The 101,684-nt window shown below is 73.5% G+C and carries 93 protein-coding genes, 3 pseudogenes and 1 riboswitch (1 of these 97 only partly in view); of the genes and pseudogenes, 45 read left to right on the forward strand and 51 right to left on the reverse strand.

Annotated elements, in window-relative coordinates; genetic code table 11:
- Both BN2279_RS13910 and BN2279_RS13915 read right to left on the reverse strand, forming a co-directional pair.
- Positions 1 to 830, reverse strand: the 5' portion of a protein-coding gene (locus BN2279_RS13910; RefSeq protein WP_059009375.1) for an SGNH/GDSL hydrolase family protein. It extends 13 nt beyond the left edge of the window; 830 of the gene's 843 nt are visible here — the first part of the coding sequence; the start codon lies at positions 828 to 830; its stop codon lies off the left edge, out of view.
- 109 nt (positions 831 to 939) lie between these two features.
- Entirely contained in the window at positions 940 to 2,805 is a 1,866-nt protein-coding gene (locus tag BN2279_RS13915; protein ID WP_059009377.1) for an endonuclease/exonuclease/phosphatase family protein, read from the reverse strand.
- A gap of 312 nt (positions 2,806 to 3,117) precedes the next feature.
- Here BN2279_RS13915 and BN2279_RS13920 point away from each other — a divergent pair, with 312 nt between their 5' ends.
- Positions 3,118 to 4,659 (forward strand): hypothetical protein, encoded by a 1,542-nt coding sequence (locus BN2279_RS13920; RefSeq protein ID WP_059009681.1) that lies wholly within the window; start codon positions 3,118 to 3,120, stop codon positions 4,657 to 4,659.
- 37 nt (positions 4,660 to 4,696) lie between these two features.
- Here BN2279_RS13920 and BN2279_RS13925 read toward each other — a convergent pair whose 3' ends face one another.
- Positions 4,697 to 5,500 (reverse strand): NAD-dependent epimerase/dehydratase family protein, encoded by an 804-nt coding sequence (locus BN2279_RS13925; protein WP_059009379.1) that lies wholly within the window; start codon positions 5,498 to 5,500, stop codon positions 4,697 to 4,699.
- Between the two features lie 131 nt (positions 5,501 to 5,631).
- Here BN2279_RS13925 and BN2279_RS13930 point away from each other — a divergent pair, with 131 nt between their 5' ends.
- The gene (locus BN2279_RS13930; RefSeq protein WP_059009381.1) at positions 5,632 to 7,035 is read left to right on the forward strand and encodes an NCS2 family permease; all 1,404 of its coding nucleotides are present in this window, start codon (positions 5,632 to 5,634) and stop codon (positions 7,033 to 7,035) included.
- Positions 7,035 to 7,517 (forward strand): NUDIX hydrolase, encoded by a 483-nt coding sequence (locus tag BN2279_RS13935; protein WP_059009383.1) that lies wholly within the window; start codon positions 7,035 to 7,037, stop codon positions 7,515 to 7,517. The genes BN2279_RS13930 and BN2279_RS13935 overlap by 1 nt, the downstream gene beginning before the upstream one ends.
- 17 nt (positions 7,518 to 7,534) lie before the next feature.
- Here the strand turns inward: BN2279_RS13935 and BN2279_RS13940 are convergent, their stop codons facing one another.
- The 4 genes and pseudogenes from BN2279_RS13940 to BN2279_RS13955 all read right to left on the reverse strand — a co-directional run bounded on the left by BN2279_RS13940 (position 7,535) and on the right by BN2279_RS13955 (position 11,856).
- The gene (locus BN2279_RS13940; protein ID WP_079032143.1) at positions 7,535 to 8,200 is read right to left on the reverse strand and encodes a response regulator; all 666 of its coding nucleotides are present in this window, start codon (positions 8,198 to 8,200) and stop codon (positions 7,535 to 7,537) included.
- Positions 8,201 to 8,510: 310 nt separating this feature from the next.
- Positions 8,511 to 9,713 (reverse strand): annotated as a pseudogene (locus tag BN2279_RS27730) (amidase); the annotation flags it as partial.
- On the reverse strand, positions 9,710 to 10,498 hold the full coding sequence (locus tag BN2279_RS13950) for an SDR family NAD(P)-dependent oxidoreductase (RefSeq protein WP_059009388.1): 789 nt from the start codon (positions 10,496 to 10,498) through the stop codon (positions 9,710 to 9,712). The gene BN2279_RS13950 and the pseudogene BN2279_RS27730, both read right to left, overlap by 4 nt.
- Positions 10,495 to 11,856, reverse strand: a complete 1,362-nt coding sequence (locus BN2279_RS13955) for a flavin-containing monooxygenase (RefSeq protein ID WP_059009390.1) — start codon at positions 11,854 to 11,856, stop codon at positions 10,495 to 10,497. The genes BN2279_RS13950 and BN2279_RS13955 overlap by 4 nt, the downstream gene beginning before the upstream one ends.
- Positions 11,857 to 11,970: 114 nt before the next feature.
- Between BN2279_RS13955 and BN2279_RS13960 the strand changes: the two genes are divergently transcribed.
- Positions 11,971 to 13,008: an AraC family transcriptional regulator gene (locus BN2279_RS13960; RefSeq protein WP_199827719.1), complete on the forward strand. Its 1,038-nt coding sequence runs from the start codon at positions 11,971 to 11,973 to the stop codon at positions 13,006 to 13,008.
- Between the two features lie 70 nt (positions 13,009 to 13,078).
- Here the strand turns inward: BN2279_RS13960 and BN2279_RS13965 are convergent, their stop codons facing one another.
- Together BN2279_RS13965 and BN2279_RS13970 are read right to left on the reverse strand one after the other, a co-directional pair.
- Positions 13,079 to 14,179: a sensor histidine kinase gene (locus BN2279_RS13965; protein ID WP_059009392.1), complete on the reverse strand. Its 1,101-nt coding sequence runs from the start codon at positions 14,177 to 14,179 to the stop codon at positions 13,079 to 13,081.
- Positions 14,176 to 15,210, reverse strand: a complete 1,035-nt coding sequence (locus BN2279_RS13970) for a hypothetical protein (RefSeq protein WP_079032144.1) — start codon at positions 15,208 to 15,210, stop codon at positions 14,176 to 14,178. The genes BN2279_RS13965 and BN2279_RS13970 overlap by 4 nt, the downstream gene beginning before the upstream one ends.
- A gap of 245 nt (positions 15,211 to 15,455) precedes the next feature.
- Here BN2279_RS13970 and BN2279_RS13975 point away from each other — a divergent pair, with 245 nt between their 5' ends.
- Positions 15,456 to 17,426: a PhoX family protein gene (locus BN2279_RS13975; protein WP_059009394.1), complete on the forward strand. Its 1,971-nt coding sequence runs from the start codon at positions 15,456 to 15,458 to the stop codon at positions 17,424 to 17,426.
- Between the two features lie 133 nt (positions 17,427 to 17,559).
- Here BN2279_RS13975 and BN2279_RS13980 read toward each other — a convergent pair whose 3' ends face one another.
- Positions 17,560 to 18,729, reverse strand: a complete 1,170-nt coding sequence (locus BN2279_RS13980) for a PP2C family protein-serine/threonine phosphatase (protein ID WP_079032145.1) — start codon at positions 18,727 to 18,729, stop codon at positions 17,560 to 17,562.
- A gap of 79 nt (positions 18,730 to 18,808) precedes the next feature.
- Between BN2279_RS13980 and BN2279_RS13985 the strand changes: the two genes are divergently transcribed.
- From BN2279_RS13985 to BN2279_RS14015, 6 genes are all read left to right on the forward strand, one after another.
- Positions 18,809 to 19,339 (forward strand): MarR family winged helix-turn-helix transcriptional regulator, encoded by a 531-nt coding sequence (locus tag BN2279_RS13985; RefSeq protein ID WP_059009396.1) that lies wholly within the window; start codon positions 18,809 to 18,811, stop codon positions 19,337 to 19,339.
- 329 nt (positions 19,340 to 19,668) lie between these two features.
- The gene (locus tag BN2279_RS13990) at positions 19,669 to 20,547 is read left to right on the forward strand and encodes an STAS domain-containing protein (RefSeq protein ID WP_059009398.1); all 879 of its coding nucleotides are present in this window, start codon (positions 19,669 to 19,671) and stop codon (positions 20,545 to 20,547) included.
- A complete protein-coding gene (locus BN2279_RS13995; RefSeq protein ID WP_059009400.1) occupies positions 20,544 to 20,954 on the forward strand; it encodes an STAS domain-containing protein in 411 nt (136 codons plus the stop codon). The genes BN2279_RS13990 and BN2279_RS13995 overlap by 4 nt, the downstream gene beginning before the upstream one ends.
- On the forward strand, positions 20,941 to 21,411 hold the full coding sequence (locus tag BN2279_RS14000) for an anti-sigma regulatory factor (protein WP_079032146.1): 471 nt from the start codon (positions 20,941 to 20,943) through the stop codon (positions 21,409 to 21,411). The genes BN2279_RS13995 and BN2279_RS14000 overlap by 14 nt, the downstream gene beginning before the upstream one ends.
- A 1,206-nt stretch (positions 21,412 to 22,617) precedes the next feature.
- Positions 22,618 to 23,922, forward strand: coding sequence for a PP2C family protein-serine/threonine phosphatase (locus tag BN2279_RS14010; protein WP_059009402.1), 1,305 nt, complete (start codon positions 22,618 to 22,620; stop codon positions 23,920 to 23,922).
- Positions 23,919 to 24,875, forward strand: a complete 957-nt coding sequence (locus BN2279_RS14015) for a sulfotransferase (protein ID WP_059009404.1) — start codon at positions 23,919 to 23,921, stop codon at positions 24,873 to 24,875. Before BN2279_RS14010 ends, BN2279_RS14015 begins: the two co-directional genes overlap by 4 nt.
- Here the strand turns inward: BN2279_RS14015 and BN2279_RS14020 are convergent.
- From BN2279_RS14020 to BN2279_RS14030, 3 genes are read right to left on the reverse strand one after another with little or no spacing between them, the layout of a single operon-like run.
- Positions 24,863 to 25,441, reverse strand: coding sequence for a glycosyltransferase (locus tag BN2279_RS14020; protein ID WP_234347862.1), 579 nt, complete (start codon positions 25,439 to 25,441; stop codon positions 24,863 to 24,865). The two genes, BN2279_RS14015 and BN2279_RS14020, sit on opposite strands and share 13 nt — an antisense overlap.
- 5 nt (positions 25,442 to 25,446) lie before the next feature.
- Positions 25,447 to 25,932, reverse strand: a complete 486-nt coding sequence (locus BN2279_RS14025) for a hypothetical protein (RefSeq protein ID WP_059009407.1) — start codon at positions 25,930 to 25,932, stop codon at positions 25,447 to 25,449.
- A complete protein-coding gene (locus tag BN2279_RS14030; RefSeq protein ID WP_059009408.1) occupies positions 25,929 to 26,882 on the reverse strand; it encodes a sulfotransferase in 954 nt (317 codons plus the stop codon). Before BN2279_RS14030 ends, BN2279_RS14025 begins: the two co-directional genes overlap by 4 nt.
- 417 nt (positions 26,883 to 27,299) lie before the next feature.
- Here BN2279_RS14030 and BN2279_RS14035 point away from each other — a divergent pair, with 417 nt between their 5' ends.
- On the forward strand, positions 27,300 to 28,820 hold the full coding sequence (locus tag BN2279_RS14035; RefSeq protein ID WP_059009410.1) for an MATE family efflux transporter: 1,521 nt from the start codon (positions 27,300 to 27,302) through the stop codon (positions 28,818 to 28,820).
- Between the two features lie 65 nt (positions 28,821 to 28,885).
- Here the strand turns inward: BN2279_RS14035 and BN2279_RS14040 are convergent, their stop codons facing one another.
- On the reverse strand, positions 28,886 to 30,388 hold the full coding sequence (locus tag BN2279_RS14040; RefSeq protein WP_079032148.1) for a Wzz/FepE/Etk N-terminal domain-containing protein: 1,503 nt from the start codon (positions 30,386 to 30,388) through the stop codon (positions 28,886 to 28,888).
- A gap of 328 nt (positions 30,389 to 30,716) precedes the next feature.
- On the opposite strand from BN2279_RS14040, the gene BN2279_RS14045 reads away from it, so the two are divergent.
- The 4 genes from BN2279_RS14045 (at position 30,717) to BN2279_RS14060 (ending at position 35,849) form a co-directional block, all read left to right on the forward strand.
- Positions 30,717 to 31,676 (forward strand): glycosyltransferase family 2 protein, encoded by a 960-nt coding sequence (locus BN2279_RS14045; protein WP_059009414.1) that lies wholly within the window; start codon positions 30,717 to 30,719, stop codon positions 31,674 to 31,676.
- Positions 31,676 to 32,965 carry an O-antigen ligase family protein gene (locus tag BN2279_RS14050; protein WP_059009416.1) on the forward strand — a complete coding sequence of 430 codons (1,290 nt, stop codon included), beginning with the start codon at positions 31,676 to 31,678 and terminating at the stop codon, positions 32,963 to 32,965. The genes BN2279_RS14045 and BN2279_RS14050 overlap by 1 nt, the downstream gene beginning before the upstream one ends.
- Before the next feature lie 32 nt (positions 32,966 to 32,997).
- Positions 32,998 to 34,047, forward strand: a complete 1,050-nt coding sequence (locus BN2279_RS14055; RefSeq protein ID WP_059009417.1) for a glycoside hydrolase family 26 protein — start codon at positions 32,998 to 33,000, stop codon at positions 34,045 to 34,047.
- A 275-nt stretch (positions 34,048 to 34,322) separates the two neighbouring features.
- The gene (locus tag BN2279_RS14060) at positions 34,323 to 35,849 is read left to right on the forward strand and encodes a sugar transferase (RefSeq protein ID WP_199827720.1); all 1,527 of its coding nucleotides are present in this window, start codon (positions 34,323 to 34,325) and stop codon (positions 35,847 to 35,849) included.
- Positions 35,850 to 35,907: 58 nt separating this feature from the next.
- Here BN2279_RS14060 and BN2279_RS14065 read toward each other — a convergent pair whose 3' ends face one another.
- From BN2279_RS14065 to BN2279_RS14090, 6 genes are all read right to left on the reverse strand, one after another.
- Positions 35,908 to 36,741 carry a sulfotransferase family protein gene (locus tag BN2279_RS14065; RefSeq protein WP_234347821.1) on the reverse strand — a complete coding sequence of 278 codons (834 nt, stop codon included), beginning with the start codon at positions 36,739 to 36,741 and terminating at the stop codon, positions 35,908 to 35,910.
- A gap of 123 nt (positions 36,742 to 36,864) precedes the next feature.
- Positions 36,865 to 37,764, reverse strand: a complete 900-nt coding sequence (gene thpD / locus BN2279_RS14070; protein ID WP_059009421.1) for an ectoine hydroxylase — start codon at positions 37,762 to 37,764, stop codon at positions 36,865 to 36,867.
- 36 nt (positions 37,765 to 37,800) lie between these two features.
- The gene (locus tag BN2279_RS14075; protein ID WP_059009423.1) at positions 37,801 to 38,196 is read right to left on the reverse strand and encodes an ectoine synthase; all 396 of its coding nucleotides are present in this window, start codon (positions 38,194 to 38,196) and stop codon (positions 37,801 to 37,803) included.
- 69 nt (positions 38,197 to 38,265) lie between these two features.
- On the reverse strand, positions 38,266 to 39,537 hold the full coding sequence (ectB, locus tag BN2279_RS14080; RefSeq protein WP_059009425.1) for a diaminobutyrate--2-oxoglutarate transaminase: 1,272 nt from the start codon (positions 39,535 to 39,537) through the stop codon (positions 38,266 to 38,268).
- A 79-nt stretch (positions 39,538 to 39,616) separates the two neighbouring features.
- Entirely contained in the window at positions 39,617 to 40,153 is a 537-nt protein-coding gene (gene ectA / locus BN2279_RS14085) for a diaminobutyrate acetyltransferase (RefSeq protein WP_199827721.1), read from the reverse strand.
- Between the two features lie 385 nt (positions 40,154 to 40,538).
- Positions 40,539 to 41,909: a hypothetical protein gene (locus BN2279_RS14090; protein ID WP_059009427.1), complete on the reverse strand. Its 1,371-nt coding sequence runs from the start codon at positions 41,907 to 41,909 to the stop codon at positions 40,539 to 40,541.
- A gap of 239 nt (positions 41,910 to 42,148) precedes the next feature.
- Here BN2279_RS14090 and BN2279_RS14095 point away from each other — a divergent pair, with 239 nt between their 5' ends.
- Both BN2279_RS14095 and BN2279_RS14100 read left to right on the forward strand, forming a co-directional pair.
- Positions 42,149 to 43,231: an amidohydrolase family protein gene (locus BN2279_RS14095; RefSeq protein ID WP_407702244.1), complete on the forward strand. Its 1,083-nt coding sequence runs from the start codon at positions 42,149 to 42,151 to the stop codon at positions 43,229 to 43,231.
- Between the two features lie 183 nt (positions 43,232 to 43,414).
- The gene (locus BN2279_RS14100) at positions 43,415 to 44,461 is read left to right on the forward strand and encodes an SCO1860 family LAETG-anchored protein (RefSeq protein WP_059009429.1); all 1,047 of its coding nucleotides are present in this window, start codon (positions 43,415 to 43,417) and stop codon (positions 44,459 to 44,461) included.
- A gap of 74 nt (positions 44,462 to 44,535) precedes the next feature.
- Here the strand turns inward: BN2279_RS14100 and cobC are convergent, their stop codons facing one another.
- From cobC to BN2279_RS14185, 17 genes and pseudogenes are all read right to left on the reverse strand, one after another.
- A complete protein-coding gene (gene cobC, locus BN2279_RS14105; protein WP_059009431.1) occupies positions 44,536 to 45,645 on the reverse strand; it encodes an Rv2231c family histidinol phosphate aminotransferase CobC in 1,110 nt (369 codons plus the stop codon).
- Positions 45,629 to 46,648, reverse strand: coding sequence for a sirohydrochlorin chelatase (locus BN2279_RS14110; RefSeq protein ID WP_059009434.1), 1,020 nt, complete (start codon positions 46,646 to 46,648; stop codon positions 45,629 to 45,631). The genes cobC and BN2279_RS14110 overlap by 17 nt, the downstream gene beginning before the upstream one ends.
- Positions 46,645 to 47,238: a precorrin-8X methylmutase gene (locus tag BN2279_RS14115; RefSeq protein WP_059009435.1), complete on the reverse strand. Its 594-nt coding sequence runs from the start codon at positions 47,236 to 47,238 to the stop codon at positions 46,645 to 46,647. Before BN2279_RS14115 ends, BN2279_RS14110 begins: the two co-directional genes overlap by 4 nt.
- The gene (locus tag BN2279_RS14120; RefSeq protein ID WP_104531027.1) at positions 47,235 to 47,471 is read right to left on the reverse strand and encodes a DUF362 domain-containing protein; all 237 of its coding nucleotides are present in this window, start codon (positions 47,469 to 47,471) and stop codon (positions 47,235 to 47,237) included. The genes BN2279_RS14115 and BN2279_RS14120 overlap by 4 nt, the downstream gene beginning before the upstream one ends.
- The gene (gene cobJ / locus BN2279_RS14125; protein WP_059009439.1) at positions 47,471 to 49,159 is read right to left on the reverse strand and encodes a precorrin-3B C(17)-methyltransferase; all 1,689 of its coding nucleotides are present in this window, start codon (positions 49,157 to 49,159) and stop codon (positions 47,471 to 47,473) included. Before cobJ ends, BN2279_RS14120 begins: the two co-directional genes overlap by 1 nt.
- Complete coding sequence (cbiE, locus tag BN2279_RS14130; RefSeq protein WP_079032151.1) at positions 49,156 to 50,436, reverse strand: precorrin-6y C5,15-methyltransferase (decarboxylating) subunit CbiE; 1,281 nt, start codon at positions 50,434 to 50,436, stop codon at positions 49,156 to 49,158. Before cbiE ends, cobJ begins: the two co-directional genes overlap by 4 nt.
- The gene (locus BN2279_RS14135; protein ID WP_059009441.1) at positions 50,433 to 51,605 is read right to left on the reverse strand and encodes a cobalt-precorrin-5B (C(1))-methyltransferase; all 1,173 of its coding nucleotides are present in this window, start codon (positions 51,603 to 51,605) and stop codon (positions 50,433 to 50,435) included. Before BN2279_RS14135 ends, cbiE begins: the two co-directional genes overlap by 4 nt.
- Positions 51,598 to 52,443 carry a precorrin-4 C(11)-methyltransferase gene (gene cobM / locus BN2279_RS14140; RefSeq protein WP_059009442.1) on the reverse strand — a complete coding sequence of 282 codons (846 nt, stop codon included), beginning with the start codon at positions 52,441 to 52,443 and terminating at the stop codon, positions 51,598 to 51,600. The genes BN2279_RS14135 and cobM overlap by 8 nt, the downstream gene beginning before the upstream one ends.
- Positions 52,440 to 53,186: a precorrin-2 C(20)-methyltransferase gene (gene cobI / locus BN2279_RS14145; protein WP_059009444.1), complete on the reverse strand. Its 747-nt coding sequence runs from the start codon at positions 53,184 to 53,186 to the stop codon at positions 52,440 to 52,442. The genes cobM and cobI overlap by 4 nt, the downstream gene beginning before the upstream one ends.
- On the reverse strand, positions 53,183 to 54,559 hold the full coding sequence (locus tag BN2279_RS14150) for a cobyrinic acid a,c-diamide synthase CobB (RefSeq protein ID WP_059009446.1): 1,377 nt from the start codon (positions 54,557 to 54,559) through the stop codon (positions 53,183 to 53,185). Before BN2279_RS14150 ends, cobI begins: the two co-directional genes overlap by 4 nt.
- 4 nt (positions 54,560 to 54,563) lie before the next feature.
- Positions 54,564 to 55,160, reverse strand: a complete 597-nt coding sequence (gene cobO / locus BN2279_RS14155) for a cob(I)yrinic acid a,c-diamide adenosyltransferase (RefSeq protein WP_059009448.1) — start codon at positions 55,158 to 55,160, stop codon at positions 54,564 to 54,566.
- Positions 55,160 to 57,152, reverse strand: a pseudogene (locus BN2279_RS14160) (putative cobaltochelatase). Before BN2279_RS14160 ends, cobO begins: the two are co-directional and overlap by 1 nt.
- Positions 57,149 to 60,766, reverse strand: a complete 3,618-nt coding sequence (gene cobN, locus BN2279_RS14165; RefSeq protein ID WP_059009450.1) for a cobaltochelatase subunit CobN — start codon at positions 60,764 to 60,766, stop codon at positions 57,149 to 57,151. Before cobN ends, BN2279_RS14160 begins: the two are co-directional and overlap by 4 nt.
- Positions 60,763 to 62,286 (reverse strand): cobyric acid synthase, encoded by a 1,524-nt coding sequence (locus BN2279_RS14170; protein ID WP_059009453.1) that lies wholly within the window; start codon positions 62,284 to 62,286, stop codon positions 60,763 to 60,765. Before BN2279_RS14170 ends, cobN begins: the two co-directional genes overlap by 4 nt.
- Entirely contained in the window at positions 62,283 to 63,218 is a 936-nt protein-coding gene (locus BN2279_RS14175; protein ID WP_059009455.1) for a cobalamin biosynthesis protein, read from the reverse strand. Before BN2279_RS14175 ends, BN2279_RS14170 begins: the two co-directional genes overlap by 4 nt.
- 148 nt (positions 63,219 to 63,366) lie before the next feature.
- Positions 63,367 to 63,495, reverse strand: a riboswitch (cobalamin riboswitch).
- 84 nt (positions 63,496 to 63,579) lie between these two features.
- A complete protein-coding gene (locus BN2279_RS14180; protein ID WP_059009456.1) occupies positions 63,580 to 63,771 on the reverse strand; it encodes a hypothetical protein in 192 nt (63 codons plus the stop codon).
- Complete coding sequence (locus BN2279_RS14185) at positions 63,768 to 65,018, reverse strand: inorganic phosphate transporter (protein ID WP_059009458.1); 1,251 nt, start codon at positions 65,016 to 65,018, stop codon at positions 63,768 to 63,770. The genes BN2279_RS14180 and BN2279_RS14185 overlap by 4 nt, the downstream gene beginning before the upstream one ends.
- 70 nt (positions 65,019 to 65,088) lie before the next feature.
- On the opposite strand from BN2279_RS14185, the gene BN2279_RS14190 reads away from it, so the two are divergent.
- The 6 genes from BN2279_RS14190 to BN2279_RS14215 all read left to right on the forward strand — a co-directional run bounded on the left by BN2279_RS14190 (position 65,089) and on the right by BN2279_RS14215 (position 71,682).
- Positions 65,089 to 65,772, forward strand: a complete 684-nt coding sequence (locus tag BN2279_RS14190) for a class II aldolase/adducin family protein (protein WP_059009460.1) — start codon at positions 65,089 to 65,091, stop codon at positions 65,770 to 65,772.
- 47 nt (positions 65,773 to 65,819) lie between these two features.
- Entirely contained in the window at positions 65,820 to 66,956 is a 1,137-nt protein-coding gene (locus BN2279_RS14195; protein ID WP_059009698.1) for an alpha/beta hydrolase, read from the forward strand.
- Positions 66,957 to 67,009: 53 nt separating this feature from the next.
- A complete protein-coding gene (locus tag BN2279_RS14200; RefSeq protein ID WP_159037221.1) occupies positions 67,010 to 68,416 on the forward strand; it encodes a hypothetical protein in 1,407 nt (468 codons plus the stop codon).
- Positions 68,417 to 68,708: 292 nt separating this feature from the next.
- A complete protein-coding gene (locus tag BN2279_RS14205; RefSeq protein ID WP_059009464.1) occupies positions 68,709 to 70,307 on the forward strand; it encodes an ABC-F family ATP-binding cassette domain-containing protein in 1,599 nt (532 codons plus the stop codon).
- Between the two features lie 300 nt (positions 70,308 to 70,607).
- On the forward strand, positions 70,608 to 70,832 hold the full coding sequence (locus BN2279_RS14210; protein ID WP_059009466.1) for a helix-turn-helix domain-containing protein: 225 nt from the start codon (positions 70,608 to 70,610) through the stop codon (positions 70,830 to 70,832).
- A 70-nt stretch (positions 70,833 to 70,902) separates the two neighbouring features.
- Positions 70,903 to 71,682 (forward strand): enoyl-CoA hydratase/isomerase family protein, encoded by a 780-nt coding sequence (locus BN2279_RS14215; protein WP_059009467.1) that lies wholly within the window; start codon positions 70,903 to 70,905, stop codon positions 71,680 to 71,682.
- Positions 71,683 to 71,690: 8 nt separating this feature from the next.
- On the opposite strand, the gene BN2279_RS14220 is transcribed toward BN2279_RS14215, so the two are convergent.
- Positions 71,691 to 72,383 carry a hypothetical protein gene (locus BN2279_RS14220; RefSeq protein WP_059009469.1) on the reverse strand — a complete coding sequence of 231 codons (693 nt, stop codon included), beginning with the start codon at positions 72,381 to 72,383 and terminating at the stop codon, positions 71,691 to 71,693.
- Between the two features lie 243 nt (positions 72,384 to 72,626).
- Here BN2279_RS14220 and BN2279_RS14225 point away from each other — a divergent pair, with 243 nt between their 5' ends.
- Genes BN2279_RS14225 through amaP form a run of 5 tightly spaced genes read left to right on the forward strand, consistent with a single transcriptional unit; the run spans position 72,627 to position 75,023 of the window.
- Positions 72,627 to 73,061 (forward strand): Asp23/Gls24 family envelope stress response protein, encoded by a 435-nt coding sequence (locus tag BN2279_RS14225; protein WP_234347863.1) that lies wholly within the window; start codon positions 72,627 to 72,629, stop codon positions 73,059 to 73,061.
- 27 nt (positions 73,062 to 73,088) lie between these two features.
- Positions 73,089 to 73,283: a hypothetical protein gene (locus BN2279_RS14230; protein WP_059009473.1), complete on the forward strand. Its 195-nt coding sequence runs from the start codon at positions 73,089 to 73,091 to the stop codon at positions 73,281 to 73,283.
- Positions 73,284 to 73,288: 5 nt separating this feature from the next.
- Positions 73,289 to 73,714 carry an Asp23/Gls24 family envelope stress response protein gene (locus tag BN2279_RS14235; RefSeq protein ID WP_234347822.1) on the forward strand — a complete coding sequence of 142 codons (426 nt, stop codon included), beginning with the start codon at positions 73,289 to 73,291 and terminating at the stop codon, positions 73,712 to 73,714.
- Positions 73,711 to 74,403, forward strand: coding sequence for a DUF6286 domain-containing protein (locus BN2279_RS14240; RefSeq protein ID WP_059009474.1), 693 nt, complete (start codon positions 73,711 to 73,713; stop codon positions 74,401 to 74,403). Before BN2279_RS14235 ends, BN2279_RS14240 begins: the two co-directional genes overlap by 4 nt.
- A gap of 23 nt (positions 74,404 to 74,426) precedes the next feature.
- Positions 74,427 to 75,023 carry an alkaline shock response membrane anchor protein AmaP gene (gene amaP / locus BN2279_RS14245; protein WP_059009476.1) on the forward strand — a complete coding sequence of 199 codons (597 nt, stop codon included), beginning with the start codon at positions 74,427 to 74,429 and terminating at the stop codon, positions 75,021 to 75,023.
- 956 nt (positions 75,024 to 75,979) lie between these two features.
- Here amaP and BN2279_RS14250 read toward each other — a convergent pair.
- Together BN2279_RS14250 and BN2279_RS14255 are read right to left on the reverse strand one after the other, a co-directional pair.
- Complete coding sequence (locus BN2279_RS14250; RefSeq protein WP_059009478.1) at positions 75,980 to 76,822, reverse strand: SURF1 family cytochrome oxidase biogenesis protein; 843 nt, start codon at positions 76,820 to 76,822, stop codon at positions 75,980 to 75,982.
- A gap of 25 nt (positions 76,823 to 76,847) precedes the next feature.
- Entirely contained in the window at positions 76,848 to 77,867 is a 1,020-nt protein-coding gene (locus tag BN2279_RS14255) for a DEDDh family exonuclease (RefSeq protein WP_059009702.1), read from the reverse strand.
- Between the two features lie 147 nt (positions 77,868 to 78,014).
- Here BN2279_RS14255 and moaA point away from each other — a divergent pair, with 147 nt between their 5' ends.
- Entirely contained in the window at positions 78,015 to 79,004 is a 990-nt protein-coding gene (gene moaA / locus BN2279_RS14260) for a GTP 3',8-cyclase MoaA (protein WP_059009480.1), read from the forward strand.
- Here the strand turns inward: moaA and BN2279_RS14265 are convergent.
- The 5 genes from BN2279_RS14265 to BN2279_RS14285 form a co-directional block, all read right to left on the reverse strand.
- Positions 78,987 to 79,229: a hypothetical protein gene (locus BN2279_RS14265; RefSeq protein WP_059009482.1), complete on the reverse strand. Its 243-nt coding sequence runs from the start codon at positions 79,227 to 79,229 to the stop codon at positions 78,987 to 78,989. The genes moaA and BN2279_RS14265 overlap by 18 nt on opposite strands.
- A 232-nt stretch (positions 79,230 to 79,461) precedes the next feature.
- Positions 79,462 to 79,827, reverse strand: a complete 366-nt coding sequence (locus BN2279_RS14270) for a DUF3099 domain-containing protein (protein WP_234347823.1) — start codon at positions 79,825 to 79,827, stop codon at positions 79,462 to 79,464.
- 11 nt (positions 79,828 to 79,838) lie between these two features.
- On the reverse strand, positions 79,839 to 81,236 hold the full coding sequence (tyrS, locus tag BN2279_RS14275; protein ID WP_059009484.1) for a tyrosine--tRNA ligase: 1,398 nt from the start codon (positions 81,234 to 81,236) through the stop codon (positions 79,839 to 79,841).
- A 106-nt stretch (positions 81,237 to 81,342) separates the two neighbouring features.
- Positions 81,343 to 81,639, reverse strand: a complete 297-nt coding sequence (locus BN2279_RS14280) for a hypothetical protein (protein WP_059009486.1) — start codon at positions 81,637 to 81,639, stop codon at positions 81,343 to 81,345.
- Between the two features lie 48 nt (positions 81,640 to 81,687).
- Entirely contained in the window at positions 81,688 to 81,957 is a 270-nt protein-coding gene (locus tag BN2279_RS14285; RefSeq protein ID WP_059009487.1) for a hypothetical protein, read from the reverse strand.
- Positions 81,958 to 82,015: 58 nt separating this feature from the next.
- Here BN2279_RS14285 and BN2279_RS14290 point away from each other — a divergent pair, with 58 nt between their 5' ends.
- A complete protein-coding gene (locus BN2279_RS14290) occupies positions 82,016 to 84,880 on the forward strand; it encodes an NACHT domain-containing protein (RefSeq protein WP_059009489.1) in 2,865 nt (954 codons plus the stop codon).
- A 47-nt stretch (positions 84,881 to 84,927) separates the two neighbouring features.
- Here BN2279_RS14290 and BN2279_RS14295 read toward each other — a convergent pair whose 3' ends face one another.
- Positions 84,928 to 85,215 (reverse strand): hypothetical protein, encoded by a 288-nt coding sequence (locus tag BN2279_RS14295; protein WP_059009491.1) that lies wholly within the window; start codon positions 85,213 to 85,215, stop codon positions 84,928 to 84,930.
- A gap of 276 nt (positions 85,216 to 85,491) precedes the next feature.
- On the opposite strand from BN2279_RS14295, the gene fabG reads away from it, so the two are divergent.
- Positions 85,492 to 86,211 (forward strand): 3-oxoacyl-[acyl-carrier-protein] reductase, encoded by a 720-nt coding sequence (gene fabG, locus BN2279_RS14300; RefSeq protein WP_059009493.1) that lies wholly within the window; start codon positions 85,492 to 85,494, stop codon positions 86,209 to 86,211.
- 2 nt (positions 86,212 to 86,213) lie between these two features.
- On the forward strand, positions 86,214 to 86,993 hold the full coding sequence (gene fabI, locus BN2279_RS14305; RefSeq protein ID WP_059009495.1) for an enoyl-ACP reductase FabI: 780 nt from the start codon (positions 86,214 to 86,216) through the stop codon (positions 86,991 to 86,993).
- A gap of 40 nt (positions 86,994 to 87,033) precedes the next feature.
- Here fabI and BN2279_RS14310 read toward each other — a convergent pair whose 3' ends face one another.
- Positions 87,034 to 87,720 carry a FadR/GntR family transcriptional regulator gene (locus tag BN2279_RS14310; RefSeq protein ID WP_059009497.1) on the reverse strand — a complete coding sequence of 229 codons (687 nt, stop codon included), beginning with the start codon at positions 87,718 to 87,720 and terminating at the stop codon, positions 87,034 to 87,036.
- Between the two features lie 65 nt (positions 87,721 to 87,785).
- Here BN2279_RS14310 and BN2279_RS14315 point away from each other — a divergent pair, with 65 nt between their 5' ends.
- The 4 genes from BN2279_RS14315 to BN2279_RS14325 all read left to right on the forward strand — a co-directional run bounded on the left by BN2279_RS14315 (position 87,786) and on the right by BN2279_RS14325 (position 90,128).
- Positions 87,786 to 89,087, forward strand: coding sequence for a CynX/NimT family MFS transporter (locus BN2279_RS14315; RefSeq protein ID WP_234347824.1), 1,302 nt, complete (start codon positions 87,786 to 87,788; stop codon positions 89,085 to 89,087).
- Between the two features lie 17 nt (positions 89,088 to 89,104).
- Positions 89,105 to 89,221, forward strand: a complete 117-nt coding sequence (locus BN2279_RS31045) for an SGM_5486 family transporter-associated protein (RefSeq protein ID WP_267887127.1) — start codon at positions 89,105 to 89,107, stop codon at positions 89,219 to 89,221.
- A gap of 138 nt (positions 89,222 to 89,359) precedes the next feature.
- A complete protein-coding gene (locus tag BN2279_RS14320) occupies positions 89,360 to 89,545 on the forward strand; it encodes a hypothetical protein (RefSeq protein WP_059009500.1) in 186 nt (61 codons plus the stop codon).
- A gap of 61 nt (positions 89,546 to 89,606) precedes the next feature.
- A complete protein-coding gene (locus BN2279_RS14325) occupies positions 89,607 to 90,128 on the forward strand; it encodes a SixA phosphatase family protein (protein WP_059009503.1) in 522 nt (173 codons plus the stop codon).
- 36 nt (positions 90,129 to 90,164) lie between these two features.
- Here BN2279_RS14325 and serB read toward each other — a convergent pair whose 3' ends face one another.
- Entirely contained in the window at positions 90,165 to 91,385 is a 1,221-nt protein-coding gene (serB, locus tag BN2279_RS14330; RefSeq protein ID WP_059009505.1) for a phosphoserine phosphatase SerB, read from the reverse strand.
- Between the two features lie 227 nt (positions 91,386 to 91,612).
- Here serB and BN2279_RS14335 point away from each other — a divergent pair, with 227 nt between their 5' ends.
- Entirely contained in the window at positions 91,613 to 94,045 is a 2,433-nt protein-coding gene (locus BN2279_RS14335) for an FHA domain-containing protein (RefSeq protein ID WP_059009508.1), read from the forward strand.
- Positions 94,046 to 94,154: 109 nt separating this feature from the next.
- Here the strand turns inward: BN2279_RS14335 and BN2279_RS14340 are convergent, their stop codons facing one another.
- Positions 94,155 to 94,577, reverse strand: a complete 423-nt coding sequence (locus tag BN2279_RS14340) for an aggregation-promoting factor C-terminal-like domain-containing protein (protein ID WP_059009510.1) — start codon at positions 94,575 to 94,577, stop codon at positions 94,155 to 94,157.
- Positions 94,578 to 94,872: 295 nt separating this feature from the next.
- Here BN2279_RS14340 and BN2279_RS14345 point away from each other — a divergent pair, with 295 nt between their 5' ends.
- The 4 genes from BN2279_RS14345 (at position 94,873) to BN2279_RS14360 (ending at position 97,442) form a co-directional block, all read left to right on the forward strand.
- Positions 94,873 to 96,021 (forward strand): GAF domain-containing sensor histidine kinase, encoded by a 1,149-nt coding sequence (locus BN2279_RS14345; RefSeq protein ID WP_059009512.1) that lies wholly within the window; start codon positions 94,873 to 94,875, stop codon positions 96,019 to 96,021.
- Positions 96,014 to 96,655 (forward strand): response regulator, encoded by a 642-nt coding sequence (locus BN2279_RS14350; protein ID WP_059009514.1) that lies wholly within the window; start codon positions 96,014 to 96,016, stop codon positions 96,653 to 96,655. Before BN2279_RS14345 ends, BN2279_RS14350 begins: the two co-directional genes overlap by 8 nt.
- A 170-nt stretch (positions 96,656 to 96,825) precedes the next feature.
- Entirely contained in the window at positions 96,826 to 97,059 is a 234-nt protein-coding gene (locus BN2279_RS14355; RefSeq protein WP_059009516.1) for a chaplin, read from the forward strand.
- Between the two features lie 140 nt (positions 97,060 to 97,199).
- Positions 97,200 to 97,442 carry a chaplin gene (locus BN2279_RS14360; protein WP_059009518.1) on the forward strand — a complete coding sequence of 81 codons (243 nt, stop codon included), beginning with the start codon at positions 97,200 to 97,202 and terminating at the stop codon, positions 97,440 to 97,442.
- A gap of 180 nt (positions 97,443 to 97,622) precedes the next feature.
- Here BN2279_RS14360 and BN2279_RS14365 read toward each other — a convergent pair.
- Positions 97,623 to 98,397: pseudogene (locus tag BN2279_RS14365) on the reverse strand (hypothetical protein).
- Between the two features lie 126 nt (positions 98,398 to 98,523).
- On the opposite strand from BN2279_RS14365, the gene BN2279_RS14370 reads away from it, so the two are divergent.
- Genes BN2279_RS14370 through BN2279_RS14380 form a run of 3 tightly spaced genes read left to right on the forward strand, consistent with a single transcriptional unit; the run spans position 98,524 to position 100,891 of the window.
- A complete protein-coding gene (locus BN2279_RS14370; protein ID WP_059009520.1) occupies positions 98,524 to 99,315 on the forward strand; it encodes an ABC transporter ATP-binding protein in 792 nt (263 codons plus the stop codon).
- A 56-nt stretch (positions 99,316 to 99,371) separates the two neighbouring features.
- Positions 99,372 to 99,794: an NfeD family protein gene (locus BN2279_RS14375; RefSeq protein ID WP_059009521.1), complete on the forward strand. Its 423-nt coding sequence runs from the start codon at positions 99,372 to 99,374 to the stop codon at positions 99,792 to 99,794.
- Positions 99,795 to 99,853: 59 nt separating this feature from the next.
- Positions 99,854 to 100,891 (forward strand): SPFH domain-containing protein, encoded by a 1,038-nt coding sequence (locus BN2279_RS14380; RefSeq protein ID WP_234347826.1) that lies wholly within the window; start codon positions 99,854 to 99,856, stop codon positions 100,889 to 100,891.
- A gap of 158 nt (positions 100,892 to 101,049) precedes the next feature.
- On the opposite strand, the gene BN2279_RS14385 is transcribed toward BN2279_RS14380, so the two are convergent.
- Positions 101,050 to 101,568, reverse strand: coding sequence for an HNH endonuclease (locus tag BN2279_RS14385; RefSeq protein WP_059009522.1), 519 nt, complete (start codon positions 101,566 to 101,568; stop codon positions 101,050 to 101,052).
- Between the last annotated feature and the right edge of the window lie 116 nt (positions 101,569 to 101,684).

Below are 101,684 nucleotides of genomic sequence, written 5' to 3' on the forward strand. Positions count from 1 at the left end.
GACACGAGGGCGGCGACGTGGGCTTGGCCTGCCGCTGTGGGGTGCATGGGGGCCGCGTCCAGGAGGGGGAAGGGGCCTTCCACCCATTTGCGCCAGGGGAGGAGCTGGCAGGCGTCGTGGCCGGTCGTCTCGCCGGGGTTGACGAAGGTGGCGCCGGCGGCTGCGGCGCGGTCGCCGATCATCGTGTTGAGCCGCGTCTGCACGCCGTCGAGGTAGGGGACGTCGCCGACCGAGATCGGGACGATCGGCCAGCAGCCCAGGGCGGGAGGCAGGATGCGGAGGTAGCCGACGACGACGATCTCCGCGTGCGGGGCCTGTTCCCTGATGCCGGCGAGGACCGCGTCGAGCTTGGGGGCGGTGGCCGCGATGCGGTCGGCGAGCTGGTCGGTGCCGCCGGAGGTGAAGCGCTGCTTGCAGGGGGAGCCGAGGGGGTTGGTGATGCTGTCGGTGCCGCAGACGGCGGCTATGGAGCCGAAGCCTATGTCGTTGCCGCCTATCGTCAGCGTCACCAGATCGGTGTCCGGGGTGAGCGCGGCGAGTTGGGAGGACAGGACCCCGTCGGTCACCGCGCCCGCGCAGGTGACGTCGGTGAAGACCGCCGGGTCCAGCTCCTCGGCCAGGCGCGAGGGGTAGTTGTCGGTGGCCCGGACGCAGCCGGTCTCCGGGTCGGTGTAGTGCGTGGACGCGCTCCCGAGGGACGCGTAGGAGTCGCCCAGGGCGACGTACTCCAGGGACGCTTCCTCGGCGGTGGCGCTCGCCGTGGCCGGGACCGCGAGCAGCATGCTCAGCAGTCCGGTCGCGGCGAGGGCAAGTCTCCAGGGTGAGCGCATCGTTGGGCCTCCTCTTACCGGTGGGTAAGGAAAGGTATGGGCCAATCGGGGCGCCGTCAATGGATCGGGCGCGGGGGCTTGCGCGCCCCCGCGCCCGTTCGTTGCCCGGTCAGGGGCGGAAGCGCAGGACCTGCGGGTCGTGGTCGCTGGCCTGGTCGGCGAACTCGGCGTTGATGTGCACGATGTCGTAGTCGTAGCGGCGGATCGCGGGGGAGACCAGAGTCTGGTCCAGGACCTGCGAGTTGCCCTGGAAGACGTACGTGTAGCGCTCGTCGCGCGGCAGGGAGTGGACCGCGCTCTCCAGCACACCGCCCGCCGTCAGAGCCTCGGTGGTCGCGGAGAACTCGAAGTCGTTGATGTCGCCCAGGACCACGACCCGGGCCGTCCGCTGCGCCGCCAGGATGTCGCGCACAAAGTCGTTGACCACCTGGGCCTGGCGGAGGCGCTGGTCCTCGGAGGGGCGGGCGGGTGGCTGGAACCGCCCGTACAGCGGCTGGTCGCCGCCCTTGGAGGTGAAGTGGTTGGCGATCACGAAGACCGTCTCGCCCTGGAAGGTGAACTCGGCGGCCAGCGGTTTGCGGCTGTCCTGCCACGCCTCGTCCGCCGGGGCGATCCGGCCGGGGGAGGCGGTCAGGCGGGCCCGGCCGCGCTCCTTCACCACGCCGGTCGCGGAGGTGGCGTCGCCGCCCGCGCGGTCGGTGAACGAGACCCGTTCCGGGTTGAAGAGGAAGACGTTGCGGATGTTGCCGCCCGGCTGGCCACCGTCCTCGCCGTCCTCCGGGTCGATGGCGCGCCACTCGTAACGCGGGCCGCCCGCCGCGACGATGGCGTCGGTGAAGCGCTGGAGCGTCTGGTCGGCGGCCACCGTTCCGTCGTCCGTGGAGCCGCTGTTGTCCTGTATCTCCTCCAGGGCGACGATGTCCGGCGAGGCGAGGTTGTCCGCCACGGCGGCGGCCAGCCGGTCGAACTTCTCCTGCGAGTCGCCCGGGTGCAGGTTCTCCACGTTGTACGTGGCCACGGCGAGTTCGCCCTCGCGCTGCGCGCGGGTCGTCTCCGGCTCCAGGCCGCCCGGGGCGACCTCGCCCAGGTCGCGGGCGGCCAGCACGTAGCCGCCGAACTCGTCGTAGTCCAGCGGTCCGGAGGTCGGGCCGGTGAGCACGTCCCCGACGTTCGCCGCGGGGAACGGCTCCTGCGCGACCGGCACCAGCGACTCGACCTTCAGCCGGCCCGGGTTCTGCGCGGTGTAGGAGGCGTACCGGGTGCCGCCGCCCGCCGTGGGGTTGCGCTCCGGCTCCAGCGTCACCCACAGCTCGTGGAACGAGGTGCTCGGGCCGGCCACGGCCGCGTCCCGGATCTCGACGTTCATGCCCTCCAGGGACTCGTACAGGTCCAGGGCGTAGACGTCCGGGGCGAGTTGGAGGCCCTCGACGCTGTTCCCGGCCGCCGGGTCGCCGTCCGGGGCGTAGCGGCGCGGTACGGCGTCGGCGTCCAGCACGACGGGCGCGGGCAGGGCGTTGCCGGAGGAGCGGACGGTGACCGTGGGCCGGGTTATCTGGGTGACCGACTGGTTGCCGGACGCGGCGCCGCCGTAGTAGTACTCGCCGACCGTGCCGGAGACCAGCACGTCGTCGCCGACCGCGACGCGGGGCGTGGAGCTGGTGAAGACGAAGATCCCCTCGCTGGTGGCAGTTGAGCCGTCCGCCCGCGGGTCCTGGATCCAGAAACCGCGCGAACCGTAGGCGCGCACGCCGGTGACGATGCCCGACACATTCGTGACCTGCTGCCCGGCGTACGGCGACAGGCGTGTCGAACCCTGGATGTCGCGGACGCGCGGGGCGTCGGCGGTCCCGGCCGCCGAGGAGGCGGGCGGCGCGAGCAGCGTGCCGCAGAGCCCGGCGGCGACGAGGGCGCCGACGGCGACGGATCTGCGGTGCGGGCGGAAACGACGGGCTGCGGCGGACTGGGCTGCGGACAAGAGTGCCTCCGGGCGGGCGCGTGGCCGAGTGCTGCGTCTACGCGCGTAAGCTCCCGTAGGAGTCGCAACGTTGTCAACGGACCCCGGTGATCCGCCGGGCCACCGTCGCGGATCCGCCCGGGAACGTCCGGGTGAACGGGCGGCCGGAGTTGGCCTGGCGGGGCGTCAACATGCCTGCGGCATATGGGTGTTCGCGCGATCACCGGAGAGGCCGTCTCGCCGCGCGGCGTGGCGTCCGCTGATCTAGGCTGGTGATCGCCCAGCTCGCCGCGTTGAGGAGCGATCGTGAACCCCGGTGACGACCGTCCCGTCATGCCGCCCGTGCGGCTTCCCGCAGAGGCCGAGCTGGCCCGCGCCGCGCTCGCCGCGCCCCTGCTGGCCCGCGCCGCCTCGCTCGCGCGCTGGGCCGCGCCCGGCACGCCGGTCGGCGCGGGCGGCGAGCTGCTCGACGCCGAATTGAAGGGCGCCGTGACCCATCTGGGGCTCGACGAGGACGAGGACGGCGAGACGCTCGCCGCCGACGCGTGGCACTTCGCCGTGGACACCGGCCTGGTGAGCGTCAGCGAGAACGACGACGACAGTGGCGGCGGCGCCGCGACCGGCGGTGAGCGGGCGGCCGGCACGGCCGGGCCGGGGGAGGAGCTGGCGCTGCTCACCGGCGGCGGTCCTGGCGACGTGCTGGACATCTGGGCGGCCGGCGTGGACGCCGTGCTCGCCGACGCCGCGACCCCCACCTTCGAGGAGATGCTCGGCGACCTCGCCGGTCTCGACGGCGCGGTGAGCCCGGACGGCGAGATCGACCCGGACGCCATCGACCTGGACGCGCTGGCGTGGGACCAGGAGGAGGCCGCCGGGTTCCTCGACGCGGCACTCGGCAGCCTCTACCTCTTCGCCGCCACCGACGAGGCGGGACAGGCCGCCTCGATGGTGCCGCTGCCGATGGTCGCCGCCGCGTCGCTCGTGCCGGAGGACATGGAGGAGCTGTCCGCCGAGGCGCTGGAGGAGCTGTCCGACGCGGTGCTGCGGCTCGACGGACAGTTCCGGGCGCTGGCCGGGACCGGGCTGCTGGAGTACCGGCCGGTGGACGAGTCGGTGCTGATCGACGCCGGTCAGGACGAACTCGCCGGGGACGGCGAGGACGTCGCGGCGGAGCCGGAGGACTTCGACGGGGACGAGGAGGACCTCACCCGGTACGGGCTGGCCCGGCTGACGCCGCTGGGGCTGTGGGCGGTGCGTCGGCGGATGCGGGAAGCGGGCCTGGAGGTCCCGGTCGTCGGCGAGTTGGCCGGGCGCGACGCGGCGGCGCTGCTGTCGGCGCTGCCGTTCCGCCCCGAGCCGGCCGCGCACGAGGAGGCCGAACTGTGGCTGGCGGGCCGCGAACCGGTCGGGGCGGCCCGTGAACTGCTGGCCGCCGCCCGGGGCGTGGACCCGGAGGCGCCGGGACGGCGCTTCGGCTGCCAGCTCGTGCTCTCCCTCCTCGACCTGACCGCCGAACCGGCGGCGCGCGAGGTGCTGGACGACCGCGAACTGGGCGGCCTGGCGCGGGTCTGGCTGGCCGAGCGGGGTGTGGCGGACGTGCCGCCGCCGGATGAGGACATGATCTTCTGGCTCACGGTGGACACGCTGGCCGCGCAGCTCCTGCCGTTCGGGGCGGAGGAGGACGCGGCCGAGCTTCAGGAGCTGGTGTCCGGACTGGCGGACCAGCACAGCGAGTTCTTCGACCGCGCCTGGCGCTCGGACCACCCCGCGACGGCGGACGTCCTGGAGGCCGTGGGCCGGGTCCACCCGGACAAGCACCTGGCGAAGCGGGCACGCAAGGCGGCCTTCAAGGCCCGGTCCCGCCGGGGCGATTGACCGGCCGGGCGGGCAATGGCCCTGTCGGGCCCGGCGTTCACGGTGTCCACATCGGCGGGTCGGTCGTGAACACGCCGCCGAGGTGGGCGTGTCCGCCGCCGCGCTCGGCGGCCGTCAGCGCGGCGGCGAACGGTTCGGAGTCGTCGGCCGGTTCGTAGCCGAGGGCACGGGCCGGGCCCAGGTCCCAGACGGCCCGGGTGTTGGCGGACGAGCCGAACACCACGGTGTGGCCCACCCGTTCCGCGCTCAGCGCGGCGTGCACCAGACGGGCGGCGTCCGCCGGGCTCAGCCACGTCGACAGCTCGCGCACGGTGGCCGGCGCGGGGGAGCAGGTGCCGATGCGGATCGACACCGTCTCCAGCCCGTGGCGGTCCCAGTACAACTGGGCCAGGTCCTCGCCGAAGCACTTGGACAGGCCGTAGAACGTGTCGGGCCGGTGCGGCGTCCCGGCCGGGACGGGCGGGGCACCGGGCGCGGGCCACGGGGTGAAGCCGACCGCGTGGTTGCTCGACGCGAGGACGACCCGCCGCACGCCCGCCGCCCGCGCGGCCTCGTACAGCCGGTAGGTGCCCACGACGTTGGCGCGCAGGATGGTCTCGAACGCCGCCTCCACCGGTATCCCCGCCAGGTGCACCACGGCGCCGGCGCCGCGCAGCGCCGCCCGCAGGGCCTCGTCGTCGGCCGGGTCGGACAGGTCGCAGCGGACCGCGCCGGGGTCGCCGGGCACCGGGCGGACGTCCAGCGCGCGCAGCGCGTGACCGTGGCGCGGCAGCCGCTCCCGCAGCATCGTGCCGACGGCGCCCGCCGCGCCCGTGAGCAGTACGGTCCTTGCGGTGTCCATCTCCCCATGATGTCCACGCCAAGAACGCGATTCCGTAACGGTGCGGCATCCTGTGACCGGCGGGAAACAATTCCCGCACATCCGGCGGGGGAGAATCCTCGCGTTCCTGAACCGTCTCGTGAGGATTCCGCATGCCGGTGCGACGCCTGGACGACTTCTTCCGCATCTCCGCGCGCGGCTCCACGGTGGGCCGTGAAGTGCGCGGCGGGTTCGCCACGTTCTTCACCATGGCCTACATCCTGGTGCTGAACCCGATCATCCTCGGCGGCGCCCAGGACGCGAACGGCGACCAGCTCGCGTTCGGGCAGATCGTCACCGTCACCGCCCTGGTCGCCGCGATCATGACCGTCCTGATGGGCATCACGGCCAACCTGCCGCTGGCGCTGGCCGCCGGGCTCGGCATCAACGCGATGGTGGCGTTCCAGATCGCGCCGCGCATGTCGTGGGCGGACGCCATGGGGCTGGTGGTCCTGGAGGGGATCATCGTCTGCGTGCTGTCCGCGACCGGGCTGCGGGAGGCGGTGATGAACGCGATCCCCGCACCGCTCAAGCAGGCCATCGGCGTCGGCATCGGCCTGTTCATCGCCCTGATCGGCTTCGTGGACGCCGGGTTCACCCTCGGCCACGAGGGCTCGCCGCCGCTGAGCCTGGGCACCGGGGGCGAGTTGACCGGCTGGCCGGTGCTGGTGTTCTGTCTCGGCCTGCTGCTGACCCTGGCGCTGCTCGCCCGCCGCGTGAAGGGCGCGATCCTGATCAGCATCCTGGTGACGACCGTCTTCGCGATCGTCGTCAACGCCGTCGCGGACGTGGCGGACGAGGCGTGGGGGCTGACCGTTCCCGAGGTGCCGGACGACGTGGCCGCCTCGCCGGACTTCGCGCTGCTGGGGGACTTCAGCCTGTTCGGGGCGTTCGGCGAGGTCAGCGTCGTGACCGCGGTGCTGCTGATCTTCACGCTGTTCCTGACCGACTTCTTCGACACCATGGGCACGGCGGTCGCCGTCACCTCCGAGGCCGGGCTGCTGGACGAGGAGGGGCGGGTGCCGCGCCTGGGCCGGCTGCTGTTCGTGGACGGCCTGGCCGCCGCGGCCGGTGGCGCCGTGTCCGCCTCGTCCAACACCTCCTACATCGAGTCGGCGGCGGGCGTCGGTGAGGGCGCCAGAACGGGCGCCGCGAACCTGGTCACCGGCGGGCTGTTCGCCCTGGCGCTGTTCTTCGCGCCGCTGGCCGTGGTGGTGCCCGCGCGGGCCGCCGCGCCCGCGCTGGTCGCGGTGGGCTTCCTGATGATGACGCAGGTCGGGCGGATCGACTGGAGCGACTACGCGGTGGGCATCCCGGCGTTCCTGGCCATCGCCGTCATGCCGTTCACGTTCTCGATCACCAACGGCATCGGCGCCGGTTTCATCGCCTGGGTCGTGCTGCGGGTGGTCCTGGGCCGGGCGCGCGAGGTGAGCTGGCTGCTGTGGCTGGCGGCCGGGCTGTTCGTGGTGTACTTCGGGATCGACCCGGTCGAGCAGCTTTTCGGGGTGGACGACTGATGCGGTTCCCCCGGCGGGTGGCCCGGCGGACGGCGCGTGTGCTGCTGCTGGACGGCGCCGACCGGCTGCTGCTGTTCCGGATGCACGACGGTCTGTGGCTGACACCGGGCGGGGGCGTGCGGTGGCACGAGTCGCTGCGCGCGGCGGCGGCACGGGAGTTGGGAGAGGAGACGGGGCTGCGGGTGGTTCCTTCGGCGCTGGGGCGGCGGGTGGCGTGGACCGGCGGTCACGCCGATCTGGGCTGGAAACGCGGCGTGTTCGAGGACCACTTCTTCCTGCACCGGGTCACCGCGCACGAGGTGGACACCAGCGGCATGGAGGAGTACGAGAGCGGCGCCACGACGGAACACCGCTGGTGGCCCCTGCCCGAACTGGCCACCACGACCGACGCGGTCGTCCCGCTCGGCGTGGTCGCGTTGCTCACCGGCATCCTGTCCGGCGCCGCGCCACCCCGCCCGGTCCGGCTCCCCTGGCACCACTGATTCCGCCGCGCGGCCCCCTAGGCGATTTCGCCGGGGGTGACGAAGCCGTGTTCGTAGGCGGTGATCACGGCCTGGGTGCGGTCGCGGGCGTTCAGTTTGGTCAGGACCGTGGCCACGTGGGTCTTCACCGTCTGGGTGCCGACCGTCAGGCGGGTGGCGATCTCCGCGTTGGTCAGGCCCTCGGCCATCAGGCGCAGCACCTGCGCCTCCCGGTCGGTCAGGCGGGCCCGCAGTGCGTCGGCGCGGGTGGCGCGGGTGTGGTGCGCGGCCAGGGCGCGGACGGCGGCGGGGAACAGCAGCGAGTCGCCGCGTGCCACCAGCCGCACCGCGCCGACCAGTTCCTCGGCCGCCGCCCGTTTCAGCAGGAAGCCGCCGGCGCCGACGCGCAGTGCCTCGTAGACGTAGGCGTCGTTCTCGAACGTCGTCACCACGATCACGCGCGGCGGGTCGTCCATGGTGCGCAGGAGCTGTTCCGTGGCGCGGATGCCGTCCACCTCCGGCATGCGCACGTCCATCAGTACGATGTCGGGCCGCAGTTCCCTGACGACCGACACCGCCTCGGCGCCCGTCGCCGCCTCGCCGACCACGGTCAGGTCCGGCTCGGCCCCGAGGATCGCACACAACGCGCTCCGGACGAGCCGCTCGTCGTCGGCGACGACGATGCTGATCGGCGGCGTGCTCACGGTGCCAGGGTAGGCCCCCGCGGCGTCGCGATGAACGCGTTCCACGAGCGGGCGGGGACGGCGAGCACGGCACGAGGGGAGGCTGCCGGCCAAGCCCCCGGTCTGCTTGCCCTGCGCGGGGGGTCATGGCTTGTGGATGCGGGGGAACGGGGCGTGCGACTCGAGTTGGTAGGCGAGGTCGAGCAGGGTCCGTTCGGCGCCGCGGGGGGCGGCGGGGGGGGTGGGGGGGGGGGGGGGGGGGCGGGGGGCGGGCGGGGCCGCCGCCGACGTTGTTCAGCGGGGTGAATCCCACGTACTCGGTGAGCTTGGCGAGCAGCTCCTCGAACGGCTGCCCGGGGTGGTGTTCGCCGATGCGGGGCGCGGGATGCGACACAACGGGCGTGAGGAGGACGTCGATGCCGGCGAACTGGGCGTCGTGGACCCGGATGCCGCCGCGCAGCCGGCGGATGGCCGAGGCGAGGGCGAGCGGGTCGCGCGCGGCCATGCCGGCCAGGCCCCTGGTGAAGGGGTCGAGTTCGCGGGGGCGGAAGCGCCGCCCGTGGGTGAGCGTGCACGACAGGCTCATCAGGACGGCGAACATCGCCCAGTAGCGGGTGAAGTCCCCGACGAACCGGGGGTCGCCCCGGAGCCGGGTCTCGGTGACGTCGTGGCCCAGCGCGGCGAGGGCCTTGGCGGCCGACCGCACCACCCCGGCGGTCTCGGGGTGGGCCGGGCGGCCGAGCAGGTCGTGGGTGACGAACCCGATCCGCAGCCTGCGGCCCGACGGGCCCTCGACCAGACCGACCGGCGGCAGGGCGCGGTTCGGCCGGAAGCGCTCGGCGGCGGCGAGGTAGTGCGCGGTGTCGCGGACGGTCCGGGTGACCACGCCCTCGGTGACCAGGTTGACCGGCAGGCGGCGGACACCGGGCTGGTCCAGCAGCCGGCAGCGGGTCGGTTTGAGACCGACGAGGCCGGTGACGGCGGCGGGGATGCGGATCGACCCGCCGCCGTCGTTGGCGTGCGCGAGGGGCACGGCGCCGGCGGCGACCAGGGCGGCGGCCCCGCCGGAGGAGGCCCCCGTGGAGTAGCCGGTGTTCCAGGGGTTGCGGGTGGGTGCGCGGTCGTGGAACTCCGTGCTCGCGGTGAGGCCGAACTCGGGCATCGTGGACTTGCCCAGCACCACGAAGCCCTGCGCGAGGAACTGCTCGGCCGGTGCGCGGGTGCGCGGCGCCGGGCGCGGCACGAGGGCGGCCGAGCCGTGGCAGGTGGGCAGCCCGGCGACGTCGACGTTGTCCTTGACGAAGGAGGGCACTCCGGAGAACACCCCGCCGGGGGCCCGGTCGGCGCGCTCCCGCGCCCGGCCGGAGCAGTCGGCCTGGACGGCGTTGAGCAGGGGGTCGACGTGCCGGACGCGGGCGATCGCGGCGTCGAGGACCTCGCGGCGGCCGAGGGTGCCCGCGCGGATGGCGGCGGCCAGCGCGACGGCGTCGAGGTCCCCGAGGGCGTCGTCGGTGAAGGCGTGGACCGTGGTCATCGCGTGTCGTTCTTTCGCAGGTAGGCGCGGTGCGCGGGGCGCGCGACCCGCTCCAGGGCGGGCCGGACCCACCGGATCAGGGCGGGGGCGAGCATGCCGGTCCTGATCAGCCAGCCGTCGTGGCGCGGCAGATTGGTCTCCAGGCGGGGGCGGCCGAGCCGGGCGGTGACCGCGTCGGCCACGGCCCGCGCGGACAGCGGGGTGCTGAGGAAGTTGAGCGGGGAGCCGCCCGTGGCGGCCTCACGCCGGAGCATCGGGGTGTCGACGGCGCCGGGGTTGATGATGCTGATCCGGACGCCGGTCTCCTTCTCGCGCATGGCCAGGGCGAGCAGGAAACCGCGCAGGCCGAACTTGGACGCGCTGTAGCCGGGGCTCTGGGCGAGAGGCAGTTGGGAGGCGAGGGACACCACGGCGACGATGTGGCCCGAGGACTGCCGCAGCAGCCCGAAGAGGGCTCGGGTGAGCAGGATCGGAGCGTGCAGGTTGACCTGCTGCTCGCGGGCGATCTCCTCGGTGGTGGCCTGCTCGAACGGTGTCGTCACGCACACCCCGGCGTTGTGCACCAGCACGTCCAGGCGCCCGGCGCCGGTGAGCGCGGCGGCGATGTCGCCGGGCGCGGCGGGGTCGGTCAGGTCGTGGCAGAGCCGCGTCACCGGCCCGGGCAGCCGGTCGAGGCCGTCCCGGTCGACGTCGACCGCGACGACGCGGTAGCCGTGTTCCAGCAGTGCCGCGCAGGTGGCGGCGCCGATCGCGCCGGCCGCGCCGGTCACCAGGGCGACCTTCACGACCGCACCTCCGTGTCGCGGGCTGCGGCCGCGCGGACGCCGTCGAACATGCCGGGTTCGAGGCCCGGCCAGCCGACCCGCTCGCGCACCCGGGTGAGGCAGTGGCGCAGCGCGTGGGCGTCGGCGTAGGCGGTGTGCCGGGCCGACGGGACGAACCGGGTCCCGCCGGAGAGGTCGGGGACGTGCCGCGCGATCAGTCCGTCGAACGCGGCGGCCCGGCCGGGGGCGTGCCGCTGGTCGTGCAGATACCGCGCGACCAGGTCGCTGATGTGGTCGAACAGGGTGTAGGCGCTGGAGTTGACCTCCAGGTAGCCGACGCCGAACAGGTTGCGGTGCGCCCGGCTGAAGGCGGTGAGGTACAGCTCGGGGCGGCCGTCGCGCCAGGCGAAGTACCGCTCGGGCACGTACGGGATGGCCCAGTCGTACCCGGTCGCGTACAGCACGAGGTCGATCCGCTCGCTGGTGCCGTCGGTGAACACCACCCGGGCCCCGTCGAATCCCGCGACGTCGGGCTTGACCGTGACATCACCGTGCTGGAGGTGGTGCACGAGCCGGCTGTTCAGCAGCGGGTGCGACTCGAACAGCTTGTGGTCCGGCCGGGGCAGCCCGTAGCGGGTGAGGTCGCCCTGGACGACCCGCAGCAGCGCGGACATCAGGGGCCGGGTCAGGCACAGCGGCAGACGCGGGCCGCGGTGGTCGAACTCGTCGGCGGGCACGCCCAGCACGTGCTTGGGGATGACGTGGTAGCCGCGGCGGACGCTGACGAACGCGGCGTCGGCCGCCACGGCAGCGTCGCAGGCGATGTCCGCCCCGGAGTTGCCCAGACCGACGATCAAGACGCGCCGGCCGCGGAACTCCTCGAGGCGGCGGTAGGTCCGCGCGTGCCGGATCGCTCCGGTGAACGTCCCGGGGTGGCGCGGGACGCGCGGGTGCCAGGTCACGCCGGTCGCGCACACCACGGCGCGGTAGGTGTGCGTGGTGCCGTCGTCCAGCTCGACCGCCCACGCGTCGCCGTCCCGCTCCACGCGGGTGACGGCGGTGCCGAACCGGATCGTCCCGCGCAGCCCGTAGGCGTCCGCGAACGCCTTGGTGTACGCGAGAATCCGCCGGTTGTCCGGGTAGTCCGGGTAGGTGCCGGGCATCGGGAAGTCGAAGAACCCCGAGACCCGGCGCGAGGAGATGAAGTGCGCCGACTCGTACATCGGGGTGCCGGGGTTGTCCAGGTCCCAGATGCCGCCGACGTCGGTGTGGCGTTCGTACTGGTCGTAGGCGATGCCCAGGCGTTTCAGCGCGCGGGCCGTCGACAGGCCGGCCGGCCCGGCGCCGACCACGCACACGCGGTCAGGTGCTTCCGTCATCACGGCTCCCTTCTGGCACCCGCATCGCACCGCCCCCCGCCGGTTCGTGGGGAGGGCGCCGGCGACTACGATGGGGGGGAAACCGGACACAGCGGGGACAGGGCCGGGGGTGCGATGCCGGACACCGAGCCGCGGCTCACCGCCGCGATCGTCCCCATGTCCGTCCTCGCCGGGCTGGTCGACCTCGCGCGACGGGAGGGGCACCGCCCGGACGGCTGGTTCGCCGGGACCGGCCTCACGCCCGGCCATGTGGCCCGGCCCGGCACGCGGGTGTCGTTCCGCCAGGCCGCGGCCATCCTGCGGCGGGCGCTGCGCGACCTGCCCCCGGGCCCGCACGGCCTGCGGGTCGGTGGGCGCGACGCGCTCGTGACGTTCGGCATGCTCGGCTTCGCCATCCGCTCCTGCCGTACGCTGCGCGAGGCCATGGACATCGGCCTCGAACTCCACCTGGCCTCAGGCAGCCTGATGGACGTCGAGGCCGAGAGCTTCGGCGACCGGATCGCCCTGCGGCTGTACGAGCGTGCTCCCGAGCCGGAAGTGCTGCCGTTCCTCTGCGAGGAGGCGATGAGCAGCTCGCTCATGCTCATCCGGTCCGCCCTCGGCTCGGACATCACGCCGACCCTCGTCGAGCTCGGCTACCCCCGGCCGGCCCACGCCGCCGACTACCACCGCTTCTTCCGCTGCCCGCTGAGGTTCGGCGCCGACGCCCACCGCATGACGTTCCCCGCCTCACTGCTCGACCGGCCGATCCCCACCTACAGCCCGGCCAGCCGCGAGGCCGCCGTCGACGCCTGCCGCCGTCTCCTGCGCACCGGGCGGGACGCGCCGCACGACATCGTCGCCGCCGTCGAGACCCTGCTCGCGGAGAACCCGCGGCGCCCGCTCACCATGGCCCGGACCGCTGAGCACCTGCGCCTCACCGAACGCGGTCTCCGCCGCCGCCTCAGCGCCGCGGGGACGCGGTTCAGCACCATCCGCGACCGGGTCCGCCGGCGGCGTGCGACGTTCCTCCTCCGGGAGACGTCGCTGCCGGTCGCCCGGATCGCCGAGGAGGTCGGCTTCAGCGACGCGCGCGAGTTCCGCCGCGCCTACCAGCGCTGGACCGGCCAGCCGCCCACCGCGACCCGGCGCGCACCCCGGCCCCGCCCCTGAGGCGTGGCGGGGAGGGCCCGCGCGCCGCGGCCGGTCCGGGCCGTCAGCGGGCGGGTCCCAGGGGGGGGATCTAGAGTGGCCTGGGAGCGTCAAGGGTGAAAAGGGGGCAGGAGGCAGCCATCGTCAGGGTCAGTGCCTCGTCGTCGGTGGTGAGGCGCAGGGTGACGGGGACCGGGCCGGCGTGGCGCAGGGCGTTGGACAGGCCCTCCTGGACGATCCGGTACGCCTCGCGGGAGACCAGTGCGGGCGGGGGCCGGTCCCCGTCGCGGGTCAGGGTGACGGGGACACCGGCGGCCCGGATCCGGGCGAGGAGTCCCGGCAGGTCCGCGAGGGTCGGCGCGGGCGCGGTGGCGGTGGCGTCCTCCTCGCGCAACAGGCCGAGCACGGCATCGAGTTCGGCCACGGCGTCACGGGCGGTGGCCTCGATCGCGGCGAGCGCCTCGCGGGCGAACCCCGGGTCGGCGTCCAGCACCCTGCGGGCCGCGCCCGCCTGGAGCGTCACCGTGCTCAGCGCGTGGCCGACCGAGTCGTGCAGTTCGCGGGCGAGCCGGTTCCTGGCGGCGAGGTCGGCGGCCCGTTCCTCGGCCGCCGCCAGCCGGTCGGCCGGGGTGGGGCCGAGCAGCGCCGGGGCGGGCCGGGCCAGCAGCGCGCCCGCGCCCGCCGCGCAGCCGGTGAGGGCGGCGAGCAGCGCGGCGCCGTACAGGGGCGCGGCCCAGGGGTGGCCGGGCAGTCCGGCGAACCCGTCGGCCCAGCGGCTGTCGCGCAGCGCGCCGGAGAACGGCAGGGCCGCCAGCACGGCCGCGGCGGGCGGGACGGCGAGCGTCATACCGCTGACCAGTCCGCCCAGGCCGAGGTGCGCGACGAACCAGGCGGCCGTGCGGCGCCTGGCCGACCGGGAGGCGGCAGGACCGGCGGCGAGCAGCCGGCCGTCCACGCCCGCCAGCGCCCGGACCACCTGCGTCTCCACCGTCCGCACGACGGGGAAGAGACCGCTGACGGCGACCAGGGGAAGCGCGACGGCGAAGGCGAGGAACTGCGCACCCGGGCGGGTGAGCGGGTCGGTGCCGGGCGCGACGACGCCGAGGACGACCGTGACCAGCAGGAAGTACGGCATGAGCAGCGCCCCGCCGAGCAGCAGGTGCACCCAGCGCAGCCGCAGCGTCCGGATCATCCCGTCGAGGCCCGTTCGGCGAAGAGGCGGGCGCCGACGGCGACGGTCAGCGTCCCGATCAGCATCTGGCCAGCGTAGAGGAGGCCCAGGAGCGGGGTCAGGCGCGTGTCCGGGTCGGGGGCGTTCCCGCTCAGGGCGGTGGCCAGCAGCAGCCAGCCGCCCCAGGCGGCCAGGGCCGCGCCGCCCGTCCACGTCAGGGCGGCGGCGGTGGACAGCCGCACCCGGCTCCAGCGGCGGGGGCGGAACGCCAGCAGCAGCACGCCGGAGGCGGCGGCGAGCAGGAACAGGACGTCGGCGGAGGTGGTGATGTGGAAGACGGCGTCCCGGTCGTCGACGCGCCGGGCGGTGAGCCCGGCGGTGCCGCCGGCCAGCCACAACAGGCGCGGAACGAGGCCGGCCGCGCACAGCAGCGCGGCGGCCACGGCGGCCACGGCGGTCGTGCGCCGCGCGGCGGTCGGGGAGGCGGGGAGCGCGGCGAGGCGGCCGGTCAGCAGGTGGCCCCAGCGGTCGCGGACGTAGAGGGCGAAGAGGCCGCCGAGCGCGACGGCCTGGAGGCCGAAGCCGGAGTAGACGACGGTGAAGACCCAGGGGGCGAGGAACGCCTCGTCGCCGGAGCCGTCCGTTCCCTCGCCGCTGCCGGTGAGCGGGGTGTCGGTGAAGACGTCCGCGAGCGCGCCGGCGGGGAATCCGATGACGATGGGGGCGAGCAGCCCGGTGGCCACCCACAGCGGACCGGCGACCAGCCAGGCGGGCAGCCGCCTGCCCCAGGGGCGGGTGAGCGCGAACACCAGCAGGATGACGCCGGCGTCCATGCAGGCGGTCAGCGCGTTGGCGGCGAACAGTGTGTTCTCCCCCTCGGGTTCGCGCAGTTCGCTGCCCTCGGGGATGCCGAGGTGACTGCCGGACAGCCAGGCGATCTTGAGGCTCAGGTAGGGCACGCAGGCGGCGATGGCGAGGGCGCGCAGCCACGCCTTCGTACGGTGCCGGTCCCCGGTGGGCGGCGGGGCGGCGGGGGCGGTGGTCGTCGTCATGACTCCACGCTCCCGCCGGGGGTGTTTCCGGCGCGTCATGCCGGGTGGTGAACCGCCTCCCCCGCGCGGGGGAGGCGGCATCGCCGGGGAGGCGCGCGGGGGGCTCCAGGTGAACCCGGGCGGTGAATCACCCGTATGAGTGAAGGTGGTCCTTCGTTCACCTAGGTGGCTACTCCGGGTCATCGGCCGCTCCTAGCCTCACGGGAGCATCACCGACGGCACACATGAGCAAGTGAGGATCCGCGATGTCAGGACTGCCACCGGTATTTCCCGCGATCGATCCGGATGACGTCAGCTCGAACGGCTCGGCGAACCGGACGTTCGGGGAGGTCGTCGAGAAGCGGATGTCCCGCCGGGTCGCGCTCAAGGGCGGGCCCGCCGCCGCTGCGGGGTTCCTGGTCGCCGCGCCCGCCGGGACGGGGCCGGCCGCCGCTGCCGGGCAGTCCGGGCAGTCCGCCACGGCGGCGGCGCGCGGTGGTGGCGGGGGGCGCCCGCCGAGGGCGCTCCTCGGGTTCCGGGCCGTGCCGACGTCCACGGCCGACACGTTCACCGTGCCGGAGGGGTACGAGACCCAGGTGATCATCCCCTGGGGCACCCCGATCCGGCCGGGCGGCCCCCGGTGGCGCAAGGACGCCGGCAACTCCGCCGACGAGCAGGCGCAGCAGGTCGGCATGAACCACGACGGCATGCACTTCTTCCCGCTGGGGTCCGGCCGCCAGGGCAGCCGGCGCGGCATGCTGGTCCTCAACCACGAGTACGTGGACCAGGAGTTGCTGTTCCCCGACGGCTCCGCGACGATGACGCCCGAGAAGGTGCGCAAGGCGCTGGCCGCGCACGGCGTCAGCGTGGTCGAGATCGAGGAGCGCGACGGCGAGTGGCGCGTCGTGGACTCCCGCCGGGCGCGCCGGATCACCGGCTCCACGCCGGTGAGCTTCTCCGGGCCGGTCAAGGCGAGCCACCCCAGCCTCCAAGCGGCCGACGAGCCGCGGGGCACGCTGAACAACTGCTCCAACGGCTGGACGCCGTGGGGCACTTACCTGGCGTGCGAGGAGAACTGGAACAACTACTTCGGCACCCAGGACCCGTCCTGGCAGCCGACCGCCTCCCAGCTCCGGTACGGCGTCTCCAAGAGCGGCGGCGGCTTCCGCTGGCACCTCGCCGACCCGCGTTTCGACCTCGCGGCGAACCCCAACGAGATCAACCGGTTCGGCTGGATCGTCGAGATCGACCCGATGAACCCCAACGCCAAGCCGGTCAAGCGGACCGCGCTCGGCCGCGTCAAGCACGAGGGCTGCACGGTCACCGAGTCCCGGGGCCGCGTCGTCGCCTACACCGGTGACGACCAGGACGGCGACTACATCTACAAGTTCGTCGGCCAGGGCCACTGGCGGGCCCAGCGCGCGCTGGGCCGCAGCCCGCTGGACCACGGCACGCTGTACGTGGCGCGGTTCGAGGACGACGGCACCGGCTCCTGGCTGCCGCTGGCCCACGGCACCGGGCCGCTGACCACCGCCAACGGCTGGGCCGACCAGGCGGATGTGCTGCTGCGCACCCGCGAGGCGGCCGACGCGGTGGGCGCCACGAAGATGGACCGGCCGGAGTGGATCGCGGTCAACCCCGAGAACCAGGACGTCTACTGCACGCTGACCAACGGCAGCGGCTGGAACAGCGCGGTCAGCCCGCGCAAGCCCAACCCGTACGGCCACATCGTGCGCTGGACGGAGAAGAACGGCGACAACACGGCCACGACCTTCGACTGGGACATCTTCGTCCTGGCCGGCGACCCGGCGTACGACGCGCAGGCCGGGACCGACGAGTCGAACGTCTTCGGCTCGCCCGACGGGCTCGGGTTCGACGGCGACGGCCGGCTGTGGATCATGACCGACGTCTCCAACTCGTCGCAGAACCTGGCCTCCAAGGGCTACGACAACATCGGCAACAACCAGATGCTGGCCGCCGATCCGCGCACCGGCGAGATCCGCCGCTTCCTCACCGGCCCGCGCGGTTGCGAGATCACCGGCCTGGCCTTCACGCCGGACCAGCGGACGCTGTTCGTCAACGTCCAGCACCCGGGAGAGGCGACGACGGCCTGGGGCACGCCGACGCCGGAGAACCCGCGAGCGGTCAGCAACTGGCCGGACTTCGACCCCGAGGGCCGACCGCGTTCGGCCACCGTGGTCATCCGCCGCACGGACGGCGGCGTGATCGGCGCCTGAGCGGGGCCGAGGGGGACCGAGGGGGACGGGGCTCTGGACTTCCGGCCGACCACCGGGAGTCCAGAGCCTCGGTGCTGTGCTGTGCTGTGCTGTGCTGTGCAGTGCTGGGCGCGGCGGCGCGGCGTGGTGGGCGTCAGACGTCCGCCGAGCGGCCGTGCCAGTCGAGGCAGACCACCATCGCGTCGTCCTCCGGCAGCGGTCCGCCGCGGTGCCCGGCCAGCTCCGCGAGGATGGCGCGCGGCACCTGCGCCGGGGGCAGCAGCCGGGTGTTCATGATGGCCCGCGCCAGCGCCTTCTCGCCGTACCGTTCGCCGACGGGCGAGGAGGCGTCGTAGACACCGTCGCTGACGAAGAACAGCCGGTCGCCGGGGAGGGTGGTGAAGTCCTGGGCGGTGTACACCGTTTCCTCGAACATCCCGAGCGGGAGCTGCGCTTCCAGCTCCACGTACTCGGCGACCCCCTGGCGCAGCAGCCACATCCGGGGCGAGCCCGCGTCGATGATCCGGGTGCGGCCGGTGGCGAGTTCGAAGCGGAGCAGGAGGGCGGAGACGTGGGCGAGGCCCCGGTACTGGCCGTAGATCGCTTGGTCGGCCAGGTATGCCTGCTCGGCGAGGTCGAGTCCGGCCCGGCGGGCGTTGCGCAGGGCGCTGACGCCGAGGCCGGTGAGCAGGGACGCCTCTATGCCCTCGCCCATGCCGTTGATGACGGTGAGGGTGAGGTGGTCGGCGGAGGTGGACCAGTCGAACGTGTCGCCGTGGACGGCGTAGGCCGGTTCGAGCTGGCCGCCGAGTTCGTACTCGGGGCGGGAGCAGGAGCGGCCGGGCAGGAGCTGCCACTGCATCTCGGCGGCGAGGGTGAGGCGTTCGCTCCTGCGGGCCTGCAGGTACACGTCGGTGTCGCGCTCGGCGACCATGATCTCGTGGCCCAGTATCCCGGCGATCTCGGTGAGTTCGTCCAGGACGGCGGCGCCGAAGCGTTCGCGCGGCATGCGGACGGTGAGCACGCCGATGCGGTCGCCGCGCACGCTGACCGGGAGGTGGGCGGTCAGCTCGGGCAGTCCCTCGGCGGGCTCCACGTAGGGCAGTTGGGAGCCGAAGGCCCGCCCGGCCGGTCCCATGTGCACGGGAAGGGAACGGTCGGCGGGGGCGTCGACCGGTCGCAGCGACGTCACCCCGTAGTCCGCGACCATGAGCGTCGCGTCGCTCACGGAGTAGCACCGGACCAGCACGGCCCGAAGACTTTCGAGCAGTGCGTGCGGAGCCGCGTGACGCAGGGCGCGTTCAGCGGCCGCGAGTCTGTCCACCGTGTGTGTTCGCCTTCTGGGGGAGTGCCGGCCGGGAGAACCGGTGAGGTTTGGGAGGACGCCGGAGCGGACATCCGGGATGACAAGCCTGATCCTGAGTGCCAGAGTGAGATGCGTGAATCCACTGCCTCCACACCGGCCCCCGGATGCCGCCCTGGCGGCTTCCGAGGTGATCGAGTTGCTGGAGGTCCTGTGGGAGCGGGGGCGGGACGCCGCCTCGTCGGCACCGGTTTCTTCCTCCCAACTCCGGGTCCTCTACATCCTGGAGCGCGATGAGGGCATCAATCTTCGCGGGCTGGGGGAGCTGCTGGGTTCGGCGCCGTCCTCGGTGAGCAGACTCTGCGACCGGCTCCAGGCCCTCGGGTTCGTGGAGCGGACACCGAGTCAGGCCAGTCGCCGCGAGCTGGAGCTGTGGCTCACGCCCCATGGCCGTCGCTACCTCCAGGACCTCAGAGAGCGCCGGGAGAAGGCGCTGCTGACCGCCATCGCCGCCATGCCGCCCAGCACCCGGAAGGCACTTGTCGAGGGACTCGCGGGCTTCCGGGACGCGGTGGCGCAGTCCGTGCCGAACCGCGAGCGGGCCGCCGACCGTTCCGCCCGCTCGGCGTAGAGGGTGCGTCGGTGACATGCGGGCTCCTGACGTGACCGGCCGCGTGCCGGACCGGCGGGGGCGCCGGGTGGCGGGCCGCCAGGGCACAGCGTGTGGCTGCGATACTACTGTTGTCAAATGGAAACTGTTGTGTGTTGGGCGGCGACGGCGGGAAACGCGGAGCCGGTGACGGCCTGTTGTCGGCGTCCGGGGGTAGGGGACTACCGGGCGGTCGCCGGCGCCGCTAATGTTTGTCACGCGACAACTCATGACAAAACGCATCAAGTGCATACCCGGAAGAAGACGTTGATGTGCCGGGCAGGGAGACATCGACGGCGAGAGGTTCTCTTGTGACTGCCACCGAATCCGCGGCGCGCGAGCGGCTCACCAGCGCGCTGCGCGACCACGACCAGGACATCGCCGACCGGTGGGTCCGGCTCCAGATCGAGCAGGAGGGGCTGGGCGCCGGCATCGGCGAGGACGAGCTGCGCGGAGAGGCGGACGCCCTCCTCGCCGCGCTCCTGGCGGGCCTGGAGAGCGGGCTGCCCGTGAGCCGCGTCGTCACCTCGCACGCCGAGCTGCGCGGCACCATCACGGAGCTGTCGATGCGCAGGGCGCGCGCGGGCGTCACGCCCACGGCGACCTCGCTGGCCGTGCTGGCGCTCAAGGAGGTGCTGCTGGAGGTCCTCCAGCGCGCCACGCGGGACGCGGAGGAGCTGTTCGAGGCGGCGGTGCTGATCAACCGGCTGCTGGACGCGGCCGGTGTGCTGTCGTTCGACGCCTATGTCTCCAGCCGGGAGGAGATCATCTCCCGGCAGAGCCGCCAGCTTCTGGAGATGTCCACGCCGGTGGTCCGGCTCTGGCGCCATGTGCTGGCCGTGCCGCTCATCGGCACCCTGGACACCACTCGCACGCAGGTGGTGATGGAGAGCCTCCTCCAGGCGATCCAGGCCGACGAGGCGAAGGTCGCCATCATCGACATCACCGGCGTCGCGGCGGTGGACACCTCCGTCGCCCAGCACCTGATGCAGACCGTCGCGGCCGTGCGCCTGATGGGCGCGGACTGCGTCATCAGCGGCATCCGGCCGCCCATCGCCCAGACCATCGCCCAACTCGGCGTGGACCTCTCCGAGATCCTCACCCGGGCCACCCTGGCGGACGCGCTGACGGAGGCCGTCAAGATCACCGGGCAGCCGGCGCTTCCCACGGGCGACGCGGTCCGCCGGTGAACGGCCAGAAGCCGGCGAGCGTGCCGATCCTGCGTCTCGGCGACGTCCTGGTCACCGGCCTGCTCGACGAGCTGGACGACAAGTCGGCCATGGCGTTCCTGGACGAGCTGACCGAGCGGATCGCCGCCGACGCGGCCACCGGCGTGCTCATCGACATCTCCCGGCTGGAAATCATCGACTCGTTCGTCGCCCGCACCCTCAGCGAACTCACCACCACCGCACGGCTGCTGGGCGCCCGCGTCATCGTCGCCGGCATGCGCCCGCCCGTCGCCATCACCCTGGTCGAGCTGGGACTGCGACTCGACGGTGTGGAGACGGCCTTGAACGCGGAGCAGGGCATGGCCGCCCTCGGCTGGTTCCGCACCACAGTGTCCGGGGAGGGTCCGCACCGTGATGACGCCCCATGATCCGGCGGCGGGCCTCACCCGGGAGTGGCTCCCCGAGCCGGACGCCGGCGCGGACGCCGCGCCCCGCGTCTATCCCGTGCGCACCGAGGAGGACCTGCTGGAGGCCCGGCACGCCGTCCGCGCCGCCACCCTCGCCGCGGGCTTCGGCCTGGTCGACCAGACCCGCGTGGTCACCGCCGCCAGCGAGCTGGTCCGCAACGCCTACATCCACGGCGGTGGCGGCACGCTGACCATCGAGCGGCTGCGCCGGTCCGGCTTCCGCGGTGTCCGCCTCACCGTCTCCGACCAGGGGCCCGGCATCCCCGACGTCGAGGCGGCCCTGACCGACGGGTACAGCACCGGCCCCGGTCTCGGGCACGGCCTGGGCGGCGCCAGGCGGCTGATGCACGACTTCGAGATCCGCACCTCGCCCGGTGGCGGCACCACCGTGAGCGCGACCCGCTGGACCCAGGGCTGACCCGGCCGTGTATCCCTCACCCCGCCGGGAACCCAGCGCGCAGGTGCGCATCGACCACCACAGCGCCGTCCACCTCGCCGTGGTCACCGCGCGGAGCCTGGCGCGGCGGTGCGGGCTGACCGGTGCCCTGCCGGAGAAGGCCGCCGTCCTCGCCAGCGAGCTGGCGAGCAACCTCGACAAGCACGCCCGGGACGGCGTCGTGTATCTCCAGCCCCTGCCGCTGGGCGCCGGCCTGGACATCGCCGCCGCCGACCGGGGGCCCGGCATGGTGGAGCTGGAGCGCTGCTTCGCCGACGGCTACACCACCAGCGGCACGCTCGGCGCGGGCCTCGGCGCGGTGCGCCGGATAGCGACGGACTTCACCATCCGCACCCAGCCGGGCGACGGGACCGTCGTCAGCGCCCGCCTCGCGCCGCCGGAGCACGCCGCCGCGGCCAGGGCGTCCGTCGGCGCGGTCTGCCTGCCGCTGGAGGGGGAGGACGTCAGCGGCGACGCCTGCGCCGTCACCGACGGCGACACCGGCCGCACCGCCCTGGTGGTGGACGCCCTGGGGCACGGGGCCGCCGCGGCCGACGCCGCCGGGGCGGCCATGGCCGCGTTCTCCCGCGAGCCGGACCGGCCGCTGCCGGTCCTGATGGCCGCGCTCCACAAGGCGCTGCGCCGCACCCGCGGCGCGGCCGTCGCCCTGCTCCGCCTCACCCCCGGCCGCGCCGACTTCTGCGGCACGGGCAACGTCCGCCTGTCGCTGGTGAGTTCGGACCGGGTCCGGTCGGGCCCCCCGGCGCCGCCCGGTATCGTCGGTTACAACATGCCCCAGCCGACCGTCCACAGCGTCGACCTGGCCCCCCGGGAGACCTGCGTGCTGCACCCCGACGGCATCGACCCGGGATGGGCCCGCCACGCGCGCCCGTTCCTGCTGCGCCTGCCCCCGTCCCTGCTCCTGTCTCTTCTACCCATCTGACGCTGCCGACGAAGAGGATAGTGTAGTCCTCGGCATCCGTCGCCCACTTTCTACAAACAATGTCTGACGTCCGCCGACCCACTAGCACGACCCCCCCCCCCCCCCCCCCTGCCGGCGCCGGAGGCGGCGTCGGATGTGTACAAGACCCAGCCCCCCCCCCCCCCCGCCCTCGCGCACCGGCACCGGGTCGTCCGTGACGACGCCACCGCCCTGGCCGTCGCGTCCCCGCGCTGAGGCCCGCCGCCATGACGACGACCGACAGCCGGCACTTCCGCGCCCAGGCGGAGCTGCGGCACGCCGTGCGCCAAGTGGCCCGTACCCACCGCCTTCCGGTCGATCTGCGGGCCCGGCTCGTGGTCTCGGTGACCGCCGTCGCGGGCTCGGCGTTCGCGGCGGGCGCCGCCGTTCACCTGGAGACCTCGGTGCGGCGGGCCGGTGACGGGCACCCCGGGACGCTCGCCGTGGTCTGCCGCCCGCAGGGCGCCGTGGGGCAGCCCGAGGCGGCCGAGCTGCCGCTGCCGCCCGAAGTCACCCCGGACGGCGGCGCGGTGTGGCGGGTGCCGCTCCCGCCGCGTCCGGCGGCGCGGACCCTCGGCGGCCCGGCCCGGTCCAAGGCGGCGCCCGAGGCGGCGCCGGAGACCGAACGGGAGGCGCTGGAGCAGGAGTTGCAGCAGGCGATGGCCCGCGCCGACGCGCTGGCCGCCGACCACCGGCGGCTGAAGCACGAACTGGCCGAGACGAACAGCGGCGTGCTCGCCCTCTACGTGCAACTGGAGGAGCGGGACGAGCGGTTGCGCCGCGCGCACGGCAAGACGCTGCGCGAGCGGGAGGACGCCCTTCGTCCGCCGCCGCTGGACATCGACGGCCTGGAGCTGGCCGTGCACTACGCCCCGGCCGGCACCGACGCCCCCACCGGCGGCGACCTCTACGACTGGTTCCGGCTGCCGGACGGCACCGTCCACATCACCGTCGTGGACGCCCTCGGCCACGGCGTCACCAGCACCCGCAGCGCGCTCAACGTCACCCACGCCGTGCGCACCCTCGCGCTGGAGGGGCACCGGCTGGACTCGATCATCGCCCGCGCCGACGAGGTGATGCGCCCGTTCGACCGGGACGTGATGGCCACCGTGCAGCTCGTCCGGATCGACCCCGCCACCGGTGAGCTGCTGCTCGCCAACGGCAGCCATCCGCCGGGGCTGTTGATCCGCTCCTCCGGGGAGCACGCGTACCTGGAGGTCAAGGGCCGGGGCATCGGCTTCCCGCTGCCGGGCAGCGAGAAGCTGCTGCGCGCCACCCTGGCGCCGGGGGACCTGCTGCTGCTCTACACCGACGGTCTCACCGAGAGCCGCCGCGACCCGCTGGAGGGCGAGGCCCGGCTGATCCGGGCGGCCCGCCGCCACGCGGCCCTGCCCATCGCGGACGTCCCGCGCGCCATCGCCCGGGACATGCACACCGTGATCCTCCACCCCGACGACACCCTGGCCCTGGCGCTGCGTCTGCCGCCGGGCCCCGGCCGTGACCAGCAACCGAACCAGGAGAGTGCGCCATGACCGGCACCGCGAAGCGACCGATCCTCGTCACCGGTCTGCCGCGCAGCGGCACCAGTTGGGTCGGCAAGATGCTCCAGGCCGGCGGCGAGGTGGTGTACGTCAACGAGCCGCTCAACCCGAGCCGCCCGCCCGGCCGTTCGCCCGGGGTGCTCAACGCGTCGGTCACGCACGCGTTCCAGTACATCTGCGAGGACAACGAGGAGCCCTGGCTGCGGGCGTTCCGCGACACCGCGCGGCTGCGGTACCACCCGCTCGCCGAGCTGCGAGCCAACCGGGCGCTGCCCGATCTCGCCCGCCTGGTGAAGAACTTCTCGGCGTTCACCGCCGGACGGGCGCGCGGGCGGCGGGCGCTGCTGGACGATCCGTACGCGGTGCTGTCGGCGGCCTGGTTCGCCCGCAGGCTGGGCGCGGTCGCGATCGTGCTGGTCCGCGATCCGGTGACGTGGTCGGGCAGTTGGCGCAAGCTCGGCTGGACGACGTACTTCCACGAGCTGCTGGAGCAGCCGCTGCTGGCGCGGGACCTGCTGGGCGAGCACGCCGGTGAACTGCGGGCCCTGGTGGGCAGTCAGGACGAGCTGGCGAAGAACGCGGCGCTGTGGCGTTTCACATACGACGCGGTGGACTCCATGCGGAAGAACACCGAGTCCCTGCACGTCGTGCGGTACGAGGACCTGGCCGGTGACCCGGAGACCCGTTTCGGCGAGCTGTACGCCACGTGCGGGCTGACGTGGGACGCGTCGGCGCGGCGGGCCGTGCGGGAGGCGACGCAGGCGGAGAACGCGCCGACGCGGGCGATGTCCTGGAGCCTGAAGGGCGGTCTGTCCCGGACGGCCTATCAGCCGATGGACAGCAAGGCCGCGCTGGTCACGTACCGGGACCGGCTCGGCGAGGAGGAGATCGCCCGCGTGCGGGAGCTGACGGCGGACGTGCGCGCCCGCTACTACGACGCCTGACCGCGCCGCCGCAGCGAGAGCAGCGGCCGGCGCGCGGGCCGGACCATCAGCTCGTCCACGAGGGCGCCGAACCGCCGTACGGTTTCCGGCAGTTCGCTGATCTCCGGCCGGGCGGCGAATCGTTCGGGGCGTTCCAGGGCGGCCGTCAGCAGGAGCCGGAAGTCGTGCTCGGTGCTCGCGGCCCGGATCAGTCCGGCCTCGTCCAGCCGCCGGGAGAACCGCACTTGGTGGTCGTCGACGTGCTCGCCCAGTTCCGGGCGGCGGGGCACGACGATGGGGATACGGCCCGCGCCGCGCGCGTCCATGATCGAGCCGGGGCCGCCCTGGCAGACGACGACCGCCGACTGCCGCAGGGCGGCCTGGAGTTCACCGTGCGGCAGCATCGCGGTGGCCTCGATGCCGGGTGCGGCGGCCGGTGGCGGCGTGAAGCCGTGCTGCACCGTCCAGTTCAGGGCCGGGCCGTCGGCCTGCCACCGTTCGATCCAGGTCATCAGCCTGGTGAAGTGGTGGTGGTCGGTGCCGACCGTCACTAGGACGCGGGGGGCCGCGCCGAGTTCGCCGGGCATGGAGGTCACATCACCTTTCCGACCACGACCGAGCCGTCGTACAACTCGCGCTGGTCTTCCCACTGGACGAGGAACAGATCGGTCACCGGGCGGCACAGCCGGCCGGTGACGGTCCGGCTGTCGATGCGGTCGAAGACCTCCAGGTAGGCCGTGCGCGCGCCACGCAGCCTGGCCACCCAGAAGAACGGCACGGCGACGCCGGCGCCCGAGCTGACGACCAGATCGGGCGCGTACCGGGGAACGAGGCGGAGGGCCAGCCACAGGTTCCGCAGCAGATTGGGGATGTTGCGGGTCGTCGGGTGGTACGCCCAGCGGACATTCTCGCCGTCGAGCAGCGAACGCGCGTCGGTGGTGTCGAAGGTGACCCACATCCTCTCGTGCCGGGTCCACCAGGGGGCCAGCTTGTGGAGCTGGGCCAGGTGGCCGCCGGCGGAGCAGACGATCAGCACCCGCAGGCGCCGTCCGTCCGGGCCGTCCTCGTGCTGGCTCATCGGGTGGTTCGCCCCCTGAGTCGGTAGCCGTAGCGGAGCATGCCGGGCGCGGTGAGCGCGGTGACGACGGCCCGGTCGCCGGGGGGCATCGCGGACCGCCAGGCGTCGTCCACGCGCAGCGGGACCGGGCCGTTGGTGAAGCGCATCGGGTTGCCGGAGACGCTGTGTTCGGCCGACAGCCGCAGCCCCGCCTCCTGGACGAAGTCGAGGTCGCCGGGCTTCAGTTCGCGCCCGGCGAGGGCGGCCACGCGGGTGAGGGCGGCGGCCGGGTCGGCGACGAACCGCTCGTAGCGCAGGCCCAGGGCGTTCCGGTGCACCAGCCGCAGGACGTCGAACAGGCCGTTGAACGCGGACCAGCGGGCCGCCAGCCTGGGGACCGGGATGTTCGCCATGTAGGCGTCCTGGTCCACGACTTCGGGCCGCTTGACCTTCTTCGCCCAGGAGTGGGCCACGCCCCGGCTGTCGCGGGTGACGTGCAGCAGCCGCAGATCGACGGACGGGACCCGGCGGAGGGTGGCGGCGTAGGAGACGTGCTTGGAGGAGTCGACCACGACCGCGCAGCCGCTGACCTCCTGGATCGCGGTGTAGAGCCGGCCGAGGAGCGCGGTCAGCTCGCCGAGTCTGAGCCGGAAGTCGCGGCCCGGGTCGGGGGTCAGGAGCCGGGGCAGGTAGCGGGTGCGGTCCACCGCGTGCTGGAGCGCGGTGACCCGGGCGGGTTCCGCCGCCTCCCAGCCGCCGAACGCCCGCTTCCCGACGTCCGACCAGAACGGGCAGTCCAGGAACCGGGCGCCGCAGCCGCACAGTTCGTTGCGGGTGGCGCCGCGGGACCACAGGAACACGAGTTCACCGACGTGGAAGAAGCCGGGCAGCTCGCCGAGGGCGCGGGAGAGAACGGTACTCCCGCTGCGGCCCACTCCTCCGATGTAGAGAACGCGGACGGGTTCGACCATGCGCAGAAGTCTCGGGGTGCCACGAAGTATTAACCAGTATTACAGCCGTAAGAACACATAATTGATGCATGTGTGGATGGACTGAAACCGGGAAATGCCGTCCCGCCGGATTCCGTACCGATCCCGGAAATACGGCGGGGCCCCTCGCGCGGACCCGTCGCACGAGCCACTATGCTGCCCCCCCCGGCCCGGACCCGATCCACGAGACTCCACGAGACTCCATAAGGCTCCACGAAACGACGAGCGAGGGATTCCGTGACCGCCCCCACCGCCTCGACCCCCTCGACCAGTCGTTGCTCAGCACTGTTTCTGCCTCTGTCGTACTTCACGTGCTTGCTATTGTGGAGTTCCCTTCCGCTCCCCGCCGGCTGCGGACGACTGGCCGACAGATCCGGGACGGCGGGCGGGACCCGCGCCGTGGCGCGGAGCGGCGCGCTGGGACTGTTCGGCGCGGGGGTGGCCGCCGTCGGCGGCTTCACGCTGACCGCCGTGGTCACGCACGGTCTCGGCGCGGCCGGCGCGGGCGTCTTCTTCGAGGCGTTCGCGCTCTTCACGATTCTCGCCGCCATCGGCACGGCCGGCGCCGACACCGGGCTCCTCTACACCGCCACGCGCAGCCGCGCGCTGGGCCGCGTCGCCGAGCTGCGCCGGGTCATGGCGGTCGCCTTCGGCCCGGTCGTGCTCGCGGCGACCGTGCTGGCCGTCTCCCTGTACGCCGCCGCGCCCGGCCTGGCCGGGCTGCTGATGGACGAGGCCCACCGCGACCAGGGCGCGGACCAACTGGCCCTGCTGGCGCCCTTCCTGGTGTGCGCGATCACCGGCCTGGTCGCGGTCCAGGCCACGCGCGGCTTCGGCGGCCTGCGGATCTACGTGGGGCTCCAGCAACTCGCCCTGCCGCTGGGCCGGGTGGCCCTGGTCGCCGCCGTGCTGGCGTTCGGCGCGCGGGGGTTGGCGGTGCCGCTGGCGTGGGCGATCCCGCTGCTGCTGACCTGCCCGCTGGCCCTGTGGGCGCTGTACGGACAACTCCGGCGCACCGAACGGGCCCTGCTGCCCGCCTCCGCCCCGGCGCGCCCGGTGCGGGAGATCGCGCGGGAGTTCTGGTCGTACGCGGCCGGGCGGGGGTTCGCGCAGGCGTTCACGCAGTCGATCGTCTGGTTCGACGTGATCATCGTCGGCGCGATGCGCTCGGCCCACGAGGCCGGGATCTACGCCGCCGCCAGCCGGTTCGTCACCACGGGCACGCTGGCGATGCAGGCGATGCGGCTGGCGATCCAGCCGCAGGTGGGCGCGGCGCTGGCGGTCGGCGACAAGCGCCGGGCGGAGGACCTCTACCGGGTCTCCACGCAGTGGATCACCGCCTCCTCCTGGCCGCTCTACCTGGTGCTGGCGACGTTCGGCCCGCAGGTGCTGCGGGTGTTCGGCGAGGAGTTCGCGGACGGCGCCGACGCGTTGAGCGTCCTGTCGGTGGCGATGCTGCTCAACCTGGCGACCGGGAACGTCAACACGGTCCTGCTGATGGCGGGCAAGAGCCGCTGGACGGCGGTCAACACCGTGGTGGCCCTGGTGGTGAACATCGGGCTCAACCTGCTGCTCGTTCCCGGGCACGGCATCGTCGGCGCGGCGATCGCGTGGTCAGCGAGCATCGTGTGCGAGCAACTGATGGGCATGTACGAGGTCCGCGTCCTGCTGGCCCTGCGCGGGCACGGCCGCGGCTTCGCCGTATCGGCGGCGATGGCGGCCCTGGTCTTCGGCGGCGGCGGCCTGGCCCTGCGCCTGGCCCTGGGCACGGACCTGTGGGTCCTCGCCCTCTACCTCGCGCTGGCGGTCCCGCTCTACGCGGCGGCGCTGTGGCGTTTCCGCACCGTCCTCGAACTCCCCGCCCTGCTCTCGGCGGTCGGCAGACGCCGCCCCGGGCGCCACGCCCGCACCACCGGCTGAGGCGCCACCGGCCGGGGGGCTGTGGGGCTGAGGGGCGCGCCGGCCGTCGGCGCGCCCCCGGCCGTTCAGACGCGGGTGTGCCGGGCCGTGGAGGCGCCGGCCGGCACCACCAGGGCACAGCCCGCGACCGGGGTGTCCAGCCGTTCCAGGGCCGTGGCCAGGGCTTCCACGTCGGCCGTGTCCGTCTCCCGGGACTGGGCCACGATCACGGCCGCGCCCGCCGTGCCCGCCAGGGTGACGACCTCCGAACGGGTCAGGCCGCCCGACGCGTCCAGCACCACCCAGGTGCCCGCGGCGGTCAGTTCGGACACCAGCGCGCGGAACTCCTCGCCCGCGATCAGCTCCCGCGGGACCCCGTCGGCCGCGTCGCCGTGCGCCACCCGCAGACCGGCGACGCCCGTGGTGTGCAGGGTGACCTTCGCGGTGCCGCCGGCCGCCGCCAGGGGAGCGAGCGCGGGGGCCGGCGCCCCGGTCCGGCCCGGGCTGAGCAGGACCACGTCGCCCAGCGCCTCGGCCAGCGCGGTCGCCAGGTTGGCGCCGGGCAGCGCGCGGGGGGCCGGTCCGGTGAGGTCGGCGACCAGCAGCACGCGCGTGCCGCGCCGCCGCAGGGCGGGCACCAGCAGCGCGCGCAGCAGGCGGTAGGACTCGGCGGCCGGCCCGGCCGGGTCCTCGACCAGCGCCAACGCGGCCGGCCCGGCCGGGATCTCGGCCAGCAGCGGCGCCCCGGCCGCCTCGGCCGCCTCGCGTCCGCCGGACACCCGCCCGTCGAACCGGTCGCGCGCGAAGGCCGCCGCCAGCCCCAGGATCAGCGCCGCGAGGACACCCCCGCCCAGGAACAGCGGATCGCCGGCGGGGGACGCGGCCACCGCCCGGTCCGCCTCCTCCAGCACCGAGCCGGGCATGAACGAGCCCGCCCGCAGGTCGTTCCGCCGGTCGGACAGGCCCTGGACGTCCCGCAGCGCCACCTGCCGGTCGGTGTCGGCCGCGCGCGCCTGGGCCGAGTCCGCCGCCGCCGACGCCAGCGCCTCCTCGGCGGCGGGCAGCGCGGCCCGCGCCTCGTCCAGCGACTCCGTCAGCCCGCGCAGCAACTCCTCCTGCCTCGCCCGCCCCTGGGCCTCCCGGTGCGCGAGGTAGGCGGTGGCGAGGGCGTTGGCGCCGTCGATCGCCGCCTGCCGGGAGGCGGCGTCGTAGGTGAGGCGGAGCGTCGCGGTGTCGGCGGACGGCGTCACCGTCAGGTGGGAGCGCAGCGCGTCCGGTTCCCGCCCGCCCGCCAGCGACTCGGCGGCCAGCGCGGCGACTTCGGAGGAGCGCGCGATCTGGGCCTCGCTCTGCGTGTTCACGAGCTGGTCGGGCGTCTTGCCCGACTCGAAGGGGTTCGTCCCGATCGGGTCGACGCGCACCACGGTCGTCGCCTCGTACGACGACGGCGCCAGCGCCGCGTAGCCCGCGACCCCGGAGACCCCGGCCAGGGCCACGGCGAGCACCGTGCGCCACCGGCGCCGGGGCACCTCGCCGTAGCGCCTCACATCGACGGACCGCACATCAGCCGTGCCACTGGTGCCACTCATGAGAACCTTTGCTCGCGCTTTGCTTGCATATCGACAACTGAGTACTCCGGCCGCCCCGGACGGTGCCGGAACGATCCGCTGGGGCGTTCCGGCGGAGATCGCGTGAATACCGTGTGCGCCCTGGAAAATGTGATCACCGCGTTAACAACTCCGCGTCGGGGAAAGCGTGGTGTATCGCCTTCCGGGCGAATACCCCTCTCCAACGCCAATGATCCGGATGATAATCTCACCGCCTTGGTCTCTGGCAAGTAATGGAGACGTGTAACCGGCGAAGCTCAAGCCGGAGGCCCGGAAACCGCAAGCGTCCGGCAAGCGATGAGGTCACACCATGAGCGAGAGCGCCGTGGCACCGGAATCCCCGGCGGCGACGACCAGGCCCGCCCCCACCGTCAGCGTCGTGGTCCCCACCCGGGACCGCCCCGAACTGCTGCGCCGGGCGGTCACCGCCATCCTGGGCCAGCGCTACGCCGGCCCCGTCGAATGCGTCGTGGTCTTCGACCGCAGCGACCCCGTCCCGGTGGACGTGCCCACCGGCGACGGCCGCACCCTGCGGTACCTGCGCAACGACCGCACCCCGGGCCTGGCCGGCGCCCGCAACACCGGCATCCTCGCCGCCACCGGCGAACTCGTCGCGTTCTGCGACGACGACGACGAGTGGCTGCCCGGAAAGCTCGCCTCCCAGACCGAGTTGCTCGAACGCCACCCCGAAACCCCGCTGGTCTCCGCCGGGATCATCGTCAGCTACGGCGACCGCGACATCCCCCGGCCGGCCCCCGACCGGCCGCTGTGGCGCGCCGACTTCCTGCGCGACCGGATCATGGAGATCCACCCCAGCACCGTCCTCGTCCGCCGCGCCGCCCTCCTCGACCGCATCGGGCTGGTGGACGAGGAGATCCCCGGCGGGTACGGCGAGGACTACGAGTTCCTGCTGCGCGCCGCCGACGCCGGTGGCGTCCGCGCCGTGCGCGAACCGCTGGTCCGCGTCCTGTGGCACGCCCGGTCGTACTTCTTCGACCGCTGGCAGATGATCATCTCCGCGCTGGACTACCTGCTGGACAAGCACCCCGACTTCCGCACCGATCCCGTGGGCCTGGCCCGCATCGAGGCCCAACTCGCCTTCGCCCACGCCGGACTCGGCGACATGCCGGGCGCCCGCCGCCTGGCCGTCCGCGCCTTCCGGCACAACTGGCGCGAACAGCGGCTCTACGCCGCCCTGCTGGCCAGCACCCGCCTGGTGAAGGTCGACACCATCGTCACCCTCGCGCACCGCGCCGGCCGAGGGATCTGATGCCCGCCTCCCTCCCGCGGTGGCCGATGTACGCGCTGTTCGTCGCGTTCCCGCTCTGGTGGACCCTCGGCCTCGGCGACATGATCTGGCCGCTGGTCGCCCTCCCCATGACGGTGCTGCTGCTGCGCCGGCGCCGGTTGCGCGCCCCCAGGGGCTTCGGGCTGTGGCTGCTGTTCCTGGTCTGGATGTTCGCCTCGGCCGTCCAGATCGACACCGGCGGCCGGATGATCGGCTTCGTCTACCGCGCGCTGATCTACCTCGCCGCCACCGTCATCTTCCTGTACGTCTACAACGGCACCGAACGCGACCTGCCCGCGCGCCGCGTCGCCCTCGTCCTCACCGCCTACTGGGCCGCCGTCGTCGCCGGCGGCTACCTCGGCGTGCTGTCCCCCCACGGCTCGCTCCACACGCCCATGGCGGCCCTCGTGCCGGAGGGCCTCCAGAGCAACGAACTGGTCGCCCACATGGTCAACCCCCGCTTCACCCAGGGAGATCCGGACGGCTTCTGGCAGAACGAACCGCGCCCGTCCGCCCCGTTCGCCTACACCAACGGCTGGGGACACAACTACGCCGAGCTGATCCCGTTCGTGCTCGTCGCCCTCGCCCACCTGCGGCGCGGCCCGTTGTTCCGGCTCGTCCTGGTGCTGCTGCCGCTCTCCCTCGTCCCGGCCTATCTCACCGTCAACCGCGGCATGTTCCTGGCCCTCGGCCTCGGTCTGGGCTACGCCGCGCTCCGCATGGCGGCGCGCGGCAACGCCAAGGGCCTGCTCGGGCTCGGCGCTCTCCTCGTCGCCGCGCTCGGCGTCAACACCGCCATCGGCGTGCAGGACCGCGTCGCCGACCGCGTCTCCAACAGCGACACCAACGAGACCCGGCTCGCCGTCTACCAGGAGGCGTACGAACGCACCCTGGAATCCCCGCTGTTCGGATACGGCGCGCCCCGCCCGTCACTGCTCGGCGAGGCCGTCCCCTCGGTGGGCACCCAGGGGCAGTTCTGGAACGTGCTCTTCTCGCACGGATTCGTCGGCGCCGCCCTGTTCCTCGGCTGGTTCGGGTGGCTGTGCTGGCGCACCCGGCGCGCCCCCACCGGCACCGCGCTGTGGACCCATGTCGTCGTCGTGATGACGACGGTGATGATCTTCTACTACGGCCTGATGGACTCCGGCCTGGTCATCGTGATGATCGCCGGCGCGCTCGCCCTCCGCGAGGCCGAACGCCATCCACCCGTCCGGCCCAGAGCCGCGCCGCTGCTCGCCACCGCGAAGGAGCCCGCCCCGGCTCCCGCCTGAAACCCCCACGACCCGTAAGGACATCCCCGGTCATGAGCCAACCCGTGCCCGCGCGCCGGACGGCGCGCCGCCGCCGATGGCGTGCCCTGGCCACCGCCGCGCTCGGCCTCCTCACCCTCAGCGCCTCCACCCTCCCCGCACCGGCCGCCGAACCCGCCGCCGCCTGCCCGCTCGACGAGAACCTCGTCCCCGAATGCGGCCTGCTGTGGGGGATCTACACCACCGCGGCCGAACGCGGCGACGACCTTCAGGCCACGATCACCAGCATCGAGTCCGACATCGGCCGCACCTTCGACATCGTCCACCGCTACCACGACTTCTCCGGCACCGGCGCCTCCGGCGTCTTCCCCGACGAGCAGGAACAACGGCTCGCCGCCGACGGCGACCGCCTCCTTCTCCTCAACTGGACGACCCGCGTCCACGGTGAGGACGAACGCGCCCGGTGGAGCGACGTCGCCGACGGCGCCTACGACGACGAGATCGTCCGGCCCGCCGCCCAGCGGCTCAAGGAGTGGGACCAGCCCGTCTTCCTGGCCTTCGACCACGAGGCCGAGGGCAAGCGCGACGCGGACCAGGGCGACGGTGCCGACTACGTGCGCGCCTGGCGCCACATCCACGACGTCTTCGAGGAGGAGGGCGTCGACAACGTCACCTGGGTGTGGGTCTCCGTCGGCTGGCTCGGCCACGAGGACGTCATCGAGGAGTTCTACCCCGGCGACGCCTACGTCGACTGGATCGGCTACGACCCCTTCAACTACTACGACTGCCGGGACAACGACTGGCGCACCCCCGGCGAGACCATCGGCCCCTGGTACGAGTGGCTGATGGACAACGGCTTCTCCGACAAGCCGGTCATGCTCGCCGAGTACGGCACCGTCGCCGACCCGGAGAACGACCAGGCGCAGGCCCAGTGGTACCGCAACCTCGTGCCCGCGCTCACCAAGTACCCCAACATCAGGGCCGTCAGCGTCTTCGACACCTTCAAGGTCTGCGACACCCGCGTGTCCCACAAGCCCGGCGTCCTCGACGCCTGGGGCGACGCCGGGCGCGACCCGTACATCCTGCCTCTTATACCCATCTGACGCTGCCGCCCACGCGACTAATGTTCAACCTACATGTAACGCATTCTCTAGAGTAACCCTAACTCATTACGCAGCGCCCACCTACGTCAACCCGCTCCTCCGCGCCGACAGCGTCCTATGTGTATACGCACCCCCACCCGCTCCACCCTCCGCCCACAAGGAGAGTCCGTCATGAAGTCCCCATGCCCGTACGCCCGTTCCTGTCAGCGCCCCGTCCGGGTACCGCGGTCGCGCCGCCGCCCGGCCGGGGCCCGTTCCACGGCGACAGTGCACATATGATGTCCCGCGGCCCACGACAGGGCGCCCTGCCCCTGCCCGTTCTCCCGATCCCGGCCGGGCGGCCCGGCCCGTCGCGCGCCGGCGTCGCGCGGGGGAGGGGCGCCGCCAGGACGCAGCGCTGGAAGCGCCGTTACACCGTGCTCCTCCTCGGCGCCGACGCGGGCGTCGCCGTCATCGCCGGAGCGGCGGCCTCTGCGGCCCGGTTCGGCGGCTTCGGCAGCGGAATCGGCACCGGCTACCTCCTGTTCAGTGTCACCGTCTTCCCCCTCGCGTGGATCGTCGCGCTCGCGCTGAGCCGCGCCTACGACCACCGTTTCCTGTTCATCGGACCCGACGAGTACCAGCGCACGCTGATCGCGGGCGTCGCGCTCACCGCCGCCGTCGCCGTCGTCTCCTACGCCGCCAAGCTGGAGATCGCCCGCGGCTACGTCGCCCTGGCGCTGCCGGGCGCCCTCCTGCTCGACCTGCTGTGCCGCTTCGCCGCCCGCAAGTGGGTCCACCGGCACCGGGCGGAGTCGTCCCGCTTCATGCAACGGGTCGTCGCCGTCGGCTACGAGCAGTCGATCGCCGTGCTCGCCACGGAACTTCACCGCCACCGCTACCACGGCATGCGCGTCGTCGGAGCCTGCCTGCCCCCGCACCGGCCCTACCGGCGGCGGATCGGGGACTGCGACATCCCGGTCCTCGGAAGGTTCGCCGACATCGCCGAGGCGGTGGAACGCGCCAACGCCGACACCGTGGCCGTGCTGTCCTGCCCGGAGTTGCAGGGCCACGAACTGCGGCGCCTCGCCTGGGAACTGGAGGAGAGCGAGGTCGATCTGCTGGTCGCGCCCGCGCTGATCGACGTCGCCGGACCGCGCACCACGATCCGCCCGGTGGACGGCCTTCCGCTGGTCCACGTCGACCGCCCGTCGCTGTCCGGCGGGCGCCGGGCGGCCAAGGAGCTGATCGACCGCGCCGGCGCCGCGCTCGCGCTCGTCGTCCTCGCGCCGCTGCTGCTCGTCATCGGCGCCGCGATCCGCCTCACCAGCCCGGGGCCCGCGCTCTTCCGGCAGACCCGGGTCGGGAAGGACGGGGTGCCGTTCCGGCTGCTGAAGTTCCGCACCATGTACGTCGAGGCGGAGGCGCGCGTCGCGGAACTGCGGGCGGCCAACGGCCACGACGGCGTGCTGTTCAAGCTCCGTGACGACCCGCGCGTCACCCCGCTGGGCAGAACGCTGCGCCGCTACTCCCTGGACGAACTCCCGCAGTTGGTCAACGTCCTGGCCGGCCGCATGTCCCTGGTCGGCCCCCGCCCGCCCCTGCCCGACGAAGTCGCGCGGTATCCCAGCGACATGTACCGCCGCCTGGTGGTGAAACCGGGCATGACGGGCCTGTGGCAGGTCAGCGGCCGGTCCGACCTGTCCTGGGACGAGTCCGTCCGCATCGACCTGCGCTACGTCGAGAACTGGTCCCTCGCCCTGGACGCCATGATCCTGTGGCGCACCGTGTTCGCGGTCCTGCGCTCCCGGGGCGCGTACTAGCCGGACTCCGCTCCGCCGCCGCCCGATTCCCGCGCGGCGGCGGCGCGGAGCCGGGGCGTCAGGAGGCGGGTCGCGGAAGGAGGCCCGCCGGGGGAACGCGGTCGATGTCCCGCAGGCTGTAGCCGTAGGCGTTGGCCCGGTCCTCGAAACGCTCGCACAGCCGGCGGAACCGGCGGCGGCCGAACGGGTCGGTGGCCTCGGCCAGTTCGAGCCAGCGCTCCCGGTAGCCGCCGCTGCGGTCCCGCACCGCGCCCGCCGGGATCGGGCCCGACAGGCCCAGGAACTCCCGCACGCCGTCCAGCGTCCGCTCCGGACTGGTCACCAGGCTCTCGTAGGTGAGCAGATGCAGGTGCTCCACGCGCGCCGCGTCCTGCCGCAGCAGATCGTGCGCCCGGAACCAGTTCTCGAAGAGCGTGGAAAGGCGGGTGCGCGGCGCCCACTTCTTCGTCGACAGTGTCACGATCGCCGGGTGCCGCATGATGACGATGAAACGCGCCTCGGGGAAAAGCTTCTGGAGGAACCGCGTCATGACGAGATTCGCGGGAGATTTCTCCACCAGGAATTCACGGTCCATGTCCCAGTAGCGGCTCCAATCGGCGATCAGCCGCTCCCGGTTGGCGGGATCGGCCAGGGGTGAATTCTCCGTGATGTGGGCCGCCGGCGAAAGGGCGAACCGGCCGGGCCCCGAGCGCGTCCGGGCCGCCGCCGTCGGGTAGACCGACTGGAGGTACTGGCCCTCGTCCTCCATGGCGCCCGTGTCGTGGAAGCCGCTGACCTGCGGATGCCCGGCCAGCGTACGGGCCAGCGGCGTGGTCCCGCTGCGGTGCAGGCCCCCTATGAACACGAACCGCTGCCCGGGGCGCGGCACTTGTCCTGACGCCGTGTCTGTCATGGGATCGGTCACTGCGCAGTCCTTCGCGAGTCGTTGTCGTCCTCCGCCTCACCGCCGATTCTGTCGCACGCGCCGCGACGGCCGGGGTCCGGCCCCGGCCGTCGCGGCGCGTGCGTTCCCGGCTCAGCGGACGGGCGTGAAGTCCCGCGCGCCGATGAATTCAGGACGGCGTACGGGCGCGGCGAACGGCTCGACCGCCGCGTTCTCCACGCTGTTGAAGACGATGAAGACATTGCTGCGCGGATAGGGCGTGATGTTGTCGCCGGAACCGTGCATGCAATTGCAGTCGAACCACGTCGCCGAACCGGCCCGGCCCGTGAACAGCCTGATGCCGTGCCGGTCCGCGAACCCGGTCAGCGCCTCGTCGGACGGCGTGCCGGCCTCCTGCATCTGGAGCGACCTCTTGTAGTTGTCCTTCGGCGTGGCGCCGGCACAGCCCAGGAACGTCAGATGCGATCCGGGCATGATCATCAGGCCGCCGTTGGTGTCGAGGTTGTCGGTCAGCGCGATCGACACCGACACCGTCCGCATCCTCGGCAGACCGTCCTCCGCGTGCCAGGTCTCGAAGTCCGAGTGCCAGTAGAACCCGCTCGCGCCGAACCCGGGCTTCACATTGATCCGGCTCTGGTGCACGTAGACGTCCGAGCCGAGGATCTGCCGGGCGCGGCCGACGACCCGCGGGTCGCGGACCAGGCCGGCGAACACCTCGCTGAGGCGGTGGACTTCGAAGACGGACCTGATCTCGCCTGAGGCGGGCTCGACGATGGAGCGTTCGTCACCGCGCACCGCCGGGTCCGCGATCAGCCGGTCCAGCTCCGCCCGGTAGGTCAACACCTCCTCGGCGGAGAGGAGTCCGTCCACGGCGGCGAACCCGTCCCGTTCGAACGCGGCCAGTTCGCCGGGACCGAACGGGCCCGGCGTCCCCGGCGGGGACCACACCACGGAATCCTGGCGCGGGGTGGCCACTTCGGTCCGGCCACGGGTCGGGTACAGGTCGGCGGTGCGCTCGGGCGCGGTGGTCATGGGGGCAACTCCCTTCCGGTCGGGGGCTGGAGACGCTCAGCTCTCGGTCAGCAGCGGGTAGACACCGTTCTCGTCGTGGTCCTCGCGGCCGGTGACCGGCGGGTTGAACACGCACAGCGCGCGGAAGTCGGTCCTCGGGCGCAGCGTGTGGCGCTCGTGGCCGTCCAGCAGGTACATCGTGCCGGGCGCGATCCAGTGCTTCTCGCCGGTCTCCTCGTTGGTCAGCTCCGCCTCGCCCTCGACGCAGAAGACGGCCTCGACGTGGTGCGCGTACCACATGGAGGTCTCCGTGCCCGCGTAGAGCACGGTCTCGTGGAACGAGAAGCCGACCTTCTCCTGGGCGAGGACGAGGCGCTTGCTGCGCCATGTGCCGGACGCCGCCTCGACGTCCCGGTCGGTGCCCTCGATGTCGGCGATGGATCGGACGATCACAGGTGCTCACTCCTTTTCTCTTCGTCGCTGTCGGCCCCGGCGCCGGGCGCGGTCACCGGCGGGGCCGTCTCACGCGGTGTCGCGCACGGCCCTGGCCAGCACGCGCAGGCCCTCGTCCAGCTCCTCCGGGGCGATGGTCAGCGGCGGGATCAGCTTGACGACCTCGCCGCGCGGCCCCGACGTCTCCAGCAGCAGCCCCAGCTCGAACGCCCGCGCGCAGACGGCGCCGGCCCGGTCCGCGTCGTCGAACTCCAGGCCCCAGATCAGGCCCCGGCCCCGGTACGACGCCCCGGCGGACGCCTGCTCGGCGACGATGCCGCGCAGCACGGCCTCCACCTGCTCGCCGCGCCCGATGGTCTGCTTCTCCATCTGTCCGTCGGTCCAGTAGGCGTCGAGTGCCGCCGTGGCCGTGACGAACGCCGGGTTGTTCCCCCGGAAGGTGCCGTTGTGCTCGCCCGGCTCCCAGATGTCCAACTCGGGCCGGAACAGCGTCAGTGACATCGGCAGTCCGTAGCCGCTGATGGACTTGGACACCGTGATGATGTCGGGCACGATGCCGGCCTCCTCGAAGGAGAAGAACGGTCCGGTGCGCCCGCAGCCCATCTGGATGTCGTCGACGATGAGCAGCATGTCGTGACGCCGGCACAGGTCGGCCAGGGCGCGCAGCCACTGCGGGCGGGCGACGTTGACCCCGCCCTCGCCCTGCACGGTCTCGACGATGGCGGCGGCGGGCTTGTTGAGCCCGGACCCGGAGTCCTGGAGGAGCCGCTCGAACCATATGAAGTCCGGTGTGCGGCCGTCGAGATAGTCGTCGAACGGCATCGGGGTGCCGTGCACCAGCGGGATGCCCGCCCCGGCGCGCTTGAAGGCGTTGCCGGTCACGGCGAGCGAGCCGAGCGACATGCCGTGGAAGGCGTTGGTGAACGAGATGATCGACTCGCGGCCCTTCACCTTGCGGGCCAGCTTCAGCGCGGCCTCCACGGCGTTGGTGCCGGTCGGGCCCGGGAACATCACCTTGTGGTCCAGGCCGCGCGGGCGCAGCACCACGTCGCGGAAGGACTCCAGGAAGGTGCGTTTCGCCGTGGTCGACATGTCCAGGCCGTGGGTGATGCCGTCGCGTTCCAGATAGTCCAGCAGGGCCCGTTTCAGAACCGGGTTGTTGTGCCCGTAGTTGAGCGAGCCGGCGCCCGCGAAGAAGTCGAGGTAGGGGCGGCCGTCCTCGTCGTAGAGGTAACTGCCGCGCGCGCGGTCGAAGATGACCGGCCAGCCACGGCAGTAGCTGCGCACCTCCGACTCCAGGGTGGTGAAAACGCTGGGTTCGGGCTGGGTGAGGAGGGTCACGGCGTTCTCCTGTGTGCTCAGGGGTCGTTCGGTCGGACCGGGCCGGGCGGGCGTGGGGCGCGGGTCCAAGGGGCCGGTGTCAGGGCATGGCCGCGAGCGCCAGCGGCCCGATCCGGTACAGCACTTCGGGCTGGTGCCCGCGCTCGGGGAAGGCGGCGGCCTCGAAGAGCACTTCGCGCGTCAGGGGCGCGTCGTGCCGTTCGGCGAAGGAGGCGAAGAGGCGGTCGGAGGCGGCGTTGTCCGGCGTGACCGTGGTCTCCAGCGCGCGGACGCCGAACTGGGTGACGGTCCGGCGGGCGAGGGCGTCCAGCATCGAGGCGGCCAGGCCGCGTCCGCGCCGGTCGTGGTCGACGGCGACCTGCCAGACCAGCAGCGTGTGCGGGGCGCGGGGGCGGACATACCCGGTGATGAAGCCGACGGGGGCGCCGGCCGTGTCCCTGGCCACGACGGAGGTGTGCGCGTAGTCGCGGCACCAGAGCAGGTAGCTGTACGACGAGTTGAGGTCCAGGACGCGGGAGTCCCGGGCGATGCGCCACATGGCGGCCCCGTCGCCGGGGCGGGGTCTGTCGAGCGTCAGTCCTTCGGGAATTTCCAGCAAATCGTGCGGGGCGGTCATGTCGATTCAACCTACCCACCGACGATGCGAATCGCACTGGCCTTCGGTCTTAACAAGGCGGGGTCGGGCGTGTTATCGCGCGTGCGCGGGACATCGCCGTCGCGCACCCGATAAATGCCCTGATCTGTCCGTTAGTTACCGGACAAAGCGGGCATGGATGTGGAGTCCGTCACACAGGGGCAACGCCGTTGTGAGGTTCGGGAAATCTGTGAAGTCTCCGTTTGGTCCTCGGAAAAGCGGGCAGAAGCGGCCCGTGCGCTGTATCCCGGGAACCCCGGTAAACCGTTGCGGAATTGCGCGGGAAAACGGGGATAACGCGGCTAGTCCCTCCCGGGGCGCGGCCCACCGGTCCGTGGGCCGCGCCCGGCGAAGGGACCGGGTGGGATCAGGCGGCGTCCGCCGTCTCCGTGGGTGGGCAGGTGAGGCCGCAGTTGATCACGGTGCCCAGGGAGCTGATGGGGGCGAAGACGCAGGAGTTGACACCGGCGCCCCCGTCGACGGTGCCCGCGTTGCTGCCGTCGGGCGGGGCGGGCGCGCCGGCCGTCAGCGTGATGACGTCGTCCAGCGGGCCGCCGGTCCCCGTGCCGCCGACGACGTTGGCGACGCCGCCCGTGGTGGTGCCGTCGCCGCCGGCGATGTCGATGGTGTTCACGCCGTCCCCGCCGGTGATCTCACCGGCGTTGCCGTCGCCGCCCGTGGCGCCCGCGCTGTCCGCGCCCTCCACCAGGATCGTGGTGTCCCCGGGACCGCCCTCGATCAGCCCGGAGTTGGCCGGGGGAGGCGCCGGGGCGGCCGGGTCCAGCGCGTCGCCGCCCGCGACGGTGATCGTGGTCGGCAGGGCACTGGTGGCCGTCACGGTGCCCGTGTTGCCCGCGCTGCCCTGTGCGCCGTCGCCGCCCGTGACGGTGATCTCGGTCGCGCCGACGCCCGGCGCGCCGCCCGCGGCGATGACGCCGGTGTTCCCCGCGCCGCCCGACGCCAGGCCCAGCCCGTCGCCGCCGTCCGCCGTGATGGAGCCGCTGTCGCCGCCGGTGATGGCCCCGGCGTTGCCGTCGCCGCCGGAGTCCGCGGGGCCGTCGCCCTCGCTGTCGCCGCCCTCGACGAGGATCTCCGCGTCGGCGGCGCCGCCGGTGATGCCGCCCGTGTTGCCGTCGCCGCCGTCGGCGGGACCGCCGTCCCCGCCGATGACGGTGATGTCCACGGTGCCGGCCTGGGCGCTGATCGTTCCCGCGTTGCCGACCGCGCCCGGCTGCCCCGGCGCCTCGGGGTCGCCGGCGATCACGGTCAGGTCGGCGGACTCGCCCAGCAACTCCACCGTTCCGCCGGGGGCTATGCCGTCCCCGACGAGCGGCGCGACCTCGATGGTGTCGTCGGCGCCCTGGGCGATGATCGTGCCTTCCACCGGGCCGTTGAGGGTGAGCGTGGTGGTGCCGCCGGCCACGGTCGTGATCGTGTCACCCGCGGCCAGACCGCAGGAGCACACGATCGTGTTGTCCACACCGGGGACGCCGATGATCGTGTTGCCGTTCGCGTCGGAGGCGGACTGCGCCTCGCCGTTGACCGTGCAGACCGTGCCGAGCGCCTGGGCCGGTGGCGCCGTCATGACGCTCGCCGCCAGGGCCGCCGCGGTCACCATGGCCAGGCGCGCGCCGCGCCGCCCGGCGGCGGACCGCCGGGGGCGGCGGCGCCATCTTCGTCTCGTGCCGCCGGGGAAGAAGGGCGCCGCGTCGGGCGGCGGGATGGCGGGGGGTGTCACGGTGATGCTCCTTACCGACCGGGTGAGAGGACAGCGTTCCGGCTCCCGGGAAGGGACGCGGATACGCTCCGGTCAGTGCTCAGCACACCGCGTGACCGCCCGCCTCGCATCCCGGCGGCAGCCGAGCAGGGTGCACCCGGGTGGGCCGCGCCGGGTGAGGGATGGCTGCCGATCATGGAGAAACGTTTTTCTCCGGCCTCCGCGACCCCCCGGTCGGCGCGCGTGTGACGATGGGGCGCGTGTCTGTACTGCGCATCAAGGGACGCGTGCTCGTCGGCCCGGACGACGACGTGCGCGATGAACTGTGGGTGATCGGCGGGCGGATCACCTTCGAACGGCCCGTCGCCGCCGGGGACGTCACCACGATCGAGGGCTGGGCGCTGCCCGGCCTCGTGGACGCCCACTGCCATGTCGGTCTCGACAGGCACGGCGCGGTCGACGACGCCACCAGCGAGAAGCAGGCGCTGACCGACCGCGACGCCGGCACGCTGCTGATCCGCGACGCGGGTTCACCGGCCGACACCCGCTGGATCGACGACCGCGAGGACCTGCCGCGCGTCATCCGGGCCGGCCGGCACATCGCACGCACCCGGCGTTACATCCGCAACTTCGCGCACGAGGTGGAGCCGGACGACCTGGTCGCCACCGTGCGGCGCGAGGCGCGGCGCGGCGACGGCTGGGTGAAGATCGTCGGCGACTGGATCGACCGCGACCTCGGTGATCTCGCGCCCTGCTGGCCCGCCGACGCCGCCCGCGCGGCCATCGCCGCCGCCCACGAGGAGGGGGCGCGGGTCACCGCGCACTGCTTCGCCGAGGATTCGCTGCGCGATCTGGTGGAGGCGGGGATCGACTGCGTCGAGCACGCCACCGGGCTGACCGAGGAGACGATCCCGCTCTTCGCGGAGCACGGGGTCGCGATCGTGCCCACCCTGGTCAACATCGCCACGTTCCCGCGGCTGGCGGCGGGCGGCGAGGGCAAGTTCCCCCGCTGGGCGGATCACATGCTCCGGCTGCACGCGCGCCGTCACGACACCGTGCGCGCGGCCTGGGACGCCGGGATCGCCATCTTCACGGGCACCGACGCGGGCGGTTCGCTCCCGCACGGGCTGATCGCCGGGGAGGTGGCCGAACTCGTCGCCGCGGGCATCCCGGCCGAGGACGCGCTCGGCGCCGCGACCTGGCGGGCGCGTGCCTGGCTGGGCCGGCCGGGACTGGTCGAGGGCTCCCCCGCGGATCTCGTCGTGTACCCGGCCGACCCGAGACAGGACGTGCGCATTCTGACGGAACCGAGCCATGTGGTGCTCAGGGGGCGCAAGTTCTGATGAGAGGCGAGTGGGTCCTCTGTCAATAATGTGATGAAAACTCACTCGATTGTGTGAAGATACGGAAGACTACTGACGTTTGAGGTTCTAAACCTCGATGATGGCGCACGTCCCAGTCACCGGTTCCGGATTCCCCTGTCCGGCCGCTCCGGTGACGTCAAGCCATACCAAGGGGTACCACACGTGTACAACTCTGCCTACCGCCGACTCGGTTCGCGCCGGTCTGCGGTGCTGGTCGCCACCACCGCCGCGCTGCTGGGGTCCGTCTCCCCGGCTCTCGCGGCCGAGGGCGACCAGGACGAACGGGGCACGGCGAGTGCTGCGGTGCTGCGCACCGCGCTGGATGTCTCGCTGCTGAACGGCACCGCCCAGGTGCCGCTCAACTTGACGCTCAACGAGGTGACCGCTCCGGAGAGCGAGGACGTCGCCCTGCTCACCGCCCAACTGGACGGTGTCCACAACGGCGAGACCTTCGAGGTGCTGGACGCCGCTGTGGCGTCCGCCAGCGCCGAGTCGGACGAGACGGGGTCGCGGGCCGATGTCTCGCTGGCCGACGCCATGGTCCACGTCCCCGGCCTCCCGGGGACGTCGGTGATCGAGATCGAGGCCGTGACCGCCAGTGCGATCTGCGCCACGGGGGAGGCGCCGGTCGCCGAGGCCGACTTCGGGGCCGAGGCTCTGGTGCTCGGTCAGGAAGTCGACCTGGAGGTCGAAGGCACCACCGAGGTCGACGTGCCCGGTGTGGGCGTGGTGACCCTGGCGCTGTCGAAGACGGAGACCACCGACACCACCGCGGCGGCCACCGCCCTTGACCTCGCGGTGTCCATCAACCCGGGTGCGCTGAACGTCGCGACCGTGGAGGGTCAGATCACCCTGGTCGAGGCCGAGTGCACCACCGCGGCCGGCAACGGCGGTTCCGCCTCCGGCGGTAACGCCACCGAGGGCACGGACTCCGAGGGTGCCGACGGTGGTTCCGCCACCGAGGGCACCGACGGCGACGACGCCGGCTCGGGTTCCGCCACCGAGGGCACCGAGGGCACCGACGGCGACGACACCCAGTCGGTCGCCGGTGGTTCCAGCGCCGAGGACGGCGGTCCGGACCTGGCCGAGACCGGTAGCGACTCCAACATGCCGCTGCTCGCCGGTGGCGCCGTGGCGCTGCTCGGCGCCGGTGCCGGGGCTCTGTTCCTGGCCCGTCGTCGCGCCGCGCGCACCACTGCGGCCGGCTGACGGTAGCAAGGCACACTGAGGGGGGACCCGGCTCCATCGGGTCCCCCCGACGTCTTTCCCGCGATGGTCCTTCCCTACGCCGCCGTGCCGGCCGTGCCGTTCTCGCCGTCCTCGTCCGCGAGGGCCCCGGCCAGCGCCGCGACGAGCGCGTCGGTCGTCGTCCGGTCCCTGACCGCGAGCCGCAGCCAGCCGGGCCCGAGCCCCGGGAACGTGTCACCGCGCCGCACCGCGTAGCCCCGTTCCCGCAGCCGCAGCCGCAGCGCCGCCCCCCGGGGGTGGTGCACCAGCACGAACGGCCCCGCGGAGGCCGCCGTGGCGGTCCGCAGCGACGGGAACGCGCCCAGCCGGGCCAGGAGATGGGCCCGGTCCGCGGCCGTCTCCAGCGCCGCCTCGGCCGCCTCGGCCAGCGCCCGCCCCGACGAGCACGCCTCGGCCGCCGCCAGCGCGGGCGCCGACACCGGCCACAGCGGCTGGGCCTGTGCCAGCGCCTCGATCAACTCCGGCGCCGCCAGCACGTAACCGATCCGCAGACCGGCCAGCCCCCACGTCTTGGTGAGGCTGCGCAGCACGACCAGTCCGGGCAGCGTCCGGACGGCCGGGACCAGCGTCTCCCGCTCGCCCGGCACCGCGTCCATGAACGCCTCGTCCACCACCAGCACCCGCCCCGGGCGGGCCAGTCGGGCGATGCCGGCGGCCGGGTGCAGCACCGAGGTCGGGTTGGTCGGATTGCCGACCACGACCAGCCCGGCGTCGTCCGGCACCGCGTCCGGGTCCAGCCGGAACCCGTCCGCCTCGCGCAGGATGACCCGCCCCACCTCGTGCCCCGCGGCCCGCAGCGCCGCCTCGGGCTCGGTGAACTGCGGGTGTACCACGACCCGTCGGCCGGTCACCCGCAGCGCCCTGGCCAGCAGCACGAACGCCTCGGCGGCGCCCGACGTCAGCAGCACGCACTCCTCCGGCAGCCCGTGCCGCCGGGCGACCGCGCGACGGGCCGCCCGGCCGTCCGGGTAGGCGGCCAGGGACGTCAGGGAGGCGGCGATCCGGTCCCGCAGCCAGGGCGGCGGGGTGCCGGTCCGTACGTTGACCGCGAGATCCACCAGCTTCACGCCCTCGGTGTCCCGCAGTTCGGCGTCCCCGTGGTGGCGCAGGTCCGCCGCCCCGGCGGGGTCAGTGGGCGTGGACATGGCCGTGCTCGTGATGGTGGTGCCCGTGCCCGTGGTGATGGCCGTCGTCGTCGGGGTGGTGGTGCGGCTGCTGCGGCGCCCCGACCTTGTCCTCGAAGCCGGGCAGCGTGACGCGGTACACGCAGGCGTCGCAGTTCATGCGGATGTCGCCCTCGATCGCCTCCCGGTACCTGGCGAGCACCAGCGCCGCCAACTCGTCCGTGGGGCCGATGACATCGGCACACCGCACGTCCGTCTCCGGCCGGTCCGCCGCCCACGCCCGCGCCTGCTCCCGCACCCGCTCCGGCAGCACCCCGGTGAACAGGAAGTACGGCAGCACCACGACCCGGCGGGCCCCCAGCGCCCGGCAGCGGTCCAGACCGGCGGCCACGTCGGGAGCGGCCAGCGACACGAACGCCGTCTCCACGCCCGCGTAACCGCGTCCCTCCCACAGCAGCCGGGCCGCCTTGAACCCCTCGGCGTTGGCGTCCGGGTCGGTCGAACCGCGCCCCCCCCTGCGCCTGTTCGTCCGCGCCTGCGCCCCGGGCCTGACCCGCGCCCGCCCCCGTATCGTACACCCATCGCCCGCTGGCGCAGATCGGAGTGTATAAGAGACGGCTCCCCCCCCCCCCGCGCCCCCCCGCCCGCCCCCCCCCCGCCGCTCCAGCACCGACAGCAGCGACGGGTGCGGACCGAGCGGACGGCCGTAGGCGAACGACACGCCCGGCTGCCGCAGCTTCTCGCGGGCCAGCGCGGCCGGGATGTCGCCCTTGGCGTGCCCGGCCGCCACCAGCATCAGCGGAACGGCCGCGAAGCGCCGCACGCCCCGCTCCACCAGGCCGGCCACGGCCTCGGTGAGCGGCGGCGGCGACAGCTCGATGAAGCCGCCCGCGACCGGCACGTCGGGGAGGTGCCGCGCGCCGAGGTCGTGCACGAACGACCGGAACGCGTCGGCCCCTCCGTCGTCCCGGGTGCCGTGGCCCACGACGAGCAGGGCGGGCGCGGACGGAGCTGAGGGTGTCACTGGTACTCCTCGGGAGGTGCGGATGAGGGGGTGTAGAGCAGGGCGTTGAGGGCGGCGGCGGCCACGGCCGAACCACCCTTCTCGGAGATGTTGCTGACGGCGGGCAGGCCGCTTTCGCGCAGCGCCTGCTTGCTCTCCGCCGCGCCGACGAAACCGACCGGCAGGCCGATGACGAGCGCGGGCGCGGCGTCCAGGGCGATCAGCTCGAACAACGCGGTGGGCGCGCAGCCGATCACCCACACCGCGCCCGGACCGACCTCGGCCAGCGCCAGCCGCACGGCGTGCGCCGAACGCGTCAGCCCGGGACCGGCCTTGGCGTCCGCCAGCCGGCAGACGGTCTCCCGCCGGGTGATCCCGGCCGCGACCATCTCCACGTCCGTGACCACCGGCGCACCCCCGTGCAGCGCGCGGTGCGCGGCGCGCAACGCGCCCTCGTCGGCGACCAGATCGGTCAGGTAGCCGAGATCGGCACTGGAGTGGATGACCCGCTCCACGACGGCCCGGGTCAACGGCGGCAACCCGGAAGTGTCCACGCGGGAACGGAGGATGCGGTAGGACTCCTCCTCGATGGGATGAACGACACGCGTCACGGCATCTCCTGGTAGGGGCGGGACGTCATCCGCGGCCCGCCGGCCGGGGGTTCGTCGGTCAGGTCGATCGCGTCCACCGGGCACACCTCGACGCACTCGGCGCACCCCGTGCACAGGTCGGCACGGACCAGCAGGGTGCCGCCGAGCGGGCGGATCGCGTGCGTGGGGCACGTCAGCAGGCAGGCGCCGCAGCCCGCGCAGCGGTCGGTCACCCGCACGGGCGCGGTGGCCATCACGCCTGCCACCGGTAGCCGCGCGGCGTGACCATGCGTCCGGCCACGACGCGGGTCGCGGAGTTGCCGACCAGCACCACCGTCATCATGTCCACCGTTCCCGGGTCGAGCGCGGCCAGCGTCGTCAGCGCCCACGACTCGTCCGGCCGGGACGCGTTGCGCACCACCCCGACCGGCGTGTCCGGCGCGCGGTGACCGGCCAGCAGCTCCAGCGCCTTCGGAAGCTGCCAATCCCGGCCCCGGCTGCGCGGGTTGTAGAACGTCACCACCAAATCGGCGGACGCCGCCGCCCGTACCCGGCGCTCGATCACCTCCCACGGCGTGTGCAGGTCGGAGAGGCTGATCGAGACGTGGTCGTGCCCCAGCGGAGCGCCCAGCACGGCCGCCGCGGCCAGCGCGGCCGTCACGCCCGGGACGCCCACCACGTCGATGTCCTCCGACGCCCCGGCCAGCGCGGGCGACGCCATCGCGTACACGCCCGCGTCGCCGCTGCCGACCAGCGCGACCGCGTACCCGGCCCGCGCCTCCTCGACGGCGGTGCGGGCCCGTTCCTCCTCGGCGCCGAGCCCGGACTCCAGCACCCGGGCGCCGGGGCGGATCAGGTCACGGACGCGGTCGAGGTACTGATCGAGCCCGACCACGACCGCCGCCCGCCGCAGTTCGTCCGCCGCACGCGGCGTCAACAGGTCCCGCGCGCCCGGCCCCAGGCCCACCACGGCCAGCCGCCCACGCGGGCGCCGCCGGGCGACCGCGCAGGTCGCCATGGCCGACTTCCGCTTCTCGGCGACCAGTTCGCCGCCCGGGCCGGCACCGGTCAGCGCCGCGGCCTCCGCGACCGACGCGGTCCCGACGGCGGCGAGCGGCGCGTCCGACGGGTTGGGCACGGACACGGCGGCCAACTCCTCGGCCGGGTAGGTCCACAGCTCCACCCCCAGCCGCCGTGCCGCCTCGTTCAGCCCGGCCTCGTCGGCCTTGGCGGTCACGGTCGCCAGCGCGGCCACGCTGCGCCCGGACAGTCCGGCCGAAGCCAGCGTCTCCTCGACGAGGGTCAGCACCTCCTCCGCCGCCACGCCCCGGCTGGCGCCCACGCCCACGACGAGGGACGGCGGGCGCAGCACGGCGGTCGTCCCGTCGTCCGGTGCCAGGAGCCGGTCGGTGACCGCGAGCGTCCACGAACCCGGGGCGGCGGCCGTCACGTTGGGCGGCAGCGCGGGCCACGGCCAGGTGGCGTCGGCCCGCAGCGTCACCGGCTCGCCGTCGAGGATCGCCCGCGACACGGCGGCGGCGGCGCCCTCGACCGGCAGGCCCAGCGTGTCGAGCCCCGGGATCCCGGCCGCGTCCGTCGCCGTGGTGACGACGGGGTCGCAGCCGGGCAGCGCCTCGGCCCCCGCGCGCGCCAGGTCGTTGGCGCCGCCCGCGTGGCCGCCGAGCAGGGCCACGGCGTGGCGGCCCGCCTCGTCCACGCAGACCACGCCGGGATCGGCCGACTTCTCGGTGAGGAGCGGCGCGAGGAGCCGCACGGTGGCGCCGGTGGCCAGGAAGCAGACGAGCTGGTCGCACTCGGCGAACGCGCGCCGCACCGCGTCACCGGCGGGCCCCTCGTAGACGCGGGTGCGGTCGGGCCACACCGTCGCCAGCCGGTCGCGGGCGGCGGCACCTGCGGCGGTGGCGGAGATCAGGCCGATCACGGGAGTGCTCCTTCTTGTCGCGGTTGCGCTCGATGCGGTTGCGCTCGCTGCGGGCCGGGGCGCGGAGCGCGCGAACCCCACAGGACGAAAACGGGGTTGACGGCGGCCAGCCGCGTCACATCGCCGGGCAGCGGGGCCAGCCGGGCGGACTGGAGCAATACGCCGTCGGGCACCAGGCCCCCGGCCGCCAGCGCCTCCCGGGCCGCCGCCACGCGGTCCAGCGCGGCCAGCGTGACGACGACCGCGCGGCGCGCGCGGCGCGCGCAGGCCGTCACGATCGCCGCCAGGTCCGCGCCCCCGCCGCCGACGAACACGGCGTCCGGGTCGGGCAGTTCCTCCAGCGCGCCGGGCGCGGTGCCGTGCACGGCCTGGACGTCCACGCCGTGCGCGGTCGCGTTGGCCAGGCAGCGGGCGACGCCGTCGGCGGTCCGCTCCACGGCGATCGCCGCCGCGCCCAGCCGGGCGCACTCCACGGCGACCGAGCCGGAGCCCGCGCCGACGTCCCACACCAGGTCTCCCAGCCGGGGCCCGAGCCGGGCCAGAGCGAGTGCCCGCACCTCGGACTTGGTGACCATCGAGTCCCGGTGCGCGAACGCGGCCTCCGGCAGCGCCCATCCGTCCGGGCCGGGCGGCGGGCCGCCGATGGTCCGCTGCGCGGGCGCCACGGCCCGCGTCCCGTCCAGGCACAGCACCACGTGCCCGCTCTCCGGCCAGTGCCGCGCGGCGGCCTCGGCGGGGGAGAGCCGGACGACGCGCTCGCCGCCGTCCGGATCGCCCCGGGCCGTGGCCACGACGAGCGTGCGCGGCACCCCGGCGGTCGCCAGCGCCGCCCCCAACTCGCCCGGCCCGGCGCCCGGTCCGGTCAGCACGGCCACCTTGGGCCGGGCCCGGCAGACGTTGACCGCGACGCGCGGGTCGCGGCCGTGCGCGCTGACGACGACGGCGTCGTCCCACGGCAGCCCGGCCCGGGCGAACGCGACGGCCACGGCGGGTGCGGAGGGCCGCACGTCGAGCGCCGCGGACCCGAACCGGTCGGCGAGCACCCGCACGATCCCGAAGAACCCCGGGTCCCCCGACGCCAGCACCACGACCCGGCCGCCGGCCCGCACCCGCTCCTCGATGGTCGTCAACGCAGGGGCGAGCGGGCCCAGTTCGACGCGCTCCGCGTCCGGTGGCAGGGTGGCCGCCGCGAGGTGGCGGCGGGCGCCGACCACCAGCGCCGCGTCGCCGACGACCGCGCCGGGGCCGCCCGTTCCCACGCCCAGGACCGTGATCACGGCGCCTCCCGCAGCAGTCCGCCCGGCGGGGCGGCGGCGATCAGCGTCTCGCCCGTGAAGTCCACCATCGCCGCCTCCGCGACGATCCGGCCGTCCACGAACCGCTCCAGCACCCGCGCCACCCGGCGGCACAACTCCTCACCGGCCGTGGCCAGCAGACCGGCGGACTCCCACAGTTCGTACGCGTGCCGGGCCGTGTTCGCCGCCGCCACCGCGTCGGCCAGCGACGCGGGGCCGCCCACCGCCCCGGTGACCTCGGCCAGCACGCCGGTGTCCACCTTCGATCGCGTGTAGTGGGTCATCAGCACACCCGACGCGAGCTTCGTCAGCTTCCCGATCATCCCGACGAACACCACCCGGGGCAGCCCGCCCTCCACCGAACGCCGCAACGCCGCGCCCGTGAAGTCGCCGACCTCCACGAACGCCACGTCCGGCAGCCACGGCAGCATCCGCATCGCGCCGCGCTCCGTCCGGCCGCCCGTGCACAGCACCATGGCGGGCACGCCCTGCGCCGCCGCCACGGACACCGCCTGCTCCACGCTCGCCCGCCATGACGCCGTGGAGAACGGCCGCACGATGCCCGTGGTCCCCAGGATCGAGATGCCGCCGATGATCCCGAGCCGCGCGTTCGTCGTCTTCCGCGCCCGCACCTCGCCGTCCGGCACGCTGATCGTCACATCGACACCGTGCTCCGCGACGTCGATGACCTCCCGTACCGCCTGGTCGATCATCCGGCGCGGCACCGCGTTGATCGCCGGGCCACCGACCTCGAGTCCCAGGCCGGGCCGGGTCACCACACCGACACCGACGCCGCCGTGCAGCGCCAGCCCGGGCCGCTCGCGCCAACTCACCGTCGCCGTCAGACAGGAGCCGTGCGTCACGTCCGGGTCGTCGCCCGCGTCCTTCACCACGACCGCCTCGGCGCGCCCGGCGCGCAGCAGTTCGGCCCGGTCCACGGCGAACGTCACCCGCTGCCCGGACGGCAGCGCCACCTCGACCCACCGCTGCGGCTCGCCCGTCGTCAGGTGCAGCGCGGCGGCCCGCGCCGCCGCCGACGCGCAGGTGCCCGTCGTCCACCCGGTGCGCAGCGCCCGTTGCCGGGCCTTGGCGGTTCTCGGCAGATCCGGCTCGCGCAGCTCGGGGCCCTCCTCCGGCCGCCCCTCACTCATCGTGGCCCGCCTTCGCCGCCCGCAGCACGTCCCTGGCGCCGCGCTCGGCCCGCCGGAAGCCGTGGAAGTGGCCGGGGTGATAAAGGTGCGAACGCGTGCCGGACGCCGCGAGCGCCGGGCCGACCAGGAACAACGTGTGCTTCCACAGCCGGTGTTCCTTGACGGTCTCCTCCAGCGTCTCCACCGTGCAGTCCAGGATCAGTTCGTCCTCCCACGTCGCCCGGTACGCCACGATCACCGGTGTCCGCGGGGCGTAGCCGCCCGCCAGCAGCTCCCGCGCCAACTGCCCGGAGCGCGCCGCCGACAGGAACAGCGCCATCGTCGTGCCGTGCCGCGCGAACTCCCGGACCTCCTCCCCGGCCGGCATCGGCGTCTTGCCGCCGCCCAGCCGCGTCAGGATCACCGACTGCGCCACCTCGGGAATGGTCAACTCCCGCCGCGCCAGCGCCGCGACGGCCGAGAACGCCGACACGCCCGGCACGACCTCCACCTCGACGCCCAGCTCCTCGCAGCGGTCGATCTGCTCCTGGGTGCCGCCCCACAGGGCCGGATCCCCGGAGTGGACCCGCGCGATCCGCGTCACCTCGCCGCGTGCCGCGCGCTGGTAGACGGCGATCACGTCCTCCAGCGACATCGCCGCCGAGTCCATGATCTCCGCGCCGGGCCGGGCGTGCCCGATGACATCCGGGTGGACCAGGCTGGCCGCCCAGATCACGACATCCGCCTCGGCGATGGCCCGCGCGCCCCGGAACGTGAGCAGATCCGCCGCCCCCGGCCCGGCCCCCACGAACGTCACCTTGCCGTGCCCGGCATGTCCCTCGACAGGCTCCTCGTTCACAGCTTTCCTCCCCTTCCCGTCCGGCGTGCCGGAGCGATCAATGTGGACAGGTAGGGGAGTTCACCGTTCTCCGGCAGCTCCCCGGCCGGGCGGATCGACTCCTCCGGCAGGCCCAGGGCCGAGCCCCACACCGCGCCCTCGGCCCGGCCGGTCTCGTGCAGCGCGGCGACCACCTCGCCCGCCAGGCGCCCGAACTTGTAGGCCACGACGGTGCCGGGCCCGCGCAGCGCCTCCCGCAGCACTTCGGCCCCGGCGGTCACCGGCACCAGCGTCAACGGCTCGGTGCCCTCGGTCAGTACGGCACCGCCGCGCGCCGCGAGATCCTGCATGGCGGTGATGCCCGGCACCGTCTCCACCCGCAGTCCCGGCACCGACTCGCCCACGGTCTGCGCGAGATACGTGAACGTCGAGTACACGTTCGGGTCGCCGATCGTGGCGAACGCCACCGAGCCGTGCTCCCGCAGGAGTTGGGCGACGCGTTCGCCCGCCGCGTCCCACGCGGCCTCCCGCCGCGCCCGGTCGGTGCGCTCGTTGAGCGCGAACACGACCCGCACCACCCGCTCGGCCGGCACGTAGTGCAGCACGGTCGCCTCGGCCCGCCCGCGTTCGCCCGTGTCGAGCACGGGCACGACGACGACGGCCGCGCCGCGCAGCGCGTTCACGCCTTTCACGGTGACCAGTTCGGGATCGCCGGGGCCGACGCCGACTCCCGTCAGCAGGGGGACGGGCTCTGCGGTGCTCATGGGGTGCTTCCTGTCGTGAGGGTGTGGGCGGCGGCGCGTTCCACCAGCCGCCCGGCCGCCGAGGGCACGGCGGCCCAGTGTGTGTGCAGGTACGAGGCGTGCACCCCGTCCCGCACGAAGCCTTCGGCGCGGCGCTCCGGGTGCGTGACGCCCCACGCGGGCCGTTCGCCCGCGCCCGGTTCGACGACGGTCCGGTGGAACTCGTGTCCCCGCACCCGCGTTCCGGCCGCCACCAGCGCGTTGTCGCCCAGCGCGACCGCCGCCCGGTACCCGAGGGTCAGCCGTTCCGACATCCGGGCCGTGGCGTCCAGCACGCCGCACATCGGCTTGCCGTCCAACGACCGCGCCAGGTACAGCAGTCCGGCGCACTCGGCCGCCACCGGCGCGCCGCCGGCCGCGAGCGCGGCCACCGCCGCGCGCAGCGGCTCGTTCGCGGACAGCTCCGCCGCGTACACCTCGGGGAACCCGCCGCCGACGACCAGCCCGGCCGTGCCCTCCGGCAACGCCTCGTCGCGCAGCGGGTCGAACACCGCGACCTCCGCGCCCGCCGCCCGCAGCGCCTCGGTGTGCTCGGCATAGGAGAACGTGAACGCCGCCCCGCCCGCGACGGCGATCACCGGCCGTTCCGGAAACGTCCGTTCGGGCCGAGGCGGGGACCAGGCGTCCGGGGGCAGCGGTGGCGCGCTCCGTGCCAGCGCCCACACGGCGTCCAGGTCCACGCCGTCCCGCACTTGTGCCGCGAGCGTCGCGACGGCCGCGACCGCGTCGGCCTGCCGCTCGGCCACCGGCACAAGTCCCAGGTGCCGGGCGGGAGTCCGCACCTGCGGCGCGCGCCGCAGGACACCCAGCACCGGCACCCCGGAGGAGTCGAGCGCCTCGCGCAGCAGGCTCTCGTGGCGTGCGGAGCCGACCTTGTTGAGGATCACGCCCGCCAGCCGCACCCCGGGGTCCCACGACGCGAAGCCGTGCACGAGCGCGGCGACGGAACGCGACTGCGACGACGCGTCCACCACCAGGACGACCGGCGCCCGCAGCAGCTTCGCCACCTGCGCCGTCGAGCCCAGCTCGCCCTCGCCCGCCGCGCCGTCGAACAGGCCCATCACGCCTTCGACCACGGCGAGTGAGGCACCGGCCGCGCCGTTCACGAAGAGCGGCGCGATCAGTTCGGGACCGCACAGATAGGGGTCCAGGTTCCGGCCGGGGCGGCCGGTCGCCAGCGCGTGGTAGCCCGGATCGATGTAGTCCGGGCCGACCTTGTGACCGGAGACCGTCGTCCCGCGCGCGGCGAACGCGGCCATCAGGCCGGTGGCGACGGTGGTCTTGCCGCTGCCCGAGGCGGGCGCGGCGACGACCAGGCGGGGCAGGGTCAGCACGGGCTCACCATTCGATGCCTCGCTGACCCTTCTGCCCGGCGTCCATCGGGTGCTTGACCTTGCCCATCTCGGTCACCAGATCGGCGGCGTCCAGGAGCGCGGCCGGCGCGTTCCGCCCGGTGATCACCACGTGCTGCGTGCCCGGCCGGTCGCGCAGCACCGACACGACCTCGTCGGTGTCGACCCAGCCCCAGTGCATCGGATAGGCGAACTCGTCGAGCACGTACAGCCGGTACGTCTCCGCCGCCAGGTCGCGCTTGACCTGTTCCCAGCCTTCGCGGGCGGCGTCCTCGCTGGTGGCGATGGAGCGCTGCACCCACGACCAGCCCTCGCCCATCTTGTGCCACGCCACGCTGCCGCCCTCGCCGCTGTCGCCGAGCACGCGCAGCGCCCGCTCCTCCCCGACGCGCCACTTGGCCGACTTGACGAACTGGAACACGCCGATCGGCCAGCCCTGATTCCAGGCGCGCAGCGCCAGGCCGAACGCGGCCGTCGACTTCCCCTTCCCGGTGCCGGTGTGCACGACGACCAGCGGCCGGTTGCGGCGCTGCCGGGTGGTGAGTCCGTCGTCGGGAACGACGGACGGCTGTCCCTGGGGCATCAGGCGGCTCTCCTCACGTCTTTGACGAGCGCGGTCACCGTGTCCGCGCGCAACTCGTCGAGGGTGACGGCCGGTCCGCCCAGCTCGCGCGCCAACGCGCCCGCCAGGCCGAGCCGTACCGGTCCGGTTTCGCAGTCCACCACGACCGACGCGGTTCCGTCGGCGGCCAGCAGGCGCGCCGCGCGGCGGGCCCGGTCCACCGGCTCGGGTCCGCCGGTGGCGCGCCCGTCCGTGATGGCGACCAGCAGCGGGCGGCGCGCCGGGTCGCGCAGCCGCTCCACCCGCAGAACCTCGCGGGCCCGCAACAGCCCCTCGGCCAGCGGTGTCCGTCCGCCCGTCGGCAGCGACTCCAGGCGGACGGCGGCGCCGTCGACCGACGAGGTGGGCGGCAGCACCACCTCGGCGGCCGACCGCCGGAACGTCACCAGGCCCACCTTGTCGCGCCGTTGGTAGGCGTCGAGCAGCAGCGACAGCACGGCGCCCTTGACGGCGCTCATCCGCTGCCGCGCGGCCATCGAGCCGGAGGCGTCCACGACGAAGAGCACGAGGTTCGACTCGCGGCCCTCCCGCACCGACTCCCGCAGGTCGTCGCGCCGCAGGACCAGGCCGGTCCCGGACCGGCCGCGCGCCCGCTGGGGCGGCGCGGCGGCGCGCAGGGTGGCGGCCACGTGGAGCTTGCCGAGGGTGCCCCGGGGGCGGCGGTCGCCCGTGGTGCGGCCCCTCTCTCTTCTACACATCTGACGCCGCCCACGGAGAGGGCGGTGGAGGACTCGGAGGCGGTTTCCTCGATCAAAATAAACACGTTAATTACCACTCTGTGTTGTATGACCGTCTGGTAGATATTATGGCACGGGGGCCGCCGTCCCCGGACGGCTCGGGGGCGTCCCGGCCGTCGTCCCGGCCACCGTCCCCGTCGTCGTCCCGGCCGCCGCCCGGGGGAGTCGGCTCGGGATCGTCGTCGCCGTCGTTCCCGCTCCCGCCCCGCGCCTCCTCCAGGGCCTCGTCGAGCTTCTCCTCGTCCAGCCCGGGCGCGTCGAACGGCGAACGGCGCCTGCGGTGGGGCAGCGCCAGCAGCGCCGCCTGCCGCACGTCCTCGGCGAGCACATCGGTCCGGCCCGCCCACGCCGCCAGCGCGGTCGCGGTGCGCGCCATCACGATGTCGGCGCGCATGCCGTCCACCTCGAACGCCGCGCACGTCGCCGCGATCTGCCGCAGCGCCGCGTCACCCAGCCGCACCGAGGGCAGCAACGCCCGCGCGGCGGCGATCCGTTGCCGCAGCGCCTCCTCGTCGTCCGCCCACCGCGCGGCGAACCCGTCCGGGTCGTCGTCGTAGGCGAGGCGGCGCCGTACGACCTCCACCCGCTCGTCGGTCTCGCGGGACGCGGCGACTTCGACGGTCAGCCCGAAGCGGTCCAGCAACTGCGGGCGCAACTCGCCCTCTTCGGGGTTCATGGTGCCGACCAGCAGGAAACGCGAGGCGTACCGGACGGAGACGCCCTCGCGTTCGACGTAGGCGGTGCCCATGGCGGCGGCGTCCAGCAGCGAGTCCACCAGGAAGTCGCTGAGCAGGTTCACCTCGTCCACGTACAGCACGCCCCGGTGCGCCTGGGCCAGCAGCCCCGGCTCGAACGCCTTCACGCCCTCGGCCAGGGCCCGTTCGATGTCCAGCGCCCCGACGAGCCGGTCCTCGCTCGCGCCGACCGGCAGTTCCACCAGCCGCGCGGCCCGGGTGGTCGCGTTCCCCTCGGCCGGGTGCGGCCCGTCCGGGCAGCCGGGGTCGGGCGCGGCCGGGGCGCAGGAGAACCGGCACCACGCCACGACCTCCACCGGCGGCAGCAGCGCCGAAAGCGCCCGCACGGCCGTGCTCTTGGCGGTGCCCTTCTCGCCCCGCACCAGCACCCCGCCCACGGCGGGGGACACCGCGTTGAGCAGCAGGGCGAGCCGCAGATCGGTCATGCCGACGATCGCGGTGAACGGGTAAGCGCTGGTCATGCGTCGCCCTCCAGGTCGCCTTCGAGTTCGAGGTAGGTCCGACGCAGCCGGTCCAGCGTCTCCCGGTCCGGCTCGGCCCACAGGCCCCGGTCGGCGGCCTCCAGCATCCTTTCCGTGATGCCGCGCAGCGCCCACGGGTTGGACTTCTTCATGAACTCCCGGTTCTCCGGGTCGAAGACGTACTCCGCCGCGAGCTTCTCGTACATCCAGTCGTCCACGACGCCCGCTGTCGCGTCGTAGCCGAACAAGTAGTCGACGGTGGCGGCCATCTCGAAGGCGCCCTTGTAGCCGTGGCGCCGCATCGCGGCCATCCAGCGGGGGTTGACGACGCGGGCCCGGAACACCCGGTTGGTCTCCTCGCTCAGCGTCCGGGTCCTCACCTGGTCCGGCACCGCGCTGTCGCCGATGTACGCCTCCGGCGACTCCCCGGTGAGGTGGCGCACCATCGCGACCATGCCGCCGTGGTACTGGAAGTAGTCGTCGGCGTCCGCGATGTCGTGCTCCCGCGTGTCCACGTTCTTCGCCGCGACCTGGATGCGGCGGAACGCCGTCTCCATGTCGCCGCGCGCCGGGCGCCCGTCCAGCCCGCGGCCGTACGCGTAGCCGCCCCAGACCGCGTACACCTCGGCCAGGTCGGCGTCGTCCCGCCAGTTCCGCGCGTCGATCAGCGGCAGCAGGCCCGCGCCGTACGCGCCCGGCTTGGAGCCGAAGATCCGGGACGTGGCCCGCCGCCGGTCACCGTGCCGGGCGGTGTCCTCGTCGGCGTGCGCCCGCACGAAGTTGGTCCCGGCCGGCTCGTCCAGCTCCGCGACCGCCCGCACCGCGTCGTCGATCAGCGCCACCACATGGGGGAACGCGTCACGGAAGAACCCCGAGATACGGACCGTGACATCGATTCTCGGCCGCCCCAACTCCTCGGCCGGCACCACCCCGAAGCCGGTCACCCGCCGCGACGCGTCGTCCCACACCGGGCGGCAGCCCAGCAGCGCCAGGATCTCCGCGATGTCGTCGCCCTGCGTCCGCATGCAGGACGTGCCCCACACCGTCAGCCCCACCGACGCCGGGTAGGTGCCGTGGTCGGCCAGGTGCCGCGCCAGCAGCGAGTCCGCCAGCGCGCTGCCCACGTCCCACGCCAGCCGCGACGGGATGGCCTTGGGATCGACGGAGTAGAAGTTCCGGCCCGTCGGCAGCACGTTGACCAGGCCGCGCGTGGGCGACCCCGACGGCCCGGCCGGGACGTAACCGCCCTCCAGTGCGTGCAGCACGTGCGTGATCTCGTCGCTCGTCCGCGCCAGCCGCGGGATCCCCTCGTCCGCCGCGAACTCCAGGACCCGCACGGCCTCGGGCACATCGGCGCCGACCGCCTCCCGCACGGCGGGCCCCGCCGCCTCCCGCGCCCAGCCGCGCGCCTCCATCGCCTCCACGACCCGGCGCGCGACGCCCTCCAGCAGATCGACGGCGTCGGACGCGGTCCGGCCCTCGCCCAGCGCCTCCGGCACCGCCAGCCGCGCCCCCGGCTCCGCCAGCAACTCGGCCTCGACCAGCCCGTGATGCGCGGCCAGCGCCGCCCGCAGCCCGGGCAGCGCCCCGGCCACGCCACCCCAGACCTGGGCCGAACGCAGCACCGCCAGCGCGAGATTGACGCGCGCCTCGCCCTCCGGGCCGGCGCCCAGGATGTGCAGGCCGTCGCGGATCTGCACATCCTTGATCTCGCAGAGCCAGCCGTCGAGATGGAGCACGAACTCGTCGAACTCGTCCTCGTCCGGCTGCTCCTCCACGTGCAGGTCCCGGTGCAGCTCCGCCGCCCGCACCAGCGTCCAGATCTGGGCCCGCACCGCCGGCGCCTTCGCCGGGTCCAGGTCGCTCACCAGCGCGTACTCGTCGAGCAGTTGCTCCAGCTTCGCGAGATCCCCGTAGGAGTCGGCGCGCGCCATCGGCGGGACCAGATGGTCCACCACCGTGGCGTGACCGCGCCGCTTGGCCTGGGTGCCCTCGCCCGGGTCGTTGACGATGAACGGGTACACCAGCGGCAGTTCGCCGAGCACCGCGTCCGGCGCGCAACTCCGCGACAGCCCCAGCCCCTTGCCGGGCAGCCACTCCATCGTGCCGTGCTTGCCGAGATGCACCACGGCGTCGGCGCCGAAGGTGTGGTCCAGCCAGCGGTACGCGGCCAGGTAGTGGTGGGACGGCGGCATGTCGGGGTCGTGGTAGATGGCGATCGGGTTCTCGCCGAAGCCGCGCGGCGGCTGGATCATCAGCACCACGTTCCCGAACCGCAGGCACGCCAGCACGATGTCACCGCCGTCCACGTACAGCGAGCCCGGCGGTTCGCCCCAGTGCTCCCGCATCGCGTCCCGCAGCTCCGGATCGAGCCGTTCGAACCAGGCCACGTAGTCATCGAGCGGCACCCGCGCCTCGGCGGCGGCGAGTTGCTCCTCGGTGAGCCACTCCACGTCGTGACCGCCAGCCGCGATGAGCCGGTGGATCAGCTCGTCGCCCTCGCCCGGGTGGTCCCCGATCGTGTACCCGGCCTCCGCCAGCGCCGTCAGCAGCCGGACCGCCGAGGCGGGGGTGTCCAGGCCGACGGCGTTGCCGACACGGGAGTGCTTCGTCGGGTAGGCGGTGAAGACCAGCCCGAGGCGCTTGTCGCTGTTCGGCTTGTGCCGCAGCGCCGCGTACCGGACGGCGATCCCCGCGACGCGCCCGGCCCGTTCGGGGTCCGCGACATAGACCGGGACACCGTCCGGGCCGTCCTCCTTGAACGAGAACGGCACGGTGATCAGCCGCCCGTCGAACTCCGGGATCGCCACCTGCATCGCCGCGTCCATCGGGGACAGCGCCGCGTCGGACTCCTCCCACGCGGCGCGCGAACCGGTCAGGCACAGGCCCTGGAGCACGGGCACGTCCAGCTCGGCCAGCGCGCCGACGTCCCACGCCTCGTCGCCCCCGCCGCTCTTGCCGCCCGCCGCCAGCACCGTGGCGACCAGCGCGTCCGCCCGGCCCAGCAGCTCGTACAGCCCGGGGTCGGCGCCGCGCAGCGAACCGCAGTACACCGGCAGGGCGTTGGCGCCGTGTTCCTCGAGCGCGTCGCACAGCGTGTCCACGAACGCGGTGTTGCCCGCCAGTTCGTGCGCCCGGTAGAACAGCACGCCCACGGTCGGCCGGTCCGGCTTGTGCGCGCGGGCCCCGTGGGTGCCGAACGCGGGCATGGGCCGGGGCGGCGCGAAGCCGTGGCCGGTCAGCAGCAGCGTGTCGGACAGGAAACGCGCCAGCTCCGCGAGATTCTCCGGGCCGCCCGCCACCAGATACGCCAGCGCCTCGGCGACCACCCCGGCGGGCGCCGTGGAGGCCGCCATCAACTCGGCGTCCGGCGTGGACTCGCCGCCCAGCAGCACGGCCGGCAGCCCGGAGCCGAGAACGGCGGCGCCGCCGTCCTCCCAGGCCCGCAGCCCGCCCAGCAGCCGCGCCACGACGAGGGCCGCACCCGCCAGCAGCGTGGGCAGATCCGAACCGGCGTCCACCCGGGAGGGGTTGGCGATGCGGTAGTCGGCGCCCGAGGCGCGGGCGGCCAGCAGATCGGTGTCGGCGGTGGACAGCAGCAGCACGGTCGTCATGGCGCTCCCGGCGGGATGAAGGGGAGGCCGTCGGGGACGCCCTCCTCGATGAGCCGCAACAGGGCGGCGGTGTCGGCGTGTTCCTCGATGAGATCGCCCAGCCGGTCGAGCTGCTCCTCGCGCAGCGCGCCGAAGCTGGTGTCCGGGGCCGGGACGAACGCCCGGCCGGTGTCCGCCGCGATCCGGGTCAGGAACGCCCGGCGGAAGTCGTCGCTCTCCAGCGAGCCGTGCCAGTGGGTGCCCCACACGGACCCGGCGCGGCAGCCGTCGAGGAACGGCTCGCCGCCCCGGACGTCCGCGACGCCATGGTGGATCTCGTAGCCCTCCACGGGGTGACCGAGGGCCCGGCCGGACGGCCTGGCCAGGGTCTTGCCGGGCTCGAACCGCACATGGACCGGCAGCAGGCCCAGTCCTTCGACCCGGCCCTCCCGGGACTCGACGTCGTCCTCGATGGTCTCGCCGAGGATCTGGAAGCCGCCGCAGATCCCCAGCACCGGCCGCCCCTCGGCGGCGCGCCGCGCGAGGGCGCCGGCCAGGCCGCGTTCCCTGAGCCAGGCCAGCGCCCGGACGGTGCCCCGGGTGCCGGGGATCACCACGAGGTCCGCGTCGGCGAGTTCCTCCGGCCGGTCGGTGAACCGGACGGCGACGCCCGGCTCGGCGGCCAGGGCGTCCACGTCGGTGAAGTTCGACATCAGCGGGATGGCGACGACGACGACCCGCAGCACGTCCCGGCCGTGCGGCGGGGCGGCGCTGGTCTCGCGGACGGTGCCGCGCAGCGACATCCGCAGCCCGTCCTCCTCGTCGATGCCCAGGCCGTTCCGGTGGGGGAGTACCCCGAGGACCGGCCGCCCGGTCAGCCCGCGCAGCATGTCCAGTCCCGGCGTCAACAGGGTCGGGTCGCCACGGAACTTGTTGACGACGTAGCCCGCGATCAGCCGCTGGTCCGCCGCGGACAGCAGGGCGGTGGTGCCGAAGAAGGAGGCGAAGACGCCGCCCCGGTCGATGTCCCCGACGACCACGACCGGCAGCCCGGCGGCGCGTGCCAGGCCCATGTTGACGATGTCGCCGCTGCGCAGGTTGATCTCGGCCGGGCTGCCCGCGCCCTCGCAGATCACCGCGTCATGCGTGGCGCGGAGTCGGTCGAGGCAGTCGGTGACGGTCGGCAGCAGCCGGGTCCGGCGCCCGGTGTGGTAGCCGCGGGCGGTGACCTCGCCGACCGGCCGGCCCAGCAGGACGACCTGACTGCCGCGGTCGCTGCCGGGTTTGAGCAGCACCGGGTTCATCAGCGCGCTCGGCTCGACACGGGCGGCGGCGGCCTGCATGGCCTGCGCCCGGCCGATCTCGGCGCCGTCGCGGGTGACGAACGAGTTGAGCGACATGTTCTGCGCCTTGAACGGCGCCACCCGCACGCCCTTCCGGGCGAGCCACCGGCAGATCCCGGCGGTGACGACGCTCTTCCCCGCGTCGGACGTGGTGCCGGCGACGAGCAGCGCGCCTCCGCGCCGGCCGGTGTCGTTCACCTTCGCTCCTCCCGCAGATGGCTCACCGCGCAGCACGCGGCGAGAGTCAGGACCGCGACCCGGCGCGAGAGGCGGACCGCGCGGTCGATGTCCGCGATCTCCACCGCCCGCCCGGGGGAGTTGAGCACCGGGCGGTGCTCCACCCGCCCGGCGTAGGAGAGCGTGCCGCCCAGCCGGACGCCCAGCGCTCCCGCGAACGCCGCTTCCACCGGGCCCGCGTTGGGGCTCGGGTGGCGGTGCCCGTCGGCCCGCCAGGCCCGCGCGGCGTCCCGCGGCCGGGGCCCGGCCAGGGTCGCCAGAACGGCGGTGAGCCGGGCACCCGGCCAGCCCGCCAGATCGTCCAGCCGGGCCGAGGCCCAGCCGAACCGCCGGTAGCGGGGCGAACGATGGCCGACCATCGCGTCCAGGGTGTTGACCGCGCGGAACGCGGCGAGCCCCGGCACCCCGGCGAGCGCGCCCCACACCAGGGCACCGACCACCGCGTCCGACGTGTTCTCCGCCACCGACTCCACCACGGCCCGCGCCAGGGCCGGTTCGTCCAGGGCCCGCGGATCGCGCCCGCACAGCCGGGGCAGCAACTCCCGTGCCCGCGCCACGTCTCCGGCCGCCAGCGCGTCACCGATACCGCGCGCCTCCCGCACCAGGCTCGTGCCACCCAGAACGGCCCACGCGGTGACGGCCGTCACCGCCCCGCGCCCCGCGCGCCCGCGCGCGAGCCCGGCGAGCGCCGCCGCACCGGCGGCCGTTCCGCCGACGCACAGCGCGGCGTGCAGCACCCCGGCGGCGCGGGGGTCGCGCCACAGGTGACGTTCGAGGGCGGCGGCGGCGCGGCCGAAGGCGGCCACGGGATGTCCCCGGCGCGGGTCACCGGTCAGGAGATCGCCGAGAAAGCCGAGGGCCAGGCCGTACGCCGTCGCATGAGAGGCGCGCATGAGGTCAGCCGGCCTCCGTCGCACCCCGGACGGGCACGGCGGCACGGCGAGGCCGCCGCGGGCGCGGGGAGACCAGGAAGAAGGGGCCAGTCATGGCGGTGTGTCCTCACTCAGGGTCCGCGCCCTGGTTCGACGTGACCGGCGGTGAGAGTCTCCTGGCTTCCGGATCGGCGCTATCCCCCGGCCTTCCAGCCCCAGGCGGGACCGTGACGTTCGGGTGGGGGAGCACTCCCCGGTGACAGTGGCGGGACCGCGCCGGATTCACCCCGGCTTCCTCTCCTGCCGCCGTTTGGCATCGATGAGTCCACCATGGGCCGGAAGCGGCGTCAACTCCCTGTTGAAGCCGCTTCCGGCCCACGGGTCAGGTCGCGACGATCCAGATGCCGTATCCCACGGCGGCGGCACACGCCGTGAAACAGAGGTAACCGGCCGAGCGCAGCGGCGACTTGGCGCCTCCGGTGCGGATGCCGACGGAGAACAGGCCGACCACGGCCACGGTCAGCACCACCGAGACGACAATCACTTGGCCGAGCGTGGCCCAGTCCACCGTCACAGCGACACCTCCGGAGCGGCAGCGGGAGCGGCGACGGAAGGAGCGGCGGGAGCGGCGGGAGCGGCGGGCGCCGGGATGACGACCCGCACCGGCCCGGGAACGGCCGCCGCCCCGGACCCGCCGGGCCCCGAACCGGCAGAGTCCGCCACGTCGTTCACATTCGAGTGGTCCACCGGCCGGCGCCGGGACAGCACCCAGATCCCGGCCGAGGCCCCGACGAGCAGCGCCGCGACCACGCCCACACCCCAGTCGCCACGCTCCGCCAGCAGCGCGCCCGCCGCGCCGATCAGCCCGGCGGCCGGCAGCGTCAGCCCCCACGCGACCACCATGCGCGTCGCCGTGGACCAGCGGACCACGGCCCCCTCGCGGCCCAGACCGCAGCCGAGCACCGCGCCGGAACAGACCTGTGTGGTGGAGAGCGCGAACCCCATGTGCGAGGAGGCGAGGATCGTGGTGGCCGCGCTGGTCTGGGCGGCGAAGCCCTGCGCGGGCTGGATGTCGGTGAGGCCCTTGCCCATCGTGCGGATGATGCGCCAGCCACCGAGGTACGTGCCCAGCGCGATCGCGGCGCCCGCCGACGCGATCACCCACACCGGCGGGTCGGAACCGGGGGCCAGCGCGCCGCCGGCGATCAGCGCCAGCGTCATCACGCCCATCGTCTTCTGCGCGTCGTTCGTGCCGTGGGCGAGGGAGACGAGCGCGGCGGAGGCGATCTGGCCCGTGCGGTACCCCTTGGCGGCGGCCTTCTCGTCGGCGCCGCGCGTGACGCGGTACGTCAGGCGCGTCGCCAGCAGCGCCGCGCCCCCGGCGACCAGCGGCGCGGCCACGGCCGGTACGAGGACCTTGGTGACGACGGCGTCCCCGTTGACGGCGCCGGTGCCGACCGAGGCCAGCGTCGCGCCGATCAGGCCGCCGAACAGCGCGTGCGAGGAACTGGAGGGGAGGCCCGCCAGCCACGTCAGCAGGTTCCATACGATGGCCCCGGCCAGCCCGGCGAAGATCCCCTCGGGCTGGACGCCCGCCTCCTCGTCGATGATGCCGCCGGAGATCGTCCGCGCGACCTCGACCGACAGGAAGGCGCCGAGCAGGTTCAGCGCCGCCGACATGGCCACGGCGGCCTTGGGCCGCATGGCGCCGGTCGAGATCGTGGTGGCCATGGCATTGGCCGTGTCGTGGAAGCCATTGGTGAAATCGAAGGCCAGAGCGGTGATGAGCACGATCGCGATCAACAGCGTGATGTGTTCCATATACCCGGACAATCGTTCGGCGGGCGGGGTGACAAACGCCGTTAACGTAAGGTGAACAGGTGAACGAAAGATGAACTGGCGGCATCGGATCGCTCCCCGCCCGAAAGTCCCGTCCGCGTGGCGCGACGCCTGGCGCGAACTCGTCGCCCACGCCCGCCGGACCGTCACCGAGGGCCTCGTCGTCGGCACCTCGGGAAACCTGTCGGTCCGCGTGGACGACACCGTCCTCGTCACCCCGTCCGGCGTCCCCTACGACCGCCTGGGCCCCACCGACCTCCTCGCCGTGGACCTCACCGGCCGCCCCCGCGCCGGCACCCTCGCCCCGACCAGCGAACTGCCCATGCACCTGGCGATCTACCGCGCCACGGACGCCACCGCCGTCGTCCACACCCACGCGGTGCACGCGACGGCCGTCTCCACGCTCGTGGACGAACTCCCCGCCGTCCACTACATGACCGCCGCCCTCGGCGGCCCGGTCCGCGTCGCCCCCTACGCCACGTACGGCAGCGAGGAACTCGCCGCGCACATGCTCACGGCCCTGGAGGACCGCACCGGCTGCCTCCTGCGCAACCACGGCACGATCGTCCACGGCCACGGCCTGCGCCAGGCGTACGACAACACGGCCCAGTTGGAGTGGATGTCCCGCCTCTGGCTCACCGCCGCCGCGATCCCCGGCCGCACCCCCACCCTGCTCCCCCCGGAGGAGCTGACGAAGGTGGCGCGCAAGCTCCGCCACTACGGCCAGACCCGCTGACCCCGCCCGAATGGCGGAGTCCGCCCGGTGCGCCCATGCTGGAGTGCATGCGTCGGCACACGACGGCGGCCATGGCCGCCACCACACTGCTGGGTGCCGGAGCGGCCGTGGCCACGGTCGCCGCCGGCCGTTGGGCCGCCGGGGCCGCCCTGGGGGCCTCGCAGCCGCCACGGCCCGCCGGATTCGGGCGGGAACGGCTCACCGTGCACGCCACCGGCCCCGGCCGCGTCACCCTCACCCGCACCGTCCGGTCCGAACGCCCCGGCGTCTACGGCCTCACCGCCCCGGACCGGCACGCGATCGCCGGCCCGGTCATCGGCGACGTGTTCGGCGGCCCCGACACCGTCGTCCGCACCCTGGAGAGCGGCGACCTCACCCCCGGCTCCACCGTCGAGCTCACGCCCCGCCTGCACACCGGCGACCCGCGCACGGCCCTGGACATCCCGTTCACCGACGTGTCCGTCCCCGGCGACAACGGCCCGCTGCCCGCCTGGTTCGTGCCCGGCCCGCGCACCACCTGGGTCGTCGCCCTGCACGGCCTGGGCGCGACCCGCGAACACCCCCTGAACCTGCTCCCGTTCCTCCACGCGCACCACTTCCCGGTCCTGATCCCCGCCTACCGGGGCGACGCCGGAGCACCCCGCCCCGGCGACCGCGTCCACCACCTCGGCGCCACCGAGTGGCACGACGCCGAGGCCGCCGTCCGCTACGCCCTCCGGTACGGCGCCGAACGCGTCGTCCTCCACGGCTGGTCCACCGGCGCCACCATGGCCCTGCGCCCCGCCGTCCAGCCCCCGCCCCACCAGCGCGTCGCGGGCCTCGTCCTCGACTCGCCCGTCCTGGCCCCCGCCGCGACCTTCCGCTCCCTGGCGTCCGAACGCGGCGTGCCCGGCCCGCTCCTGCCGTTCGCCCTCGGCGCCGCCAACGGCGGCTTCGGCCTCGACACCGGGGACCGGCCCTCCGGCCACCCCCCCGGCCACGGCGGCGCGCCCCTCCCGGTCATGATCTTCCACGGCCCCGACGACACCGTCGCGCCCTGGCGGACCTCCCGCGAGATGGCCGCCGCCCACCCCGAGGCCGTCCCCCTCCACACCGTCCCGCACGCCGAGCACGCGGCCATGTGGAACGCCGACCCGGCCGCCTACGAGGAGCGCCTGCGCCGTTTCCTCACGCCTCTCATGTGAGCCGCCGAGCGGGAGGTTTGGGCTTTCGCGGCCCCAGCGGTGAAACTGCTCACGTGACGTCCCGAACTCCGCGTGAGCCCCGGTTGCGACTTGTCCCACAAACGCCTCAACAGCGCGCCGCCGCGTACCGGCGCACGCCCCTCGGCAGACGTACTCCCGCCCCACCGCCCCGGGGCGTCGCCCCGCAGGACCAGCTCGCCCGCCAGGCCCGCGCGCTCCTGACCGACGCGGTCCGCCTCGCCCACTGGGCGCAGCGCACCGGCCGCTCGCCGGAGGCCGCCGCCGACCAGGCCGCGGCGGACCTCGGCCTGACCCGGAACGCGGTCCGGGACCAGTGGGGACGCGCCCGCCTCGCCGGCCTGATCGAGCAGGCCCCCGACGCCGCCGACGGCGGGGTCCGCGCCGGCTGGCGGCTGCGGGCCTGGCACCGCGACGACACGGCGGCCCTGCGCGGCTGGGTAGCCCTCTTCGACGCCTGGTCCCTGGCCCGCCCCGCGCCACCGGACGCCGACCCCGGCACGGTGGCCGACGTCGTCGCCGCCGTCCCGCAGCTCCTGTCCGTGATGCAGCTCTCCGACGGACCGGTCACCGCGGCGGGCCTGATCGCCCTGCTCCTCCAGCGCATCAAGGAACTGCGCGCCGACCGCGATCCGGCCGCCGACCCGGCCCGGCCGGCCGACCCGCACGACCCCCGGGGCATAACGACGGCCCCCCCCGACGAACTCGTCCGCCCCCTCGGCTGGGCCCGGGACGCCCTCGCCTCGGTCGGCGCCCTCCCCCCCCACGCACGCGGCCGGCAGCCCGTACGGGCCCGCCTCACCGAGCTGGGGAGCTGGGCCATGTGGACCAAGCTCGAACACATCTGCATCGCCGCCCAGAGCCCGGCCGGGAACATCGAACAGTCCGCCGTCGCCATGCTGCGCGGCTGCGCCAGCCTCACCCCCGGCCCGGCCCGCGCCGAGTACCGCGCCTGGCTCGCCGCCCGCCCCACCGGCCCGGCCGTCACCGAGCTGCTCGACGCCGCCCGCGGCGAGGACGCCCTGATCCGCGGCCTCGCCTTCGAGGCCCTGCGCGTCGTCGGCGCGCCCGCCCTGCCCGCGATACGGACCGCCGCCGCCGAACCCGTCCTGCGCCCGTACGCGCTGCTGTGGCTGGCCGACCACGAGGCGGGCGACCCGCGCGACGCCACCGACGACCCGCTGGACGTCCTCACCCGCGCCGAGGCCACCTGGCTCTGGGTGGACACCGCCTCCGCCGCCCACGAGCACGGCGCCGAGCACCTGCTGCTCGACCACCTCGACGCCGCCCCCCAGCCCTCCGTCACCGAACTGGTCGACGAGATCCGCGTCTGCGGCCACCCCCGCACCGTCCAGGTGCGGGGGTGGCCGCAGACGCGGATCTCGTCGACCAGTTCGGTGACGGAGGGCTGGGGGGCGGCGTCGAGGATGCGGATTGATTAGGTGGATGTGAAAGGCTCGTGCGCAAACGGGCAGGGGCATCTGTTTCTTCAGGAATGGGGGGCACGACAAGAGCTACCCTATCCACTTCGTGGGCGGCGTCAGATGTATATAGGGAACAACCGCTCCTCCGCGCTCCCCGCCGCGCACCCGGCCGCGCGCGGAAAACGCGTTGCGCCACGCCGTTAGAATGCTTCGCATGGACACGGACACACCGCACATCGCGCACTAGCGGACGTACCCCCGCAGCCCGCAGGCCCGTACGTCCAGTCCCGCCCGCCTCTGGAGTCCGTCCATGATCACCGCCACCGGCATCGAGTTGCGCGCCGGAGCCCGCATCCTCATCGAGTCCGCGTCCTTCCGCATCGCCACCGGCGACCGCATCGGCCTCGTCGGCCGCAACGGCGCCGGCAAGACCACCCTGACCAAGTGCCTGGCCGGTGAGGGCACCCCGGCCGCCGGCACCATCACCCGCGGCGGAGAGGTCGGCTACCTGCCGCAGGACCCGCGCACCGGTGACCTCGACATCCTCGCCCGCGACCGCATCCTCGCCGCCCGCGGCCTGGACAGCGTCCTGCGCGGCATGCGCGAGAACGAGCAGCTCATGGCCAGCGGCCAGGGCGCCGTCCAGGACCGCGCGATGAAGAAGTACGAGCGGCTGGAGACCGAGTTCCTCACCCGCGGCGGCTACGCGGCCGAGGCCGAGGCCGCCACCATCGCCGCCAGCCTCGGCCTGCCCGACCGGGTACTGGGCCAGCCCCTGCACACGCTCTCCGGTGGCCAGCGCCGCCGCGTCGAGCTGGCCCGCATCCTGTTCTCGGACGCCGACACGCTGCTCCTCGACGAGCCGACGAACCACCTCGACGCCGACTCCATCGTCTGGCTGCGGGACTTCCTCAAGACCTACCGCGGCGGCCTGGTCGTCATCTCCCACGACATCGCCCTGATCGAGACCGTCGTCAACAAGGTGTTCTACCTGGACGCCGCCCGGTCCCAGATCGACGTCTACAACATGGGCTGGAAGCAGTACCAGATCCAGCGCGAGGCCGACGAGAAGCGCCGCAAGCGCGAGCGCGCCAACGCCGAGAAGAAGGCCGCCGCCCTCAACGCCCAGGCCGACAAGATGCGCGCCAAGGCCACCAAGGCGGTCGCCGCGCAGAACATGGCCCGCCGCGCCGAGCGGCTGCTGTCGGGCCTGGAGTCCGAGCGCCAGGCCGACAAGGTCGCCCGGCTCCGCTTCCCCGACCCGGCGCCGTGCGGCAAGACCCCTCTCACCGCCGAGGGCCTGTCCAAGTCGTACGGGTCGCTGGAGATCTTCACCGACGTCTCCCTCGCCATCGACAAGGGCTCCCGCGTCGTCATCCTCGGCCTCAACGGCGCGGGCAAGACGACGCTGCTGCGGCTGCTCGCCGGTGTCGAGAAGCCCGACACCGGCCAGGTCACGCCCGGCCACGGCCTGAAGCTGGGGTACTACGCGCAGGAGCACGAGACCCTCGACCCCGACCGCACCGTGCTGGAGAACATGCGGTCGTCCGCCCCCGACCTGGACATGGTGGAGGTGCGCAAGACGCTCGGCTCGTTCCTCTTCTCCGGCGACGACGTGGACAAGCCGGCCGGGGTCCTGTCCGGCGGCGAGAAGACCCGCCTGGCGCTGGCGACCCTGGTGGTCTCCTCCGCCAACGTGCTGCTGCTGGACGAGCCGACCAACAACCTCGACCCCGCCAGCCGCGAGGAGATCCTCGGCGCGCTGCGCGGCTTCACGGGCGCGGTCGTCCTCGTCACGCACGACGAGGGCGCCGTGGACGCGCTCCAGCCGGAACGGATCATCCTGCTCCCGGACGGCGTCGAGGACCTGTGGAGCGCCGACTACGCCGATCTGGTCGCCCTCGCTTGAGCCCCCCGGGGTCCGTCGTTTGTGATCATGCCCGGTGGATCATTCGGCCCACGCTTGATCAGTCATCTGAGTGAGGGCCGACGTATCCCGGCGTGTCGCCGCGACGGCGCCGGGGCGCGCCCTGGCACCGCGTTGACCTGCGCCTTCGCCGTCCCGGACGGGGGGCTGGGGACCCGTTTGCCCCGGCCGTAAGCGGAGTCTGCGGTCCGCTTGTCGTATGGACGTGTACGAATGGGTGGCCAGGAAGATGGATAGGGGTGATCATGAGAGTCCAGAGCGCACTTCCATGAGGAGGCACGGGTGGCCGAGACTCTGAAGAAGGGCAGCCGGGTGACCGGCCCCGCGCGCGAGCAGCTCGCCGCGGATTTGAAGCGTAAGTACGAGTCGGGCGCGAGTATCCGCGCGCTGGCCGAGGAGACCGGCCGGTCGTACGGCTTCGTGCACCGCATGCTCAGCGAGGCCGATGTGACCCTCCGCGGCCGTGGCGGCGCCACGCGCGGCAAGAAGGCCGCCCCGACCCCCTGACGCGCGACGCGCGCCGACGGGTTACTCTGCGGACAGAAATTACCGCTGAGTAACTCACGGAGGGGCCCCGATGAGCCTGCTCGACAGGGACGGCGTGCGCGTCACCGTCCACAAGGCCGTGGCGACGGTCACGCTCGCCAACGGCGCCAAGCGCAACGCCCAGACCCCGGCGCTGTGGCGGGCCCTGGCCGAGACCGGCCGGATCCTGCCCGGCGACGTCCGCGTCGTCGTCCTCCGCGCCGAGGGCGCCTCCTTCTCCGCCGGGCTCGACCGCCGCGCGTTCACGCCCGAAGGCATCGACGGCGAGCTGAACTTCATCGAGCTGGCGCGTGAGAGCGACGACGTTCTCGACGCGACCATCGCCACCTACCAGGAGGCGTTCACCTGGTGGCGCCGCAACGATCTGGTGACCGTCGCGGCGGTCCAGGGCCACGCGGTGGGCGCCGGATTCCAGCTCGCCCTCGCCTGCGACCTGCGGGTCTGTGCCGACGACGCCCAGTTCTCCATGCGCGAGACGTCCCTCGGCCTGGTCCCCGACCTGACCGGCACCCACCCCCTGGTCTCCCTGGTGGGCTACGCCCGCGCCCTGGAGATCTGCGCGACGGGCCGCTTCGTGCACGCCGCCGAGGCCGAACGCATCGGCCTGGCCAACATCGTGGTCCCCGCCGCCGACCTCACCGCCGCGACCGACGACCTGGTCGCCGCCCTCATCGCCGCGCCCCGCGACGCCCTGATCGAGACGAAGGCCCTGCTGCGCGCGGCCCCGGAGCGCACCTACGACGCCCAGCGCGCGGCGGAACGAGCCGCCCAGGCCCGCCGCCTCCGCGACCTGGCCGGCTTCGCCGAGTAACGGTCCGCTCAGGCCGGTGCGCGGATCTCCCCGATCAGCACGGTCACCGGGGCCTCCGTCACCGCCGTCACCGCCGAGGCGGCGGCCCGGGCCACGTCCACGGCGCGGCGCGACGCGTCGGCCGTGAGCTGCACGCGGACGCCTCCGGCCGTGACCTCCACGCCGCGCGACGGGCCGCCCACCGCGCCGGACAGGCCCAGCACGCCGGGAACGGCCAGCACCGCCGCCGCCACCGCCGCGCCCGTGCCCGACGCGGGCCCCACGCCCGGCGCGGGCGGCTCCGGGGCGGCGGCCACGTCCGGCGGCGGCGCCTGGGGCAGCAGGCCGCTCACCTCCACGTCGACGGCCACCACATCGAGCCCCAGCCGCTCGTCCGCCGCGGCCGTCAGCGCCGCCCGCACCTCGGCGGCGGAGTCGGTCAGCGGCCGGTCCGCGCCCACCGCGACGCTCGCCCCGATCCGCAGCGGCCCCGGCGGCAGCGCGCTCGGCGGCGGCGGCACCACGGCCTCGCCCCCGTCACCCGCCGGACCGATCCGCAGCCCCTCGGCCCGCACACCGGGCAGCGCCGCCACCGCCCGCAGCAGCGCCGCGCCCGCCGCGCGCTCCGTCACCCAGGCGCCGTCCTCCGGCAGCCCGAGCGGCAGCAGCCGGCCGAGGCCCAACTGCCGCCGCACCTCCCGCAACAGGGGATCCGAACCCATGTCCGCCCACCTTCGTCTACCCCGGCCGCCATCAACCGTCCGGAGTGGGGTACACAGCATCTCGTACGCATGGACCGCCCGGACGGGGGTTCGTTCCACCGCCACCCGTTCGGGATGCGCCATCGCGTGGAGTGTCCGTGCGGGCACTTAGGGTGGCATTGGGGTGGCGGGCCCGACCGCCGCCAGGAAAGGGGCGAAGGCGAAGTGACCGAGACCAGCACGGAGGGGACGAACACCACCACCATCGACGGTCCCGGCCGTCAGGTGGCCCGCCGCGGCAGCGGCGATCCGGCCACCCGGGGACGGACCACCATCGCGGACGGAGTGGTGGCGAAGATCGCGGGCATGGCGGCGCGGGACGTCGTCGGCGTCCACGCCATGGGCAGCGGGCTGGCCCGCACGTTCGGCGCGGTCCGCGACCGGGTCCCCGGCGCGAGCAAGTCCGCGACGCGCGGCGTGAAGGCCGAGGTCGGTGAGGTGCAGACCGCTCTCGATCTCGAAATCGTTGTGGAGTACGGCGTTTCCATCGCCGATGTTTCCCGTACGGTACGGGAGAACGTCATCGCGGCCGTCGAGCGGATGACCGGTCTCGAAGTCGTCGAGGTCAACATCAACGTGGGCGACGTGAATCTGCCCGAGGGCGAAGAGGACGACGACGAGCGGCCTCCGCTGCAGTAGCGGCCGGCAGCGGAGCGGGAGCACATCATGAGCATGGCTGTGGTCGGCATGATCGCCGGCATGGCGCTGGGCTTCGCCGGGTATTTCGGCGGCTTCGGGGCGTTCCTGCTGGTGGCGTCGCTGGGCACCATCGGGTTCTTCGCGGGCCGGTTCGCCGACGGCGACCTGGAGCCGGGTGACTTCTTCCGTCCCCGGGACCGCGACGACCACCGGCGGCGGTGACCGGCGTGGCGGACGGGAGCGACGTGGCGGACCCGGGCGCGGCGGCGGTCGCGGTGCCGCCGGCGGACCGCGGCGTGACGCGGATCGCCGAACGCGTCGTGGCGAAGCTCGCGGCCCAGGCGGCCCGCGAGGCGCTGCGCGGCGACGCCGACGCGTCGGCGCCGCGCCACCGTGGCGCCGGGCCGCAGGCCACCGCCGTGATCAGCCGCCCGCCCGGCGGCGACGGCACGGGCGGCCTCGCGCGCGTCCGTGTCGCCGTCGAGCTGGGCTACCCTTCCGACATCGGAGCCCAGTGCCGCTCCATTCGTCGTCATATCACCGAGAAGGTCCGGGAGTTGGCCGGAATGGAGACCTCCGACGTGCTGGTCGCCGTGGAGCGGCTGCACTCCGCCCACTTCCACGGCGACGCCACCTCCGGGAGGGTCCAGTGAGCGAACCGGCGCACGACCCGGAGGACGGCACGGGCGCGCCCACGCTGGAGAAGATCCCGGCGACGGCGGAGGAGACCGAGGCCGAGGCGGGCGGCATGTCCCAGGCCACCTCCGCCGCGCGTTTCGACCCGGACGGCGGGAGCGACGGGCCCGCCGGCCGGTTCTGGTCCGTGCGCCGGGTGCCGGCGACCCTCGTCGGCACGGTCGTCCTCGGGGCGTCCGGCCTCCTGCTGTACGACGTCGCGAACGTCCGGGCCGAGCGCCCGGCCGCCGAGTGGCGCCGCAGGCTCGCCGACGAGCTGGCCACCCGCCCGTTCGACGACCCGTGGGTCGTCTCGGGCGCCGCCGCCGCCATGCTGATCGGCGTCTGGCTCATGGCCCTCGCCGTCACCCCGGGGCTGCGCGGCCTGCTGCCGATGCGGCAGGAGAGCGACGCGATGCGCGCCGGGATAGAACGGTCCGCCGCCGCCATGGTGCTCCAGGCGCGGGCCATGGAGGTCTCCGGTGTCCAGACGGTCCGCGTCACGGTCGGCCGCCGTCGCGTCCGCGTCTCCACCGAGGCGCACTTCAGGGAGCTGGACGTCGTCCGCTCCGACCTCGACGCCGTGCTCGAGCAGGGCATCAGGGACCTGGGCCTGGCCCGGCAGCCCGCGCTCAGCGTGCACGTCCGCCGCCCGCCGAAGCGCTGAGCCAGAAAGAGAAGCCGGAGACCATGCTGCGCGTCGTGAACCGGGTCCTGATCGGCCTGACCGGTCTCGTCCTCTTCTGCACCGGCCTCGCGGCCGTCGTCGCCGCCCTCGACGTGCCCCACCGGATGGGCGTCGACATGCCGGACGGCTGGTCCTGGCGCGCCCCAGAGGACGTGCTGCTGACCCACGCCGACCGCACGCAGTGGCGCGGCGAGAGCTGGTGGTGGCCCGTGGTCATCGGCGGCCTCGCGCTGCTGGTGCTGCTCGCACTGGGGTGGCTGCTGGCCCAGCTCCGCAGGCGTCGCCTCACCGAGATCCTGGTCGACAGCGGCGACGGCGTGGGCGCCCTGCTGCGCGGCCGGGCCATGGAGGACGTGGTGGCCGCCGAGTCGGAAGCCCTGCCGGGCATCGACCGCGCCCGGGTCACCCTGATCGGCCGCCGCGACCGCCCCCGCATAAGGATCGGCCTGCTGCTCACCCCCCAGGCGAGCCCCGCCACCCTGGTCCACCGCCTGCGCACCGAAGCGGTCGACCACGCCCGCCTCTCCGCCGGCCTCCCGGCCCTCCCCACTGAGGCCCGCCTCCGCGCCACGAAACACACCCCGGAACGGGTGAGCTGAAGCCGCCCCGCCGTGCCTTCCCCACGGCGACCGTCCCGTGGGCTGCGCGGGTCACGCCCCCGTGTCCGGCCGGGCCTTCCCCCCGGTGGCGCGTCCCCGCGCCGCGAAACACTTCTCGAAAGCCCGCTTCCAGGGCTGCGCCCGTGTGCCCGGCGGATGCGCCGGTCTCTGCCGTGGAGGCCCGTTCCATGCGGCGTGCCCCCGGGGGGCGAAGCCGGTCGGCGGTTGTCCCGTGGACCGCGCGGCTGACGCCTGCGTGTCCGGCCGGTCTGCCGGGCCTTCCCCACTGAGGCCCGCCTCCGCGCCACGAAACACACCCCGGAACGGGGGCGCTGAAGCCGCCCCGCCCTTTCGCCGCGCCTTCCCCACAGCAGGCCGCACGGCGACCGTCCCGTGGGCTGCGCGGGTCACGCCCCCGTGTCCGGCCGGGCCTTCCCCCCGGCGGCGCGTCTCCGTGCCGGGAAGCGCTCCCCGGCACGGGTGAGCTGAAGCTGCCCCCCGCCCTCGCCGTGCCTTACCTACGCAGGCCCGCCTCCGTTCCGCACAGCGACCGTCGCGTGGACCGCGCGGCTGGCGCCTGCGTGTCCGGCCGGTCTGCCGGGCCTTCCCCCCTGGCGGCCCCTCTCCGCGTCGGTAAGCACTCTCCGGGGGCCCGCTCTCGGGGCTGGACCCGTGTGTCCGGCCGCTCTGCCGGGCCTTCCCCCCTGACGGCCCCTCTCCGCGTCGGTAAGCACTCTCCGGGGGCCCGCTCTCGGGGCTGGACCCGTGTGTCCGGCCGCTCTGCCGGGCCTTCCCCAGTGCACCCCGTCCCCGCGCCGGGAAGCGCGCTCTCCGGGGCCCGCTCCCCGCGTGGCGGACGGGCTTGCCCCGCGGAGGTGCGCTCCGTGCGGCGCTCCCCAGGGCTGACGTCGGCGGGCCTGCCACGGGGCCCGCTTACGCGCTCACGCCCCCGGGGCTCACCCGGCGGAAGTCGCCCCCACCGACTCCTCGGGCCGGGCGGCAGCGCCGGGCGTTCCGGGCCGGCCGGGCTTCTTCGCCTCGCGGGCCCGCGTGTCCTGGACCTCGCGTCGCAGCAGCAGGAACCAGCCCACCGGCACGCCCCCGGCGAACATCCACCACTGGATCGCGTAGGCGAAATGCGACCCGATCCCCGTGTGGTCCGGCTCCGGCAGCAACTCCGGCTGCTCGTCCGCGTCCGCCGGGGCCGGGGAGGTCTCCGTCAGCTCCAGATAGCCGCCGAGCATCGGCATGCCCGCCGCCTCGGCCCGCTCCTGGCTGTCGATCATCATGATCATGCCGTCCGGCAGCCCGTCACGGTCCCTGATGCCGGTCGTCCCGCTGCTCTCGTCTGCCATCAGCCGCCCGGTCACCGTCACCTCGCCCCGGGGCGGCTCCGCCACGTCCGGCAGCCGCGTGTAGTCGTCACCCGCGGGCACGAAGCCCCGGTTCACCACCACGCCCGTGCCGTCCGCCTGCACCAGCGGCGTGAGCACGTAGTACCCGACCTCGCCGTTCTCGTTCGTCCGCTGCCGGACCACCACCTGGGCGTCCGTGTCGTACACCCCGGTCGCCGTCACCGGCCGGTACCGGTCGTCGGGGTCGGGCGCGCCGCCCGGCGTCGTCAGCTCGCTCATCGGCACCGGATCGGCGGACAGGCTGTCGCTGATCAGGTCGTTCCGCTCCACCCGCTGCTCGTGGCGGTGGAGCTGCCAGAAACCCAGCCAGATCAGGCACGGGATCATGGCCAGGGCGACGAGGGTGAGGAGCACCCACTGCCGGGTCAGCAGAAACCGGTACACAACCACCGACCGTACCGGAGCGGTCTCAGTCCCCGGCCGCCGGGGCCGCCGGAGCCACGTCGCGCAGGAGCTGGGTGAACGCCGCCTCGTCCAGGATCGGCGTGCCGTACTCCCGCGCCCGCGCCACCTTCGTGGTCGCCGCCCCCGGGTCGTTGCTCACCAGCAGGCTCGTCCGCCGCGACACGCTCGTCGCGACGTGCAGCCCCGCCTCGACGGCCTGGTCCTCCAGCACGTCGCGCTCCACCGACGTGTCACCCGAAAAGGCGACCCGCATGCCCTGCGTCAGCCGCCCGCCCGGCTCGTACCGCCCGGGGTTGGGGTGCGGGCACGGCGGGCGCCGCCGCGTCTGCCGCCACCCGGGCCGCCACGCCGTCCGGGCGGCCCGCTCCGCGCCTTCCGCACCGGCCGGGGACTGGGTCCACCCGGTGATCGGCAGACACGCCAGGAGCGGCAGCCGCAGCCCCCGCGCCGCCGCCCGGTGCAGGCTCGGCCGGAACGCCTCGGCCAGCACCCTGGCGTCGTCCAGCGCGTGGTGCGCGCGCCGCTGCGTGACCCCGAAGTGCGCGGCCAGCGTCTCCAACTTGTGGTTCGGCAGCGGCAGTTCCAGCTTCTTCGACAGCAGGATCGTGCACAGCCGCTGCTCGACGGGCACGGTCAGGGAGGCCCGCGCGAACTCGCGGGCGATCATCGACCAGTCGAACATCGCGTTGTGCGCGACGAGCACCCGGCCCGCCAGCCGCTCCGCGAACTCCCCGGCGATCTCCGGGAAGAGCGGCGCGTCCGCGAGCATCGCGGCCGTGAGCCCGTGGATCCAGGTGGGCCCGGGATCGCGCTGCGGGTTCACCGTCGTGTACCAGTGGTCCTCGACCTCGCCGGTGGCCGTCAGCCGGTAGACCGCGGCGGACACGATGCGGTCCTCGCGCGCGAGACCGGTCGTCTCGACGTCCACCACGGCATAACCGTCCGGATAGTCCGCCGGCCAGATCCGGGCGTCGGACTGCTGGGCCGGGACGCGGGCCACGGCCGCCTGGTGGTCTTCGAGCATGGTCACCGAGGATACGTGCCCACACCGACACCGGCCGTACCACGGGCCGGAGTTGAGTCACCGTCGGAAACGGCGAAGGCCCCTATATCACCCCATCCTCCCTAGATCAACTCCCGGCCGGGCCGCGCGTCGCGTACGCTGCCCCCCATGTTGCTCGACACCTACGGGCGGACCGCCACCGACCTGCGGGTCTCGCTGACCGACAGGTGCAACCTCCGCTGCACGTACTGCATGCCGGAGGAGGGGCTGTCCTGGCTGGCGAAGCCCGACCTCCTCACGGACGACGAGATCGTCCGGCTGGTGGGGATAGCCGTCACGCGGCTCGGCGTGACCGAGGTCCGGTTCACCGGCGGCGAGCCGCTGCTGCGCCCCGGCCTGGTCGGCATCGTCGCCCGCTGCGCCGCGCTCAGGCCCCGGCCGACGCTCTCCCTGACCACCAACGGCATCGGCCTGGAACGGACGGCCACCGCCCTCCGCGCGGCCGGACTGGACCGGGTCAACGTCTCGCTGGACACCACCGACCCCGCCGTCTTCGAGCGCATCACCCGCCGCAAGCGCCACGGCGACGTGCTGCGCGGCCTGGCCGCCGCCAAGGCCGCCGGGCTCACTCCCGTCAAGGTCAACGCGGTGCTGATGCCGGGCCTCAACGACACGGAGGCCCCCGACCTGCTCGCCTGGGCCGTCGAGCGGGGCTACGAGCTGCGGTTCATCGAGCAGATGCCGTTGGACGCCCAGCACGGCTGGCAGCGCGCGGACATGATCACCGCCGGGGACATCCTGGCGTCCCTGCGGACCCGTTTCACCCTCACTCCGGAGCACGACGCCGAACGCGGCTCGGCCCCGGCCGAACGCTGGCTGGTCGACGGCGGCCCGCATCGCGTCGGCGTCATCGCCTCCGTCACCCGCCCGTTCTGCCGTACCTGCGACCGCACCCGGCTGACCGCCGACGGGCAGGTCCGCACGTGCCTGTTCGCCCGCGAGGAGTCCGACCTGCGCGGCGCCCTGCGGTCCGGCGCGGACGACGCGGAGATGGCGCGACGGTGGCAGGCCGCGATGTGGGGCAAGAAGGCCGGCTCGGGTCTGGACGACCCGGCGTTCGTGCAGCCGCGGCGCCCCATGTCAGCGATCGGCGGCTGACTTCTCCCACTCGGCGAGCGGCACGACGTCCTTGAGGAAACCCCGCAGCCCGAGGAACTTCGACAGGTGCTCGCGGTGGTCCTCGCACGCCAGCCAGGTCTTGCGGCGCTCCGGCGTGTGCAGCTTCGGGTTGTTCCAGGCGAGCACCCACCCGGCCGTCCGGCGGCAGTCCTTCGCCGAGCAGATCAGCGGGTCACGCGGGGATTCGCTCGTCACATCCGGCACAGAACCCCTCCAGAATCATCACGGACAAAGGGCGACGCCGGGCAGCCACGGGGGGAGCCGCCCGGCGTCGGTCCGTCGCTCCGACGGGGGATACGGAGCGCTCTTGAAGTATGACATGCAATGCACCCACCGATGCACCCGAAGGTCCGAATTGGGCCGGGCTTTTCCTGACCTTGACGCCGCTCCGGCGCGCCGGAACTCGCAACTCCATTTGTGATCATCGAGCTTGGTGTCAGGCGTCGGTTTCGGGTGCCGGAACCGGGCCCCCCGGAGGCAGCGACCGCCGGGCGGCACCCGGCAGATGCGTGGAGGGCAGCGACGGCACGTTCTCCCGGCCCGCGTTGGCGATCACCACCGCCACGTATGGCAGCACCGCGCCCAGCACCAGCGTCACGGCCGCCAGCGGCGTGCTCACGTGCCACAGCAGGACCGTGAGGAGCACCGCCACGGTACGGATCAGCATCGAGATGACGTAGCGGCGCTGCCGCCCGCGCACATCGTCGTCCAGGCTCTGCCGGGCCTGGGTGATCCGGTAGACCGCCGTCGGCCCGGTCGCCGTCCTGCGTCGCAGGCTCATCGCCATCGCCACCACCACCATCCGTCTCCAGGCTAGCCCCGGATCAGCGCCAGCTTGCGGCCGGCCTTGAGGTAGATCCCGTCCGGCGTCCCACCCGCCGAGGCGAGCTGCTCGGCGACGACCTCACCCAGCGGGCGCAGGGCGTCCGCCTCCGGCAGCACGACGGAGGTCTGGTCCCCGCCGGTCTCCATCACCAGCCGCAGGCCGTTCTGCTTGGCCAGCCGCCGGGCGGCCGAGGCGCTCGGCGTGAACTCCAGGACCTTGCTGAGCACCGTCGCGATGCCCTCGCCGCCGTGCTCGGCCAGACCGACCTCGGGCAGCGTGGCGACATCCGTGAAACTCTTCCGCGAGAACTGCGCGGTGAAACCGGCGCGCGCCGCCATCGCCGCCTCGACCCCGTGCAGCACGGCGACGACCTCGCCGGCCAGGACCTTCTTCAGGTCCATCGGGTGCAGCGAGCCGTCCGCCAGCCGCGCGCTCACCGCCGCCAGCTCGGTGTCGGTCCACTCGGTCCACGCCCGCAGGTAGGGCTCCATGAGCCGGTCCGGCACCGACATGACCTTGCCGAACACGTCATCGGCGGGGGAGGAGAGCGCGACGTAGTTCCCCTTCGACTTCGACATCTTCGCGCCGGAGCCGTCCGTGCCCTCGATGAGCGGCATGGTGACGATCATCTGCGGCTCCAGGCCGTAGATCTCCATCACGCGGCGGCCCATCTGGATGTTGAGCAACTGGTCCGCGCCGCCCAGCTCCACGTCCGCGTCGATCTCCGCGGAGTCGATGGCCATGGCGACGGGGTAGATCAGCTCCGACATCGACAGCCCGTGCCCGGCGTCCAGACGGGTGCGGAAGTCGTCGCGCTGGAGCAGCGCGGACGCCGACACCTGGGAGAGGATGCCGATGAGCTTCGGCAGCGTGACCCCGGCCAGCCACTCGCTGTTGTGCCGGACGCGGACCCGCTCGAAGTCGAAGAACGGCTTCACCTGCGACCGGTACCCGGCCAGGTTCCGCGCGATGTCCTCGTCCGTGAGCGGCGGGCGCTCGCTGGACCGGCCCGACGGGTCACCGATCTTGGCGGTGATGTCGCCGATGATCAGCGTGACGTCGTGGCCCATCCGCTGGAACCGGCTGAGCACGATGATCGGCACCGCGTGCCCGAGGTGGACGTCCACGGCCGTGGGGTCGATGCCGAGCTTGATGTGCAGGGCGCCCTTGCTCCCGATCCGCTCGGCGAGCTTCTCGACGGACGGCAGCACGTCGACGGCCCGCGACGCGATCAGCCCGGCCTGCTCGGCGGGGGAGAGGTCCGTCAGATCCAGATAACGCCGGGCGCCGGTCTCCTCCAGCAACTGCCGCACGATGGTGTCGGAGGAGAGATCCTGAGCCAGCAGCGCGGAAGCGCGCTGCACGGATGCGCCGAGGCGTGTCACGTCATTGTCCTGGTGGATGCGGGGAATCGGGTTCGCCTCATCCTACGGCGACCCCACCGGGACCCCGAGGCCGAGCAGCGGAGCGGCGGCCAGGACGCACAGAGGCTCACTGCCCCCAGGGGCCCTGACGTGACGTGTCCCACAGAAGCTCGGCGATCTTGAAGCGGCAGGGGTAGTCAGCCGTCGCGCCCTTGTTGATCACGAGGAAGCCGTCCGCTTCGCGGAAGACGAGCCGCCCCTGGGGGGACGTGGGGTGCCGGGGCTTGTAGCTGTACGCGTGGTGCCACAGAGCGGCGAGGGCCTCCTCACGCGTCCCGCCCATCTCGGCGAGGAGCCGCGCTCCCCACCTCTGGCCTTGTCCCCAACTGACGACTTCCTCCACGATCAGCCCCCACCGCACCATGCGCCCACTCCCCGTGACCTGTGTCGTCGTTCCCAACACACTGCGGAATCACCCTAGTTCAAGCCTTCCGTGGTGCTCGCCGCCCCGTTCGTCACGGTCCGCCACGTCCGCCTGGGTCCCCGTGACCTGGACTGCGATGCCGAGCAGCGCCGCCAGCACGGTGAGCGCCACCCCGAACGCGGCGCCGCCCCGCGCGATCGCCTGCGGCACGGTCGCCCCGCCCACGGCGGCGAGCAGCCCGGCGACGGCACCGATCAGGAGCGCGAACAGCACGGCGGCCTGGACGGCGAAGAGGAAGAGAGCCAGTGAGGAAGTCATGCCGGGAAGATGCGCCGAACCCGGTGCGCCGCCGTTCGGCCTGAACGAAAATGAACGGATGCAGGGGGACGGGCACCGGGCGGCGGCACTCGAAGAGCTCAAAGACACGCTCCGCCGCCTGCGCGCGGCCCGCCGCATCCCGATGACCGCCCTCCCCGGCCGGGCGGGGCTGGGCCGGACGACGGTCAGCCAGGCCCTCAACGGCCCGAAGGTCCCCAGCGTGGACACGATCAGCGCGCTGTGCATCGCGCTGGGCGCCAACCCCCGGCCGTTGCTCGAACTCCGCCGCGCGTCCCTGCCCCCGGCGAAGGCCGCCGAGGACCCGGTGACACGGTTCGAGAACCGGTACCGGGAGTACGTGGCGCACCGGTTCGGCAAGCTGTCCGTCATCGGCCTCGACCTGGCCCGCCCCGAACGCTCCCACTGGCCCCTGGACGCCGCCTACTTGAGCCTGGAACTCGCGGGAGGAACGTTCGACGGCCGCCCGGCCATGGCACGCGCGGCCAGGGCCGAACAGGCGCTGGCGGGCTACCAGCGGGTCCTGGTCCGGGGACTCGCGGGCAGCGGCAAGACAACGCTGCTGCACTGGCTGGCCGTTGGCGCCGCACGCGGGGACCTGCCGGACGAACTGGACCATCTGCGCGGCTGCGTGCCGTTCGTGCTGCGCCTGCGCACCCTCGTCCGGGCCGAGACGCTGCCCGCCCCCGAGGGCTACCTCGCCGCGGTCAACTGCCCGCTGGCCGCCGCCCAGCCGCCCGGCTGGGCCGACGGTGTGCTCGCCGCCGGCCGCGGTCTCGTCCTCGTCGACGGCGTGGACGAGGTCCCCCAGCACCAGCGGGCCCGCACCTCCGGGTGGCTGCGCGATCTGCTGGCCGCCTACCCCGACAGCCACTTCCTGGTGACGACCCGCCCGTCCGCCGTGCCCGAAGGCTGGCTCGCGGACTCGCACTTCACCGAACTGACCGTCCAGCCCATGGCGCCCCGGGACGTCTCCGTGTTCCTCACCCGCTGGCACAGCGCCGCCGCCGCGGACGCCGGGGACGAGGAACGCGCCTACCTGGCCGAGCTGGAGGAGAAGCTCAAGGACGCCGTCCGCTCCCAGCGCGGCCTGGCGCAGATGACCACCACCCCGCTGCTGTGCGCGCTGGTCTGTGCCCTGCACCGCGACCGGCACGGCCATCTGCCCCATGGCCGCATGGACTTGTACGCGGCGGCCCTCGCCATGCTGCTGAACCGGCGCGACCGCGAACGCGACATCCGCGCCGTGGAGAACCTGGAGATCGGTGAGCGCCAGACCGTCCGCCTCCTGCAACGCCTGGCCTACTGGATGGTCCAGAACGGCCAGGCGGAGATGGACCGTTCGGACGCGCTGCACCTCATCGACGAGGCCCTGCCCGCCATGCCGGACGTCGCGCGACAGGGGAACGCCGAGGAGGTCCTGCGGCATCTGGTCGCGCGCAGCGGCCTGTTGCGTGCCCTGGACGACACCACGATCGACTTCGTCCACCGCACCTTCCAGGACTACCTCGCGGCCAAGGCCGCGATCGACTCCCGCCACTTCGGCGTCCTGGCCGGCCACGCCCACGACACCCGCTGGGAGGACGTGATCCGCATGGCCGTCGCCCACGCCTCCCCCGAGGAGGCCGCCAACCTCCTCCGCCGCCTGATCGCCCGGGGCGACCGCAACACGGCCAGTGTGGACGTCCGGAACCGTCTCTACGTGCTGGCCACGGCCTGCCTGGCCTACGCCCCCGAACTCGCCCCGGACGCACGCCGGGAGGTCGAGACCCGCACCGAAGCCCTCATCCCCCCGCGTTCCGTGGCGGAGGCTCGCGTACTCGCGAACGCGGGACCGGTCATTCTCGACCTCCTGCCCGGCCCCGAGGGCTTGTCGGAGGACGAGGCCCACGCGGTGGTGGTCACCGCGCTCCAGGTGGGCGGCGACGCCGCTCTGGCGTTCCTGAAGAGGTTCCGGGAATGCACGCAGGAAGTCGCGCTGGTCGCTCTCGCCCACGGCTGGCAGGACTTCGACAGGGGCGAGTACGCCCACGAAGTCCTCGCCCATGTACGCCGTCTGCCGGTTCTGATGGTGGAGTCCGCCGAGGAGGCAAGGGAGCTGCCGCATGTGCGAGTGCCCACCGAACTGTGGATTCACGGCAATCACCCCCTTCCGGCCCCGGTCCTCTCACCGTTCCATCCGGGGAACCTCGTTCGTCTGCACCTTGAGCAGAACAACCTCCTGTGGCATCTGGAGTTCCTTCGTGGCTGTGACCGCCTGACGACGGTGAGGATCGAACGATGTCCGAGCCTGGTGGACATCACCGCGCTCGACGAGGCCCCGGTCGAGTCGCTGGCGATCCTGCGATGCGAGCGGATCGATCTGCGGGGGCTGGTCGGCTGCACCGCACTCAAGCGCCTCGAACTCGGTCTGCCGGGGCTCACGCACACGTACCGGGACCTCGCCGCGCTGCCGCTGAACGCGGAGCTGGAGGAACTCACTCTCCGCGCGGCGTGCGCCGATGTCTCGCTGGTGGGCGTGCGGCGCTGGACCGGCCTTTCCCGGCTCGCCCTCGCCGAGCGTCGCCTGACGGAGGAGGAGGCCGGGGAACTGTCCGCCCTGCCCCGGCTCGGAAGCCTCGCGCTGGACGCCGAGACATGCCGGAGCCTGATGACGTGCTCCTCACGGATCGACCGCGTCCGGGACCTCACCCTCCGCACCCAGCGGGAAACCGATCTGTCCCGGGTGCCCGAGGTGTTGCCCGGTCTCCGGCATGTCACGATCCTCCTCACTCGCCCCCAGGCGGTGGACCTCACCCCGTTCCGCCCGATCCCGGACCTCAGCATCACGATCCGCGGAACACCCACGACGGTCCACGGCGCCGAACACTTCCCGCCGGAGGCGGTGACGCGGCGGCCGTACTGAGGGGGAACGGCCCGGGACCGTCCCGGACCGGCAGACCCCCTGGTCGGCTAGCGGACCGCGAGCGCGCAGGCGACGGTCGCGTCGCCTTCCCGCACCCCATACGACTTGTGAAGCCTGTCGACACAGTTGGCATGGGAGATATGGCCGTCCGCAGTGCCCCGGCACGTCTTCTGCAAGGCCGTGTCGGGGTCGTCGTAGCCCTGGACCATCAGATAGGCCAAGCACTCGTTGGCGGTGGCGTGGGCCGGGGCCGCCAGGCTCACCGTTCCGGCGGCGAATCCGAGCGCTATCGCGCAGGGGGCGAGCATGCCGATGACGGCTTTCCTGGTGATCATGTGAACTCCTTCTTCTCGCGGGCCCGGACCTGTTCCGTGACACGCCGCGAGTCTTCCGGCGGGGCACGGACGAGTCGCTGACGCCCAGTCGCGCCACCCCGACGTTCCGTCGCCGGTGCCGGGTCCTGGCTCCGCGCGTTCTGTCGGGACTCCACAGGGCCGCGCCGGGCCCCCTGTGACGGACCCGCTTCTCATCGCCGTGACGGGCCGGATAGCGTTTGTGCGAAGCGCACGACGCGGAGACATCGACGCACAACGCAGAGAGAAGGTGGTCCCTTGAGCCGCTCGGTACTCGTCACGGGAGGCAACCGCGGGATCGGTATGGCCATCGCCCGTGCCCTCGCCGAGGGCGGCGACAAGGTCGCCATCACCTACCGCACCGGTGAACCTCCCAAGGAGCTCACCGAGCTGGGCTGCCTGCCGGTGAAGTGCGACATCACCGACCAGGAGCAGGTCGACCAGGCGTACAAGGAGATCGAGGCCGCGCACGGCCGGGTCGAGGTGCTGGTCGCCAACGCCGGCATCACCCGCGACCAACTGCTGCTGCGCATGAGCGAGGAGGACTTCACCGCCGTCCTCGACACGAACCTGACGGGCACGTTCCGCGTCGTGAAGGCCGCCTCGCGCGGCATGCTGCGCGCCCGCGCGGGCCGTATCGTGCTGATCTCCTCCGTCGTCGGCCTGCTGGGCTCGGCGGGCCAGACCAACTACGCGGCGGCCAAGGCGGGTCTGGTCGGCTTCGCGCGTTCGGTCGCCCGCGAGCTGGGGTCCCGGAACATCACCTGCAACGTCGTCGCCCCCGGCTTCGTCGACACCGAGATGACCCGGGCGCTGGGCGAGGAGCGGCGCGCGGAGATCGTCGCGCAGGTCCCGCTCGGGCGTTACGCCCAGGCGGAGGAAGTCGCCGCCGCGGTGCGCTTCCTGGCCTCCGACGAGGCCGCGTACATCACTGGAGCCGTCATCCCCGTTGACGGCGGATTGGGCATGGGGCACTGAACATGAGCGGACTGCTGGCCGGAAAGCGCGTCCTCGTCACCGGCGTGCTGCTGGAATCCTCGATCGCCTTCCACACCGCCAAGCTGGCGCAGCAGGAGGGCGCCGAGGTGCTGCTCACCGGCTTCGGCCGGATGAGCCTCGTGGAGCGGATCGCCAAGCGGCTGCCGAAGCCGGTGCCCGTCATCGAGCTGGACGTGCAGAACCAGGAGCACCTGGACACCCTCGCCGACCGCGTCTCCGCGCACTTCGGCGAGGGCATCGGCCTGGACGGCGTGGTGCACTCCGTCGCGTTCGCGCCGCAGGACGCCCTCGGCGGCAACTTCCTGAACGCCCCCTGGGAGTCGGTCGCCACCGCGGTCGAGGTCTCGGCGTACTCGCTGAAGTCGCTGACGATGGCGCTGCTGCCGCTCATGGAGCCGCGCGGCGGCTCGGTCGTCGGCATGGACTTCGACGCCCAGGTGGCGTGGCCGAAGTACGACTGGATGGGCGTGGCCAAGGCCGCCCTGGAGTCCACGTCGCGCTACCTCGCGCGGGACCTCGGCGAGAAGAACATCCGGGTCAACCTCGTCTCGGCCGGGCCGATCAAGTCGATGGCCGCCAAGTCGATCCCCGGCTTCGAGGAGCTGGCCGACGTGTGGAACACCCGCGCGCCGATCGGCTGGGACCTGAACGACCCGGAGCCCGCGGCGCGCGGCGTGGTGGCGCTGTTGTCGGACTGGTTCCCCAAGACGACGGGCGAGATCGTCCACGTCGACGGCGGGGTCCACGCGATCGGCGCCTGACCCCGCGAACCTCCGCCCGCCCCGCGTGCCCCGCCGTCGATCAGGCGCCGGCGCGCGGGGCGACGGCGTGGCAGACCAGCGCGTACGAGCCCGCCTCCGCCGCCGCCGTGTCCGCGTCCGAGGCGCGGATCGCCGCGACCAGCCGCGAGTGGTCCACATGGCCGTCCGGCCGCAGCTCGTCGCCGACGCCCTGCCGCAGCGACTCGCTCACCACCGTGCCCAGGTCGGCGTAGAGGGCGGTCAGCACCTCGTTGTGCGACGCCCTGACGACCGCCATGTGGAACGCCACGTCCGCCGCCACGAACTGCCCCACGTCCCCCGCCGCCCATGCCGCGTCCCGCCCCGCGAGCAGCTTGTCCAACTGCCGCAGCTCGCCCGGCGTGCGCCGCAGCGCGGCCAGCCGCCCGGCCGCGGCCTCCAGGGTGCTGCGCACCTCGGCGATGTCGCGCGGCTCCGCCTCCGCGAAGCGGCGGTGCATCACCCCGGCCAGCTCGCTGGTGGCGATCACATACGTACCCGAGCCCTGCCGGATGTCCAGCAGGCCGTTGTGGGCCAGGGCGCGGATCGCTTCGCGCACGGTGTTCCGGGCGACGCCGAGCTGCTCGACCAGTTCCGGCTCGGTCGGGATGCGCGAGCCCACGGGCCAGGCGCCGGACGTGATCTCGTGGCGCAACTGGCCGATCACCTGATCGGCCAGGGCGGAACGGCGGGGCGCGGTCAGTGACATAACTCTCCCGGGATCTCCGCATCCCTCGACGGAGGGATTCATCCCATGATTCTATGATGATGTTCATGGAGTTGACGAAGGACGACCGTACTCTCCGACAGATTCCCCCCGCGGCGGCCCCCCGGCGCGGCGCGGCGCCGTGGCTCGTCACGGCCGGGCTGATCCTGGCGGCGTTCAACCTCCGGCCCGCCATCGCCGGACTGGGCCCGGTCCTCGCCGAGGTCCGCGCCGACCTCGGCATGAGCGGCGCCGTGGCCGGGCTGCTGACCTCCGTGCCCGCGCTGTGCTTCGGACTGTTCGGCGTCGCCGCGCCCCGGCTCGCCGCCCGCTTCGGCCCGGTCGCCGTCGTGGTGGCCGGCCTGGCGGCCGTCAGCGCGGGCCTCGCGCTGCGCTCGCTGGCCGGCTCCACCCCCCTGTTCCTGGCGACCACCGCGCTGGCGCTGGCCGGCATAGCCGTCGGGAACGTGCTGATGCCGGTCCTCGTCAAGCGGTACTTCGCCGACGACCGGGCCGGCCCGATCACCGGCCTGTACGCCATGGCCTTCGCGCTCGGCACCGCCTGCGCCGCCGCGCTCACCATCCCCGTCACCGACGCCTCGGGCGGCAACTGGCGCCTCGGCCTCGGCGTGTGGGCCGCCGCCGCGGCCGTGGCCGTGCTGCCCTGGCTGGCCGTCCTCCGCCGCGACCGGCACGACCCCGCCCGGAACAGCACCGACCGGTACGCCGGGCGCGACCGGACGGCGGGCCGCGTTCCCGTGCCGCGCCCGGCACCGGAGGCGGCGGTGCCGCGTTCCCTGGCCCGTTCGGGCACCGCCCGGGCGCTCGCGCTCTTCTTCGGCCTCCAGGCCACCGCCGCCTACGTCACCCTCGGCTGGGCCCCGCAGATCTTCCGCGACGCGGGCGTCTCCGCCACCACCGCCGGGCTGCTGCTCGCCGTGATCATGGGCGTCGGCGCCCCCCTCGGCTTCGTCCTGCCACGGCTGGCGGTCCGGCTGCGCCACCAGGGACCGCTGGTGGCGCTGCTCGGCGCCTGCGGCCTGGCCGGCTACGCGGGCCTGTGGTGGGCGCCCGCCGGCGGCGCCTGGCTCTGGGCCGTGCTGCTGGGCGTGTCGAACTGCGCCTTCCCCGTCGCCCTCACCCTGATCGGGCTGCGGGCCAGGACCGCCACCGGCGTGGTCCGGCTCTCCGCCTTCGCCCAGAGCACCGGCTACCTCCTCTGCGTCCCCGGCCCGCTGCTGGTCGGCGCGCTCAACGAGGCCACCGGCGGCTGGCACGCGCCGCTCGCCCTGATGGCCGCGCTGATGGTCGCGCAGATCGCGGTCGGCGTCCGCGCCGGGCGGGACCGGTGCGTCGAGGACGACCGGTGAGTGGGAGAATCCCTCCCATGCCAGTCCTCGACCCCAACCCGACCGGCGGCCAGCGCAAGCTGCTCCTCGTCCTGGGCGCCATGCTCGCCATCACCGTGCTCATCGCGATCGTCGCCACCATCGCCGCGCCCTGACCCGGGGGTGGGGGTAACCCCACCGTCCCCTAGGGGGCCAGGATCAGGGCCCACTGGGTGGGTCACCGGATGGGCCGCGCGGCGCCGGGTCCGTAGGTTCGTCGATACGACGGTCCGACGCGACGGACGGAGACCCCCATGGCCGCTCGCACCCCCCGATCCGCGACGGAGATCCGCGTCCGCTGGTGGATCCTCGCCCTCCCGGCGATCGCCTTCGCCGCCCTCCTGACGCTCCAGTTCTCCGGCACCGGCACCCACGCCGCGAGCGACCGCCAGCCCGTCACCGAGCTGGTCGACCACGTTTGGCGGACCTGGACCTCCTGACCGGGTGCCCGATTCCCAACCCCCCGCGCCACACGGCATCTTTCGTGCGAAGCTGGGGCACATGAGCGTCGAAGTTCCCCGCAGGATCGTTCTCCTCCGACACGCCAAGGCCGACTGGCCCGAGGTGCCCGATCACGACCGGCCGCTCGCCGAGCGGGGCCGGAAGGACGCCCCCGTGGCCGGACGCCGGCTGGCCGAATCCGGCATCAACCCCGAGCTGACCCTCTGCTCCACCGCCGTCCGCGCACGCGAGACCTGGAAGCTGTTCGCCCCCGAGCTGCCCCGTCGCCCCAGGACCGTCTACGACGAGCGGCTGTACGAGGCGTCCGTCGGCGAGCTGATCGCCGTGATCAACGGCGTCGACGACGAGATCAGGGACCTCCTGATCGTCGGCCACAACCCCGCGATCCACGGCCTGGCCGACGCCCTCGCGGGCCGGGCCGAGGGCGACACCCTGGCCCGGATGAACCGCGGCGGCTTCCCCACCTCGGGCGTCGCCGTCCTGTCCCTCACCGGCGGCTGGAAGTCCGTGGAGCACAACGTGGCCGACCTCGTCGCCTTCTGGACCCCGCACGAGGCGTGACGGACACCGCGACGGCGGCCCGCCGCGCGGGCCGGGTCAGCCCTGCGCGTCCGCGGCCTCGACTTCCTCCCGGGTGATCCCCAGCAGGTAGAGCACCGTGTCCAGGAACGGAACGGTCACCGCGGTGTGCGCCGCCTCCCGCACCACGGGCTTGGCGTTGAACGCCACACCGAACCCGGCCGCGTTCAGCATGTCCATGTCGTTGGCGCCGTCGCCGATCGCCACCGTCCGCGACAGCGGCACCCCCGCCTCGGCGGCGAAGCGCCGCAGCAGCCGCGCCTTGCCCGCCCGGTCCACGATCTCCCCGGTGACCCGGCCGGTCAGCTTGCCGTCCACGATCTCCAGCGTGTTGGCCGCGGCGAAGTCAAGCCCCAGACGGACCCGCAGCGCGTCGGTCACCTGGGTGAAGCCGCCGGAGACCACGCCGACCTGGCAGCCGAGACGTTTCAGCGTCCGGATCAACGTCCGCGCCCCCGGCGTCAGCCGCACCTCGGCGCGGACCTTGTCCACCACCGACTCGTCCAGCCCCGCCAGCAGCGCCACCCGGGCGTGCAGCGACTGCTCGAAGTCCAGCTCGCCGCGCATCGCCGCGGCCGTGACCGCCGCGACCTCCGGCTCGCAGCCCGCGTGGGCCGCGAACAGCTCGATCACCTCGTCCTGGATGAGCGTGGAGTCCACGTCCATCACCACCAGCCGCGGCGCCCGCCGGTGCAGCCCCGAGGCCACCACCGCCACATCGACCGCCCGCGCCGCCGCCTCCGCGGCCAGCTCGGTCCGCAGCCGCTCGGTCGGCACCCCGGACACGTCGAACTCCACAGCCGTCACGGGGTACTTCGCCAGCCGGTTGATCCGGTCGATGTTGCCGCCCGCGACCGTTATCCGCGCCGCGATGGCCGCCGCCACATCGGCGGTCAGCGGATTGCCGAGGACGGTCACATGGGACCGGCCGCGGCCGCGCGAGGGGTTGTCACCGATACCCGAGATGATCTCGGCCTGGAGCCGCGCCGATCCCGCCCAGGTGTGCACGGTGGCCCGCAGCTCGCCCTCCGAGCCGGGCCCGGAGCCCCCCGGCGGCGCGGTCACCAGCGCGCACAGCGTGATCCTGCCGCGGGTGACGACCTGCTCGATGTCGATGACGTCCACCGCGAAGGCGGCCAGGGTCTCGAAGAGCCCGGCGGTGAGGCCGGGCCGGTCCTTGCCGAAGATCTTCACCAGCAGAGTGGGGATGTCCTCTTCGGCCGAGTGCGTAGAGATCATGGTGCTTTTCACGGTAGCCGGTACGGGCCTGAGGGCCGTGCCCTGTCCGGCCCCTGGACACGGCAAGGAGATGAACGTCACGGACCCGCTGACACCGTGCACCAGCTTCGTCACTTTCGGGGGGCGGGTTCCCGTCACGGCTCGCGGCCTGGAATAGTTCCCCCACGATGCAACCATCCCAGACCTCCCGTCGGAGGTCTCTCGGGGGACAATCTTTGGGGCATGGAGTGCCGGAACTCGTACTCGAATTGAACGGACAAACCTGGACGTTGGATCCCACCCGGGCCTACCACGTGGGCCGGGATCCGCAGGGTGACTTCGTGCTGCAGGACGCCCGCGTCTCCTGGCGGCACGCCACGGTGCGCTGGGGCGGACAGAGCTGGATCGTGGAGGACCACGGCAGCACCAACGGAACGTACATACAAGGACAGCGCGTCCAGCAGGCCGCGCTCGGGCCGGGCGCGGTGATCAACCTCGGCAACGCGACGGACGGCCCCCGTCTCACCTTCTCCGGGGCCCCCTCCATAGCCCAGCACCAGGCGCCGGCCGCGGCCATGGCCGGCCAGCCGCCGGCGATGCCGCCGCAGGGGCAGCCGGCGTTCGCGGGGCAGCCGCAGCACGACTGGGGAGGCACCGGCGCCATCGACCGCGGCGCGACCAGCCTCCACATGCTCGCCGTCGGCCAGGTGACGCGGATCGGCCGTGCGCTGGAGAACGAACTGGTCGTCTCCGACCTCCAGGTCTCGCGTTTCCACGCCGAGTTCGTCGCGCACGCCGACGGCCGCTTCGAGATCCACGACCTCGGCAGCCACAACGGCACGTACGTCAACGGCCAGCAACTGGAGAAGAACGCCCGCCGCTACATCGGGCCCACCGACACCGTCGGTATCGGCCACTCGACGTTCCGGCTCGTCGGCAACCAGCTCCAGGAGTTCGTCGACACCGGTGAGGTCTCGTTCTCGGCCCGCCACCTCACGGTCAAGGTCAACAACGGCCAGACGACGATCCTCAACGACGTCTCCTTCGGTGTCCCGGAGAAGTCGCTGATCGGTGTCATCGGCCCGTCCGGGTCCGGCAAGTCGACGCTGCTGCGCGCCCTGACCGGCTACCGCCCCGCGACCTACGGCGAGGTCCTGTACGACCACAGGAACCTCTACACGCACTTCGCGGAGCTGCGCCACCGCATCGGCCTCGTCCCGCAGGACGACATCCTGCACACCGCGCTGCCCATCCGGCAGGCGCTGCGGCTGGCGGCCAAGCTCCGCTTCCCCGGCGACGTCGGGGAGACCGAGCGCAACGCCCGCGTCGAGGAGGTGCTCGCCGAGCTCAAGCTCAGCCCGCACGCGACCAAGCGCATCTCCTCCCTCTCCGGCGGCCAGCGCAAGCGCGTGTCCGTGGCCCTGGAGCTGCTGACCAAGCCGTCGCTGATCTTCCTGGACGAGCCCACCTCGGGCCTCGACCCGGGCATGGACCGCGACGTGATGCAGCTCCTGCGCGGCCTGGCCGACGACGGCCGCACCGTCCTGGTCGTCACGCACTCCGTGGCCGAGCTGGGGCTGTGCGACCGGGTCCTGGTCATGGCACCCGGCGGCGGCGTGGCGTACTTCGGCCCGCCGGACGAGGCGCTGGAGTTCTTCGGCTACGACAACTGGGCCGACGTCTTCTCCGCCTTCGAGAACTACCGCGACTTCGACTGGATGGGCCGCTGGCGCGGCTCGCAGCACTACCAGATGTACGCCGCCGACGTGGACGCGGTGCAGCCGCAGGCGGCCCCGCCGCAGTTCCATCCGGTGTCCGTCATGCAGCAGAAGGCCCAGACCTGGGGCTCCCAGGTCTGGACGCTGATGCGGCGCTACGCGGCGGTCATCGTCGCCGACAAGGGCTTCCTCGGCCTCACCCTGGCGCTGCCCATCGTCCTGGGCGTCGTCAGCGCGGTCATCCCCGCCGAGCACGGCCTGGGCCCGGGCGCCCGGGAGAACGGCCACCGCAACGGCGACGCCAGCATCATCCTGCTGATCCTCGTCGTCGGCATGTGCTTCACCGGCTCCGCCAACGCGGTCCGCGAGCTGATCAAGGAACGCGTGATCTACGAGCGGGAACGCGCCGTGGGCCTGTCACGCTCCGCGTATCTGATGTCGAAGGTCTTCGTCCTCGGCTTCGTCACCGTGATCCAGGGGCTCATCCTCGGCCTGATCGGCCTCGTTCCCCGGGACATTCCGCTGGACGGCGTGATCTTCTCGCCCATGGCGGAACTGATCATCGTCCTCATGGTGCTGGGCTGCACCTCGATGATGGTCGGCTTGGTGATCTCGGCCCTGGTCCGCACCTCCGAGATGACGATGCCGCTCCTGGTGATGATCTCCGTCGTCCAGCTCGTCTTCACCGGCGCTCTCTTCAAGGTCCACGGCAGCCTCGGCGTGGAGCAGATCGCCTGGCTGATGCCGTCGCGCTGGGCCCTGGCCGGCACCGGCTCCACGGTGTACCTCAACGAGCTGACCCTGCCCGCGAACCCCGAGGACGTCGACCGGGACCCCCTCTGGGAGCACGAGGTCGGCTACTGGCTGCTGGACGTGTCGATGCTGATCGTCATCGGCGTCGTCTGCGGCTTCCTGGTCATGAGGTTCCTGCGCCGGCACGAGCCGGAGGTCATGCGGAACTGACCGGGACGACCCCGCCCGCTTCCGCACCCGCGCACGACAGTGGCGGGCACCCCGACCGGGGTGCCCGCCACCGTCATGTGCCGCTGTCCGTCAGGACGCGCCGGACCTGTCAGTACCACTGGTTGGCCTGCCAGAACGCCCACGCGCCGCACGGGCTGCCGTAGCGCTCGTTCATGTAGTCCAGGCCCCACTCGATCTGGGTCTCGGGGTTCGTCTTCCAGTCGGCGCCGGCCTCCGCCATCTTCGACGCGGGCAGGGCCTGCACCAGGCCGTAGGCGCCGCTGGACGCGTTGGTCGCCGTGTGGTCCCAGTCGCTCTCGTGATCCACGATGTTCGCGAAGCACGCGTACTGGGTGTCGTCGTCGATCATCTCCCGGGCGATGTCCTGATTGCTCTCCGCGGCGCTCGCGGCGCTCGCGGTGCCGGAGACACCGGTGACACCGAGCACCGCGGCGGACGCGGTGACGATGCCGGCGGTGACGATCCGGCGGGCGCGGGACGGGGTCGGGCGCAGCGCGGTACGAAGGGACATGAAGTCTCAACCTCAGCTTCCGGCCGTCTCGGAGACGGCTCGATCGGGGACGACGCCCATTCTTAGCGACCCCGGAAAAGCGGGGCAAAGACCCCCATTACTACCCCGCTTCGGAGACCCCGGACCCACCCGGGACCGTCCCGGCACGGGCCCCGCACGGCCCCTGCCTCTCATACACATCTCCGCGCCCACGAGACAGGCAGAAATCCCGTATAGATGGGTATAAGAGCCCCCCCCCCCCACCCCCTGCGCCCGCCCGATCCGGCGCGGCTCCCCGGCGCGTTACGGTTCCCCCATGGGCCCCAGAACCGGACTGGCCGCCGTGAGCGCCGCCCTGCTCGCCATGAACCGCACCCTCCAGGTGCGCGACGTGCTGCAGACGATCGTCGCCTCGGCCCGCGAGCTGCTCGACGCCCGCTACGCGGCCCTCGGCATCCCCGACGGCAACGGCGGCTTCGCCCAGTTCCTCGTGGACGGCATCAGCGACCGGCAGTGGAAGGCCATCGGTCCGCTGCCCCGCCAGCACGGCATCCTCGCCGCGATGCTGCACGGCGCCACCCCCGTCCGCCTCACCGACGTCCGCCAGGACCCCCGGTTCGAGGGCTGGCCCGCCGCCCATCCCGAGATGACGGACTTCCTCGGCATGCCCATCGCCGACGGCGAGGAGGTCCTCGGCGCCCTCTTCCTGGCGAACAAGCGCTGCCCGCCCGGCCGCCGCCGCCCCGACGGCTGCGCCTTCACCGCCGCCGACGAGGAGCTGCTGCGCCTGCTCGCCGAGCACGCCGCCATCGCCCTGACCAACGCCAGGCTCTACGAGCGCACCCGCGAGCTGACCATCGCCGACGAGCGCGCCCGCCTCGCCCACGAGCTGCACGACGCCGTCGCCCAGAAGCTGTTCTCGCTGCGCCTGACCGCCCAGGCCGCCGCCGCCCTGCTGGAGCGGGACCCCGCCCGCGCCCGCAGCGAGCTGCGCGAGGTCGCCACCCTCGCCGCCGAGGCCGCGGACGAACTGCGCGCCGCCGTCATCGAGCTGCGCCCCGCGGCCCTGGACGAGGACGGCCTCGTCGCCACCCTGCGGGCCCAGATCCAGGTCCTCCACCGCGCCCACCCGGCCCGCGTCACCTTCCACTGCGAGGACACCCGCGCCCTGCCCCCGCGCCAGGAGGCCGCCCTGCTCCGGGTCGCCCAGGAGGCCCTGCACAACGCGCTGCGGCACGCCGACCCCACCCGCGTCGAGGTCACCCTCTTCCGCCGGGGTACGGCCACGGTCCTGCGCGTGGCCGACGACGGCACGGGCTTCGACCCCGCGGCCGTCCGCACCGCGGGCCGCCACCTGGGCCTGGTGTCCATGCGCGACCGCGCCGCCGGGGTGGGCGGCAGCCTGACCGTGGAATCCGCGCCCGGCAAGGGCACCGTGATCGAGATGGAGGTGCCCGGTGGCTGACACCATCCGCGTACTGCTGGTCGACGACCACCAGGTCGTGCGGCGGGGCCTGCGCACGTTCCTCGAAGTGCAGGGCGACATCGAGGTCGTCGGCGAGGCGTCCGACGGCGCCGCGGGCGTCGCCCTCGCCGAGGAGCTGCGCCCCGACGTGATCCTCATGGACCTGAAGATGCCGGGCAGCGACGGCATGGACGCGCTGTGCCGCCTCAAGGAGCTGGACACCCCGGCCCGCGTCCTGATCGTCACCAGCTTCACCGAGCAGCGCACCGTCGTCCCCGCCCTGCGCGCCGGCGCGGCCGGCTACGTGCACAAGGACATCGACCCCGACGCGCTGGCCGGCGCGATCCGCGCCGTCCACGCCGGGCACGTGCTGCTCCAGCCCGAGGTGGCCGGAGCCCTGCTGGCCCAGGACTCCGGCGGCGGAAACGGCGGCCGGGCGGGCTCGCTGACCGACCGGGAGCGCCAGGTGCTCGCCCTGATCGCCCGCGGCCGCTCCAACCGCGAGATCGCCCGCGCCCTGGTGCTCTCCGAGAAAACAGTGAAGACCCATGTCTCGAACATCCTCATGAAGCTGGACCTCGCCGACCGGACCCAGGCGGCGCTCTGGGCCGTCCGGCACGGGGTCTCCGACTGACCCCCTACAACACTCGACGGCCCGAACCAAACGGAGCGTTGCATCTCAGGCCAACATTCATACGGTCGGGTGTATGTCACTCGAATAGCGCAACCCCCATGGGCCCCAGCCGTTGTCCAGAACAGCCGCGGCGGACGGTCGCGGCCAACGTGCTCAGGAAGGTCCGAAAAGTGAACAACCTCAAGAAGGCCGCCGCGGTCACCCTCATGGTCGGCGGCATCGCCGCCGCCGGTGCCGGCGTCGCTTCCGCCCACGCGGGTGCCGCGGCCGTGCACTCCCCGGGCGTCGTCTCCGGCAACAACGTGCAGGTGCCGGTGGACGTCCCGGTCAACGTGACGGGCAACACGATCAACGTCGTCGGCCTGCTCAACCCGGCCTTCGGCAACGGCTCCGTCAACCACTGACGGCCCCACCACGCCGGTCTGCTGGGCCGATCGTGCGTAACGGGCAGCCTGCCCGTGCCGCGCGGTCGGCCCGTGCGTTGTGCAGCGCGCGGCTTCCCGACCGGCAGCCGCGGCAAGCGACGTCCAGGAGGAATTCCCTTATGAACACTGCCAAAAAGGCCGTTCTCGTGCTGGCCGCGGCCGGCGCGGTCGCCGGCGCCACCACCGGCACGGCCGCCGCGTCCGGCGCCGACGCCCAGGCGGCGGCCGTGAAGTCGCCGGGCGTCCTCTCCGGCAACAACCTCCAGATCCCGATCGGCGTCCCGGTCAACGTGGTGGGCAACTCGATCAACGTCGTCGGCATCCTGAACCCGGTGTTCGGCAACACCGGCATCAACGACTGACCGACGCGCGAGGCGTACCTTCGCCGGCACCCACGAGGCCCCCGGACACCCCAGATCCGGGGGCCTCGCCACGCCACCGGCCGACGAGCCGCCCGGCCGCCCCCCCCCGGGGCCCTAACCGCCCTGCCGCTCCAACTCCTCCGCGTACGCGTTGTACGCCGCCACCCGCTCATACCCCTCTCACGCTGCCGCCGAAGCGGCGCGTGTTAGTCTCGGTCGCCGCCAGCTCACAGCTATCGGTTCGTGAGCGCAGGCAGCGCCCGCCGCAACCCACCCTACCCTCTCCGTCGGCAGCGACAAATGGGTAAAAGCGACAGCGACCAGCGCCCCCGCCCGCTGCGCCAGTCCCAGCCCCCGCCGCCCGCGGCGGATACCCCGGCGCCAGCACCTGCCGCCCCCGCTCCATCCGTGCCCGGTACGCCTCCAGCCGCGTCCGCGCCATCGGCCCCGCACCCGCCACGTCCAGCCGCGTCAGCGCTTCCGTCGCGTCCCGCAGCACCTCCGCCAGCTCCCGCTCGGCCTCGCCCAGCGACGGCACGTCCGCGAGCGGTCCCGGCAGCACCGGCAGACAGCGCCACACCACCTCCGTGAGCACGTCCCCGGCCGGGCCCGCCTCCTTCACCTCCGGCACCAGGCCCATGGCCGGCCCCGATCCCGCCGCCAGCACCGCCTCCCCGGCGGCGAGGGCCGCCACGTTGAACGCCGGCGGCCCGCACAGCCCCAGCGGATGCCCGGGAGCCGGCAGCGCGATCCGCAGCCCCACCACCCCCGACGCCCGCAGCCGGCCGAGCGCCAGCGTCAGCCCCACAGGTCCCGGCTCTTCCGGCAGCCCCACCACCCGGTGCACGGTGTCGTCACCGACCACCCGCGTCGCCGCGTCGTCGGGCGAGACCAGTCCGGCCAACAGCGCATTGCCCCAGGCGGCCAGCCGCCCCGCACGAGGTTCATCCAGCATGTCTCCACCTTAAGGAAACAAGCCCGATGAACCTCCTGACGACCGGACAGCGCACCCGGTGGCGTAAGTTTTGTCATGGGGCCCACTGGCACCGAAACGGCGACCGCAAGGGGAGAGACCGCGCGCATGAGCGATGTACTGGAGCTGGTGGACGTATCCGTGGTCCGCGAAGGCCGGTCGCTGGTGGACAAGGTCTCCTGGTCCGTCGCCGAGGGCGAGCGCTGGGTCATCCTCGGCCCCAACGGCGCGGGCAAGACCACCCTGCTCAACATCGCCTCCAGCTACCTCTTCCCCACCTCCGGCACCGTCCAGATCCTCGGCGAGAAGCTCGGCGCCGTCGACGTCTTCGACCTCCGCCCCCGCATCGGCATGGCCAGCAGCGCCCTCGCCGACAAGCTCTCCCGCAGGCAGACCGTTCTCCAGACCGTCCTCACCGCCGCCTACGGCATGACCGCCGGCTGGCAGGAGCAGTACGACGACGTGGACGAGCGGCGCGCCCGCGCCTTCCTCGACCGGCTCGGCATGGGCGAGTACCTCGACCGCCGCTTCGGCACCCTCTCCGAGGGCGAGCGCAAGCGGACCCAGATCGCCCGCGCCATGATGACCGACCCCGAGTTGCTGCTCCTCGACGAGCCGGCCGCCGGTCTCGACCTCGGCGGACGCGAGGACCTCGTCCGCCGCCTCGGCCGCCTCGCCCGCGACCGCTACGCCCCGTCGATGGTCATGGTCACCCACCACGTCGAGGAGATCGCCCCCGGCTTCACCCACGTGCTGCTGATCAGACAGGGCAAGGTCCTCACCGCGGGCCCGGTCGACTCCGTTCTCACCTCGGCCAACCTCTCCCACTGCTTCGGCCTGCCCCTCGTCGTCGAGCGCCACGGCGACCGCTGGACGGCGCACGGTCTGCCGCTGGGCTGACGGCCCGTCCGTTCCGGCCCTGTTCCGGGGCGCGCCCGCCGATCTACCATGAGTTTGTGGACTTTTGGGTGTGGTGGCTGATCGCCGCCGGAGGATTCGCGATCGCTCTCGTCCTGACCACCATGCCGGAGCTGGGCATGCTGGCCGCGGGCGCCGTCGCCGCCGCTGCCGCGGCCGGCCTGTCCGACAGCCTCGTGGTCCAGGTCATCGTGTTCGCCGTGGTGTCCACGGCGCTCATCCTCGCCGTGCGACCCATCGCCCGCCGCGCCCGCACCCAGCCCCCGGCCCTGAGATCGGGCTCCGACGCGCTCATGGGCCGTTCCGCCGTCGTGCTGGAGCGGGTCGACGCCACCAGCGGACGGATCAAGCTCGCCGGCGAGGTGTGGTCGGCCCGTTCCCTGGGGGAGGACGACTCCTACGAGCCCGGAAGCCAGGTCAGCGTCGTGGAAATCGACGGGGCGACCGCCGTCGTGATGTGATGACCCGGTCACGTCACCAGAGAACAGTTCAACTCGTCTAGGAGCAGGGGGAGTACACGATGGCCATCATCATCGTGCTGGTCATCCTGGTGGTGCTGGTCGTCATCGCGCTCGTCCAGACCATCCAGGTGATCCAGCAAGCCAGCGCCGCCATCGTCGAGCGATTCGGCCGCTACACCCGCACGCTGAACGCCGGCCTGAACATCGTCGTCCCGTTCATCGACCGCATCCGCAACCGCATCGACCTGCGCGAGCAGGTCGTCCCCTTCCCGCCCCAGCCGGTCATCACCCAGGACAACCTGGTGGTGAACATCGACACCGTCATCTACTACCAGGTGACGGACGCCCGGGCGGCGACCTACGAGGTCTCCAACTACATCCAGGCCATCGAGCAGCTCACCGTCACCACCCTGCGGAACATCATCGGTGGCATGGACCTGGAGCGGACCCTGACCTCCCGCGAGGAGATCAACGCCGCCCTGCGCGGCGTTCTCGACGAGGCCACCGGCAAGTGGGGCATCCGCGTCAACCGCGTCGAGCTGAAGGCCATCGAGCCCCCGACCTCCATCCAGGACTCGATGGAGAAGCAGATGCGCGCCGACCGTGACAAGCGCGCCGCGATCCTCCAGGCCGAGGGTGTCCGGCAGTCCGAGATCCTCCAGGCCGAGGGCGCCAAGCAGTCGGAGATCCTGCGCGCCGAAGGTGACGCCAAGGCCGCGGCGCTCCGCGCCGAGGGCGAGGCCCAGGCCATCCGCACCGTCTTCGAGGCGATCCACGCCGGCGACGCCGACCAGAAGCTCCTCGCCTATCAGTACGTGCAGATGCTCCCGAAGATCGCCGAAGGCGACGCCAACAAGCTCTGGATCGTGCCCAGCGAGCTGGGCGACGCCCTCAAGGGCCTCGGCGGCACCCTCAACAAGTACACCGGCGGCCCCAACGGCGGCGGCTTCGACCCCGCCGCCGGCCCTTCCCCCCTGGCCAAGGCCCGTCTCTCATCCCCATCCGACGCTCCCCACGCCGCGGCGAGCGCGACCCCCGATGGGCATCACACGCCAACCTCAGAACAGCCCCCGATACGCACGGTGCACATACAGTAAAGTTCGCTCCTCATCCTATGATCTTCCGTCGATTGTTGTTTTTTTTATAAGTCACGACGCCCCCGGCATTCCACACTATCCTCTTCGTCGGCAGCGTCAAATGTGTAGAAGAGACAGCCCCCGGACCCCGGGAGCGGGCGACGCGTCGTTCAGGCCGTTCAGGCCGAGGCCGCGGTCCTCGGCAGCACCAGCCAGTCCGGCAGCGCGTCCGCGTCCCGCGCGCCCACCGCCAGCAGCAGCGCGTCGGCCGGCGTCGGCTCGAACGGCGGCGCCAGCAGCCGCATCCCCGCCTGGGCGGGCGTGCGGTCCGCCTTGCGGTGGTTGTCCTCCGCGCACGCCGCCACCGTGTTCAGCCACGTGTCCCCGCCGCCCTGCGACCGGGGCACCACATGGTCGATCGTCGTGGCCCGCCGACCGCAGTACGCGCACCGGTGCCGGTCCCGCACCAGAACGCCCCGCCGGGACCACGGGGCCCGTTGTCGGAACGGCACCTTCACGAACCGCCGCAGCCGGATCACCTGCGGCACCGGCAGATCCACCGCCGCCGCCCGCACCCGCAGCCCCGGGTGCGCGTGCTCCACGACGGCCTTGTGCTGGATCACCAGCACCACGGCCCGCCGCAGAGCCACCGTCGACAGGGGCTCGTAGCTCGCGTTGAGCACCAGGGTCTGCCGCATCCCGCCCACCTCCCGGTCACCGCCGCGCCCCCGTGGCGGGCTGGCACCACTGTGCCCCCGGCCCGACGGGCGGACAATGCAATTTCCCAGGCCGGAGGCGACGACCGGGAGAACGG

This window comes from Streptomyces specialis (genome assembly GCF_001493375.1).
In the GTDB taxonomy this organism is placed as follows: Bacteria; Actinomycetota; Actinomycetes; order Streptomycetales; family Streptomycetaceae; genus Streptomyces; species Streptomyces specialis.

What these genes read in the sequence shown, in the direction of transcription:
- BN2279_RS13920 (WP_059009681.1), top strand. Translation starts at nt 3,118, where the DNA reads ATGCCGCCCGTGCGGCTTCCCGCAGAGGCCGAGCTGGCCCGCGCCGCG.
- BN2279_RS13925 (WP_059009379.1), bottom strand. Translation starts at nt 5,500, where the DNA reads ATGGACACCGCAAGGACCGTACTGCTCACGGGCGCGGCGGGCGCCGTC.
- BN2279_RS13930 (WP_059009381.1), top strand. Translation starts at nt 5,632, where the DNA reads ATGCCGGTGCGACGCCTGGACGACTTCTTCCGCATCTCCGCGCGCGGC.
- BN2279_RS13935 (WP_059009383.1), top strand. Translation starts at nt 7,035, where the DNA reads ATGCGGTTCCCCCGGCGGGTGGCCCGGCGGACGGCGCGTGTGCTGCTG.
- BN2279_RS13955 (WP_059009390.1), bottom strand. Translation starts at nt 11,856, where the DNA reads ATGACGGAAGCACCTGACCGCGTGTGCGTGGTCGGCGCCGGGCCGGCC.
- BN2279_RS13960 (WP_199827719.1), top strand. Translation starts at nt 11,971, where the DNA reads ATGCCGGACACCGAGCCGCGGCTCACCGCCGCGATCGTCCCCATGTCC.
- BN2279_RS13965 (WP_059009392.1), bottom strand. Translation starts at nt 14,179, where the DNA reads ATGATCCGGACGCTGCGGCTGCGCTGGGTGCACCTGCTGCTCGGCGGG.
- BN2279_RS13970 (WP_079032144.1), bottom strand. Translation starts at nt 15,210, where the DNA reads ATGACGACGACCACCGCCCCCGCCGCCCCGCCGCCCACCGGGGACCGG.
- BN2279_RS13975 (WP_059009394.1), top strand. Translation starts at nt 15,456, where the DNA reads ATGTCAGGACTGCCACCGGTATTTCCCGCGATCGATCCGGATGACGTC.
- BN2279_RS13985 (WP_059009396.1), top strand. Translation starts at nt 18,809, where the DNA reads ATGACAAGCCTGATCCTGAGTGCCAGAGTGAGATGCGTGAATCCACTG.
- BN2279_RS14000 (WP_079032146.1), top strand. Translation starts at nt 20,941, where the DNA reads ATGACGCCCCATGATCCGGCGGCGGGCCTCACCCGGGAGTGGCTCCCC.
- BN2279_RS14010 (WP_059009402.1), top strand. Translation starts at nt 22,618, where the DNA reads ATGACGACGACCGACAGCCGGCACTTCCGCGCCCAGGCGGAGCTGCGG.
- BN2279_RS14015 (WP_059009404.1), top strand. Translation starts at nt 23,919, where the DNA reads ATGACCGGCACCGCGAAGCGACCGATCCTCGTCACCGGTCTGCCGCGC.
- BN2279_RS14020 (WP_234347862.1), bottom strand. Translation starts at nt 25,441, where the DNA reads ATGCCCGGCGAACTCGGCGCGGCCCCCCGCGTCCTAGTGACGGTCGGC.
- BN2279_RS14025 (WP_059009407.1), bottom strand. Translation starts at nt 25,932, where the DNA reads ATGAGCCAGCACGAGGACGGCCCGGACGGACGGCGCCTGCGGGTGCTG.
- BN2279_RS14030 (WP_059009408.1), bottom strand. Translation starts at nt 26,882, where the DNA reads ATGGTCGAACCCGTCCGCGTTCTCTACATCGGAGGAGTGGGCCGCAGC.
- BN2279_RS14040 (WP_079032148.1), bottom strand. Translation starts at nt 30,388, where the DNA reads ATGAGTGGCACCAGTGGCACGGCTGATGTGCGGTCCGTCGATGTGAGG.
- BN2279_RS14045 (WP_059009414.1), top strand. Translation starts at nt 30,717, where the DNA reads ATGAGCGAGAGCGCCGTGGCACCGGAATCCCCGGCGGCGACGACCAGG.
- BN2279_RS14050 (WP_059009416.1), top strand. Translation starts at nt 31,676, where the DNA reads ATGCCCGCCTCCCTCCCGCGGTGGCCGATGTACGCGCTGTTCGTCGCG.
- BN2279_RS14055 (WP_059009417.1), top strand. Translation starts at nt 32,998, where the DNA reads ATGAGCCAACCCGTGCCCGCGCGCCGGACGGCGCGCCGCCGCCGATGG.
- BN2279_RS14060 (WP_199827720.1), top strand. Translation starts at nt 34,323, where the DNA reads ATGATGTCCCGCGGCCCACGACAGGGCGCCCTGCCCCTGCCCGTTCTC.
- BN2279_RS14065 (WP_234347821.1), bottom strand. Translation starts at nt 36,741, where the DNA reads ATGACAGACACGGCGTCAGGACAAGTGCCGCGCCCCGGGCAGCGGTTC.
- thpD (WP_059009421.1), bottom strand. Translation starts at nt 37,764, where the DNA reads ATGACCACCGCGCCCGAGCGCACCGCCGACCTGTACCCGACCCGTGGC.
- ectA (WP_199827721.1), bottom strand. Translation starts at nt 40,153, where the DNA reads ATGACCGCCCCGCACGATTTGCTGGAAATTCCCGAAGGACTGACGCTC.
- cobC (WP_059009431.1), bottom strand. Translation starts at nt 45,645, where the DNA reads ATGTCCACGCCCACTGACCCCGCCGGGGCGGCGGACCTGCGCCACCAC.
- BN2279_RS14120 (WP_104531027.1), bottom strand. Translation starts at nt 47,471, where the DNA reads ATGGCCACCGCGCCCGTGCGGGTGACCGACCGCTGCGCGGGCTGCGGC.
- BN2279_RS14135 (WP_059009441.1), bottom strand. Translation starts at nt 51,605, where the DNA reads ATGAGTGAGGGGCGGCCGGAGGAGGGCCCCGAGCTGCGCGAGCCGGAT.
- cobI (WP_059009444.1), bottom strand. Translation starts at nt 53,186, where the DNA reads ATGAGCACCGCAGAGCCCGTCCCCCTGCTGACGGGAGTCGGCGTCGGC.
- cobO (WP_059009448.1), bottom strand. Translation starts at nt 55,160, where the DNA reads ATGCCCCAGGGACAGCCGTCCGTCGTTCCCGACGACGGACTCACCACC.
- cobN (WP_059009450.1), bottom strand. Translation starts at nt 60,766, where the DNA reads ATGACGACCGTGCTGCTGCTGTCCACCGCCGACACCGATCTGCTGGCC.
- BN2279_RS14175 (WP_059009455.1), bottom strand. Translation starts at nt 63,218, where the DNA reads ATGCGCGCCTCTCATGCGACGGCGTACGGCCTGGCCCTCGGCTTTCTC.
- BN2279_RS14185 (WP_059009458.1), bottom strand. Translation starts at nt 65,018, where the DNA reads ATGGAACACATCACGCTGTTGATCGCGATCGTGCTCATCACCGCTCTG.
- BN2279_RS14190 (WP_059009460.1), top strand. Translation starts at nt 65,089, where the DNA reads ATGAACTGGCGGCATCGGATCGCTCCCCGCCCGAAAGTCCCGTCCGCG.
- BN2279_RS14195 (WP_059009698.1), top strand. Translation starts at nt 65,820, where the DNA reads ATGCGTCGGCACACGACGGCGGCCATGGCCGCCACCACACTGCTGGGT.
- BN2279_RS14205 (WP_059009464.1), top strand. Translation starts at nt 68,709, where the DNA reads ATGATCACCGCCACCGGCATCGAGTTGCGCGCCGGAGCCCGCATCCTC.
- BN2279_RS14215 (WP_059009467.1), top strand. Translation starts at nt 70,903, where the DNA reads ATGAGCCTGCTCGACAGGGACGGCGTGCGCGTCACCGTCCACAAGGCC.
- BN2279_RS14220 (WP_059009469.1), bottom strand. Translation starts at nt 72,383, where the DNA reads ATGGGTTCGGATCCCCTGTTGCGGGAGGTGCGGCGGCAGTTGGGCCTC.
- BN2279_RS14230 (WP_059009473.1), top strand. Translation starts at nt 73,089, where the DNA reads ATGAGCATGGCTGTGGTCGGCATGATCGCCGGCATGGCGCTGGGCTTC.
- amaP (WP_059009476.1), top strand. Translation starts at nt 74,427, where the DNA reads ATGCTGCGCGTCGTGAACCGGGTCCTGATCGGCCTGACCGGTCTCGTC.
- BN2279_RS14255 (WP_059009702.1), bottom strand. Translation starts at nt 77,867, where the DNA reads ATGCTCGAAGACCACCAGGCGGCCGTGGCCCGCGTCCCGGCCCAGCAG.
- moaA (WP_059009480.1), top strand. Translation starts at nt 78,015, where the DNA reads ATGTTGCTCGACACCTACGGGCGGACCGCCACCGACCTGCGGGTCTCG.
- BN2279_RS14270 (WP_234347823.1), bottom strand. Translation starts at nt 79,827, where the DNA reads ATGGTGGTGGTGGCGATGGCGATGAGCCTGCGACGCAGGACGGCGACC.
- BN2279_RS14280 (WP_059009486.1), bottom strand. Translation starts at nt 81,639, where the DNA reads ATGGTGCGGTGGGGGCTGATCGTGGAGGAAGTCGTCAGTTGGGGACAA.
- BN2279_RS14285 (WP_059009487.1), bottom strand. Translation starts at nt 81,957, where the DNA reads ATGACTTCCTCACTGGCTCTCTTCCTCTTCGCCGTCCAGGCCGCCGTG.
- BN2279_RS14290 (WP_059009489.1), top strand. Translation starts at nt 82,016, where the DNA reads ATGCAGGGGGACGGGCACCGGGCGGCGGCACTCGAAGAGCTCAAAGAC.
- BN2279_RS14295 (WP_059009491.1), bottom strand. Translation starts at nt 85,215, where the DNA reads ATGATCACCAGGAAAGCCGTCATCGGCATGCTCGCCCCCTGCGCGATA.
- fabI (WP_059009495.1), top strand. Translation starts at nt 86,214, where the DNA reads ATGAGCGGACTGCTGGCCGGAAAGCGCGTCCTCGTCACCGGCGTGCTG.
- BN2279_RS14310 (WP_059009497.1), bottom strand. Translation starts at nt 87,720, where the DNA reads ATGTCACTGACCGCGCCCCGCCGTTCCGCCCTGGCCGATCAGGTGATC.
- BN2279_RS14315 (WP_234347824.1), top strand. Translation starts at nt 87,786, where the DNA reads ATGGAGTTGACGAAGGACGACCGTACTCTCCGACAGATTCCCCCCGCG.
- BN2279_RS31045 (WP_267887127.1), top strand. Translation starts at nt 89,105, where the DNA reads ATGCCAGTCCTCGACCCCAACCCGACCGGCGGCCAGCGCAAGCTGCTC.
- BN2279_RS14320 (WP_059009500.1), top strand. Translation starts at nt 89,360, where the DNA reads ATGGCCGCTCGCACCCCCCGATCCGCGACGGAGATCCGCGTCCGCTGG.
- BN2279_RS14325 (WP_059009503.1), top strand. Translation starts at nt 89,607, where the DNA reads ATGAGCGTCGAAGTTCCCCGCAGGATCGTTCTCCTCCGACACGCCAAG.
- serB (WP_059009505.1), bottom strand. Translation starts at nt 91,385, where the DNA reads ATGATCTCTACGCACTCGGCCGAAGAGGACATCCCCACTCTGCTGGTG.
- BN2279_RS14340 (WP_059009510.1), bottom strand. Translation starts at nt 94,577, where the DNA reads ATGTCCCTTCGTACCGCGCTGCGCCCGACCCCGTCCCGCGCCCGCCGG.
- BN2279_RS14345 (WP_059009512.1), top strand. Translation starts at nt 94,873, where the DNA reads ATGGGCCCCAGAACCGGACTGGCCGCCGTGAGCGCCGCCCTGCTCGCC.
- BN2279_RS14360 (WP_059009518.1), top strand. Translation starts at nt 97,200, where the DNA reads ATGAACACTGCCAAAAAGGCCGTTCTCGTGCTGGCCGCGGCCGGCGCG.
- BN2279_RS14370 (WP_059009520.1), top strand. Translation starts at nt 98,524, where the DNA reads ATGAGCGATGTACTGGAGCTGGTGGACGTATCCGTGGTCCGCGAAGGC.
- BN2279_RS14380 (WP_234347826.1), top strand. Translation starts at nt 99,854, where the DNA reads ATGGCCATCATCATCGTGCTGGTCATCCTGGTGGTGCTGGTCGTCATC.
- BN2279_RS14385 (WP_059009522.1), bottom strand. Translation starts at nt 101,568, where the DNA reads ATGCGGCAGACCCTGGTGCTCAACGCGAGCTACGAGCCCCTGTCGACG.